This window comes from Paenibacillus sp. strain BS8-2 (assembly GCF_054483835.1).
This window is the reverse complement of the sequence record NZ_CM137010.1, coordinates 1,090,001-1,205,343: the sequence shown is the minus strand read 5'-3', so window position 1 is coordinate 1,205,343 and position 115,343 is coordinate 1,090,001. Positions and strand designations below refer to the sequence as shown.

The following is a 115,343-nucleotide window of genomic DNA, read 5'->3' as shown; positions in this document are numbered from 1 at the left end:
GTCGCAGGGGGAGAGTGACGAGGAAAAGCAGTACAAGCTCCTGAAGGAACGTGTTGTCAAGGTGTTCGAAAACTATCACCTCCACAAATACGTATCCGATTCCGGCGGAAGCCTGACGGAAGAACAACAGAAGCAAGTCGACGACATAGAGGCAGCCGTCGCACGCCTGCCGGAGCCTGAGCGACGTTTAATTGAAGTTCGGTACTATCCAGTGGGTTTCGAGTACTACACCGATTACGACGCCGCTCAGACGCTCCAAATCAGCGAGGGAACGTTCCAGAAACGACGGAATAGCGCATTTACGAAGCTGGCAGCCGCATTCGGCCTTAACGGGCCAGAAAACCAAAACGAAAAGGATGATGAAACATGACAACAATTCAAAATAACGGGCTTGAAGATAAAGAAGTATGCTTAGACGCTTCGGACAGCACAGAGCTTTACCAGCGCGATTTGAAACTCTTCATAAAGCTGCTGGGAGAAGGGCGGATCATTAAGAACGTCGCTGTCAGCAATGCGGGAACGATGCAATTGATTACGCTCGGGTATTACGACCATGATGCAGCAAGCAATTAGGCATCCCGCATGCCCGCTCTGCCACTCGGCCGATTACGAACGGCTGCAGGAGAAAAGGCAAGAGCTCCATCGTTTACAGGCAATCATCAACGATAATCAAAGGCTGCGCCGTCTCAGCATCAAGGAATGTTCCGGCATCATCGATCGGATCCATGAGCTGCGCCAGGAGTGCGGCGAGATCTACACACGACTATAACTCGGAGGTGCAATCGTGAAACATTGTAAAGTCTGCGGTTTGGAGTACAATCTCGAGCACGATCTGGAACGAGGGGTGGCAGCATGCGGCTGCCGGCTTAATGACTTGCTCGCTCACGGCCTGGCTCGCTACCTTGATCGTCAGTACGAGGACGTCGTGAAGGTATTCGTCAGTGTGGCCAAGCCAAATAAGAACGGCGAGATGGCTATCGATTTGACAGATGTAGAGGAGCCGCTCGGGCTGCCGAAAGGATTCTTCAGCAAGGCGCTTGCGGCGTCATGATTGGCAGGCTGTCGGTTTATATCAACGCGATCGAGCAGCGACGGAGGGCTCAGAAGACCGTCAGGAATTTCACGACGGACGGGCGGGGGAGGACGCGAAAGGGGAGGCACCCCCCCCTTCAAGCCAAGGGGGAGCCCTTTCCCCAAGACCGATGTGCCCCATTCAAATAACACACAGGGCGCGCGCATGACCCCCCTCCCCTAAATTTTGCACTTATAACGTTAGATTTGCAGCGATATCGACAGAAGTCTGGCAATAACACTTATGAACCCAGGGAGATGATATTTTTGAACTCAAAGATCATGGAATTACAGGAACAATTGAGAACCGAATCCCAACGGACGCAGGACAGGGTAGACCGACTGATGGAAGAAAATGAACAGGACCAAATAATCCTCGATTCCTACGTGGACAACTTCACCATTGCGGTACAGGACGGCGTTGACGAGCAGGAACTTTTGGATCTCGAGAAACAACGAGACGAGGCGTATAAACGCGTTAAGCAGAACAAAGAAATCATCAAAATACTGTCATCCGCTACGAATAACAAGGCGCTTCGCCTCAGAGTTGAGCTTGTAGGAGAGCACTTCGCAGAGTCAGATAGAATCGAAGCGCAAGCGTCGGAAATTTGCGAGAAGTTGAAGACGGTCCGTGCTCAACTCATTAAGGGGGTATCTGAGCTCAAAGTGCTTAATGAAGAGCAGGTTACACATCTGAGAGCAATTGACCAACTTCATATCGACCGCGAAAACCAATTGCGATTTGGAATTCAAGGTAATCGAGAAATAGACGATCAGCGTTCAACGGGCGATGATCTGAGATTCTGGACGGTAATGGCGATGATTGAAAGCTTAACCGTCAAGCCGTTCCAAACCACTGAATAATTCCTGGAGGGAAGCGAATGAATCGAATTGAATCAACAACGTCTTTGGCATTTCGCGGACTTTACAATTCTCCCCTAAATGTACGAGCCGTCGGTAGCGATAACGTCATTTCTGGGCTGGCGGTCCCTTACGGCGTATGGACTCGCATTCAAACGGAGAAAGGCGAAACGTTCATGGAGCGGATCCAGCGCGGGGCGCTTAAAGAAACGCTTGCCGCCGGCCACAACATTACGTGCCTAGTCAACCACGAAGCTCGAGCTCTCCTCGGTGATACGCAATCGAATTTAAAGCTGTTTGATCGTGAGGACGGTCTCCATTTTGAACTCTCTGCCAACAACGATCGAGCTATGCGCATGATTGATGGCGTCCGGACAGGCTTCTTTGATAAGTGCAGCTTCTTGTTCAAAAAGTCGGACTGGAACGATGAGCAGCTCGGGGGAATGACCTGGCGGACTATTAAGGTAATGGAGCTGTACGAAATTTCGCTTGTCGATAGCCCTGCCTACAAGTCCACGACGGCCAGCGCAGGAGATATCGGCCCTATGAGAACCACGCGAGGGGTTGAGGGAGTGCGGTACGCAGTAGGGCGGCGATGAAAACATGGCCGGCGATCATTGAGGTTGATCGCCGGCCATTACTCTAAAGATATGAGGTGAAGGAAGTATGTCCGATCAAAGTGGTCTTGCTCTTATGACCGAAGTCAGCCAGGTCATAGAAGCGATCAACGTAATGGAAAAAGAGTTCAATTCCCTTATTGAACAACTGGAACGGGCGATAGTGGCGGAGGATACGACCCGAGAGGCCGAGTTGCGGATCAAACTCGAAACTCTGTTAGCGGAAAAAGCGAAGCTTGAAAAGAAAGTAAATCACATTGTGAAGCAAACTAAGAAATTAACAAAATCCGGAGCAGGCCGCACCGGATGGAGGCGGTGGTAATCAATGAGTGTGGTTAAGCAGCTCCTCGTGAGGGCAGGAGCCGATTTCTCCGGCATGCGGAAGGAATTTAAAAAGGCACAAGATACGGTGAAGAATTTCAAGGTCAACATGAATAAGCAAATTGAAGGCGTTGGTACAGGCTTGGCGAAGGTGGCCGCAGTGGCAGCGGCCTCGGTGGCTGTTGTGACTGCCGGGATGGCGGCGGCAGCCAAATCGGCAATGGATTTCGAAGCCAATGTCATGCGCGTTAACCGAATGCTCGGGGATAGCTCCGCTACCTTCTATTCGTGGGCTCGCGACAATGCAGCTGCAATGGGCATGAGCAAGGCAGAGGCTGCCAAGTATGCCGCGACCTACGGGAACCTGATTCGGATCTTCGAGAAGGATACAGGTCGGCTCACGAAGCAGACTCAAGACCTAGTAAAGGTTATGGCTGTCGTATCTTCCGCGACCGGCCGGACAATGGATGACGTTGGGGAGCGAATCAGATCAGGCATGCTCGGGAATACCGAGGCGATCGAAGACTTGGGCATTCTGGCTCAAACTTCTGTCATTCAGATGTCCGACGCATTTAAACAACTTTCGAATGGCCGCACGTGGGATCAGATTGCCAGCCAGAACGGCATTCTCGCTCAACAAATTCGCTATTTATCGATCGTGGAACAAGCTGCGAAGCAATACGGCGTAGAGCTAACGAAGAACACTCACACAGCAACCAGTAAGTTCACTGCCCAGCTTAAAAATTTACAAACTGCCCTCGGAATGGCATTCCTGCCGATTCTAAATGCGGTGCTCCCAGCTCTAACTGCAATGGCGAGATCACTCGCTACGGTTGCAACATACGTGGCGCAGTTCATGTCTAGTCTGTTTGGGGGCGACGCAAAGAAGGCGACAACCCAGCAAACAAAGGCAACCGATGCACAGGTGGGATCGGTATCGAGTCTGGGGGACTCTTACAAAGCAGCAGGTAAAGCAGCCAAAGGAGCTCTAGCGAGTTTTGACGAAGTCAATCAGCTAGACACTTCCGGAGGAGAGTCAGGTGCAGGCGCAGGAGAAGTCAGTGCTCCTTCGTTAGGCGGTGGACAACTGTTTGATCCTTATTCGATTTCCCCAATGGAAGCATTCGCTGGCAAACTCGCTGATATAACCGGAAAGGCCAAAGAGATGCGCGATGCTCTTAAAGGTATCATTGACCAGGCCAATGGGTTAGGCGAATCGATTAAAGGTTTCGTACAGACTCCGGCGGTTCAAACGTTCCTAGATTTCCTTGCGGGAAGGTTCTGGAAAGCCCGCAAAGGCGATATGGAGATCGCAGAAGGTTCGCTCGAAGGCTGGAAGGGCTTCTTCCAGATTCTCGAAGGCATCGTCACACTGGACGTTAAGAAGACCATTGACGGCATCAAGACGAGCGTAGACGGTGCAGTCAAGTCGATCGGCGCGATCCTTGACCAGCTTGGCCTTACAGGAAACGGATATTTTACAGTCAACTCATGGTGGCAGCGCACCGTAAACGATTGGGAATGGATCAGGGACAATGCAAAGAGCATATGGGCGGGGGTCACCAAAGGCGTCAAGGAAGGCTGGAAAGCGCTAGAAGAATACCCGTGGTCAGCGGTCACGGACGCCATCGGCAAGAAGTGGGACCAGTTTAAGACGGACGCAGGGACCAAATGGGAGGCGATTAAGAGCGCGGTCGCTACCAAATGGGAGGACATGAAGGCCGAATCCAATCTGAAGGCCGATGCGCTGAAAATCCTGATCGGCGGCAAATGGGAAGAAATCAAGAACAACATCGCGCCGAAGTGGGACGCCATCAAGACCGCGATCTCCGACAAATGGGAAGAGATTAAAGGTATCTCGTGGTCGGATGTGAAGGACCGTCTCAGCACCAAGTGGGACGAAGTGAAGACGGATGTCAGCACAAAATGGACCTCGATCCGTGAAACTTTAAATACCAAATGGGGCGAATTCCTGACGATGATCGGTTGGGACAAAATCAAAACAACGCTCTCCACTAAATGGGATGAAATCAAGACTGATGTCGGCACGAAGTGGGAGGACATAAAAACCGCGCTTAAAACGAAGTGGGACGAGATCGTTAAGCTTGACTTTAGTGGCGTCAAGAAAGGCGTTGTCGGCATTTGGAACGAGCTCGAGGTGGAGACCGGGAGAATATGGGGCAACATTGGAACAACGATAAAAAATGCAATCAACGCCGTGATCCGCAATATTAACTCATTCATTGGCAAGGTGAACGACATCTCGATCGACATACCATCGGTTAAGAATCCGCTTAATGGCAAGACGCTTGTCGAAGGGTTCTCGATCGGCATTCCAAATATTCCGCGCATTCCAGAACTCGCGCGCGGCGGTATCGTGGACGGCGCCACGAACTTTGGCAATTACATCGCCGGCGAGCGCGGATCGGAGCTAGTAATGCCACTCGAGCAGACGACCTTTGTCGACAAGATAGCCGGCGCGCTAGGCACGGCCGTCATGAATGCCATGCAGATGGGGCAAGGCGGAAACAGTAGTGGCGGTGGAGATATCGTCCTGCAGATCAGCGGAACGGAAATCGCCCGAGCCATTAAGCCGTATCTGGATTCGGAGCAGGGCCGCGTTGGGAACATGATGATTCGAACCACCTAATTCGTATCCGTCACTCTGACGGATGTAAGGATGGCCGTCGATTTATAGGCGGCCTTTCTTCATTGCGTTCCTGACAATGATGGTGGCTAAGAAACGGTGTAACTCAATCCAATCTTCGTATGTCGATTCTTTCTCCGGTAAGATCACGTTGATCATCCCATGTTTGCCTTTTATGGAGAATGCGACTTTCTTTTCGATGTCCTTGAAGTTCTCTAGACGTATATCCGGCATGGTTTGCTCATTTTTACACATCCCAAAACTTACTCCCCTTAACGTCCGGATCGATTGTCCGCAGCGCGCCGATAATCTTCTTCATGACGGCCGCGCTCGGTATGAAATCTTCCTCGGAGCATGCTTTGCTAATCGTATTCCGGCTCACCTTCGATTCCTTCACGAGATCCTCTTGCTTCAGGCTATTCTGATCAAGCCACTTCCCTAGTCGGCTCCGCCTCTTTCCTATTCCAAACAAGCCAATCCCCTCCCTTTAACAAACAGTCTGGACAGGATTCTCAAAATTAAACGAACCTTTCCCAATCTATTGCGAATATTGTACAAGCGGTCCGCCGTATGCTTTTAACAGGTCCGGGGCATGGTCCTCGGAATATTCCAGCAAAGGAGTGAGCGGCAATGATGACAGTGGTTTTCGTCGCTGGAGTAGCGATCGGATCGGCAGCATTGGAAAAACGATTTACGGCGCAGGGAAACGCAGCCGCGGCCAGGACGGCAAAGCAATTTGGCAGGTGGTTTCTGATTGGATCCGGGGCTTATATCGTGTGGGCGTGGGGGGCGGCCGCGCTGGCATTGATTGCGATGTCGTAGGCGATCGTCCATTCCCCTTTTAAAAGAAACGGTCGAACAGTCGAACGGAACATTCGCGTGGCAAAGCGTGAAGCTAGGCAGGCTGCCACACCATTCCTCGAATCATTCCAGCTAATATTCCACGAACTGATATACGCAGACGTCTACGCATTTGTCCGATCTATTCCATCCGCTATTCCTGCAAAGTTCCAGGCTAGAACAAAGCCACGGAATATCTTCAATTCAAGCGTACCGAAGGACGAAGCTCGTATTAAATCCCTTCCACAAAAGTGAAAGAACTACTGAGTTCTGGAGGGAAAGCCATGTTATTTATGACTCTGGGTGTGGGTTTATTAGTTGGTTGTGTTGGTACTTCTATTTCTACTCTCTTTTCTTTTTCATCTTTAAACGTAACTCGATCGCTCAACGTTACGTTCAAAGCTCTGAACCTGGGCGTCCAGCAGGGTGGGGAAATGGTGCTGCCGGCCATCAATAAGCGGATTGATTATGAATGGGGCTCACGGCTGCTCTGCTGGCTTCCTGCAGGGCTCAGCAGTCAAAAGGTTATCGAGCAGAAGCGCGCTATAGCAGAGGCGCTACGCGCTGATATAGACGTCTATTGGGAATCTGGTCTGATCATCGACATTTACAGCGGCAGCATGCCTGATAGCCTGCCATATAGCGTTACAGAGCGCCATGACTACCGCGTAGCGATCGGCGCTACACGGCGCTATGAAACGCACTACTATGACTTCGCCGGCAGCTTCCCGCACTTGCTTGTCGGGGGGATTTCCGGGGGCGGTAAATCGGTATTGCTCCGATCGATCCTCACGCAGTTAGCGACCGGTCCAAAACCGGACCTATACCTATGCGATCTGAAAGGCGGCGTTGAGCTGAACCTTTACCGCGATTTGGTCCTAACGAAGGGCTTCGTCACAACGCTGCCGACACTCCGGAAGATGGTTGATGATGTGGAAGCCGAGATGGATCGGCGGTATGCAATCATGGAGCGCAGCGGCTCCCAGGAGTGGCATGGCAAGCGCGCCATTCTGGTCATGGATGAACTAGCAGATCTGAAGGCGCGGCCGAAGGATCCGGAAGCAGAGATTAAAAGCGCGATTAAGGGACGTTTAACGACGCTCTCAGCGAAGGGGCGGGCGGCGGGCGTTATCCTACTCCTTTGTACGCAGCGCCCGTCAGCGGACGTCGTGGACGGCCTAATAAAGACAAACATAGCAACATCTATCTGTTTCCGTACGAGGGACGCTATGCAAAGCCGTATCATCCTAGACAACAACGATGCGGCGGAGCTGCCGGACGTTCCCGGGCGCTGCATCTTTCAGCAGGCGAAGGATGAAACGCTTCAGACGTTTTACTTGTCGTATGACCAGGCAAAAGGGCTCCTTGCGAACTGTGAACGAAAGGCGGTCGAAACACATGAATCTAGGTCAATCGAAGATGACGCGTTGGATTCAAATATTGGAGAGCTTGGATAGTCACGGATTCTTGACCACATCACAAATTCAGCGGCTTCACGATCTCGGCGGTCGACGCAATACAAGCCGGATTCTTAACGATATGAACGACCTCCTCAGCTCGTTTCAGCTGGAGGAGAAAGTCTATTACCTGTCTGCCAAGGGGCGTAAAGAAATCGGCAGCTCCACGGCACGCCGGCGCACGCTCCACACTCTGCATACGCTTCTGAGGAACGAGGTTTATATTCGATTCCGACCGGAGTACTGGCGTGTCGAATTCCCCATTAAGTGGGGCGAGGAGACGGTTATTCCGGATGCAATATTCCGCCGTGACGGGCAGTTCGTATTTCTGGAGATCGACAACACGCAGACGATGGCTCAGAACGAGCGGAAGGGCTCGCAGTATCGTGCTCTCCGGGAGACACAGATATTTCAGCGGAAGCATGGCTACTTTCCGACAATAATGTTCGTTACCGGCTCTGAATACAGGCAGAAGCAGCTTCGGGCGCTCTTTGATGGAATGGCGATAGAAGTAGTGATGTTTAGAGAGTTGAGGTAAATATTTTAATGGAATATTTTTCAAACAATGACTGAAGTACCGCTTCGTTATACCTAAAATAGATTCAAGTTAGAGGGAGGAATTTCCTTCTCCGTATCGAATATTTGTATTTAAACCAAGTGCATATCATATAATTATGAGGTCACCATAGAAGGGGAAGAGACAATTGAAAGTTAACGGACTCGACACTTTTTTCTTAACATTCATTGCCACATGGTTTAGTGTGAGAATAACAAAGTGGGCAAATGAAGGTGCCGACTCAGGTTTGGAATACGGAGCACTTCCTTTAATTTCTTTAATAATGGGGGTTTTTTTCTTTACAATGTTTATAAGTTGGATAAGGGATTGTCGATATAGGGGTATTTTTTCTTTTAGCAGTCTCTTGTTAATAATAGCTTTGATAGGTTTAATATTGAATATATTGGTACAGGTAGGCTGGTTCCGTGGATACATAAAAGCGGTCGATCTACATGTGTTTTTGTGTTTAGCAGTCCTGTGGATATTGGCCCCACTTGTGGAGGGACTAAATAGGAAGTTCAATCTTAAGGATTTAAAAAATGCATTGGGACTTGTTTTTCCTAAAATGGAAGACCCGTCTCCTGCTAGCGCACAATCATCTCAAGGGTCAGCGGCAACTCGAGAAGATAAGGAGGAGGGATAGTGTGCCATATTTAATTATGGGGATTAGTTTTTTATTATTAGTCTTTGTTGCAATAATTAATATCAGAAGCCAGTCGGTAAAAAGAAAAATACATGCTAGTCCGCATAATCAAAAAGTGAATAATGAAGATAAAGATACACTACTAATAAAAATGGCAATTAACCAATCATCATTGCTCACACAGTTGGAGGAACTTACGAGAAAAGTTGATTCATGTGACAAAGAAGTGAAGTTATTGAATAAACGGGAGATTCGATTCTATCATGCAGCTGATGAACAACAATTTCTGACTAGTATCAGGACCACTCAGAGAGATATAAGCATTACAAAAATTATAAGTGAGATAGAAAGTCCCGATTATGATGAAGGAGCAGTTACTTACCCGAAATTATCTAATGAAAAAACCGAAGGCTTAAAAGGTTTTTTTTCAAAATTAATTGAGGAGGACTCACAGCATGGAAGGGATGGAAAAGGTACTAGCGGCATTAAAGAGGTTGGAAGAGGGACTGCTAGAGAATAGTAATCTCATGGGGATCGTTGAAAACTTAATTGGAGATGCGGTTCAGAATCGTGATCCTGAAATTCTTGATAAAACAGTAAAGAAAATATTGAAAATCAGTAATTTTAGTAATCTATTAATTGCCATATACCACGCTAATAAAGATTACAATGAAATGAAGACATCTATTAATATAGATGTGTTGAATTGGATATATTCTTTAAGTGTTAGATATGGTCTCAGAATGTATAGTATTAGATTATTTGTTGATAGTCCTTTGTCTTGGAGGTCTGTCGAAAGCAAAATGTTCTACGACAATGGACCAAAGGCTCAATTAACATTTAACCGAAACGATACAAACAGTCTCGTAATTGAATGTAATAAGGTTTCACTAATAGGACTAATAAGCGTTTTAGTTGATTATTTAGATGACATGGTATATGAGGATCTCACAGAAAAGGAGAGTACGGAACTAAGTGAAGTTATTGATAATTTAAAAAAAATACACTCATTTGACGAGGATAATCAGGAAGAAGATTGATTTTCGAATAAGGTAATTGTCTGAAAGTATTAATATAAGTCATAGCAAAACAATAGCTCCTTTATTCTTTATAAGGATCTATTGTTTTGCCAACATTTTGCTCACATCTTGTCCACATGACCACTTTTTGACCCCTGATTATCAAGTCAACATTCATATGGATAATCAACGAATCCCCCTGTATTGACGCCATTCCTTCCAATAAGCAATCAAATCCACTTAGGTTAAACAACACCTAGTTAAACAGAGATGGTTTTTCCTCTCGTCGAATCCATCGTGAGCAGAGGGGGACGCGTTTGTATTGCATCTCCGCGTAGAGATGTCGTACTGGAGCTTGATCCCCGCATTCGAAAGGCCTTCCCGGACACCAGTGTTGTAACACTGTACGGAGGAAGCGAGCAGCGCTGGGATAAGGGAGCAATTATATTGTCGACCACGCATCAATTGATGCGATTCCATGAATCATTTGATTTGGTCATTGTCGATGAGCTTGATGCGTATCCCTACCACGGAGATCCAATGCTGCACTACGCAGCTGACAAAAGCCGACTTAAAGGGGCGCCGACGCTCCTGCTGTCGGCAACCCCTCCTGCCGAGCTGCAGCGTGCTGCGCGAAGAGGAAAGCTGGCACATGCAAGAGTGCCTGTGCGCTATCATCGTCATCCGCTGCCTGTGCCGAAGCTGCTGAGCTCGCCGAGTGTACGTCAGTTGTTGGTCAAAGGACGGCTACCACGTTCGCTTTTCCAGGCATTGCAGTATTCTTTGGGCAGAGGTGCACAAGTATTTGTTTTTGTGCAGCGTATCACCGAATCTGAGCCGATGGCAGTTCTGCTCCGCAAACTATGGCCTACGCTGACGATCGAAGCCACATCCTCCAAGGATCCATACCGATCGGAGAAAGTGAGTCGGTTCAGAAGCGCCGCTACCCGATTGTTGGTTACGACGACTATATTAGAACGTGGCGTGACGATACCGCGTAGTGATGTTTTCATTCTCGATGCGGACGGACGTTTATTCGATGAAGCTTCTTTGGTTCAGATGGCGGGTCGAGCGGGGAGATCTTCTGATGACCCGGCGGGCAGGGTTTATTTTGTTGCTATTGCCCGAACTCTATCACAGCTCCAAGCCGTGCGTCATATCAAAGGTATGAATCGTATGGCGGCGAAGCGTGGATTTCTATTGTCGCACCTGCAAGACACGAATGCTGAATGGAATAAGATATGAATAAACATATCGTTTCATTGTGGACTAACTTGAAGCAATCCATAACATCCTCCGATGTGATAGCAGACTGGTTGTCCCCACAGGGGGCGAATTGTGTCGCTTGCGGCAAGAGAAGCCAGAATCGCGTGTTTGACGACTCACCTCGGATCCTCCAGCACTCCCTTTGTCATCGTTGTCTCGAGAGTATACCTTGGCTTCGTGAGATTCGGTGTAAGCGTTGTGGCAGAGGGATAACATGCGAGGATTGTTATCACTTCCCTAACCGGTCATTCCAGTTGAATCGCAGCGCAGTTTCGTACGATCCCGTCATGCGCGAATGGCTAGCTCTGTACAAATATCGGGGACTTGAGCGAATGGGTCCGATTCTGGCCGAGATGTTGATGCCTGCTTACGAACGTCTCCTCGCGAGCCCAGGGTGCAGATGGGATGCCATCACGTTTGTTCCAATCAGTGAAATTCGATCAGAGGAACGAGGCTTCAATCAGGCAGAGGCTATGGCTAATCATGTAGCTTCCAAGGTTGGCATGCCTGTCCTTTCACTTCTTGAACGAACACGCCATACGGAGAAGATGAGCTTCAAGAGCAAAATGCAGCGGCTTCGCGATGTAGAAGGGTTATTCGCGCCTAGACTTTCGGAAATTCGGATATTATGCGAGAGCGCGGGGAGACACATACAATTCGGATCCACTCCATCTCGGATGGGTATTCTCCTGATCGACGATATCTACACAACCGGCAGTACGGCTGGCGCATGCGCCAAGGCGCTCAAAGAAGGCGGTAACAAGTGTGGATTGGACCTCGATGTATACGTCTTGACCTGGGCACATTCTTGAGCCCTCCCTGTTGAGCAGGGGGGAACGCTTATAAACGCGGTATTTTCCACTAATGAAATCTTGTCCAAAATCCGTTAAACTATAGTAATAAGTAGTTTATGGACAAGGAGGTTTAAGAGCGATGAATTTGGATAATTGTCCTCGTTGCGGTAAGCTTTTTGCCAAAAATTTCAGGGATGTGTGTCCGGTATGTATCCGCGATATCGATAAAGAATATCAGCTATGCTCGGACTATCTAAGACAATATAAAGGTGCGATGATCGGTGAGCTGTCTGATCAAACGGGCGTATCGATTAAACAAATCACGAAATTCATCCGGGAAGGCCGCATCTCGATGGTTAACGCGCCGAATCTGTCGTATCCATGCGAGTCATGCGGAACGTTAATTCGGGAGAGTCATATCTGCGATGAGTGTCGAGCACGATTAGTCAAGGATACGAATCAGATGAGACGGAACGAAACGAGTAAGCTAACGAAGGAAGAAGAGAAGCGTTCGTCGGCGAATATCGCGTATCGTGGTTTGTCTCAGTATAAAGACAGATAAATCATTCATACTAGTGAAGTGATGATGCTGAGATGGACAAAGGGATAGCAACGCGGAGTACAGAGGACTTTTTGAATAACTTCTATTAAATAATACTTGACTAAAGCCGATAATACTTGCATAAGGTATTCGGCTTTTTTAGTCCCTGTAAATGATGAGGTGGATAAATTGAAGATAAACGAAAGCAATCGCATTAGCGGCACGAATCCATATTCCAAGCAAGCGGAATTCCGCTCCGAAGGCGCGAAGAAAGCCAAGCAAAAGGATGAGGTACAAATTTCGGCCGAGGCGAAGGAAATGTTAACAAGCAGTAAATTGAATGGGACCGAACGCGCGGAGCAGCTTGAAAAGCTGAAGAATTCTGTTGCATCGGGTACGTATCACGTGGATGCAGGCAAGATTGCGGAGAAGCTGCTACCATATCTGAAGTAGCTTCGTGAACGTGCACCAGCACACGATATCCCACAGAAAGAACGGTGATAAGGTGTCCGCTTTCCGCGAACTTATCGAAACATTGGATAACATGCTTCAGCTGTACAAAGCCCTGGGCAGTATCGCACGCAAGAAAAAAGATCAAATTATTCATAATAAAATCGATGAATTAAATGTTTCGCAGTCTCAAGAGTCTAAACTTCTTAAGCAGTTGGCGGAATTCGAGCCCATTGCACGTGCGGCGATGATTAAGCTCCAGAGAGAACAGGGAGTGCGTCCTAAGTTAAAAATAACGCTCACTGAGATTGGGAAAATGACATATAATCCTTCGGACAGACAAGAGCTCTCCAGTATCAGAGAAGAAATGAACGAGGTCCTTAAAGGTCTGAGGGCGAACAATGAACTGAATCAACAACTCCTTCAGCAGGCTATGGAATATAACAGCTTTGCGCTTGACGTCATGTTCGGGGCTCCCGATGAAGAGGTTGTGTACAAGAAGCCAACCTTGCAGCCGCAAGGAACAAAGAGGCCGGGTATGTTCGACGTCAGAAGATAAGTCAGAGCGACATAGGGAAACGGAGGCGGTACGATGAGATCTACATTCCACGGAATTGAAACAAGCAAACGTGCATTGTTCGTACAATCGACAGCGTTAAATACGCTTGGGCATAATATTTCCAATGCATCAACGGAAGGATATAGTCGTCAGCGCGTCAATATGACGGCGGCAAGACCTTTGGCCTTCCCAGGCATGACTCGACCTAATACCCCGGGCCAACTTGGTCAAGGGGTAGAGTACGTTAGCGTAACTAGGGTCCGCGATAATTATCTGGATCTGCAGTACCGCAGAGAAAATCAGCAATTAGGTATGTGGGACGTTCACGATCAGGCAATCAAAGCCATCGAGAAAATTGTCAACGAACCATCGGATAGCGGTCTAAGTAAAGTCATGGATAAGTTTTGGAACTCGCTCGAGGTGTTGAATCGTGATCCCGCCTTGCTTAGTGCGAGAATTGATTTAATCGGGTCCGCTACGAATTTGACCGATACGCTTAAACATATGAGTTCTTCACTAGATACGTTGGAAGCGGATGCGGCAAGCAATATTGATGCTAAATTGGTGCAAGCCAATTCATTAATCGAAAGTATCTCGCAGGTCAATGGCATCATTCGCAGAATTGAACAAGTTGGCGACAACGCGAATGATTACAGAGACCAGAGAGATGTGATGATGGATCAATTATCGCGTCTCGTCGATGTGCAATTCTCAGAGGACGCGAACGGCATGGTTAATGTTTTGAGCGGCGGCGTCCAGGTAGTGGCTGGAGAAACGCCGACAACGCTAACCGCTGGGGACGTAACTAATTTAACCGCTGGTGAGCTTGCAGGATATAAGAAGTCAGTAGAAGAGGTTCAGACGATCCGTAACCAGCTTAACGCGATGATGGACACACTCATTAACGGTGAAGTGGACGTAACCCTGCCTAATGGCTATGTAGCCGCTAACGATATGACAGCTCAGAACGATGTTACATTAGAGGACGGTACGACGATTACGGCTGGTACGGTCATACCTGCTGGATCTCGCATTGCTTCATCGGTAACGATAACCGTAAACGGGTTCAATGGCTTGCACCAGCTAGGATACAGTATGTCGGATCCGGCAGAGAGCGGGTTGCCATTCTTTACGACAACGGATGGCAGCGGAGTCTTCAGCATTGGTAATTTGCAAGTTAATCCGGCAATAGCGTCCGATACGAGCAAAATAGCGGCGTCTGGCAAATTCGAAATCAATGGCAGCGGAGACTCCATTACAATTAAGGGTAATGGCGATATTGCGCTTGCTCTAACAAGCTTGCGAGATAAAAAATTTAATTTCCCGCTAAGTCTTACTGCTTTATCTACAGGAACGACGGATGATTATTTCCGTGCGATGGTAGGCGACTTAGGTACACGCGCTAACAATGCGACCCGCAATTATACAAATCAGTTGGATTTGGTTGATGGAGTCGAAATGAGAAGACAATCGGTCAGCGGTGTTTCGTTGGACGAAGAAATGGCAGATATGATTAAGTTCCAGCATGCGTACAATGCAGCCGCTAGAAATATGACAGCAGTCGACGAAATGCTAGACCGGGTTATCAACCAAATGGGGCTTGTAGGTAGATAGGAGGATATAAGATGCGCGTAACAGGAATGATGCAGAACACGCAGATGCTTCGCAATTTACGTAACACGAATGCAGGTATCACAAATTGGCAGAACCAGCTGGCTACCGGACAACGTATTCATCGTCCTGGCGATGATCCTGTAGGTATCGGGTATCAGATGAGATACGATACTGAATTAGCCCGAGGCCAGGAGTTTCTGGAAAATGCAAGAACAGGTAGTGGATGGCTGAATACAATGGACTCCAACTTGCAGCAAGCAACGGAAGTGCTGCAGAGAGCCCGCGTATTGGTTCAACAAGGATTGACAGGGACGATGCCTGAAGATGCTCGCAGGCAAATTGCAGCCGAAATCCAACAATTGCGCGAGCAGATGGTGTCTATCGGTAACAGCACTTATGACGGCAGATATATGTTCAACGGACAGAAGACAGATACACAGCCTTACACCGTGGCAGATGCTAATACGAACGAAACTGATCCAGGCATGTACTATTTGAATGTTAGTTCAGCCGTAACAGTGCCTGTGAGCATAACGGGAGAGCAAATATTCGGTGAAGCAGGTGCAGCTGACAACGTCTTCCTAGTGCTTGATAACATTTACAACAACCTCATGAGTAATGATGTAAATGCACTGGGAGCAGGACTAGGCGGAATCGATGCAGCGGCTGATCGCATTGCGATCAATTTGGCTGAGGTAGGCGCTAGAACTAATCGCTTTGAGCTTGTAGAGAATCGATTGCTTGATGAACAAAATGGACTAAAGGAATTGCGCGGTCAGGTAGCCGATGTTGATATGGCCGATGCGATCATTCAGCTTCAAATAAGGGAAAATGTTTTGCAAGCTTCGCTAGCGACTGGCGCTAGAATTATGCAGGTGTCCTTGATTGATTATATTCGATAATCATGTATGAATCTGATTACGGAGGTGCCGAAGTGAGCGAACGCGCCACACGAACGGAAACCTTTCTCCAGACAGCGTATGGAGAAGTGACCCTAACTGAAGAACAGATATATAACTTTGCGCAGGGCGTTATTGGTCTGCCGTCTATTACAAAATACGGGCTGCTTCCTTTTGCAGATTCGGGACTGTTCATCTTGCAGTCTCTGGAAGAGGATCTTAGTTTCGTGCTGATACCAGCCATTAAAGTGGAGAAGGAGTTCTCCTTTCAGGTTGACGAAGAAACCGTGTCGCAATTAGGCGTTCAGGAGCCGAGTGAGGTTGTTACGATGTTAATCGTCCACATTGTCGATGGCCTACCGTATATTAACGGCAAAGCTCCGATTCTGGTTGTGCCCTCTACCCAAAGGGGTTGCCAATTCGTCATTAATGATGGGAACTATTCCGTCCGCGAGCCTCTTGTCATGAAAGGACCGGAACCATGTTAGTGCTCAAACGCAAGGTTGGCGAAGTTGTCAGGATCGGCAGCGACATCGAGCTTCATGTCTTAGCCGTTGAAGGTGATGTAATCAAATTAGGCTTTGAAGCACCCAAAAATATTCAGATTATGCGATCAGAGCTGTATGATGCCATACGCGCTGAGAACATACAAGCCGGAAGCCAGAAGTCGGAGCAATCCTTACAACTGATGAATCTTCTGACTGGCAAGGCTAAGGAAAAATAAATAGTCACTTATGGAGGAATGTACAGTGCTAGGGTCAATCAATCGAATGGACGGATCCAATCGAGATTGGAGTCAAGCGGGCCTTACAACTACGAATAACAACACAGATAAGTCGAAGGCGGAAGTGAAAATCCCAGGTGTTCATCATGCAGAACGTTCGGGTAAAGGAGAGCTAAGCGAAGCCGACAAAGACAAGCTTCACAAGGAAGTGGAGAAGGTCAACGAACAGCTTCAGGCACAGAATCATTCGCTCCGTTTCAAGTTCAGTGACAAAGCAGAGCAGTTTTATGTAGAAGTAGTCGATACTCGCACGCAAGAGGTTATTGACAGCATTCCGGGCAAACACATGATCGAATTGGCTGCCAAATTAAAGGATATGATAGGCTTCTTCATCGACGAAAAACGATAAAACCTAAGTGAGGTGATAACTTATGTCATTCAGTATTAATGGGCTTGCTTCGGGATTAGATACGGCACAGATTATTCAGGACTTGATTGCCAAAGAAAAAGTACCGTATACGAATCTCGAAACGAAGAAAAAAAATCTGCAAACGGAGCAAGGTGTATTTCGTGCTATCAATACTAAGCTGAAGGCGCTGGAGACCTCGTTGGCGGATTTGAATCTGGACGCTACCTTTAAGAAGAATAAAGGCATATTCTCTAACGGCAGTGTTGGAACGGCTACGATCGCCGACACGGCCAAAGCGGGTAATTATTCGATTACGGTCAATAACCTTGCCAAAAGCGAGATTCAGGTTGCGACTGGATTAACGGGTGCAGGGACTTCGTTGAACGGGGCTACTTTTACGATTGGTGACCCGGCAGACAATAAGACCATAAGTATCGATACCAACACGCTGGGCAATTTCACTAACAATAAAGAAGCTCTGCAAGCTCTAGTGCAGAAAATTAATGGAGACACGGCTATATACGGCGGCAAGGCCTCCCTTATCAATACTGGGACAGATGAGTACGCGCTCAGCATAACATCCGAAAAGGGGCAAAATGTCGGATTTAGTTTTTCCGGCGGTACTCTATCACCTGCTATTAACAGTTCGAAAGTAGCTGGAACAGGAGAAAAAGCAAGCATCACGATTGACGGCGTGACGATTAAGAGCGACTCCAACGAGTTCGAAATCGCCGACGGAGTAACGATTAATTTGCAGGGCATCGGCGACTCTACGCTTAAAGTCGGCAGGGATGTCGAAAGCATTACTAAGAAGATAGATTCGTTTGTCACGGCGTATAATGATCTCATTACGGTTGTAAAAGATAATCTCGCTAAACCTGCTAACGAGGAGTTAACCAACCCGCTACAAGGCGATTCAACCTTAAGGTCGATTCAAAACGTTCTGTACAACTCGTTCACACAAATGGTGGGTAGCGGCGCATCCGCAGGTTTCATGGAACAACTGGGCCTAAGTATCGATAAGGGGTTTACGTCCGGTAGCCAGATGACAGGAAAGATTACCTTTGATAAAGCTGCGTTCGAAAAAGCCCTGACGTCAAGCCCGGATAAAGTTGTCTCTGTATTTACTGATCGAATGAAAGATATGAAATCAACAATAACCAGCTATACAAGCTCCACCAAAGGCATTCTTGCGATGAGAGTCACCGGATATGATGCCGAAATCAAGATTGTTGATGAGCGAATGGTAAATATGGAGCGTAAGCTCGAGTTATCAGAAATGCGCCTAAAAGCACAATTCAGCAATATGGAAGTCATGATGTCGTCGCTTAAGAATCAACAAGAATGGTTAACTTCTCAATTTGAATCATTAATTAGTTCCGCTAAGAAGTAATTAGTGTAAGCTAAGGGGATGAAGGTACTGTGATCTCAAACTTTAATGGATATCAAGCCTATCAGAAAAATAATTATGAGACGGCATCTCCGCACCGCCTAATTACGATGCTATACGATGGAGCGATTCGGTTTATGAATCAATCGATCGCCAATGTTCAAGCTCAGGATATCGCGGCTACCAACTTATCATTGACTCGGGCCCAAGATATTATGAACGAATTGATAGCTTGTCTCAACTTCGAACAAGGGCAAGAGGTTGCAACAAATCTTAATAGTATATACCGCTATACGATTGACCTGCTCGTACAAGCGAATATTCAGAAGAGAGTCGAGCCCATAGAAGAGGCAATTGTCATCGTTAAGGATATCCGTGAAGCATGGCAGGCAATAGGCAGGGAAGTGGCGATGAATGGATAGAACGGGTCAGCAACTTCTTGAGAGCTATGAGAAACTCTTATCCATACAGCAATTGCAGCTTTCCCTTGCATCTAAGGAAAAGTACGATGAACAAATTTCCGACATTAGGGAGCTTGAACGCCAAAAGCTGGCGCCTCAGGCTCTTATTAATGAAATTCGGCTGGAAGAGAGCTTCTACAACGAAATAGTGGCCAGCAGACAAACGGAAATAACCGACTATATCCGAGAGCTACAGTCTTTGAATGAGCAATTGCAGAAGATTCTAAGCGGATGGTACGGTGAAGCTTCGAGCGAAATGCAGCAAGTCTCGGTCCACCGCAAGACATTACAAACGTATGGCGGCGTTAATTACAGCGATGTTATCTCGTATTTTATTGACGACAAAAAATAGCATTCTTTTTTTAAAAGGCTATAAACAAATGATGGAATTGATCCGATAATACTATTGTGACCACAAGGATGTGGCGCTAATAACCTATCATGGAGGATGATTATTATGTTTATTAACACTAACGTTGGCGCGATGAACGCACACCGTAACTTGACTTCGAGCAACACGCAAATGAACAAAACAATGGAAAAACTTTCTTCTGGATACCGCATCAACCGCGCGGCTGACGATGCTGCTGGTCTTGCAATCTCCGAAAAAATGCGTTTCCAAATCAACGGTATGAACCAAGCATCCCGTAATGCTCAAGACGGCATCTCCCTGATCCAAACAGCTGAGGGTGCATTGACTGAAACTCACGCTATGCTGCAACGTCTGAACACACTTGCTAACCAAGCGGCTAACGGCACGTATGCTTCTGCAGATCGCGGGAAGATCCAACTAGAGGTTGCAGAACTTCTTAGCGAAATCAGCAACATCGCTAGCGGAACTAAATTCAATGGTATCGAGCTGTTGAATACGGCAAGCGCGATTAAATTCCAAGTTGGCGTTAACTCGACTGACACGATCTCGGTAAGTCGTGGAGAGATGGGCGCATCGGCACTCGGTGTGGGTTCAATCAGCCTGAGCTCTGCTTCTGGTGCTAGCGATGCAATTGCATTAATCGAAAAGGCAATCGAGTCCGTTTCCGAGCAACGCGCTACATTCGGTGCTGTTCAAAACCGTCTGGAGCACACAATCAATAACCTCGGCGTTAACAAAGAAAACTTGTCCGCTGCACATTCCCGTATCCGTGACGCTGACATGGCTGCTGAGATGACTTCGTTCACGAAGAACCAAATTCTAGTACAAGCTGGCACTTCGATGCTTGCCCAAGCTAACTCGGTACCACAAAACGTTCTTAAGCTTCTTGGATAATACGCAGTACCCGATTTCCAGAAAAAGGCCGCCAATAGGCGGCTTTTTTTGTTAATATCTTGAGATAAAACAACCGATAAATAAAGAAGATAGACGTTTAGGGAAGGGGTGCGGAGCAATGAATCAAGCAGAGTGGAAGGAAATGGCCGATGAGGTGAAGCAATACATAATGAATCTGGAACAGGCCAGCCGATCAGTGGGAGATCTATTATATGATGGTCTTCAGGCAGACACAATTGTTATTTTTCAGCAGTATCTTAACGGCTTTTTTGACATTTCCCAAGCCATAATTATTACGGTCGAATCTAGTGTTGAATTTGCTCCCGCTTTGAGGGAGAGCGTTATGTTGCATGTACAAGAATTGATGCTGCTACCGGAGCAATTCCAGTTATTGCTCTCTCAAGAACGTTGGGTGGCTCTTGCAGATATTTTGAAATATGAGATTCCGGAACAACTTCAGAAGATATCTTCAGCTATGAAGGGGAACGCCTAGACATGACCAGCTTATTCGATAGCAATCTGTTCTACCTGAAAGAACATCAAACGAATGTATTCGATGAAGTCATGTCTTATTTGTCCGATTCGGAGCATGATCCTTCATTTCAACTTACAACGGAACATGCCGTTAATATTCAATATAATACGCAGCAGAAATCTTTTCTGTTATATAGCAAATTCGATCCGCAATATGAATGCGAACGCTGGTTAGAAGCCTATCAGTTTGATGACAAAATCGAGACCGATTTTGTTGTCTATGGCTTAGGCTTGACCTATCATTTGACACAATTAATTAATAAATATCCGCAGGCAAAGCTGTTTATATACGAGCCCGAGATTGGAATCTTTGTAGAGGCTTTAAAAGTCATTAATGCAGAAGAGTTATTTACACATAAGAACATTGTCAATATATCTATCGGGAAGTCAAAGGAAGTGTTGAATCGCTATATGCACTTCTTGTACTATTATGCGAAATTTCCGCTGCAGGTGCTGGATATACCGATTTATAGAACTATAAATACGGAGCTCTTTCTCGTATTTCTAAAGTTAATAGAAAAGATTACGATCAGTAAAATGGTGAGAAGAGGGTTCTACGAAAGGTTTGGCGGCCAAATGTTTCGGAACAGCCTCCGCAATATGATTCAAATGAACAACACTCCTTCCTTGGCTATCCTGAAAGGCGAATTTCCTGGAAGTACGGCTATCGTTGTAGGCGGAGGACCTTCCCTGCAATACGATATTGAGCAGCTGAAAAAAATGAAGGATTCCTGTCTGATTATTGCGGCAGGCTCTAGTATTCAATCGCTCGTCCATTTGGGCGTAGAGCCGCATTTGATTGTATCCATGGATCCAGGCGTCGTTAACCTAAATGTCTTCACAAGAAATAATGTGAATCATATTCCTCTATTGTATATGCCGCAAATTCACCATCAAATTATAGAGGTGCATAACGAGAACAACGTATTCGCTTATTATTCGAACGATATCATTATTAATAAATTTGTTGATAGCTATGAGAAAGATTATACGTTTGAGCCGACTTATTCCGTGACAGGGACGGCTATTCAAGCAGCTATATACCTTGGAGCCAGCACGGTAGTGTTTACTGGTCAAGATCTCTCGTACCCGGGAGGAGCAATGTATTCACCGGGAGCTAAGCACCTTAGTAATCATACTAATAGGAAATCCGAGAATCAATTGTCATTAGAAGTGGATAATGTAGAGGGAGGTAAAAATCCGTCAACGTTAAGCATGAAAACGACGTTAGAAAATATTCAATCCATCATCGAAAAATTCCCTAATACGACCTTTATTAACGCATCGTCAAAGGGCGCTGTTATAAAAGGGGCGGATTTTATGAGTCTAGATCAGGCATGTAAACAATACACAGGGGCTATGCATGATTATGGATCTATCAAATCTATAATATCTAGTGCAGGGATCAAGGGACACCCAGACTTTAAGGATGTGCGCGAAAGAACGATTGAAATCGTTCAAGCTTTTGAAGCGTTTATGAAAACGTGTAATGTTATCGGCAGAGACTTGGACAAGCTAGTTGAGCTTAGCTCGACCAATGAGGCGAAAGCGGAAAAAATACTGAGAGCTATTGAGGAGAAATGGAAACCAGTCATTAGACATCCGATCTTTAAAGAACTTGTCGAAGAAATGATGGCGAATGAAATAAATGTATACGATCGAAAGATCCTAGACGTATTTAAGGAAACCGATATGATTAAAAAGTCACTATTGCTTCAGCAAACGCTAGGTAAATTTATTTCGGATATGAAACGGAGACTAGATAGTTTAAACCAGGAATATCTGGCATTATTGAATCATGTAAAGTAAGTCGTACCTATCACGCTGTGAGGATTGGTGAGGATTGATGAAGAATGATCTTTTTGCTAACAAGACAGTGCTAATAACGGGGGGGACCGGGTCATTCGGCAAGACCTTCATTAAAAGGCTATTAGACATTAATGTTAAGAAGGTTATTGTATTTAGTCGCGATGAGTTGAAGCAATATGAAATGCGCAGGGAATTTGGCGCGGAGCATCGCTTGCGCTATTTTATTGGTGATGTTAGAGATAAAGATCGTTTGTATCGCGCCTTCGATGGCGTGGACTATGTTATTCATGCCGCTGCCATGAAGCATGTGGATGCTTGCGAATATAATCCGTTTGAAGCAGTCAAGACAAATATTAATGGGGCGCAAAACATTATTGAGGCCGCAATAGATTGTGCCGTCGAGAAGGTTATAGCCTTATCTACAGATAAGGCAGCAGCGCCTGTCAATCTCTATGGAGCGACCAAGCTTGCATCAGATAAATTATTCATTGCCGCGAATACATACGCAGGTACAAAACAAACCAAATTTTCTGTAGTTCGATATGGCAATGTAGTTGGAAGTCGCGGCAGCGTGGTGCCATTTTTTCAGCAAATTAAACATACCGGCGTGTTGCCAATTACCGATGAACGTATGACCCGTTTTTGGATTACCTTAGATCAAGGTGTGCAATTCGTTATTGATAATTTGCAACGTATGCGAGGTGGAGAGCTGTTCGTTCCGAAAATTCCAAGCATGAATATCATCGATCTGGCTAGAGCGATAGGACCGGAATGCGATATTAATATTGTTGGTATTCGTCCTGGTGAAAAGCTGCATGAGACCATGATTACAATTGATGATGCTCGCCATACCTTTGAATTTGACGACCATTATGTTATTGCACCTGAATTTAGCTGGTGGACTTCGGAAAAGATGACGGGAAAAGCATTGCCTGAGGGCTTTGAATACAATAGTGCCATCAATAATAGATGGCTGACGGTAGAGGATTTACAGGAGATTGTGAAGGAGATGTAGATAATTATAACAATAGAGTGAGACTGTAACAGTGATAATTGATGATCGGCTCCAGCTTCCTCAAGCGAGGTGTAGCGGTACAACAGGGAATGAAGGAAGTGAGAGCCGTAGCTTCTCTCATACCATTCGCCCCGACTACCGTTCCTTGCCTTTCGGTTACAATACGGATGCAGCTTTGCACTCCAGAAGGGGCCTCGATTGGATGTTCCAATCAATCAATTTTAACGTTAGGTTCAGTTGCAAACAAATCAAAAAGATCTTACAAGTACAATTATACGAGGAGATTAAATGAGAAAAAAAATATTGTTTGGATCTGGACAGGCAGCAATCGACTTTCTGGCGCAAATTAATTATGAGGGAATTAATTATGTTGTTGATAATAATGAAAAAAAATGGGGGGGGAGGATACAAACATTAGAAATTCATCCTCCTATCAAATTAAAAGAGGAGAAATCTGTTTTAATTATTATTGCTTCTATGTATTATACGGAAATTAGTGATCAGCTTAAGCTTAACTTTAATTTAAAAGAAGGTATAGATTTTGTTCATCATGAGTTGTATTTTAGTGCAAATGCATCGCAAGCAAAGAAAGATATTGTCTACCCTACAGTTATAAATTTTCCAGTGACAAACAAATGCAACTTTAGATGTGCAATGTGTAATGTATGGAAACCAGAATATGCAGCACATAAGGATTTAACACCTGTTGAGATTGGTAAAATTTTTAATAAGCCATTGTTTAAAAGGTTAAGTCACATAGGTATAAGTGGAGGAGAACCTTTTGTACGAAAGGATCTAGAGCTACTTATAACTGAAATGGTTGAAAATACTCCAAGCTTAAAAAGTTTGTCTATTATCACTAATTGTAGTATGAATCAAACCCACGAAAGAGTGCTTCAAATAAAAAAGTATTTAGATAGTAAAGCAATATTATTTTCACTTCAAGTTTCGATTGATGGTGTAGGGAATATTCATGATTTAAATCGCGGGAAAAATGGTGCATTTAATCTTATGTACACTAATTTTGTGAAATTAAATGACTTAGGCATAGTTAATGAAATTAGCACAACTATTACAAAATTTAATATTAATTCTTTATGGGATAACTATATGTTCGCGAAAAAACATAACGTATACATTAGATACAGATTAGCAGCGCCAATTGCTAGGTTGTATAATAATGACCTTACTAGTAATTTTACGTTTAATGATCAAGAAAAATTACTTCTGATTAAATTTTTTGAAAACCTTATTAATAACTATGAACAAAAACTCGAAAAAAAAATGCATTATTACTCACTAATTAATATTCTTAAAAACGGAAATAGAGTCGCGGGGTGTCAATACCAAACTTCAGAGGGTGTATCTTTAGATCCTTATGGAAATATTCACTTTTGTTTTCCTTTCAGTGAAAAAATAGGTAATATCAATGATGGTAATGAATATGACTGTAGTTTTCTTGAAGATAATAAGGATAAACTGGAAAGTGCAAAAATGAACTGTAAAAATTGTATTCATGATTATTCCGGTCCATATACTGAAGCTGGTTCCAAAATGATAATTGATATTTTGTCTAGGAACTACAAAGTTCAGAAGGAGCTAAATAATTATATAGCAGAGTACAGATTACGAGGTGAAATAATTGAACAATAAGGTTGTAATCCTAGGCTGGTATGGGACAGAAACATTAGGCGATAAAGCAATATTGGCTGGTATTTTAGGAAATGTTTTAAAAAATGGAGTCTTACTTGAGGATATAACCTTGCTTTCACTTAATGTTGATTACACTAGACTAACTATTATTGATCTAGGATATCAAGGATTAAAGGTATTAGACTTTTATTCTATGAAGCAAGATATGATATTCATTCAGAATAATGACGTATTTATAATGGGGGGGGGGCCTTTATGTGATATAGATGAGATGATATATGTATTGGAAATATTCCATAATGCTAAAAGGTTAGGTAAAAAGACCATTTTATATTCATGTGGAGTAGGACCTTTAAATGTAGACAAATACAGTTATGTTTTTTCCGAAATTTTATTACATTCGGATGAAATACAATTCCGAGATTACTATACTCCTGAGAAATATAGAAGTTTGATAGGTGATCATCAGTACAGTGTGGCAATTGATCCTGCCTTTAACTATCTCTACAGTGTGAAAAGTAATATAGGTGACGCGTTGATAGGATCACCATATGTTATGTTTTGTCTAAGAAAATGGCCCAGAATGTACTCTTTTGGGATTAACGACAATGAGTATGAGGAGATAGTTGAATACTTCGAAAAATTTATTTTTGATACTATTAAAGATTATAAAGAACTAGGTGTGAAAGTTATACTATTTCCAATGCACAACTATTACATTGGTAACGACGATCGAGAGTATTTTTTAGAACTATGTGAAAAGTATGAACTATGGAATGATGTGCAGATTATTGGTCATGAGTATTCGATAAATGAAGCAGTTAATTATTTCAAATATGCAGATAAGGTCTTTGCAATGAGATTTCATTCGGTTGTATTTGCTATAGCTTTGGAAACAGATTTTATTGCATTAGACTATCAAATAGATGATGGGAAAATTACGGGAGTTCTTAATATGTTAGATCTATCGAGAAAGGTACTTCGAATTGGTGACTTTAAGAAGAATATTGATAAAATTAAAGCTGAAACTACGGGGAAACACGATGTAAATTGGAATAATGTAAACAATATTATTAGCACTCAAATCGCAAAGCTAATATAAGTGTATAGAGGATGATTGCAATATGGAAATACTGCATATTAACACGAATGATTTACGTGGCGGAGCAGCAAAAGTAATGGATCGTTTAATTGTTGCACAAAACAATCTGGGACATTCTTCAAAAGCAATCGTAAACAATAAAGAAATTTCATCAAATTACACATTTCCGTTTGATAACGGGATTGATATTGACGGGAAGCAGTATGTTGATTCAAAAGGAATGCTTGATTATGAATACAATGGAGTATTTAATCTCATAAATAATCCGCTTTTTCGGAAAGCTGACATTATTCATTTACATAATATGCATGGTTATTATTTTAATCCTTATGCAATTTCCGTGTTGTCTCACTTCAAACCTATTATTTGGACGCTTCATGACATGCAGAGTGTTACGGGGCATTGTTCCTATGCATTTGACTGTAACAGTTGGCAATTCGGATGCGGGAATTGCTCTAATTTAAAAGAATACCCAGCAATAAAGAGCGATCGTACTGCATTAAATTGGAGAGAGAAAAAGGATATTTACAATAAGTCGAAATTATTTATTGTTCCAGTGGCAAAATGGATAGAGAATATTGCTAGAAAAGGAATTTTAATGAGTCAGCCTATGGAAACGATTTTAAACGGTGTAGATATTGCTGTTTATCGTCCATTAAGCAAAGAAATGTTGAAGAAGAAGTATGGGATTCCTACAGATAAAATTATTATCGGCACAGTTGCCAATGGAGGTGCTTTTTCACAAGAGCGTAAAGGTGGAAAATATGTTCAGGCAGTCATGGAACGATTAATTAAAGAGGGCCATGAAGTTTTACTAGTGAGTGTTGGTGGGGAAAGAAAGGGATTTATTAACGATAATCTTTTTGATGTAGGGTATATATCCAGCGAACAAGAAATGGCTGAGGTATATAATACATTTGATATTTATATGTTTCCCTCTCTTGCAGACACTTGTCCATTAGTCATCTCTGAAGCAATGGCTTGTGGTATTCCGATTGTTACCTTTAATACGGGTGGTATTCCTGAATTAGTTGAGCATGAGATTACTGGATATATAGCTTCGAAACATGACCTCGAGCAATTGTACGAGTACACTTTACGACTAGTAATGGATCAACAGTTAAGGGGGAAATTTGCTGAGAATTCTCGAAAATTTTGTTTAAAATATTTTGATCATAATATAATTGTGGAACAATATAATAAAGTCTATGGAAAAGCTATCAGTTACTATGAGAAGAATAAAGATAAGATTCTTTATTTTAATCAAATGGACGTACCTAGTTTTGTATGGGGCTCTAAAGAGTTTCAACACGCTGAAATAATAAAAGATAAACTATTGCCAAAGTTAGATATTCCGAATCAAAAATTAATTATAGTCTCTAGTAAGATCAATGAATTAACTGAAGAAGTTTCTTTTGAGGAAGCAGTTAATCTTCAGGTTTCAGATACTGATATTGTTTTTATAGAGCGATCAGGTTATGAAGTTGAAAGTAAATTTTTTGAAATAATGCTTTATAAAGGGGTTAACACCGATATACTCGCGAGTACAGTTTTGTTACAAAAAGATAATGGAACAAAGTTCTTTTCGAGTATTTCAAGTGTTCAGGATAGAGGACAGAAGCTTGTAAATACTTCAATAGGCGGTCTATTTTATAAAGGTGACTTCTTTAAAAAGAATCGTGAGTGCATTTTGCATGGTGGCATGACAGAGTACTCGACTAAAGAACAGTTTATTGTTGATATGGTCAAGGTTAAAGTTGATGGTTTTTTACATCAACTTGTGCAGCAAGATATTTATATATATGGTGCAGGTTTGCATACTAAAGAACTTCTCACTCAATGTCCAACACTTCATATGTTTGTTAAAGGTATTATCGATAGTAATTCATCAATGTGGGGAAAGCTTTTTATGAATAATTTTTCGATATTATCCATCGATGAGGCGAATACTGAAACTCCTATTTTAATTTCTTCTGCTACATTTGAACGTGAAATATTTAGTCAATTAAAAGAAAAGGTAAATAATCGCCTAATCACCATCTATAATAATTAAGAAGGGATGATTGCTTTGAAAAAGGCACTAATTACAGGCATAAGCGGTCAAGATGGTGCCTATTTAACAAAATTTCTATTGAATAAAGGATATGAAGTACATGGCTTAGTACGTCGTACTTCAATTGAGCGTTACGATAGAATTGAACAATATTTAGAGAATGATTGTTTGCATCTTCACTATGGCGATATGACGGATTCCTCCAATATTATTCGTCTAATGTCAGAGATACAACCAGATGAAGTGTACAATCTTGCTGCTATGAGTCATGTCAAGGTCTCATTCGACACACCAGAATATACGGCTAATGCTGATGGAGTAGGGACATTACGTTTACTTGAGGCTGTGCGCATATTGGGCTTGGAGAAGAAAACCCGTATTTATCAAGCATCTACTAGCGAGTTGTACGGTAAGGTACAAGAAGTCCCACAATCAGAAACGACACCATTTTATCCACGTAGCCCATATGCAGCTGCCAAGATTTATGCGTATTGGATTACGATTAATTATCGAGAAGCATACAATATGTTTGCTTGTAATGGAATTCTATTTAATCATGAATCCCCATTGCGCGGTGAATCATTTGTCACTCGGAAAATTACACTGGCAGTGGCTGCTATTAAAAATGGCAGGCAGGATTGTCTTTATCTTGGTAACTTGGATGCTAAGCGAGACTGGGGTTTTGCCGGCGATTATGTCGAAGCAATGTGGTTAATTTTACAACAAGATCAGCCCGATGATTTTGTTATTGCAACAGGCCAAACGAGAACCGTTCGTGAATTTGTAGAATGTGCTTTTGCAGAAGCGGGGATCCAGATCGAATGGAAGGGAGAAGGCATCAATGAGAAGGGGATTGATGCTGCTACGGGTAAGGTTATTGTTGCGGTAGACCCTCAATTCTTTCGTCCAACTGAGGTTGACCTATTACTCGGGAATCCTGCGAAGGCATTGCAGAAGCTAGGCTGGGAGCCACGTACAAGCTTTGAAGAATTGGTTAACATGATGGTTCAAGCTGATCTGCAAAAATAGACAATAAAGAAAAGCAGTTTCGACATGCACAGGTGTGAGACTGCATTTTTTTTATATTGAAAGCAGAAGGGGATACAATGAAAATAATATTATTGTCGGGAGGTTCAGGCACTCGTTTATGGCCTCTTTCAAATGATTCCCGAGCAAAGCAGTTTTTACAGGTGTTGAAGAATGAGAATACAGGTGAATTAGAGTCCATGCTTCAACGGGTGTATCGACAATTACTTCAGGTTGTTGAGCCGGATGACATTATTATTTCCTCTAATCAAGTACAAGTGGATATGATACGAAAGCAAATTGGAAACATACCTATTGTTATAGAACCGGAACGTCGAGACACATTTCCGGCGATTGCTCTTGCTACTAGTTATCTCGTTTCTGAACTTAATATATCCCATGATGAAATTGTCGGGGTGGTATCTGTTGATACCTTTGTAGATGTCGAATTTTATAAGAAAGTCACCCAGCTAGAACCATATGTTAGTGGCAATGACGCACAATTAGGGCTAGTAGGTATTAAACCTACATATAATTCATCCAAATATGGCTACCTCATACCAAATGTATGGCGCAATGATCTGATGGAGATAAAGAGCTTCAAAGAGAAGCCGAGTGAAGAGGAAGCGGAAGAACTCATTAAGTTGTCTGCCTATTGGAACAGCGGCGTATTTGTTTTTCCAATTCAGCTAATTATTGATAAGCTACAGCAACTAAATATGCCTATTCATTTTCACACACTGCATCAGAGATTTATGGAGCTGCCTAAAAATAGCTTTGATTATGAGATGGTAGAGCAGTTAACAAAAATCATTGCGCTTACTTACGATGGTTTTTGGAAGGACCTTGGAACATGGAATACGTTAACCGAGGAAATGTCCCAGCAAGTCATCGGGAATGGCGGCATGAGCGATGATTGCAGGAATACGCATATTGTAAACGAGTTGGATTTGCCGGTGAAAGTGCTAGGGATATCCAATGCGGTTGTAGCGGTAAGCGCGGACGGTATATTAGTGACAGATAAACCATCCAGTTCCAAGATGAAGGATATGCTTCATGAAGGCTTGTTCTCTAGACCCATGTATGAAGAAAGAATTTGGGGATGGTATCGAGTAGTTGATTTTACTAAGACAGCCATGCAAGAAGTACTGACAAAAAGAATGTTTATTGAATCGGGAAAAAGTATAGATTATCAATTTCATCACTTTCGTTCTGAAGTTTGGACGGTCATTTCAGGTTCAGCTATATTTGTATTAGATGGGAAGCGGAATATCGTACAGTCCGGTGATGTCTTAAAAATACCGATCGGTGTAAAGCATGCTTTGTTGGCGTTGGAGGATACTGAAATGATTGAAGTACAAATGGGAGGTTTTTTAGCAGAAGAGGATACAGAGTGTTTGGAGTATGCTTGGGAAATGCTTTAATATAAATGGTTTAACGGTGAGGCATAAAGAATTGATTCTATTCAATTCTTTTCTTTTTTACCACAGTAAAGAAAACAAGAGAAAAAGGTGCTCTTAATGGATAAAGAATCTAAAATATATGTAGCAGGTCATAGAGGTTTAGTAGGATCTGCTATTGATCGTTGTTTGAGGAAAAACGGATTTAACAATATTGTTTTCAGAACAAGTACAGAGTTGGACTTACGTAATCAACAAGCTGTGCAAGAGTTTTTCGATGTAGAGCATCCAGAGTATGTTTTCTTAGCAGCTGCGAAAGTAGGCGGTATACTGGCAAATTCCGCTTATCCTGCTCAATTTTTATACGATAATTTATCAATACAATCCAATGTTATTGAAGCAGCCAGACAATATGGTGTGAAAAAGCTGTTGTTCCTAGGAAGTACTTGTATCTATCCGAGGTTTGCGCCGCAGCCACTTAAGGAAGAGTATTTATTAACTGGAGAATTGGAGCCTACTAATGAGGCATATGCGCTAGCAAAAATCGCAGGAATCAAAATGTGTGTTGCGTATAACAAGCAGTACGGAACGGACTTTATTAGTGTAATGCCTACAAATTTATATGGTCCAAATGATAATTTCGATTTGCAAACTTCTCATGTTTTACCTGCTTTAATGAGAAAAATACACGAAGCAAAAACGAAGCAGGAGAAATCCGTTATTGTTTGGGGGAGTGGTACTCCGTTAAGGGAGTTTCTTCATGTCAACGACATGGCCGAGGCGTGTGTGTATGTAATGGGAAATTGCACATACGAACAAATTGGTGATTTTGTAAATGTAGGAACAGGAAAGGAAGTGACGATTCGACAACTAGCAGAAGTATTGTGTGAAGTAATTGGTTATGAGGGTGAACTAAAGTTTGATTCTTCAAAGCCAGACGGAATGCCAAGAAAGTTAACGGACGTGTCAAAGTTGCATCAACTAGGTTGGGATAACAAAATTCACTTACAGGAAGGAATTCAAGATACATATCAATGGTATCTTGACAATAGGTGCGATTATGAATTTAAGACCGAAAATTAGTGTTATTACAGTTTGCTATAATGCAGAACAAACCATTGAGCAGACCATTCAAAGCGTAATAAATCAAACTTACGATAATATTGAATATATTATTATTGACGGTGCATCTACTGATAGAACAATGGAAATTGTCGATAAATATAGACGACAAATCAGTAAAGTTATTTCTGAGCCTGATAAAGGTATATATGATGCTTTTAATAAAGCGATTTATTGCAGTACAGGAGATTATTTATACTTTTTGAATGCAGATGATCAACTGTTCAAGAATGAAGTATTGGTCGATATATCATCACAGTTGCAAGAAACAAATGCGGATGTCTTATACGGAGCAGTAGAGTATATTGAGCTATATAACGGAAAACCCTATGTATGGAAGGATAAAATTGACTTGAAAAAAGTAATGCAAGGTCATATGCCTCATCATCAAGGAACATTTTTCAGAAAAACCATATTCGATAAGTTTGGAGTATATAACACCAGGTATAGCCTTGCTGCTGATTATGAATTTACAACTAGGTATTTTTCAGATGAAGCTATAAGGATACAAAAGGTGGACGATATTGTAGCTAAATTTAGAATGGGTGGTGTTTCCACCTCAATTACTTCTAGTGCCAAGGAAACTTGGGGCCAAGAGAAAGAAAAAATAGTGAGGGAACTGTATCAATTTGAAGTTCAAAAGAATCCATTGCAAGAAAATTATGATTTATTAAAGATTTGGATAAATTTACTTATAAATGTACAGGAATTTGATGTGAATGAGATGTTACAGGGCGATATAGCAGTTTTTGGTGCAGGGGATATTTCTGCATTAATCATCGATTTTATTTCAAAAAGAGGGATGACGCCGTGCGTTGTTTTTGATAATGATCCTTATCTAGAAGGGAAATTGATGAAGAATATAGTTATCAAGACTCCTAAGAAATTGGAGAATATCAATACTATTATTATTGCGACCGAAGCGAACCATGAACAATCAATTAGAAAACAGTTAGAACAAGAATTTGAAGAGGAGATATTGAAGATTAATATATACACATGGAAAGATATTGTGTTGAACCTTCATAATAAAAAGAAGGACTAATAGTAGATAGTGAAGTAAATAGCAATTAAGCAGGTTCAACAATGAACTTAATAGAATTTAACATTTCCTGAAAAGAAGGAGTAAATACTTTGTGATACAAATAAATGAAATGATTTTAAATAAGAAATTAATTAGTAGCGATATTTTTGACACATTGCTATTTAGAACAGTAGCTAAACCAAGGGATATATTTACATTAGTGAGTAGAGAGTACGAAAGGATCTTCTGTGAAGAATTGGATTACGATTACACCTATGTAAGAGAATTTGCTGAGGCGGAAGCAAGAAAAAAGGAGTCTACTAGGGAGGTATACTTGGAGGATATTATTAAGCAACTTCCTTATCACGATGTTATTAAAAGTCGATTGGCAGAGTTGGAGTTTAATATTGAAAAGAAAAGCTTAGTGTTGAATGATGAATTGCACCGATTGTTGATTGAGTGTAAACAGCAAGGTCTCATTGTTACTCTTGTATCAGACATGTACTACTCTAAGAATCAAATGATGGATATTCTTGTGTCGGTCGGGTGTGATATATCAATATTCGACGAGATTCTTATGTCGTCAGATTATAAAGCCTCCAAGGCTAATAGACAGCTATACCAGAATCTCAAACATCATTATTCGAGTATATCTCCTGATCAGATACTGCACATAGGAGATAATTATGGTACAGATATTATAGCTGCTAGAAAAGAAGGGATCGAAGCAATGCACTATACGAAATATTCAGAAAGGTTGGATAGTGTATTTGCCTTAGAAGAAGCATGGGGTGGGGAAACTGTTCCAGAGTTAAGAAATTTGAGGAAAACTGCTCCTTATGTTGGTGCGCAATATGAAGATATAGAGATGAGATACTACCAACTAGGATTTCAAGTTTTTGGTCCAGTATACAGTTTATATGCAGAGTGGGTAATTGATTATGCAATTAATGAAGACATAAACAAAATTTGTCCTTTAGCTGGGGAAAATAATGTGTTTGTTCAAATGTTTCAGATACTAATCAATAAACGTGGCTTGAATATAGAAGTATTAAACAGAAAAACTTTGCAAACGTTTGAGTTCTGCCAAGATTGCGATGAACCGATTATAACAGTGGATTTGACAGGTCGAGAATTTATAAAATGTCAAAAAGGAAATCCCCTAAATAAATCAATTCAGTTGCATCACCTGATGATGATATCCAATGTAAATGTTTTAAGTAACGTGATGAAGGGTCATCATATTGTTTCATGGTTAGGATATGACGATCAAAGGCACTATAAAATTGGAACGATATACGAGAGTATTAAAGTTATAGAGGCAGCTACACATACAGATAAAACTGTTATTGACTATGAGTGTAATGGTAGTAGTGATTTGTTTATCACTGCTACTAATGAATATCAATCAGAATTGAGCAAAAATAAACACATTTTATGTTCTGGAATTTTGGAATTCCAGATTGAATGGATTAAATTGGATGATAAGAAATCAATGAAAGAAGCGATTGTCCATAAAAAGGAGGAATTTTTAAATATTTTGTATAGACTAATCAATTATCCATTACAAAATGAGGTTAGTCTACTGAATACGATGTTACTTGATCAGTATTCAACTTATTGGCCTCAAGGAGCTATTGCTCATAATAAACCTGAATTTTTTTTGTTACGATATATTAAGGAACACAGGCTAAGTGCAGTCTACAACCAGATTCTTCTCATGATAGCGCATATAGAAACAGGGAGTTTCAAAAAGATTTGCATATATGGTGCAGGTGAGCTTGGCAGAGATATTCAAATGTTTGCTGAACTGCATGGTATCAGAATTCATGCTTTTATTGATAGAAGCTATGCACAAACTAAGGAATTTGAATATAGTATACCTGTCAGGAGTATACAATACTTAGATGAAAGTGTTGACTTAATTATTATTGGTTCAAATGCTTTCTATAGTGAGATTGAAAAGACGATTGAAGAACACTATTGTTATACACAGCAACAGGCACCACAAATAATTAGATTAGGTCAATAATTCCGAGGTGAACAATATGGAGTGGGCGGAAATTAGTAAGTTGCATCCCGATCTGCAATCAGTGATTATTGACTTCAATAATGTCCTTTGTTTACGTAAAGTAGACACGACTGAGACATTTAATTTTTATGTATACGATGTATTAAAGAAAATGAATTTACTCTCACTTGCAATTGGGAAAGCAAACTATTCAAAGTTGAGAACATGGCATTATGAAAAGCTTATTACGCATATAGTTGAGGAAAGAAAATTATTAGAGATTGAATTGAAACAGGATTCGTTTCTTATGTACGTTAATCCTTATATACTACCTTACATAAAAAACCTGAATCATGTATACATTCGCAATAATACTAAGTACACAAACAAGGATGTAATAACTCTATTACAAGATAAGATAGATCCATCCAACTTCGGTAAACTTAAGGTGATAAATAACGTAGAAGATGATACTAGCTACGGAAATGCTTTATATATTACTGAACAGGACTACAAGGAGGATAACATCTGTTCGATTAGATATGATCTTTCTGCAGAGAGTGAAATAGATTTGGAGTCCATGTTATATGTAGGATTTGATCGAAAATTTTATAAATTAAGAAAAGCAATTGAAAAAAGCCCCTCCTGTTCTAATAATTTTTTTAAAATAGGAAGCTTATACTTGGGACCTGTATTATTATGTTTCATTAAACTGGTAGTAGATGATTTGACTAGAAAAAACATATCATTAATTCTCCCTCTTATGCGTGAAGGGGATCTACTTAATATGTGTTTAGAGCGATATATAAAAAAAAGAAATCATTCTATCCATTCAGAAAAACTATATGTATCAAGAAAATCAACATATTTACCTTCACTATATAAAGACAGTAGTGTAGAAAGTGTTTTGCATTTTTTTGAAGGTATAAATCTAAGCATACGGGATTTGTATAATCTCTTTGGTTTGGAAGTACTAGAAACCCCTTATAGCGATAAAAACTTTTATCAAATTAAGAAATGTAATTCCGAGGAGTATTTACGAATAAAACGCCACTTTACAGAGAATGTGAATAGTGCTGATTTTAGAGAATTTATAAACTTAAAGAAAGAATTAATTGAGCATTATATAACACAAATCGTAGGTGATCATAAAAAAGTTGCGACGATTGATATTGGTTTTAACGGCACAATTCAAGGGAATTTGAATAAAGTCTTTTATAATATGGAATTTGAACACTATTTATTGTTCGGTCGGGAGGGGCTGCTAAATAAAATAGTTTCAGGAATTAATATTAATGCTTTTATTAATAGTGGTGACCATCATTTTGTGAAAGACATAATTAGAGGGGTTCATGCTTTAGAACAAATTATAATAGGCACAGAGGGCTCTACATTAGATTATGAGATGAAAAATAATATGGTGCTTCCTGTACAAGAAGAACTAACATATAATTCGGAGGAAATAAATGCACGTAATAAAATCCAAGACGGAGTTCGCTATTTTATTGACATCGCTTTAGATGCTGGACTAGATTATGAGATTAATATAGAGGATTTAATTGCCGTATCAAAGAGTGTACATCGCTTACTGAACTACCCTACAAAACAAGAAGCAATAGATATAGGGAAAATGCATTACAGTATAAATTTCGGGAGCAGCAGCGTTCAACCCATTATTAATGAAAAAGACATTAATCAATATAGTATAGATGATATTTATGCTTTTTTAAAAGGCAGCGAATTATCATCAAATATTGTGTGGCCACAAGGTATTCTTGGAATTAAAGATCATGAGTACATATATAAGAACTTATTGAATTCAGATATATTTGAGATTTATTCGAAAATAAAAGAAGTTATGAAAGATGTTGCAGATAGGAATATTGTTATTTATGGAGGAGGGGAAGCTGCGTATAAGGTACATTGTACATTGAAAATTAAATCGATTATTCCGATATACTTTGTAGATAGAAATTTGAGGCTACAAGGCACAGATATTGAGGGAATTCCGATTGTAGCACCAAATCATCTATTGAATACAGATATTGACTATATAATTATTGCTTCCTATACATTTGGCGAAGAAATTGAGAAGGATTTACAGGTTTTATTTCAATCACATTCTAAACCACCTCAACTGATACGGATTGATTAGGGGGAAATGACCTAATACTTGTGCTTTTACCGAGGAGTGAACAGATGAAAGTAGTTATAACTTATGGGACATATGACTTACTTCATGTCGGACATATCAATATATTAGAAAGAGCTAAGCAGTATGGCGATTATTTAATAGTGGCTCTGTCTACGGATGAGTTTAATGCAATAAAAGGGAAACATGCCTACTATAATTATGAGCAAAGAGAGAGGATTCTAAAATCTATTCGTTATGTAGATGAAGTGATTGCTGAGAACACATGGGAACAGAAAATTGAGGATGTTATTCATTATAAAGTAGATACCTTTATTATGGGGGATGATTGGGCAGGAAAATTTGATTTTCTGCAACCATATTGTAAGGTGGTTTATTTGAATCGTACTGAAGGTATTTCTACTACAATTATAAAAAATGATCTTAGTGGTGTGTAGAGGGAGACAAAAATTATGAAAATCCTCTTGTTTGGCGCAAGTTTCGGTGGACAAAACTTCATGAAAAATCATGCATTAGAATACGATTTTTTAGCAGTGATTGATAATGACGTTAATAAGCGAGGGAAATTGTTCAATAACATTGAAATTATTGATCCAGGTCAAATTAATAACTACCAATATGATAAAATCATTGTTACAAGCATGTACGTTAACTCAATTTCTGAACAGCTACGAAATTTGGGTATACCAGAAAGCAGAATTCAGTATGCCTCGAAAAACTCGATGAAAGTCGGTGAGCTGCCTTTCGAGAATCCAAAAACTTTGCGGAAAGCTAATCAGCTAATAGTGGAAATATCGAAGGCGTTAAGGGATATTCCTCATTACTATACATTTGGAACGTTATTAGGCATTGCCCGTGATGGAGGTCTTATCCCTTGGGATGATGACATTGATATTGCGATATTTGCTTCTGATACGCAGATCATACAAGATAGATTGTTGGAAGCAGCAGCTAATTTCGAAAAGTTATTCGATATTAAGCTGTTTTCAAGAATATATTCTAATGGAAGGCCGGCGTCAGTTACGATTGATTGTATCGAGGATGGAACTAAGTTGTTTATGGTTAATTTTGATTGTATGTATATAGAGGGAAGCATCGTTAAGCAAGAGTTGAATGACACACCTGTTAGTTTTTTCAATGGTTCTGACCAACTCGCTTTTGAAGGAATCAAAATCCAGGTACCAAAGGATTACAAAGATTATTTGGATTACACATACGGTAATTGGCATGTTGTGAAGAAAAACACAAGCTTTGCGAATAATACAATTTCTTTCAGAGAACCGTTATACAGTTGTACAATTGAGCACCTGTATGCAAGCAACGACATGAAAAAAATAGATTGAACCTCATAAGCGATACAGGTTAAATGTTGCAGGGGGGCGAGGGGTAATATGCTAAAAAACAAAATCAGCCTAATCACAGGTGCTTCCCGTGGCATCGGTTATGCGACAGCTGTGCAGTTTGCAAAGCATGGAGCAACATTAGTTTTAAATGGAACTAGCCAGAAAAGGCTAGCTCACGTACGAGAACAGCTACAAGTAGAATATGCCATAGATGTACACATCCTCCCGTATGATGTGCGCAATAGTACTGAAATCAAAGATGCTTTTCTGTGGATCAAGAAAAATCTAGGGCGCTTAGATGTGCTAGTGAACAACGCCGGTATTTTGGATGATGCTTTGCTAGGGATGATTAATGAAAAGCAAATGACGGATACATTCTCCATTAATGTCGAGGCAGTCATCTACCATATGCAGTTTGCTTCGAGGCTAATGACGAGACAGCAATCCGGATCCATCATTAACGTCAGCTCGATTATTGGACGAACCGGTAATGCAGGCCAAGTCGTATATGCTTCCAGCAAAGCTGCTATCATCGGAGCAACCTATTCTGCTTCCAAGGAGCTTGGTCCTTACAATATTCGCGTCAATGCAGTAGCGCCGGGGTTTATCGATACGGATATGACAAAGCAGCTATCTGATGACAAGTACGCTCAGCGATTAAGTGAAATCAAGATGAATCGGATAGGTAAGCCTGAAGAGGTGGCGAATACGATCTTGTTCTTGGCATCAGACCTTTCGTCATATGTAACGGGACAGGTTATCGGTGTTGATGGAGGAATGGTTATCTAATGATCACCTTCAAAAAATTATGCGAGGCTGATCTTCAGCAAGTTTTGGATTGGCGTACCAGTGATCATGTCACCAGGTATATGTATACGGATATCGAAAAGAATATGGATAACCATAGGAAATGGTTCGAGACCGTTTCAAAGGACGATACACAGTATTACTGGATCATTCAACATAAAGGAACCTCAATAGGCGTAATCTCCTTAAACCAAATTGATCGTCGCAACCGTAAGGCTTCCTTTGGCTACTATATTGGCGATTTGAACTTTGCCATTATTGCGGGGCGAATCCATCCCTATCTATATAATTATGCATTCTTTGAGCTGGGTCTGAACAAGCTGTATGCTGAGGTGATGAGTGGCAATGACGGCATGATGAAGATGCATCGTTATTACGGGTTCACCCACAACGCTACCTTCAAGGAGCATATTTACAAATACGGTCAATTTCATGATGTCGAATACTTCGAGTTGCTATCATCCACCTGGAAGGAACAATGTACGAAGTTTCATAAATATACTGCACAATTTGTATGATAATGGTGCTAACAGCAACGATTCCATTTTCCGATATATGAAGTATAGGTTGAATAAGTTTGCGATGTAAGGTGGGGAAACGGATGAATGAACAAAAGCTGCGTGAGAGTTTTGCCGAGTCATTAGGACTCAAGCTCGAGCAAATTACAGATGAATTAACGTACAATTCGATCCCTGAGTGGGATTCGATTGGTCATATGGCTTTGATCTCGGAGATTGATGCTCAGTTTGATACGATGCTGGATACGGATGATGTTCTAGCGATGAGCTCATTTGCAAAAGCGAAAGAAATATTGACCAAATATGATATCGAATTTTAATGAAAGGGGTGTGGTATTCTACCATGCCCTCTTCTTTTATTATAGGAGGGAAGAGCTTTAATGTTTTTTGAAAGAATCTACCCCACTGATCAAACCATCATCATTACAAATGAAAAACATTATAGCGGCAGTGAACTGCTGGCAATGATCGAGAAGTATTCTTTTGTGTCAGAGCAGAAGGAACTGGTCTTGTTACTCTGCGACAATAATGTGCAGACAGTGGCTGCCTACCTGGCAGCGTTAAGATCCGGCCATAGCGTTATGCTTATGAGTATCAGCACGAATAAGGAGCTATTAGACAGCATCGTTGCAGTTTACCAGCCCAAGTGGATTGTAGGCGAGCTCTCATTCGCAGATTACCGCATACAAGACAATCGTCATGAAAGAGTAAGTCATGCTTCGATTGCGATTCATTCGGACCTGGCGATCTTGCTGAGCACATCCGGAACTACAGGTAGTCAGAAGTTTGTGCGCTTGTCATACAGCAATATTCAAACGAATGCGGAAGCGATTGTCGACTATTTGCAAATTGGGGCCGATGAGCGAGCCATACTGAATTTGCCGCTGTCGTATTCCTATGGACTTTCGATTTTGAATAGCCATTTGCAAGCGGGCGCTTCGGTGTTGCTAACAGAAGAAAGTGTTGTTTCAAAAACGTTCTGGAGCTTTGTTGAACAGCAGCGAGCCACCTCCTTGCCAGGTGTTCCCTTTACGTATCAGATGTTGAACCGAGCAGGATTCTCGAAGATGGAGCTGCCGCATCTCAAAACGTTAACGCAGGCGGGAGGACGGTTGGATAACCGGCTTGTCCAATTATTCGGACAGTATGCTCAGGAACATAACAAACGCTTCTATGTGATGTATGGACAGACGGAGGCGGCGCCTCGCATGTCGTATATCCCCGCAGATAAGGTGCTGGAGAAGTCTGGTTCGATTGGTATCGCTATTCCGGGCGGGCAGCTGACCATTGCACCTGAAACCAATGAGTTAATTTATAAAGGACCGAATGTTATGATGGGATATGCCGAGTCAGTATCCGATCTGGCAAAAGGTGATGAATGTCACGGCATATTGTATACGGGCGATACTGCAGAAGTCGATCAGGACGGTTATTATACGATTACAGGTCGTATGAAACGTTTTGTGAAGCTGTTCGGACTTCGGATTAATTTGGATGATGTGGAGCGAAAACTGGAGGATGCTATTCATATGTCTGTTGCATGTGTCGGCAATGATGATAAATTAGTAGTGGTTGTCGATAATGAGGCCTCTATTGAGGTTGTGAAGGATACATTGGAATCGACATATAAGCTGCATAAGAGTGCATATAAGGTCGTGACAATAGAGGAAATTCCGACGATGGCGAATGGCAAAATTGATTATAAAGTATTAAAGGATGCGATGCTGTGACCTATCCCTATGAGTTAGCAAAGCAAGCCAAGCAACAACAGCTGCTACAAGAGCTGAATGCGTTGATCAAGCATCATATCGACCATAATAGAGCTTACAAAGCCATGCTCGAAAAAACAAAACGAATACAACAAGTAGCGGATTCCTCCATCGAAGAGCTGCCCTATTTGCCTGTGCAATTATTTAAGATGATGGATCTCGTGTCGGTGCCAAGGGAGGACGTTGTAAAGGTACTGACGTCCAGTGGGACTACGGGGCAGCAAGTATCAAAAATCTATTTGGACAAAGAAACATCGATGAGCCAAACGAAGGCCTTAGTAGATGTCATGAAGCCAATTCTCGGTTCTCAGCGATTGCCTATGATCATACTGGATACAAAGTCCGTGCTAAAGGATCGTCGCTCATTTAGCGCGCGAGGGGCGGGCATTCTCGGTTTTGCTAATTTTGGACGACAGCACTTCTATGCTTTAAATGATGATATGACGGTAGATTGGGAGGGCTTGCAGACTTATTTGGAGAGGCATAGCGGAACGAAGCTATTATTGTTCGGCTTCACTTATATGATCTGGAAGCATGTTTATAAGGAGGCCATAGCCTCTGGGAGAAATATTGATTTTGGCGATAGTATATTGATTCATGGCGGTGGATGGAAGAAGCTGCAGGATGAAGCGGTGGATGCCGCCACATTTACAGCAGAATTAAAGCGTGTGCTCGGTACCCGGCAAGTTCATAATTATTATGGAATGGTAGAGCAGGTTGGGTCGATTTTTGTCGAGTGCTCCTACGGTCATCTGCATACGCCGAATTATGCTGATCTAATTATAAGGGATCCGCTTACCCTAGAGCCATTGCCTTATGGAGAGCAAGGGTTAATTCAAGTGCTGAGTTTGCTGCCTAGAAGCTATCCTGGACATAGTTTGTTAACAGAGGATCTAGGGACGATTATAGGGGAAGACGATTGTCCTTGCGGCTGGAAGGGCAAATACTTTAGCGTAGTAGGGCGAATTCCCAAGGCGGAATTGCGAGGCTGCAGCGACACATTTGCCTTCGGACAAGGGGGGAATAGATGATGCGATTTTACTGGCCGTTGCAGGAAGGTGAGGCGGCTTTACTTCAACTGCAAGGCAAGAAGGCGTTTGCGCCTTTCGCTAATGATGTACTACTTTTTGTACAAGCATTATCGCAACGCTTCGTGAAAATGCGTCAGCATCCTGAAATTGTAGCGCTCGGCTTTTGGATGCGTAAGGCGCATATTATGGAGATGCAGAGCGTATGGGCCAAAGAAACAGAGAAACGTGTCGTGAGAGCGAGAGGTACGGTGTTCCATCTGGCTCCGTCAAATGTGGATACGATCTTTATGTATTCGTGGGTCTTGTCGTTACTTGCAGGCAATCGTAATATTATACGTCTATCTAGCAAAGAACAAATGCCAATGAATGGTTTGCTGGCAGCGATGCTAGAGGAGCTTTCCAATCCGCAATTTCAAGAGATTGCAGAGCGTACGATTGTTCTAACTTATGCTCACGATGATGAGACGACTGCACGGATAAGCAACCTTTGTCATACCAGGGTTGTATGGGGCGGAGATGCTACGGTGAATCGGATTCGTCGAATTGCGTTATCGCCTATGGCCAATGAGCTTGTGTTTCCCGATCGGTTCTCGATGTCGATGCTCCAAGCAGAGGCTGTACAAGCTTTGCAAGAAGTGGAGCTTAAGCAACTGGCTGAGCAGTTTTATAATGATTCCTATTGGTTCGATCAGATGGCTTGTTCATCGCCTCGATTAATGATCTGGACTGGGGTGGGAGATGCTGTTGCAGGTGCTCAAGAGATGTTTTGGGCGAAGTTCGAACAAGTTATAGTGGAAAAGCAATATGCTGCAGCCCCTGCTGTTCGCGTTCAAAAGCTGGCAACGAGTCTTTGGCTCGCTGCAGAAGAGGAAGCTATTGCAGTCGACGATCGTCAACTGTTGTCTCGTGTTCAATTAGAACGGATGACAGAGGGATTTAGGGAGCGCCATTGTGGAGGCGGCTTTTTCTACGAACTGGCCCTTGATCATCCGGCGGATATCGCCAAGGTAGTCGTTGATAAGGACCAGACGCTTTCTTACTTTGGCTACAGTCGAGATGAACTGCTGGCAGCCGTGGAACAGCTAGAGACGAGAGGCATTGATCGGATTGTGCCGGTTGGACAGGCGCTCGCTTTCCAAGAAGTATGGGATGGACAACGGTTTTTGAACTCATTTACGAGGGAAGTTTTTATTCTTTAGGTTCCTCAGGAGGCGTAGATAAATGAAAACAATGATTATCATACAAGCTCGCATGGGCTCATCCCGATTGCCTGGCAAGATCCTGCTGCCCCTAGGCGCTTCGGATAATCTAACATATGTGATAGAGCGTTGCAAACGGATTAAAGGCATCGATGGGATTGTCGTCGCGACATCCGCACTTCCACAGGATGATGCTGTTGAGATATGGTGCAAGGAGCATGCCGTAGCTTACTATCGAGGTTCCGAGGAGGATGTGCTGGATCGGTACATTCAAGCTGCAAAGCCGTATGAGCCAGAATATATTATTCGTGTAACAGCGGATTGTCCATTTGTCGATTATGAGATGGCTTCGGATATCGTTGCTCTTATGCGAGAAAAACAAGTGGATATTATTGATGTGCTAGGTGAATTGCCGCGCGGACTTACCGTAGAGATGGTTTCTTACAAAGCACTGCAATATATGGACAAGCACGGCACCGAAGAACGTCATCGTGAGCATGTGACGTATTATGCCTATGAGTTTAAAGATCAATTCACAAGAGTTTCCTATCAGACTCCGGGTGATCGGCAGTATCCTGAGCTGCGGATTACGTTGGACACCGAGGAAGATTACGCTTTAATTACTCAAGTGGCGAGGCAATTCGACAATGTCTACGTATCAAGCGCTGATGTTATAAACTATTTGCTGGAGCATCCGGAGATTGCAAAGTTGAATGCACACATTGAACAAAAGCCGGTGATGTGATGGAGATTACAATTCGGACAGAAGCCTCATCGTTGATTGGCAGCGGTCATGTGATGCGATGTTTAACGATTGCGACTAACCTCATCAGATTGGGTCATCATGTAAAGTTTTGGATGGAGCCTTTGCCTGGCGATCTCATTAAATGGGTTGAAAGCCACGGATTTCTTGTTATTTCAGAGATACAATATGTCGATATATTAATTGTAGATCACTATCAGTTAGATGCGCGTTGGGAGCAAGCGATGCGCCCCTATGCTGATAAGATTGTTGTCATTGATGACTTGGCCAATCGCCAGCATGATTGTGATCTGTTGCTCGATCAAAATGTTATCGAAAATTATCAGCATCGTTATGATGATTTGGTTCCGCCACATTGCAAGAAGCTGCTGGGTCCGCAATATTTGATCATGCGTGACGAGTTTATTGAGGCTAGAAAGAAACGTATCATAAGATCCGGTAATGTAAGCCGCCTCCTTCTGTTTATGGGCGGAAGTGATCCGACCAACGAAACGATGAAGGCTTTGCATGCTTTGCAGCGGACGAGGAGCTATTTCGAGCATATCGATGTAGTTGTCGGCAGCAGCAATCCGAAGCGGGCGGAGATCGAGCATATTTGTCACGAGCGGCAGTATGTTTTTCATTGCCAGGTCGATTACATGGCCACGCTTATGAACGCAGCGGATTTTTCTCTTGGAGCGGGTGGTGCTACGACATGGGAACGTTGTTATGTCGGTCTGCCATCGACCAGTACGATTGTCGCTGACAATCAAGTCGGGTCGACGCAGACAGCCGAGCAGCTAGGCGCGGTTATCAATTTGGGATGGCATGAGAAAGTCACGATTGACACCTATACGAAGTTGTTGGATTCGCTCCCTAGTCAGCGTGATCGGATTGAGCATATTAGCGAGCAAGGATTGAAAATAACGCAAAGCCAAGGCGAAGCAAATGCTTGGCTTCAGGAAATGGTGGAATGTTCGTCATGATCCAAATCGGAAACAAACAGATTGGCATACATACAAAGCCTTTTATTATTGCCGAAATGTCAGGAAATCATAATCAATCCCTAGATCGGGCGCTGCGACTCGTCGAGCTGGCTGCGGAAGCTGGAGTTGATGCGGTTAAGCTACAAACTTATACTCCAGACACAATTACGTTAGACGTGCACACGGGTGCGTTCTTTATTTCTAACGAAAAGGATCTGTGGAAGGGACAGTCTCTCTATCATTTGTATGAAAAAGCATATACACCTTGGGAATGGCACAAGCAGATTTTTGACAAATGCAGCGAGCTCGGCTTACTTGCTTTCAGCTCGCCCTTCGATGAAACGGCTGTCGATTTCTTGGAGACGTTAAATGTGCCGGCGTATAAGATCGCATCCTTTGAGAACGTCGATATACCGCTTATCCGCAAAGTAGCCAAGACGGGTAAACCGATCATCATCTCGACAGGCATGGCATCCGCTGCAGAATTAGATGAAGCGGTTCGCGCAGTTCGATTAGAAGGAAACAATCAACTTGTATTGTTGAAATGCACGAGCACATATCCAGCGACTCCGAATAATTCCAATCTGGCTACGATTCCTCATATGAAGGAGTTGTTCGGTACGGAAATCGGTTTATCTGATCATACGATGGGGATCGGTGTGTCGGTAGCTGCGGTTACGTTAGGAGCCACTGTAATCGAGAAGCACTTTACGACGTCTAGGGCAGAAGGTGGCGTGGACGCATCATTTTCGATGGAGCCTCATGAGCTCAAAATGCTTGTGGAAGAGACGGAGCGGGCATGGCAGAGTATCGGCCACATTCAATATGGGCCAACAGAAGCAGAGAAGCCGTCTATCGCCAACCGCCGCTCTCTCTATATTGGCGAAGACATGAAGGCCGGTGATGTATTTACGGTCAAAAATTTACGAAACGTACGACCGGGTCAAGGTCTCGAAACGAAGTATTACGACCTAGTGTTGGGTAAAAAGATCAAATCCGATGCGGCTAAAGGAACGCCCTTGAACTGGGAGCTGCTGCTATGAGTGACGGGCAGATCCGAGCAACGATGCTGCCGTACGGCCAGCAGTGGATCGAGGATGACGATATCGAAGCGGTTATCGAAACCTTAAAATCTCCATTCCTCACCACGGGTCCAAAGATCAATGAATTCGAACAGGCAGTTGCAAGCTATGTAGGCGCTAAGTACGCAGTGGCGTTTGCTAACGGAACAGCAGCGCTGCATGGCGCATGTTACGCGGCGGGAATCGCTGAAGGGGATGAAGTGATCACTTCGGCTATCACCTTCGCGGCAAGTGCGAATTGTGCAAGATACGTAGGGGCGGATGTCGTGTTCGCGGATATTGACAGCCGTACCTACAACATAGATCCAGCAGATGTCGCCAGTAAGGTGACTTCGCGTACGAAGGCAATTATTCCGGTAGATTTCACTGGACAGCCGTGCGATATTGACGCCATTATGGAGTTGGCACATCTTCACGGATTAGTTGTTATCCAGGATGGAGCCCATTCACTAGGAGCTAAGTATAAAGGGCGAATGATAGGGGCGAAAGCGGATATGACGATGTTCAGCTTTCATCCTGTTAAGCCCGTTACAACGGCGGAAGGCGGCGTTATCGTAACCGACAATGAGGACTATTACGAGAAGCTAAAGTTATTTCGGACACATGGCATCTCTACCACTCCGTATGCCAAAGAACAAGGCGCTTGGTACTATGAAATGGTAGACCTTGGCTACAACTATCGAATGACTGATCTACAAGCGGCGCTCGGCGTTTCTCAAATGAAGAAGCTTAGATCTTTTATGGAAAGACGCCGCGAACTGGCTGCTCTGTATACGGAATTGCTTAAGGATGTCCCAGGGGTCATCATTCCACATCAATTAGAAGATACGGAATCGGGTTGGCACCTATATTCAATCCAAATAGATGCAACAGTAGTTAGCAAAAACCGTAGAGAGATCTTCGAAGAGATGCGCGCGGCGAATATCGGAGTGCATGTGCATTACATTCCTGTTTATTGGTTTCCTTATTACGAGCGTCTCGGTTATAGAAAAGGATTATGTCCTGTGGCGGAGCAATGGTACGGTCAAGCGCTGACACTACCTCTCTATCCCAAAATGCAGGACGAGGATGTACGAGACGTTGTAACACAATTACGCAGAGTGTTATTTGCCGGGATGCTTGAGGAAATATAAGTCCACGAAGTGCATCGTACACAAGCCGTTGTTCTAGATGCACAGCTCATGTATCCGCTTCCAAGAAATTGTTTGACAATTCCATGATTTCGGTGGTATAGTCAATTTGTGGGCCAGACCAAACGATGCCTCACAGTACTTGAAGATGAAGGGAATGTTTGCACATGCAAGGTAAAGTAAAATGGTTTAACGCTGAAAAAGGTTACGGATTTATCGAGACTGAGCAAGGCGGCGACGTATTTGTTCATTTCTCCGCGATCCAATCCGAAGGCTTCAAGACTCTCGAAGAAGGCCAAGCGGTTGAATTCGACATCGTAGAAGGCGCACGCGGTCCACAAGCTGCAAACGTAGTCAAACTGTAATCATCCGGCTATCATTAGCCACCGTATAGATGGTTCGATTGACAGTGCCTAACACACTCAAGGCTCCGGGAAACCGGAGTCTTTTTCTGTTCAATTGTATGTCATGTTTCCTCACATAAACTTGATGATTGTTGACTTGCGGATGCATGTGTTTCTACTGATTCATGATTACTAGGATTCTAGTCCTAATTATCAGAAAATTCACAAATAACTAAAAACTCTTTTGAATTGGGTGTCTGCATATGATATAATGAGAGCATGTAAAGGAGGAATGCCCCATGAACTACAACATTCGAGGTCAGCGATTTCAGGTTACAGAAGCTTTGAGGATTCACGTCGAGAAGAAGCTTAACCGATTGGAACGATATTTCGAATCACCGATTGCCTCCGAAATTAACGTCACCTTGTCCGTCACGAAGGGACAACACGCAGTAGAGGTGACGATCCCGTTAGTTGGCGTCATGCTTCGCGGGGAAGTGAAAAGCGAAGACATGTATGCGTCCATCGACATGGTCGTGGATAAGCTGGAACGCCAAATTCGCAAACATAAAACGAAAGTGAATCGTAAATTCAGACAGGGCAGCGGAGTGAGAGCCCTGTTCCGTGAAGAAGGCTCCGCAGTCGGCGTGCTCGAAGAGGAAGATGATCTGGAGCTCGTCAGGACAAAGCGTCACACACTGAAACCAATGGATGTGGAAGAGGCCATTCTGCAGATGAATATGGTAGGACATAATTTCTTCGTATTCGCCAACGCGGAGAGCAAAGACGTGAACGTGGTCTATCGACGCAGCGATGGCAAATATGGATTAATCGAGCAAGGCTGATCCATAACCGCATATATACCGCGAGCCCTGTCTCCGTCATGGAGCAGGGCTTTTTCGTGACCTGCGGGCAAACATTGCGGCAGTGTCTACAAACTGTTACAATCTTAAACAAATAGACCTACTACCGAAAGGGGAAAACCATGCTCGGACTGGTGAAGAAAATATTCGGGGACGCGAACGAGCGCGAAGTGAAGCGCATCATGCGGACGGTAGAAGAAATTAATGCAATGGAGTCTAAGTTTACGGCCTTATCGGATGATCAATTGCGCGGCAAAACGGACGAGTTCAAGGCACGTATCGAGAAAGGCGAGGAGCTTACGGATATTCTGCCGGAGGCATTCGCTACAGTGCGTGAAGCTTCGAAACGTACACTAGGCATGCGCCATTTTGATGTACAGCTATTAGGCGGTATGGTACTCCACGAGGGTAAAATATCCGAAATGAAAACCGGGGAAGGCAAGACGCTTGTCGCGACCCTTCCGGTTTATTTGAACGCGCTGCTTGGCAAAGGTGTGCACGTCGTCACGGTCAACGGATATCTGGCAGAGCGCGACAGCAAGATTATGGGCGAGCTTTATAACTTCCTAGGTATGACGGTTGGGTGCAATCTGCACGGCTTGTCACACGCGGAGAAACAAGAAGCATACGCATGCGATATTACGTACGGAACGAACAATGAGTTCGGCTTCGATTATTTGCGCGATAATATGGTGCTATATAAGGAACAAATGGTTCAACGTCCTCTGTATTATGCCATTATTGACGAAGTGGACTCCATTCTGGTCGATGAGGCGCGTACGCCGCTTATTATCTCTGGACAAGCTGCAAAGTCGACGGAGCTGTATCACGCTGCGGATCGTTTCGTGAACAAGCTAAAGGCAGAAGAGGATTATACGATCGACATCAAACTTCGTAATGTCATGCTGAATGAGCAAGGCGTGGAGAAAGCGGAGCGGGCATTCAGTATCGAGAACTTGTTCGATCATGCTAACGTTCTGATTAACCATCATATCCAGCAAGCGCTTAAGGCGAACGTTATTATGAAGCGGGACGTCGATTACGTCGTGCAAGAGGACGAAGTGGTTATCGTCGATGAATTTACAGGCCGTCTGATGTCGGGCCGCCGCTACAGCGATGGATTGCATCAAGCGATCGAGGCGAAGGAGCAGCTGAAGGTTCAGAATGAGAGCATGACGCTGGCTACGATTACGTTCCAGAACTATTTCCGTATGTATCGCAAGCTGGCAGGTATGACGGGTACGGCTAAGACGGAGGAAGAAGAGTTCCGCCGGATTTACGGCCTTGACGTTATTCAGATCCCGACAAACCGTTCTATGATCCGTAAGGATACGCCGGACGTTGTGTACAAGACGGAGAATGGCAAGTTCAAAGCCGTCGTTGAAGAGATCGTGGCTCGCCACAAGAACAACCAGCCTGTGCTCGTAGGTACGATTTCAATCGAGAATTCGGAGAAGCTGTCCGAAATGCTGAAGCGCCGCGGCGTACAGCATAAGGTTCTTAATGCGAAGTTCCATGCGGAGGAAGCGGAGATTATCTCGCGTGCGGGGCAGTATGGAGCGGTGACCATCGCTACGAATATGGCGGGACGCGGTACGGATATCCTGCTTGGCGAGAAGGTGCCGGATCTTGGTGGTCTTCATATTATCGGCACGGAGCGCCATGAGAGCCGTCGTATTGATAATCAGCTGCGCGGACGTGCAGGACGCCAAGGCGACCCGGGTTCTTCTCAATTCTATCTTTCGCTCGAAGATGAGCTCATGCGTCGTTTCGGATCCGAAAATATTATGGTGATGATGGACCGGCTCGGTCTGGAAGAAGATCAGCCGATCGAGAGCCGTATGATCTCCAAAGCGGTAGAATCTGCACAGAAACGCGTCGAGGGCAGCAACTTCGATACGCGGAAAGTCGTTCTGCAATATGACGATGTGATGAACCAGCAGCGTGAAGTCATCTACAAGCAACGTCGCGACATTCTGGAATCGTCGGATATCCGTGGCGAAGTCATGGATATGATCAAACCGGTCGTTGAACGGATCGTGGAGGCTCATTGCTCCGAGGATATTCCGGAGGATTGGGATCTGCAGGCTATCGTCGATTACGTGCATGCCAACTTACTCGAGGAAGGTTCGCTCACGAAGGACGAGCTGTGGGGCAAAGAGAAGGAAGAGATGTCCACATTCATCCTCGGTAAGGTTGTTGCGTATTATGACCAGAGAGAAGAGCAACTCGGCGCTGAGACGATGCGCGAATTCGAGAAGGTTGTTGTGCTTCGTGCGGTAGACAGCAAGTGGATGGATCATATCGATGCGATGGACCAGCTTCGTCAAGGCATCCACCTCCGTGCATACGGCGGTACAGATCCGCTGCGCGAATATCAATTCGAAGGCTTCGAGATGTTCAAGGCGATGATCGATACGATTCAAGAGGAAGTTGCCAAGTACATCATGAAAGCTCGCGTCGAGAGCAACCTGGAGCGTCAAGAGGTTGTGAAGGGTCAGACGTCTTCTACAAGCGGCGGAGGCGAATCGGCAGAGAAACGCCCAGCCAAGCGCGAAGAACGCGTAGGGCGTAATGATGCTTGCCCATGCGGCAGCGGCAAAAAGTATAAACAGTGCCACGGCAAATAGGATACCTAGAAGATTGTATGAGGCTAGAAACTGAGAAACGGAGCGTAGCAGCGCTACGTGAGTACCGGAAGTACCGGGTGAATGCAAGATTCGACGTCGAATAAGTCTTGGCAAGGCATCGTAATCAAAAACGTACTTTTTGAACTACCATTTCAATAAAGGTTCAAAAGTTCGCTTTTCAGTACCAAGAAGATTGTATGAGGCTAGAAACTGAGAAACGGAGCGTAGCAGAGCTACGTGAGTATCGGAAGGTTCGGCCGAGTGCAATATTCGACGTCGAATAAGCTTCTTGGCAAGGCAGCGTAATCAAAAGTGAACTTTTGAACTACCTTATATTGAGGAGAATGTATAGTCATGTTGGATATCAAGATCAAACAAGATTTGCGCGAGATGGCTAAGCGACTCCAAGAGCTCAGGGGGTCTCTTTGACTTAGATCTTAAGCAAGAGATCATTGCGAACTTCGAAGAGAAGATGTCCATGCCTGACTTCTGGGACGACAATGAGCGTGCGCAAGGCGTCATCTCGGAGCTGAACGCGGTAAAGTCGGTTGTGGAGCAATATGGCCGGTTGAACAACGATCATGAAGAGCTGCAAATGATGCTGGAGCTTGCTGAAGAAGAAGGCGACGAATCCCTAGAGGCGGAGCTGTTGCAAGGCGTAGCGGCGCTGCTGTCCAAAGTGGGAGACTTCGAGCTGCAGCTACTGTTAAACCAGCCTCACGACAAGCTGAACGCGATTATCGAGCTTCATCCCGGTGCCGGCGGCACGGAGTCCCAGGATTGGGGCTTGATGTTGTACCGCATGTATACGAGATGGGCGGAGAAACGGGGCTTCAAGGTCGAGGTGCTGGATTATCAGGACGGCGATGAAGCGGGGATTAAGAGCGTATCCTTATTGATCAAAGGGTATAATGCCTATGGATATCTGAAGGCGGAGAAGGGCGTACATCGTCTTGTACGGATCTCTCCGTTCGACTCGGCAGGACGCCGTCACACCTCCTTCTGCTCGCTGGATGTTATGCCGGAGATCGATGATACGATCGAGATCGAAATCCGCTCAGAGGATTTGAAGGTGGATACGTATCGGGCTAGCGGTGCAGGCGGTCAGCACGTCAACAAGACCGAATCGGCCATTCGGATAACGCATATGCCGACAGGCATCGTTGTTGCTTGCCAACAAGAGCGGTCGCAGATCGCGAACCGAGACCGGGCCATGAAGATGCTGAAGTCGAAGCTGTACGAACGCAGAATCGAGGAGCAAATGAAGGAATTGGCCGAAATTCGCGGCGTGCAATCGGATATTGCCTGGGGCAGCCAGATCCGTTCTTACGTGTTCCATCCGTACAGCATGGTCAAGGACCACCGCACATCCGTGGAGACAGGCAATGTTGGCGCGGTCATGGACGGCGACTTAGACGCCTTTATCGACGGCTATCTCCGGAGTCAAATACGACAAGAGTAAAGCATAATTGGATGAAGGTCTGCTTATGATGAGCAGAATAACAAATATGAAGAGTTCCGACACTGATTTTTATGGTGCGGGGCTCTTCTTTTGGTAATAGGGGGATGATTTGAGTGGAAGTGGGAAAGAGGAAACGCGTCGATGGGCTAAAGCGTCGTAATCCTCGGCTATATGCCGTCTGGAACGTCGTGCAATTATTGGTTGGTTCCTTCATTGTTGCAATAAGCTTCAATCTGTTCATGGTACCTAACGGTATTGCATCAGGCGGAGTATCGGGTATATCGATTCTTGTGCAGGAGCTGACTGGTTTTGTGCCGGCTCTGACGCAGTGGGCCATTAATATTCCGTTGTTTGTTGCGGGAGTTTTGCTGATCGGTCGCAAATTCGGGGCGAAGACGCTGCTTGGTACGCTGGTGCTGCCGTTGTTCGTATTGTTAACGTCTCATTTGCCGTCGCCGACAGACAATCCAATTCTGGCTTCAATCTATGGTGGTATTGGTGTTGGTCTGGGACTAGGACTTGTGTTCCGAAGCGGCGGTTCGACAGGCGGGCTCGATCTTGCTGCTCAGATCCTACATAAATTCACAGGATTGCCTTACAGTCTGGCGATTGTTTGTTTCGATGGCTGCGTTATTATTGCGGCTGGTATCATCTTCTCGCCGGAGGTATCGTTGTATGCGTTGATCGGTCTGTTCGTGACAAGCAAGACAATCGACTTCATGCAGAATGGCCTGCAACTATCCAAAGTGGCTTATATTATCAGCGGTCATACGGAGGAAGTAGCTTTGGCGATACTGAACGATCTAGATCGCGGGTTGACTAGGCTGGATGGTCATGGCGGCTTTACAGGTGAAGGCAGAACGGTGCTTATGGTCGTCGTCGGGCAGAACGAAGTGTCTAAGCTTAAGCAGCTTGTACGGGACATTGATCCAGGGGCGTTTGTTATTATCAGCAATACGGCGGAAGTGCTCGGGCAAGGGTTTAAGCTGGAGTCGTAGCCAACAAGAGACAGGCTAAGTAGGCGAGCGCAAGCGCAAAGTAAACCGACAATTAGGCGTGTTGATTACGAAAGGCTTTCCAATCCGGAATACACGGGTGGAGAGCTTTTTATTGTGCACACTAAGAAAGTTTGAGGTTTCACGATTATAGGACATGACTCTGCAGTTCGAATCAAACCAAACCGCTAATAGACGAGCCGGTCGGTTCAAAAAAACGATTTTTCAAATTCTAAGAATTTATAAGTTTTTGCATCTTATCTGAGCTTAGAATTCTCGGAATGAAACGCGCTGCGCCGCCAAAGACGGCGATAGCCGTTTCACCTTGTTGTATTAATATTAAGTTGTATGTATAATAATACAGAGCTCAATTGTATGTTCATTGCAACTTGAATGTTGTAAAATAGAAAGTTGTAGATATTGGAAGCCTTGCGGTGCTGAGGCGATACAGAAACCATATTCCGCAGAAGCGGGGCTTACATAGAAAGTAGATTTGATTTCATAGAGTTAAGGGAGAGGATCCGCATGGGTAACAAAATAGGTGTTGCGATCGTAGGCTCGACGGGCTACGGCGGCGTTGAATTAATTCGTCTACTTGCGTCTCATCCGCTCGCGGAGGTGACGTCGATTATCTCGTCGTCTAGCGCTGGAACGCCGATTACAGAAGGTTATCCGCATCTGACGGGCATTCGCGAAGAGCTGCTTGACGACGTCAATCCAGCGGCGATTAAAGCCAAGGCGGATGTTGTTTTTCTGGCAACTCCTGCTGGTGTGGCGTCTAAGCTGGCGCCGGAATTACTCGAAGCAGGGCTGAAGGTCATCGACTTGTCTGGTGATTTCCGGTTGCAATCGCCCGAGTTATACGAGAAGTGGTATAAGAAGCCGGCTGCTGACAAGCGGTATCTGGAACAGGCTGTTTTCGGACTGGTTGAGCTATACGGCGAGAACGTGCGTGATGCCAGTCTGATCTCCAACCCAGGTTGTTATCCAACCGCATCCATTCTTGGTCTGGCGCCGGCTGTCCGAGAAGGCTGGATTGATCCTGCCACGATTATTATCGATGCCAAGTCTGCTGTATCCGGCGCGGGACGCGGCGCATCGCTCGGCACACATTATTCGGAGCTGAACGAAAACTTCAAAGCCTACAAAATTAATCAGCATCAACATATCCCGGAGATCGAGATGGTATTGTCCGACATGGCAGGCAAGCCGGTCGTGACGACGTTCACGACACATCTCGTGCCTATGACACGCGGCATCATGTCGACAATGTATGCGACGATCAATGGCGAGCGCACAACGAGTGACTTTATCGAGCTATATCGCAGCTTCTACGAGGGCAAGCCGTTTGTGCGGATTCGTCCGGAAGGGCAAACACCGGCAACGAAGGAAGTGATGGGCTCCAACTATTGCGATATCGGCTTCTCGGTCGATGAACGCACGGGGCGCGTAACGATCGTTTCCGTTATTGACAATCTCGTTAAGGGCGCCGCAGGTCAAGCGGTGCAGAACCTGAACCTGATGATGGGCTGGGAAGAGACGCTTGGTCTGCAATTCGTTCCTATCTATCCGTAATAATAAATAAACATACATTCTACCTATAAGGAGAAACGATTCAAGATGGGACAAGGCAGCTTCAATATCGTGGCAGACGGCTCTGTCACAACGCCAAAGGGCTTCGTAGCGGGCGGCTTGCATTGCGGACTTAAGAAGACGACCCGTCACGACCTGGGAGCCATTGTATGTGAGGTTCCGGCGACGGCGGCTGGCGTATACACGACGAATATTTTTCAAGCGGCCCCGCTGCAGGTGACACGAGAGAGCATTGCTTCTGACGGTGTGCTGAGAGCGGTACTGGTCAACAGCGGCAATGCCAACGCTTGTACGGGCGATCAAGGCGAAGCCGATGCATACGAGATGCGTTCACGGTTCGCAGAAGCAATCGGCGTATCGGCAGATCATGTGGCTGTAGCGTCCACGGGCGTCATTGGCGAAAATTTAAAAATGGATAAAGTCCGCTTCGGAATAGACGGTCTTCCTGCCAAGCTGGATGGCGGTATCGTCGGCGCAGAGGACTTCTGCCAAGCGATCCTGACAACGGATCTTGTTCAGAAGATGGTATGCGTCGAGCTTACGCTGGATGGCCAGCGCGTCACAATTGCAGGCGCGGCGAAGGGCTCCGGGATGATTCACCCCAATATGGCGACAATGCTCGGATTCGTCACAACAGACGCGGCGATCGGCAGCGAATCGCTGCAGACGCTTCTACGTCAAGCGACGGATTTGACGTTTAATATGATTACGGTCGACGGCGATACGAGCACAAACGATATGCTTGTGGCGATGGCTAGCGGTTTGGCGGGTAATGTGGAACTGACGCCTGAGCATGAAGGCTGGGCGGCGTTCGCTGACGCGCTCCGTTATGTATGCGAAGTGCTGGCTAAAGCTATTGCTAGAGATGGCGAAGGTGCGACGAAGCTCGTTGAAGTTCAGGTGCGCGGTGCAGAGAATGACGAAGCAGCACAGGCGATTGCCAAGACAGTAATCGGTTCTTCACTCGTTAAGTCGGCGGTATTCGGCGCTGACGCGAACTGGGGGCGTATTATTGCGGCCGTTGGGCGCGCAGGTCGTCCGGTTAATCCAGCCACGGTCGATATTCGCCTCGGCGATATTATTACGTTAGAGCAATCGCGCCCGGTGGCGTTTGACGAGGAGAAGGCGCTGGAATATCTCAAGGGCGATACTGTTGTGATCGGCGTTGATCTGCATATGGCGGATGGAACGGCAACGGCATGGGGCTGCGATCTGACCTACGATTACGTGCGCATTAACGCGGCGTACCGGACGTAAGGAGGAAGGCGTAATGGAACAACGATTTGTTATGAAATGCGGTGGCAGTACCTTAGCGGCTCTGCCGGATGGATTCTTCCACGAGTTGCGTGATCTGCAGGGAATGGGCGTGAAACCCGTCATCGTACACGGCGGCGGTCCTGCCATTTCGGAGACGCTTACGAAGCTTGGCATCGAGACGGAATTCGTGAACGGCTTACGTAAGACGAACGACGACGTGCTGGATGTTGTCGAGATGGTGCTCGCTGGGCGTATCAACAAGGAGATTGTGCGCAAGATCGGCGTGAACGGTGCACAGGCGCTTGGATTATCGGGCGTCGACGGCGGATTGATTCAGGCAAAGCCGGTGGCAAATGCGGACGAAATCGGTTTTGTCGGTGATGTAACAGATGTAGACGCCGCTATCATCGAAGGCGTGATGGGGATGGGTTACATTCCTGTTATTGCGCCGATCGGTATCGACGCCGCAGGCCAGCGTTACAATATTAACGCGGACACGGCGGCAGGAGCAGTCGCCTCTCATCTGGGCGTGGAGCGGATGATCGTCGTTACAGACGTGCCGGGTATCATGAAAACAGTAGACGGTGCGAAGGTTGTTCTGCCATCCGTGACGGTTGCAGAAATCGACGAAATGATCGCGAGCGGCGAAATTTACGGCGGCATGATTCCGAAGGTTCGCGCAGCGGTTCAATGTATACAAGGACGTGTGCAAGAGGTGGTCATTGTCAGCGGGCAGGAGCCTGGGGTACTGACGAGAGCTGTCCGTGAGGGCGGCGTTGGCACTCGCATCGTTCAATCCAGTGAAGGGCAGGTGTAACCAAGATGTCCGATACAACAACAACGACAGAAGCGGCGTCTCAATCGCTGCTCCCTACATATGCGCGATATCCCATGGCGCTGGTGAAGGGCGAAGGAAGCTGGCTGTGGGATGACAAAGGCAACAAATATTTGGATTTCATGAGCGGAATCGCCGTGACGAATCTGGGGCATGCTCCTAAGCGAATCAAGGAAGCGCTTGTTAAGCAACTGGATGAGCTGTGGCATGTGTCGAACCTGTTCCAAATTCCGAATCAGGCAGAAGCGGCTAAGCTGTTGACCGACAATAGTACAGGCGACGCTGTGTTTTTCTGTAACTCCGGCGCCGAGGCGAACGAAGCAGCCATCAAGCTGGCGCGCCGTTACCAGCAGCTTGTGGCGAAGACAGGCCGCTACGAAATCATTACATTCGAGCAATCGTTCCATGGTCGGACACTTGCGACGCTGACCGCAACAGGTCAGGCGAAGGTGAAGGAAGGTTTTGCACCATTGCCTGAAGGGTTCAAGACGATTCCTTATAACAATATTGAAGCGCTGCAAGAAGCCGTTAGCGGCATCACGGCTGCGGTAATGCTGGAATTGGTGCAAGCCGAAGGTGGCGTGTATCCTGCCGACTCCGATTATATCCGCCAGGTAGCGGAACTGTGCAAGCGCGAAGGAATTCTGCTGATCGTGGACGAAATTCAGACAGGGATCGGTCGGACCGGGAAGCTGTTCGCTTACGAGCATTATGGCATCGAGCCGGACATCTTTACGTTGGCGAAGGGGCTTGGCAGTGGCTTCCCGGTTGGCGCGATGGTCGCCAAGGAGCAGCTGCGCGAAGGATTTTCAGCAGGCAGCCATGGCTCTACATTTGGCGGAACGCCGATTGCTACGGCTGTCGTCAAAGCGACGCTGGAGACGATCGTCGGAGACGGACTGCCTGCCCGCGCAGCGGAGCAAGGCGAATATTTGAAGAAGCAGCTGAACGAGAAGTTGAAGGACGCTGCATACGTCAAAGAAGTAAGAGGACTTGGACTCATTATTGGGATAGAGTGCGCAGGACCGGTGGCGAATGTGCTGACGGAAGCGCAGAACCAAGGTTTGCTCGTTATTTCCGCAGGACCGAACGTTGTGCGCTTATTGCCGAATTTGTTGGTTACGAACGAAGAAATTAACGAAGCAGTTTCGATATTGGCTCAGCTGTTGCATGCAGCCGGATAAGCAGAAGGTTGAAGGAGGTCATACCTATGCAAGTTGTTAACGAAGAATTGGCTCAAAGTCTGAAAGGCCGCGATTTCTTGATGCTGGTCGATTTCAAGCAAGAGGAGCTGCGTTATCTCATTGATCTGGCGATCGATCTGAAGAAGAAACAGAAGGCTGGAGAGACACATCATATTCTCAAAGGCAAGACGCTTGGCATGATATTCGAAAAGTCGTCGACGCGCACACGCGTTTCGTTCGAAGTGGGGATGTACCAGCTGGGCGGACAAGGCTTGTTCTTAAGCGGCAACGATCTGCAGATTGGCCGTGGCGAGACGATCTGGGATACTGCTCAGACACTGTCGCGTTACCTGGACGGCATTATGATCCGCACATTTGCTCATCGCAAAGTGGTGGAGCTGGCGCGGGGTGCTACGATCCCTGTCATTAATGGATTGACGGACTTGTCCCATCCATGTCAAGCGCTGGCAGACTTCCAGACGATCTACGAGCAGAAGGGTCAACTGGAAGGTCTCAAGATTGCCTACATCGGCGACGGCAATAACATGGTGCATTCGCTTATGATGGGCGCGGCTAAACTCGGTATGCATATGTCAGTTGCTACGCCTGAGGGCTACGAGCCTGATTCGGATATTATCGAGCAGACGAAAGCTAACGCAGCGGAGACGGGCTCGCGTATTACCGTTTGCCGTGATCCGAAGGAAGCGGTTGATGGTGCGGACATTATCTATACGGACGTTTGGGCGAGCATGGGGCAAGAAGCCGAACAGAAGGAACGTGAGATTGCCTTCAAGAAATACCAAGTGAACGATGAACTTGTGAAATACGCGAGCAAAGATTATTTGTTCATGCACTGCTTGCCTGCGCATCGCGGCGAAGAAGTGAGCGAGAGCGTCATTGACGGCGGGCAATCGATTATATTTGACCAGGCGGAGAACCGTCTCCATGCGCAGAAGGCGATCATGGCGGCTATTATGTCTTAATTCATAAACTACACTTAATGATCAAAGGGGAGTAAGAGAACGATGGCGAAGGAAAAAATCGTACTGGCCTATTCTGGCGGTCTGGATACATCCGTTATTCTGAAATGGCTGAAGGAAACCTACGACGCGGAAATCATCGCGTTCACGGCGGACATCGGGCAGAAGGACGAACTTGACGGCTTGGAGGCTAAAGCGCTGGCTACTGGCGCTTCCAAAGTATATATCGACGATCTGCGCGAAGAATTCGCGAAGGACTTCATCTATCCGATGTTCCAAGCGGGTACGCTGTACGAAGGTCAATATCTGCTCGGCACTTCCATTGCGCGTCCGCTGATCGCGAAACGTATGGTGGATATCGCACGTGCAGAAGGCGCAACGGCAATCGCGCACGGCGCAACGGGCAAAGGCAACGACCAGGTTCGTTTCGAGCTGACGGCTGCTGCTTTGGCTCCCGAGATCGGCGTTATCGCGCCTTGGCGTCTTGAGGCATTCCGCGAGCAATTCCCTGGTCGTGCAGAGATGATCGCATATGCAGAGAAACATGGCATTCCGGTAACGGCATCAGCGGCGAAGCCGTATTCGACGGATCGCAACCTGCTGCACATCAGCTTCGAGAGCGGCATGCTGGAGGATCCTTGGTTTGATCCGAGCGCGGAAGAAAACGAAGAAATGTATGTGCTAAGCGTGTCCCCGGAGCGCGCTCCGGATCAAGCTGAATATGTGGAGCTGACATTCGAGCAAGGCGATTGTGTTGCGCTAAACGGTGAAACGCTAAGCCCGCTTGAAGTGATGGAGAAGCTGAATGAACTGGGCGGCAAGCACGGTATCGGTCGTGTAGACATGGTCGAGAACCGGTTTGTCGGCATGAAGAGCCGCGGTGTCTATGAGACGCCGGGCGGCACGATCCTCTTCACGGCTCACCGCAAGATGGAGTCGCTCACGATGGACCGCGAAGTGATGCATCTTCGCGACTCCCTGATCGCGAAATACAGTCAGCTTGTGTACAACGGCTTCTGGTTCGCGCCTGAGCGTCTTGCTCTGCAAGCACTAGTGACTGAATCGCAGCAGAACGTTAGCGGTGTTGTACGTTTGAAGCTGTACAAAGGCAATGTGATCGGCGCTGGCGTCAAGAGCCCTGTCAGCCTGTACAATCCGGATATCGCGACGATGGAAGCTGATCCGTCCCAGGCGTATGATCAAGGCGACGCGACAGGCTTCATCCGCTTGAACGCGCTGCGTCTAAAGGTATCCTCTGGCGTAGAGCAGAACAAGGGCGAATAAAGCGGGTTGCCGCTTACGATTGGAAGGGAGTCTGAGATACACATGAGTAAGCTTTGGGGTGGACGATTCACAAAGAAAACGGATCAGCTGGTAGAGGAATATACAGCTTCGATCATGTTCGATAAAGAGCTCGCAGAAGAGGATATTCAAGGCAGCCTCGCGCATGTCACGATGTTAGGCAAACAAGGCATCTTGCCTGCGGATGATGTGGAGAAGATCAAGGACGGTCTTCACCGCGTCCTTCAGCGCATCAAGCGCGATGATATCGAATTCTCCATCGGCGATGAAGATATTCATATGAACATCGAGAAAACGCTGATCGATGATGTTGGCACGGTAGGCGGCAAGCTTCATACCGGCCGCAGTCGTAACGACCAAGTCGCAACGGATATGCATCTGTGGCTCCGTAAGCGCGTGGTTGAGTTTGTCGACATGCTGCACAAGCTGCAATCGGCTCTTGTCGAGCAGGCAAAGGCTAACACGGACACGATCGTGCCGGGTTATACACATCTGCAGCGTGCGCAGCCAATCCTTTTCGCCCATCATTTGATGGCCTATGTGTCTATGTTCGGACGGGATATCGAGCGTCTGCAGGACAGCTACAAGCGTATTAATGTATTGCCGCTTGGCGCTGGTGCACTGGCAGGTACGACATTCCCGATCGACCGTCATTTCGTGGCGAGTCAATTGAAGTTTGATCGCGTATACGAGAATAGCCTTGATGCTGTAAGCGACCGCGACTTCATCCTGGAGTTCTTGTCGCATGCTTCGATCATCATGATGCATCTGTCGCGTCTTAGCGAAGAGCTTATCCTATGGTCGAGCACAGAATTCAGATTTGTGGAGCTGGATGACGCATTCTGCACGGGCAGCAGCATTATGCCGCAGAAAAAAAATCCGGACGTGCCGGAGCTTGTGCGCGGCAAGACGGGACGCGTTTATGGTAATCTGGTCGGCTTGCTAACGGTATTGAAGTCGCTTCCGCTAGCGTACAACAAAGATATGCAGGAAGACAAAGAAGGTATGTTCGATACCGTGAAGACGCTGCAGGGCGCCCTTCAGCTGTTCGCCCCGATGATCGCTACGATGAAGGTGAACAAGGAGCAGATGCGTCAAGCCGTCAATAAGGACTTCTCCAACGCTACCGATATCGCAGACTTCCTCGTGGGCAAGGGACTTCCGTTCCGTCAAGCTCATGAGGTAATCGGTAAGACCGTGTTGTATTGCATCCAGCAGAACAAATATTTGCTTGATTTGACGCTGGATGAATTCAAGCAATTCTCGACACTATTCGACGACCGTATCTACGCGGTGCTTCAGCCGGAGCAAGTAGTTAATGCACGTAATGTTTACGGCGGCACAGCGAAGTCGCAGGTCGAAGACGCAATCGGTCGTGCCGATGCGTCGCTCGCGGAGACGGCAGCATGGATTGTCGAATATGTAGAGCGCAGCAGATAATCGCCTCGTAATGAATACCCAAAGAGCCCTCGCCTTGGAGAACAAGGGAGGGCTCTTTGACGTTCAACGTCACCGCGATACTGGTTGCACAGGCTCCTACAGTCCATCCTCTACGATGGACTCATCGGAGTCTGGCGCAGCGCTCGGTGATGGCGTGGCGGACGGCGAAGAAGGACCAATCTCAATGATCGTTGGCTGCGCGCGGTACGTATCGCGTGACACACGCTCGCGGGAAACCGTCACGCCGTTTTCGACTAATGAGCGGAATGTCTCCACCACATATCCTGCTTTCCCCGTTTCGACGATGCGCTGTTGGCCGACTGCAAGCCCATTGTTGACCACCTGCTGTGCTCCTGGCTCTATCGTCTTGAGTGTGACCGATTCGATGTCGTAGCTTATGTTATCCGGCATTGTACCGAACAGCTTAACGGTGAGCTTGCGATTCTCCACGACGGTACGAATGATGAGATGTTTGCCCGTCGAGTTACGGAATTTGAAGTCGATGGCATCCGTCGCATACGTGGCATCTTGCCCGACAGGGAGATAAGCGACGGGCAGCGAGTGGTTGCGACGTTCTACGATTTCGAGCCCTGCCCGCAGGATAGCTTGGTATAGTGTACTGGACACTTGGCATATTCCGCCGCCGATACCGGGTACCAGCTTGCCATTCAGAATAACGGGGGCTTCCCGGTACTCATGTTCCTTCTCTGCATGCTCGATCAGCTTGGCATACGAGAACACCTCTCCGGGGGCCAAATGCCAGTCGTTCAATGATTGCGCGGTTACGGTCACGTTATGTGCGCGCCCTTCGGCACTTGTAGCGAAGTCGGTCGAGAACGACATAATGAGTCGATCGATCCCCTCGTCTTGCAGCTTCTCAAGTGTCACCTCGGGATGAATGACCTTTAGAGGCAATTCGGCTTTGAAGCTCGCCAGATTGCCCCGTACCTCGCTTCCGATTTCCTCGGCATCCAGCACAGCCCATTCGTCGACCGCAGTAGACAATCCTCCGAAATCAGGCTGATACGCATCCTTATGCGGCGTATACGCCACTTTGTCATCGGTTGTTATCGTTCTTGTTGCATCTTTAGGTTCGCCTTTTTCCATCCAACTCCACTGTTTGCGTAACGCCGCTTCGAAGGTATCCCGGGTCCAGCTTTGCGACAGTGTGAAGGACTTGGGGAAGTGATAGCGGTAGCGAGCCCGTTCCCACACATTTCCTTCCTCGAGCTCCCGTATCGAAAGTTTGGCTTCATCGAATTCTGCACGGTATCCGAGCTCGGAGAGCTTCCAGCTCTTGCTGTCTGAAGCGGGCTCTCCTGCAGTGACCGTAATCGTACGCTCCAGCAACGATTGTTCGTAGCGAGTAAGAAGGGTCACCGCCTCGTCGATCTTCATCCCGCCTAACGGTATGCTGCCTACGGTGACCCCGCTGGGGACGGTATCACGGTTTGCGTAGTTCCAGATCATGACGCCTGCGGCGGCAGCGCCCAGAAGGATGACAATGAGAAGTGAGACCAGTGTAATACGCAGCCTGTTCATCGGTTTTGTTCACCTTTCTTCTTTATCATCATTTGCTGCGTCCAGACGGTCCGAACGACCGCTGGCATACAACATCTACATCGTTCAATGTATATGCAGGTTATAGTCTTATTTTTCCAAATGAATGAGGACGCGACAAACATCAATCTGGCAGGCAGTACGGCAATGGACTTTTTTGCTTATTCGACAAAAGTCTGAAACATTAGAAAAGTGAAAAAAGAGGAAATGAGGCTGCTATTGAAGGAATTAGCCGCAAGCTGTCGAAATCATAATATTGACTACATACAGGATGTGATAACGTGATCGAAATGCACGACATATGGAAAACGTACACAGATGGGACGCATGCGCTTCGCGGTGTTTCAGTTCGAATAGATCGTAATGAATTCGTGTACCTTGTAGGGCCCTCCGGCGCCGGCAAATCTACGTTCATGAAGCTAATCTATCGGGAGGAAGTTCCGACCAAAGGGCAGATTTCGGTCAACGGATTCAATATCGGCAAACTCAAGCCGCGCAAAATACCATTTGTAAGACGGAATATCGGCGTCATCTTCCAGGATTTCCGCCTGCTTCCGAAGCTTACGGTGTACGAGAACGTTGCTTTCGCAATGGAAGTGATTGAAGCGCCTCGCAGAATTATCAAGAAACGCACCATGGAGGTGCTGGAGCTAGTCGGTCTGAAGCACAAACATGGCAGCTTACCTTCACAGCTCTCCGGCGGCGAACAGCAAAGGGTGTCGATTGCCCGGGCAATAGTGAACAATCCGTCGGTTATTGTTGCGGACGAACCTACGGGCAACCTGGATCCAGAAACGTCGCTCGGTATCATGAATTTGCTCGAAGAAATCAACTTCCGCGGCTCCACAATCGTCATGGCCACCCATAACAAAGATATCGTCAACAGCATGCGCAAGCGGGTCATCGCCATCGAGAACGGCAATATCGTTCGGGATGAGGCGAGAGGGGAGTACGGCTATGAAACTTAGTACGCTGCTGCGCCACATCCGGGAAGGCTCCAAAAACATCATCAGAAACGGCTGGATGTCCTTTGCCTCCATGAGCTCGATCTTTATCTCGCTTTTTATACTTGGCATCTTCATCTTACTGGCGGTAAACGTCAATTCCATGGCGGATCAGATTGAGAGCAGGGTTCAGATTAGGGTGTTCCTGCAGACGAACGTCGAGCAAGCCAAGGTGACGGAGCTGCAGAACAAGATTGGCAACATACAAGAAGTCAGCAAAGTGACGTTCGTCTCCAAAGAAGAGGGACTTACGATCCTTCGTGAGGCGATGGGCGAGGAGAATGGCGACTGGCTGGAAGGCTACAACAACGAGAATAATCCGTTGCCGGTGTCGTTCACTGTCGAAGTGTACGATCCGCAGAAGGTCGACGAAGTCGCAGCGACAATTCAAGCCATCAATACCACGGATGAAACGCAACCGATTTTCAGAATCAAATATGGTCAAGGCACTGTAGAAACGTTGTTCAAAATAACAAATGCCGTTCGAAATATTGGTTTTGTTCTCGTTATCGGATTAGGTGTGACGGCGATGCTGTTGATTTCCAACACGATCAAGATGACCATCATCAACCGTCGCAGAGAGATTGGTATTATGAAGCTGGTTGGCGCGACGAATGCGTTTATCCGCTGGCCGTTTTTTGTCGAAGGGGCGCTTATCGGGTTTGTTAGTTCCGCAGTAACGACAGCTGCCGTATTAGTCTGCTATTCCCAGATCATTCAATTGACTCAGCTGGATATGTCGCTCATGTTGATCTCGCTTGTGCCGATGAAAGAAATCGGATGGCTGACAGCGGGGTTGATTCTGACGATTGGCACGGTCATCGGGATTTGGGGCAGCACCATTTCGGTACGCAAGTATTTGAAAGTGTAGGTGAATCTTGTATATGAAGAAGGCAGGAGCATGGCTGATCGTTGCAGCGTTGTTATCGGTATTTATTTTTCAGCCCGCCGGCAAGGACGGACAGATAGAGGCTGCATCCTTATCGCAGATTGAACGGGACATCGCAGCTGCCAATGCGCAGATCAAGGAAGCAGAGCGGACCGCGGCGAATGCGGCTAAGCAGGCCAATAATGCCGAACATCAGAAAAACGATCTGAACGTGAAGAAGTCCGATCTTCAGAAGGAGATCACCAGCCTGATGGCTACTATCGAGAAGGTAGCTGTTGAGAAGCAGAAGACCCAAGAGAAGGTTGATGCGAAGGAGGCTGAGCTTGTACAAGCTGGCGTCGTGCTGGATGAAGTTCAAGCCCGCATTGTCAAACGTGAAGCTTTGTTAGAATCCCGTATGCGTCTTATGTATACGAACGGCTTCGTTTCCTATATGGACGTGCTGTTGAGCGCGAACAGCTTTAGTGATTTCCTGGATCGTTTCGACGCGCTTCAAACGATTCTTAATTCGGATCGCGATACGTTAGATGCGCATAAGAAGGATAAGGAGCTTGCGGAGACACAGAAAGCGGAGATTGAGAAGCAATACGCCGATATTCAAGCGTTGTTCCACGAGCTTGAGCTCCAGCAGGTTGATCTAGCCAAGAAGGAAGCGGAGAAGGAAGTGCTGATTGCCAGCTACAATGCCAATCTACAGGAGCTGGATGATACCTTGCATCAATTGGAGGAAATCAGCGAGGAGCAGGAGAAGCTGCTCATCGCGCTCGCGGCGAAGAAGTCCAAGCTGGTAGCGGAGAAGAACCGGATCCAGAATCCATACTCAGGCGGCAAGCTTGGTATGCCGATCGATCAAGGATACCGGGTAACGTCAAACTTCGGAACGCGGGTTCATCCCATCACAGGCAAAAAACATACACATACAGGCATTGACTTCGGTGCTCCGTCAGGCACGCCGATCTACGCGGCTGAGTCCGGTGTTGTCATCATATCCCAGGTATGGAGCACATACGGCAACTGTATCGTAATCGACCATGGCAATGGATTGTGGACGTTGTATGCGCATATCCGCAATGGAGGTCTGCTGGTTGATGAAGGCGACAAAGTTAGCAAAGGCGACAAAATTGCACTGGTAGGCAGCACGGGCAACTCCACGGGGCCGCATCTGCATTTTGAAGTGCGCAAAAACGAAGTGCCGGTTAATCCGGGCGGGTATCTGAAATAGTGAATTCCATAGCATCACGATGACTAGTGGCAGCCCGAGCAATAGGGCTGCCCTTGTTGGTGTGCCACGCATGGCGATTAACTAGGCGGTGAAAGTCCGCTGTGGGGGTTTGTAGTCACCAACCACTAGCCAAGAGCAAGGGTGTCCACCGTGAGGTGGAATCTGAAGGAAGCTGGAGGCAAAATTCCGACCCGAGGAACACGAACATCATAAGGCACAGGATATGGGATGAGCTTGCCAAACAAAGCGAAATCCAATGAACTACACGGACATGCCAGTGTAGATGGTGCGGGTGCATGGAAGGAAAGTGAATCGTCTTACCGTGGGAGGTCTCATGGACGTGAAGAGATATTAGCTTCGAATCACGGTTGAAACAAGATTTATCATGAGAAGTCAGCAGACGCCATAGTACCTCCTGCCGTCGACAGCAGGGGGGAAGGGCTGAATCTTAGGAGGTGATCGTCAATGAAAGCTACCAATACAGGAGCCAAGGGCAGCCAACTTCCAATGGAAGGCTCGCCGCAGAAGAATAGTGCGGAACACGAAGGATATGCGGGAGTGCACATTCCTGAGAGGATAGCCGAAACGGATGACACCAACGCAATCGAGTCGGAGAAGAGACTTCTTGAGAAGATCGTGAGCCGCGAAAACCTGAACGAAGCGTTCAAACGAGTAAAGGCAAACAAAGGCTCTCATGGAATCGATGGGATGACAGTAGATGCACTTCTACAATATCTCAAAGAAAATGGAGAGAAAATCAAGCAGTCTATTCTGGACGGAACGCATCGTCCGAATCCCGTTCGCAGGGTAGAGATACCGAAGGAGAACGGAAAGAAGAGAAATCTAGGCATACCGACCGTAGTGGACCGAGTCATCCAGCAAGCGATTGCCCAGGTGCTAACGCCGATCTACGAAAAGCAATTCTCGGATAACAGTTATGGATTTCGACCAAAGCGAAGTGCACACCATGCCATTCGGAAGAGTCAAGCCAACATCGACGAGGGCTACAAGTATGTAGTAGATATGGATTTGGAGAAATACTTCGACACGGTAAATCAAAGTAAGTTAATTGAAGTATTGTCCAGAACGATCAAAGATGGACGAGTCATCTCGCTCATCCACAAATACTTAAAAGCAGGAGTCGTAGTCAAACACAAATTCGAGGAAACAGAAATCGGCGTGCCCCAGGGTGGCAACCTGAGTCCAATACTTAGCAACATCATGCTGAACGAACTGGATAAGGAACTGGAGAACAGAGGACACCGATTCGTGCGCTATGCAGACGATCTGCTGATCTTCTGCAAAAGCAGGAAAAGCGCCGAGCGCTCTCTAACGAACATACTTCCCTTCATCGAAGGGAAGCTATTCCTTAGAGTAAATCGGGAGAAAACGGTCGTGGATGAGGTGGGAAAGGTTAAATTCCTTGGCTTCTCGTTCTATCGGTATAAAGGTCAAGCGAGGGTCAGAATACATCCGAAAGCCATTGCCAAGATGAAAGTGAAAATTAAAGAGCTGACGTCGAGAAGCAACGGAATGGGGAATGAGGTCCGTGCGATGAAGCTTAAACGCTATATTATGGGGTGGATCAACTACTTCAAGATAGCGGATATGAAGTCGCTACTCAAAACGACGGATGAATGGATGAGAAGACGGATTCGCATGATCTACTGGAAACAATGGAAGCGAATCAGGACAAAATTCGATCGACTGAAATCATTCGGCATCCTCGAACAGAAGGCATGGGAATACGCAAACACAAGAAAGAGCTATTGGAGAACCTCCAACAGCCCTATCCTTTCCAAATCCCTTAACAACTCCACTATAAATGCTCTAGGTTTCCTCTTCTTTTCTGATTATTATCGACAAGTTACTGCGCAGTCCTAATGGAACCGCCGTATACCGAACGGTACGTACGGTGGTGTGGGAGGTCGGCTACTCAAATAATGAGTAGCCTCCTACCCGATTCGAGATTTGTAATAGATTGAACTCCTGTTTACTGACTAGGATGTAAATAATTGTGTCCTGCTTGTCATATAATAGGGGGGCCGTCACAAACGGGAAATCGATAAGGTGGTGTACCGGGTGTACTTTAAAGGAAGAACCGTATTTACGTTCGTGCTGCTCACGTTGATCGCATCCGTGCTCGTCACGTTAACGGTTGCCGATAAGCTTATTAGTCCAGCTTCGGGCAGCAAGGCAGTTATTGCTGCGGCAGCGGATAATAACGGGGCCCCCGGCTTGAGTAAAGAGGAGCTGGCCAAGCTTAACGCTGTGCTGGAGCTGATCGAAACCCGCTATTATGAAAAGGTGGAACGCGATGAGCTGTTAGACGGAGCTGTCAGCGGTATGATGGAAGCGTTGGATGATCCTTATTCCGTCTATATGGAGAAGGATGACGCGCTGCATTTCTCGGAGTCGATCGAAGGTTCGTTTACGGGAATCGGTGCGGAAGTTACTGCTGAGAACGGCAGCATCATTGTCGTATCTCCCATCAAAGGCTCCCCCGCGGAGAAATCGGGCTTGCTAGCCAAGGATGTGCTTATCTCTGTTAATGGTGAGAGCTTGGCGGGTCTCAACCTGCAACAGGCGGTAGGGAAGATCAGAGGACCCAAAGGCACCAAAGCCAAAATAATGGTCAAACGCGGCGGCGTTGCCGAACCGATTCAGGTCGTTCTGATCCGCGACGATATCGATATGGAGACGGTATACAGCACGCTTCGTCCAGATGGCGTTGGGGTAATCGAGATCAGACAATTCTCGCTTAACACGGCCAAGCGGTTCGAAGAGGAGCTTCAGAAGCTGGAGCAAGGTGGAATGACCGGTCTGGTACTCGATGTGCGCAACAATCCCGGCGGCGTCTTGCCAATCGTCGTTGAGATGTCGCAGCTGTTGATGAAGGAAGGCACTACCGTTGTTCAAGTGGAGGATCGTGACGGTGAGCGCGACAAAACGTTGGCCAAAGGTGGAGAAGCCAAGACTTACCCCATCGCGGTACTAACCAACAAGGGCAGCGCAAGCGCATCCGAGATTCTGGCTGGTGCCTTGCAAGAAGCAGCCGGTGCGACCGTGGTCGGCGAGCAATCGTTCGGCAAGGGCACTGTGCAGGTAAGCTACAATAAGGCGCTGGGAGATGGCAGCCTGGTCAAGATGACGATTGCCAAGTGGCTGACGCCAAACGGCAATTGGATTCATGAGAAAGGGATCAAGCCGGATATCGAGATCAATCCGCCAGACCTGTATACGGTAGCGAGAATTTCGTCTCAAGAAACGCTGAAGCCGGACACGTTAAGCGAGGCTGTACGAAGTGCGCAAGTCATGCTGCATGGTCTAGGTTACGAGCCGAAACGCGAGGACGGCTACTACGGTGAAGAAACGACAGCAGCTGTCCGTCAATTCCAGACTGATAATGGATTGCAAGTCACAGGCGAGATTGATGCCAAGACAGTCCAGTCGCTTGAGCAGGCGGTTATCAAGTGGATCCAGAATAAGGACCATGACACACAGCTTCTGGAAGCGATCAAAGTCGTAAGCAGGAAATAACGATTGGCATGTCGAAATAATTAAAGGCCGGTTTCGCTCAGGCGAAGCTGGCCTTTTACTTTTGTAAGACGCGAGGAGTGGATGCTTTGGAGACGGCTCGTGAAATGGCGGGAATGTTAGGTGAGGCGGCGTTGCAGCTTGTCTCAGCACCTTTTTATTATATGGCGATATTGTTTATTATTCTTCAATATACGAGACAAATGAGGTTGGAGAGACAGCTGTTTGCGGTCAAGCTGCGGGATTGGAAGGGGCTTGCCCTCCGAGCGGTGGGTACGGGGTTGCTTGTTGGTCTGGGCTTATCCATCGTTGCCGCCTTTATTGGCGCGTCGCTCTCTCCTTCGGCCGTCTTATGGCTGTGGGCTGTGGCCGCTCTGCTTATGCTGGTGCGCATTCGTTATCTTTGTTTCGCTTATAGCGCCGGGATCATTACGCTGCTGCAATGGATCATAGATTTTACGCCGCTTTCTGAGCGCGCGGACTGGCTCGGCACAATGGCTGCCTCACTAGAGCGGATCGATGCGGCAGGATTGCTGCTGCTTGTAGCACTGCTCCATCTGGCGGAGGCGCTGCTAGTTAGAATGCAAGGCGACAAACTCTCTACGCCATTATTCTTGGAAGGCAAGCGCGGCAAGCTAGTTGGGGGCTACATGCTGCAGGGCTTCTGGCCGGTACCATTGCTGCTGCTTGTTCCCGTAAGCTCGGAAGCGGGAGGCGTCGGGGCTTCAGCAGCCACCTTGCCATGGTCGTCGCTATTGAGCGGCGCTTGGTCGGGAGGGTGGACGTTTGTCGCTTTGCCGATGATTATCGGTTTTACCGAAATGACGAGATCGATGCTGCCCGAAGCTAAGGCAAGGCATGCTGCTAAGGGATTGACCTTGTACAGCATCGTGCTGGGTGCTGCGGCGCTTGCCGCATGGTGGCAGCCTTTCTTGCTTCCTGTCGCCGCGATCGTTGCGATCTTGTTGCACGAAGCGCTTGTATGGCGCAGTGCGGCGGTCGAAGCGAGGCGCGAACCGTTGTACGTCAACGATGCACGCGGTCTTCGTATTTTGGGTATCGTACCTGGGACGCCGGCAGAAGCCATGGGACTGAGCGTGGGAGAAGTGCTTTATAAGGCGAATGGCGTACGCGTATCGACCAAAGAAGATCTTTATGTGGCACTCGCAACCAATTCGGCATTTTGCAAGCTGGAGGTCTTAACCGTTGGCGGAGAGCCCAAGTTCGCTCAGCGCGCACGTTACGCAGGGGAGCATCATCAGCTAGGCGTTATACTTGCGCCGGACGAACAAGCGAACTTCTATGCGGCGGACGGTGCATCCTCGCTGCTGGAGCTGCTGAGGGGTCGCAGGGCATCCAACCGCAGAGGAGGATCCCGATCTGATGTCAGCGGAGAAGAACGGGTGCAAGCGTAGTTGTTACAAGTAAGGGAATTAGGATTATCACAACAAAAAAAGCTGTTCCTGGCCTCGTGGCCTGGGAACAGCTTTTTTTTGTCGTTGTTGGATAGCGTTATTCTAATTGAATTGTAGGCATTCCAAGTCAGAGATTAGGACGTTTTCCGTTTATTTCTTACGCGCATATAGATGCCGAATGCGATGAAAGCCGCGCCGATCAGGTAGAGCAGCATGTAGCTGTCTTGGCCCGTTTTCGGCAGATTGCTTACATCCGGCGTACCATCGATGCCGCCGCGAGGAACTTCCTCGACTTCGATGTCGAACCAGAATTCTTCTTCATTGCCGTCTTCGTCTCTTACGACGATGGAGAACTTATCTTTGCCTGTATATCCTGGGTTCGGCGTATACGTAGCTTTGCCGTCCGGCGTAACGACGACCGTTCCGTGTTTCGGCGGTGTGCCTGGTACGGTTGTTCCGCCCTTCGGTACTTCTACTTCGATGTCGATCGGCGTGTCTTCCGGAATCGTTTCCGTTACGGATGTCGAAGTTGGCGACGGTGTCGTTGTAGGCTTCGGCGTCGATACTCCTGGTACCGGTGTTGGAGTCGGTGCAGGTGTGCCGCTAGGCGTTTCCGTCTCTGTTGTAGGTGTTGGAGTCGGCGTCGGGAATACCGGCGCAATATAATAATAGCCTTGGTCGATCGTCAGATCGCGCCACACTGCTGGCCCTGCCGGTCCAATCGCGATACTTGCAGTAAAGCTTTCGAGCGTTGGATTGGAGTCCAAGTCGTCGCTTACGCCATCCGCCCCTTGCTTGGTCGGAATGTAATAAAGCGGATTAATGAATCTCACGAAGTAGTTTCCTGCCACCAAATGGTCGAACAAATAATATCCTTGCTTACCATCTTTGTTGGCTGTGACTGTAGTAGCTATCAAAGATCTGGAAGCATTGTACAGTTCCACGACTACGCCATTCATGCCGAAATCTACTTCGTCTTGACGGCCGTCGTAATCGGCATCATGCCACACATAATCGCCGATAGCGCCTTTGCGTACAATACCGAAGTCGATCGTGTGATCATGCCAGCCCTTTGGAGCTGCTGCGCCAATTGTAATGGCAACGGTTTTGTTGAATGCGTTAATCCGGTTCGAGTCTAGCTCGTCCGCGCCAACGCCGCTGCCTTGCTCTGCGGCTGTCGTTTCATGATTGCTGTCGAACACGATCTCGACATAATAATTGCCGCTTGCAAGATTGTCGAACAGGTAGTAGCCCGCCTTGCCGTCTGGACCATTTGCTGTAACCGTCTCCGCGTATACGGGACCGGTTGAGCTGTTTTTGTACAGTCGTAACGTTATGTCGTTCAAACCGGCCTCAGAAGCATCCTGGATGCCGTTGCGGTTCGTATCGAACCATACGTAGTTGCCGATCGAACCTTGTGCGATTAGACCTAGGTCGATGCTCGGATTAACCCAGCCGAACGGGGTGGCCGTCTCGCTGATGACGATGGCATTGGAGATATTCGCTGCATTCGTCTCATTGGAGCCCGTTGCGGAATCATTGTCAGTCTCTTCTGCGGTTTTCTCGTATTCAACCGGGAACTCGAACTCGACGAAGTAAGTACCCTGCGGCAGCTCCGTAAAGTTGTAATAGCCCGGATTGCCTCCCTCATCACTGGTTGTGTCGGTTCTGAACGGCGTACCTGTAGGCGTATCTCTATACAGGTTAACCGTTACGCCGTTGATGCCGTGCATAGGATCTTCGTCCTGAATGCCGTTCCGATTGCGGTCATGCCAGACATAGTTGCCAATCGCACCTTTGCCTGCAAAGCCCAAGTCAATCGTCAGATCAGTCCAGCCGGAAGGGCCGATCGGAATAGAATCGATGGTTCTGCCTTGGCTTACTCCGGATTCGTAAATCTCGTTGGAGTCAATGCCAGCATCACCGCCCTGCTCAGACTTCGCAAAGTCATAAATGGCTGGTGTCTCGAATTTGACATAATAATTGCCTTCCACTAGATGCTCAAAGAGGTATTCGCCGTCAACATCTGTTCTTGTCGTAGCTACTAGCGTTGTACCGTTGTACAGCTCAACAATTAGATTCTCAATGCCCGGCTCTCCTGAATCCTGGATGCCGTCATCGTTCGTATCGAACCAAACATAATTGCCGATGGAGCCTTTTCCTTGCAAGCCTAGATCGATCGTAGGATCGACCCAGTTGCCTGGTCCAATCGTAATGACGTTTGTTAATCCCGTTCCGTCGGTAAAGTTGGAATCTATTTCTTCGTCCGAGCCAACTTCGACCGTTGTTTTGTCATAACTTGACGGGACAAGGAATTGAACGTAATAGCTGCCGCCGGTCAAGTGGTCGAAATAGTAATAACCTGAGGTCGAAGCGGTAGGGTGGTTCGCTGTTGTTGTCCTCGAGATCTCCGTGCGTACTCCGCCGATCATTTTGAACAGGACGACCTCAATACCGTTAATGCCTGCTTCTTCTGCATCCTGCAAGCCATCCCGGTCGCGATCCAACCAAACGTAATTGCCGATGGCGCCTTTCGCGATCAAACCGAGATCGATTGTCAGATCTTCGAAATCATTGGCGCGATTAAGCGTAATGACATCTGTTTTGTTGCTGATCAATCCAATTGGGTTAGAATCGTTTACTGGATCACCCGGAACATTGGGAGATAGATCGTAGTCGTTCGGAACGACGAACTCTACGACATAATCTCCCGGTGCCAGCTCATCGAACAAATAATGACCAGGCTTTCCAGAGCCATCATTGGCCGTTGTCGTCGATTCTAATGCAACGGCTTCACCATCCCTGTACAATCTGACGGTTATGCCGTTAATACCCGTCTCAGCAGCATCCTGGATGCCGTCGCGATCAAGGTCGAGCCAAACGTAGTTGCCAATTACGCCTGTGTTGACGACGTTTTTGATGACGATTGTAGGCTGGGACGCCTGATTGACAACAACTTCGATAGGCGTTGCGTTAGGCTTGTAGCCGGTTGGCGCCGTTACCTCGATGATCTCGTAGACATCGTATTCGAGGTTCTCGAATGTTGCGATACCGTGTTCATCCGTTGTTACTAAGTAATTAGGGTCGGCTCCATACTTCGGCCTAATCTTGAACACAGCATTTTCCAGCTTGATGTTGTTATCGTCGGATGCTTGTTTCTCGATCGTGACTTCACCCAAATAATTGTAGCTTCCGCCTGTTGGGAACGAGAAGCCGGATGCCGAATATTTATTGATCGGGAACGTATGCTGAGAGGTTGTGCTCGTGACCGATGAACCCCATCCGCTCATACTGAATTGATTGGTAATGTTGTTGCCTGTACCCGCAGCTAGCAGCGAACGGTATACGAGCTTATAGGCCGCTTCATGATCGTCCGAATTGTCAATTTCCAGCGTAAACTTAAGGTGGCCTGGCGTTGCAGCCGATACGGGTAAGAACGCCAGATCATAGTCTGCGGGATCGACAAGGGTCAGTGTAAAGTGGCTATCCGCCGTTGGATTCGGAATCGTTGGTGTTGCTTTGTACAGCTTGAATTCATTCTGCAGTAACGTTTGATATTGATCCGGTGTATCCTCGATGAGAATATCGTTCAGGTGAGAACGGCTGCGGTTAATCCAGATCGACCACTCAACCAAACGTTTGAAAGCGGCATCGGGATGAATAAAGCTCTTGGTGATATACTCGTTACCAAACGAAGGCGTAACGCTTGCGGTCAAGGTAGCGCGATGCAGCGTATTGGCGCTCGAGAAGCTGGCTGTATTGTTAATCGTTGCTGGTACGAGATCGCCAACCATCGACGTCTTGAATGTGATGAGTTGCGGTCCGCTAATGGTTCCGGCGAACGTTACGCTAAGTACAGGATTCGTACCGGAGGTGTCGTATGCCACCGTATAGTCCGTATCTCTGACAAGCGTCGCACCATTGGAGAGTCCTCCGCCGGCCGCAAGATTCTGACGTCTGATTTGGATCGCGGCAGGATCAGAGATGTCGAACGATTGCCCTGCCTGCAGCGTATCGGTCACGACTGCCCCGGTAACGGTTTGTTCATTATGATAATTAAAAAGTACGTTCCAAGTTGTCGCTTTTGTTTGCGTATTGTATGAACCGTTTTTGTAGCCGTTATCCCGCGTGTAATTATTAGGCGTGATCGTATGGCCGGCGGACTGGCTGTCCGCACCATAACCAGTCAAGGCTACCCCTAAGGAATCCGTGATTTTGCCCCAGAAAAACTGTCCTGTGTTGGAGAAGCGATAATTGCTCGAGCTCCACGGGCTTCCGACAGCATAATCCTCATAGTCGAAATTTGTCTTGTATACGATTGTATGCTCCGTATTAAAGAGATAGCTGTCGTTAAACAAGATCGTGAAGCCCGTCTCTTGAGAGCCGGAGTAATTCGATGTCAGCGTATAGTCGCCGGCTGCACCTTCGACTAGAGGAGTAGGCGAGCCTTTGCGAGTAATCGCAAGAGAGCCGGGAATTAGACGAAGACCGCGATTGTTAAAGGTGTCAACCAGCCTAACTTTGTCAGTTCCCTCTTCTTCGAAGCGATATTCGTTTTTGTTAAGCTCAAGGGTCCAAGTCATCTCTTTGGCTGCGTAATCCGTGATGTTGCCGGACTTGTTAATAACCCGATGAATATAGGAGACGGTTGCGTTCTTGGTGCCCGTTGTTACGGTCGTGGTCAACGAGTTGCTTTTGTTGCCCGAATCGATGACGGGCGCAATGGCTTTGGCCTCGGTTGCGTATGCAATTTTATATGCTTTGTTGATCGTTCCGAGCAGCGTCAAATCAAAGGTGTCCTTGTCCGTCGCATTGCCGGAAGGGGTATTAGCAAGTGTGTAATCTGTTGTTTCGTCAAGTGTATCAAGCACGGTACCCGCAGATCCGTCCGGATTGATTGCCACCTGTTGAACAGTCATCGATCCAGGCACCAATTGATGCCCCGCTGGCAGCAGGTCGGTCAATACGGGATCGCTGTACTCAAATTCGCCGAAGTTGAACTGGAGCGACCACGTCGCGGTATGATTGTTCAGCGAGTCATACCCCGTTGACGTTTTTTCGATCGTCGAGCCGCGCTGAATGGTAACATTGGCGGAGGCGGTTGCTCGGGATGTAGCATCATCGAAGAGCGCGACATTGTTAGTGAGCGTAATGCCAGGATATTGTGGTATCGTCGCATCACTTTTCACATTGGACGTGTAGTAGATGCGATATGCATTTTTAAGAGTGCCGCTAAGACTTAAATCAACTGTGAAAACATTGGTTGCAGGCACGTAGCTCAACGTGTAGTCCGTGTCTTTAACCAGATCGATTCCCTCTGTAAAAGCACCTGTATGAAGGTCATAACTTAATGGAACGACTCTTAGGCTTGTTTCGTCGAGCGCAAGCTGGGACGGAAGCGTATCCGTTACGATAGCTTGGTTGATGGTGCCTAAGTTCTTGTTGAAATCAATGGACCAGTTCACTTTAGTTGTGTTAATTGCACGATCCCGGCTAACCATCGTTTTACTAATGTTAGGCGTCGGATTGCCGAAGCTAACCGGCAGTGTTACATCAATCTGGGCTGTTGCGCTCACTGGTATACGCACCAGGATTTCGTTATCCACGATAACGGTGGTTTCTTCTAGCCATGCATTGACTTGCATACCGCCCGATAACTGAAGCGGGCCGGTCTGAGCGGCAAAATGCATCGTGATCGTCTTGGTAGCTTGGTCTACATCGAACGTTCCTGCATTGCCGAGCGAAACGCCGGTCATGCTGCTGTCGAGCTTAAGCTGGGCAGGTAAAGCGATCGTGTATGTACCGCCATCATTGGCTATCGCGGCATCGATCTCCCACTCGTAAGCGAGCGTGAACGGGTATCCGCTAGCTCCGATCGAGGCTTCGAAATCATCGGTATAAACAGGCGAGGTCGAGCCGTTGTTAAGTACGGCCGCCCGCAAGCTGGCGCAACTTGCGTCCATTGAACCGAAACAACCTAATAGCTGTGATTCTGTAAAACTTTCGCCCTGCAGTAACAGCACCTTCTTAATGACGCTGTCCGGGACGGGAGCTGCAGACGTATGCTGCACCAATCCTCCCAGCTGAATCGTTTGGATGAGCAGCAGCATGGCCATAAGGAGAGCAATGCTCTTCTGGCGAAGCGTAATGCCATTGCCTCCTAGAGCTGGCATGCGGCTCAAACCGCGGAGCAGATCATGTTTCTTTTGGTGTCTGCTCGATCTGGTAACGTGCATAATGATCTTCATTCCTTTCAATGGATAAATGTAGCCGTGTTTCGAACCTCTTGATGTGTAGTATAATTCTATCAACTATATCCTTGATATGTAAGTCTTTTTTCCTCCTTTTTTGAACAAAAGCAAGTTCTATATGCCTAAATGTGTCGATTTTATGGAAAATTATAGACGATTATAGGGGAACTTCGAAATGGTACTGACAATGGCTACCAAAATATTTGGGACTTAAGTCTCTGATTTGATAGAGTGAAACTTCGGATTCCGAATCCATTTTCCACATTGCATCCCAGCACGCTTAACGTTATAATGAATGGGAACACACATTCTTATATGTGGACATTCGGATTGGAAGGACGCTGCGCGTTCATGTACGGGGCTGGAGGTGACGGCCGGGCTTCCATGTGGCAAGCTCGGCCGTTGCTGTTCTGGTCCCGTTCCTGTTGGAACAAGTACATTTTGACTATACTTTTTATATAGGGTTAGCAAGGGAGGAATGGATTCATGAGCGCTGCGCCGCAAGAGAAGGTATTTCAATTGAAATCGGACTATACGCCGCAAGGCGATCAGCCGGGGGCGATTACGAAGATTGTGGAAGGCGTAATGGCAGGCAAGCGGCATCAGACGCTGCTGGGGGCAACAGGGACGGGCAAGACCTATACCATTGCGAACGCTATTGCGGAGTTGAACCGTCCTACGCTTGTAATCGCGCACAACAAGACGCTCGCGGCACAACTATGCAGCGAGTTCAAGACCTTCTTTCCAGACAACGCGGTCGAATATTTCGTCAGCTATTACGATTATTATCAGCCGGAGGCTTACATTCCTTCTACGGATACCTTTATCGAAAAGGATTCCAGCATCAACGACGAAATCGATAAGCTGCGGCACTCCGCAACAAGTTCGTTGTTCGACCGCAGAGATGTCATCATCGTAGCCAGCGTATCGTGTATATACGGTCTCGGCTCTCCTTCGGAGTACGGAAGCCTTGTCCTCTCGCTCCGAGTGGGCATGGAGAAGTCCCGCGATGCCATACTTCGCAAGCTTGTAGATATTCAATATCCGCGCAATGATATCAGCTTTACACGGGGGACGTTCCGCGTTCGCGGAGACATCGTAGAGATATTCCCTGTCGCGAACAATGAACGGGCGATCCGGGTGGAGTTGTTCGGGGACGAAATCGAGCGGATTTCGGAAATCGATGTATTAACCGGCGAGATCGTCGGGGAGAGAGACCATGTCGCGATTTTCCCGGCCTCCCACTTCGTAACCCACGAAGAGACGATGAAGCGGGCGCTTGTGAACATCGAACGCGAGCTGGAGGAGCGCCTCGCCGAACTGCGAGAAGGGGGCAAGCTGCTGGAAGCCCAGAGGTTAGAGCAACGTACGCGCTACGATCTGGAGATGATGGCGGAGATGGGCTTCTGCTCCGGAATCGAGAACTACTCTGGTCCATTGACGTTCCGTGAGCGGGGTTCGACGCCGTACACCTTGATGGATTACTTCCCGGATGATTTCCTGGTTGTCATCGACGAGTCCCACGTATCCCTACCTCAGATCCGCGCCATGTTTAATGGTGACCGGGCACGTAAAGAAATGCTCGTCAATCATGGGTTCAGGCTGCCTTCCGCCATGGATAACAGACCACTGAAGTTTGAGGAATTTGAGGGGAAAGCCAAGCAGCTTATTTACGTTTCTGCCACACCTGGACCTTATGAACTGGAGCATTGCCCAACGATGATCGAGCAAATTATCCGGCCGACGGGACTCGTTGATCCCATCATCGACATGCGTCCGACAAAAGGGCAGATCGATGATTTGCTTCATGAAGCAAGGGAGCGGATCGCACGCGATGAACGTGTTCTTGTTACGACCCTGACGAAGAAGATGGCAGAAGATCTGACCGATTACTTGAAGGAAGTCGGCATTAAGGTGCGTTATCTTCATTCCGACATTAAGACGCTGGAACGGCTTGCGATCCTGCGGGATTTGCGGCTAGGCGTCTTCCATGTCCTTGTCGGAATCAACTTGCTTCGCGAAGGCTTGGATCTGCCGGAAGTTTCTTTGGTTACGATTCTGGATGCGGACAAGGAGGGGTTCCTCCGTTCGGACCGATCGCTGATTCAAACCATCGGTCGTGCCGCGCGTAATAGTGAGGGACGCGTCATTATGTATGCGGACAAAGTAACGGATTCCATGGATCGGGCGATGAAGGAAACGGAGCGCCGCCGTGCGATTCAGGTAGCCTATAACGAGAAACATGGCATCGAGCCGCAAACGATTCGCAAGCGGGTCCACGACGTCATCGAAGCAACGAAGGTTGCGGAACAGAAGTCGGATTATCTCACCGGCGCAGATTCGGGTAAGATGACGAAGAAGGAACGCGAGAAGGTTATACAGCGATTGGAAGCAGAAATGAAAGAGGCAGCGAAGAGTCTGCAGTTCGAACGTGCGGCGGAGCTTCGCGATGCGCTGCTTGAACTGCGCGCTGAGAATGGGTAGGAGGAGAATATTTTGGCAAGCGATAAGATCGTCGTAAAGGGTGCTCGTGCCCATAATCTTAAGAATATAGATGTAACCATTCCGCGCGACAAGTTTGTTGTGCTGACGGGACTAAGTGGCTCTGGCAAGTCATCGCTCGCGTTCGATACGATCTACGCCGAAGGACAGCGTCGTTATGTCGAATCGCTCAGCGCTTATGCAAGGCAATTCCTCGGTCAGATGGAGAAGCCGGATGTCGACTCCATCGACGGACTTTCGCCTGCCATCTCCATCGATCAGAAGACAACGAGCCGCAATCCGCGCTCGACCGTAGGCACTGTGACGGAGATATACGATTATCTTCGACTGTTGTTCGCGCGGGTGGGTCGTCCTCATTGTCCGGATCACGGAATCGAGATCGTGTCGCAGACGATTCAACAGATGGTAGACCGGATTATGGAGTATCCCGAACGGACCAAGCTTCAAATTATGGCGCCAATCGTCTCCGGTCGCAAGGGTGAGCATGCCAAGCTGCTTGCGGATATGCAGAAGCAAGGATATGTTCGCGTTCGCGTCAACGGGGAGCTTAGAGAGCTCAGCGAGAAGATCGAACTGGAGAAAAACAAAAAACATAATATAGAGGTTATTATAGACCGTATTGTCGTCAAACCGGATGTTCATGCTCGTCTTGCGGATTCTCTCGAGACGGCTCTCAAGCTGGCTGAAGGACGCGTGCTGGTGGATGTAATGGAGCAAGAGGAGCTGCTATTCAGCTCGAATCTGGCTTGTCCGGAGTGCGGATTCAGCATCGAAGAGCTGGCGCCGCGTATGTTCTCGTTTAACAGCCCGTTTGGAGCATGTCCGGATTGCGACGGACTAGGGGCCAAGATGATTGTAGACCCGGATCTTCTGGTACCCGACATGAGCAAATCGATCGAAGAAGGGGCTTTCTTAGCTTGGGCGGGGAGTACATCTAATTATTATCCGCAATTTCTAAGCTCGGTGTGCAAACATTATAAGATTCCGGAGAATGTGCCTTTATCTGAGCTTAACGCCGAGCAGATGAAGAAGCTGCTTTATGGAACTGGCGGAGAGAAAGTGAGATTCCTCTACGAGAATGACTTCGGCCATCGTAAGGAAGCATTTGTACCATTTGAAGGTATCGTTAATAATCTAGAACGTCGATATCGGGATACGCCTTCCGAATCTATGCGTGAGCATATTCAAGGTTATATGAGCGCCAAACCTTGCGGAGGCTGTAAGGGACAACGTCTGAAGAAAGAGAGCTTGGCGGTGACGATTGGAGGCGAACATATTGCGTTCGTTACGTCCTTGTCGATCGGCGAAGCCAAACGTTACTTTGATTCCCTAGACCTTTCGGAGAGGGAGCGGACGATCGCCAATCTGATTCTCAAAGAGATTAACAGTCGATTGGGCTTCCTAGTTAATGTAGGTCTTGAATATTTGACGCTCAGCCGAGCAGCGGGAACGTTGTCTGGCGGCGAAGCGCAGCGGATTCGTCTGGCGACCCAAATCGGCTCCAGTCTAATGGGAGTCCTCTACATCTTAGATGAACCGAGCATTGGCTTGCATCAGCGGGACAACGATCGGTTGATTCAAACGCTGGAGCATATGCGTAATCTGGGCAATACCCTCATCGTCGTCGAACATGACGAGGATACGATGATGGCTGCTGACTATATTATCGACATCGGTCCAGGTGCCGGCATTCATGGCGGCCATGTCATCTCTCAGGGTACGCCTCAGGAAGTCATGAACGATGAGAAGTCATTGACAGGGCAATACTTGAGCGGTCGCAAATTCATCGAAGTGCCGCAAGAACGAAGAGCAACCGGTGATAAGTGGCTGGAGGTTCGCGGCGCCAAAGAAAATAACTTACGCAATGTCAACGTGAAGATTCCACTGGGCGTCTTTACGGCGGTTACCGGTGTATCGGGTTCCGGCAAGTCCACTTTTGTTAATGAGATTCTTTATAAGACGTTGGCAAGGGATTTGAACAAAGCTAAGGTGCGTCCAGGTCAATACAAGGAGCTTCGCGGTATCGAGCATCTGGAGAAGGTTATCGATATTGATCAATCGCCGATCGGTCGTACACCGCGTTCTAATCCAGCGACGTATACGGGCGTATTCGACGATATCCGCGACCTCTACTCCAATACGAACGAAGCGAAGATGAGAGGCTACAAGAAAGGCCGCTTCAGCTTTAATGTCAAGGGCGGTCGGTGCGAAGCCTGCCGCGGCGATGGCATTATCAAGATCGAGATGCATTTCTTGCCGGATGTTTATGTACCATGCGAAATCTGCAAAGGCAAACGTTATAACCGCGAGACGCTCGAGGTGAAATACAAAGGCAAGAACATCGCAGAAGTGCTGGAGATGACGATCGAAGACGCATGCGAATTCTTTGAGAATTTGCCTCGTATCCACCGCAAGATCAAGACGTTGCTCGATGTAGGTTTAGGCTACATGACGTTGGGACAGCCGGCTACGACTCTTTCCGGGGGAGAAGCGCAGCGGGTCAAGCTTGCTGCAGAGTTGTATCGACGAAGTACAGGCACGACATTATACATTCTCGACGAACCAACGACAGGCCTTCATGTGCATGACATCGACCGACTGCTGACCGTTCTCCACCGACTTGTGGATTCCGGCGAATCGGTGCTTGTGATCGAACATAATCTCGACGTCATCAAGACTGCGGATTATTTGATTGATTTGGGTCCAGAGGGCGGAAGCGGAGGCGGTACTATTGTCGCAACGGGAACGCCGGAGCAGGTTATCAAAGTAGATGGATCTTACACGGGGCGTTACTTGAAGCCTGTTCTAGAGCGCGATCGAGAGCGGACAGAGGAGCGCAAACGGACATTAGAGCGTATAGGAGCTGGCGTCAAGGAATAATTCGTGTCAAATCGTGACAAACTTGTTACGAATGCGATTTCGGACTTGCAACGTAAGCGTCTAAAGGCTAACATAGACTAAGATTAGGTTACGTGTGATTTGGAGGAGGTCCCTTATGTTGTTCCTGGCAGAAGAAGCTACAAAAACAAGCGCAATTGATCCATTCGATTGGTTCATGCTTGCCTTCACGGTTATTATTGCAATCGGCTTCGTACGACTCATTATGGCTCGTCCGAGAAAAAATGTGTTTGCAATCGGCTTTACAACCGTAGCGCTTGCTTTATTCCTGTTTATTGATTACGTGATGATCTTTAAAGTTTGGTTGGCTTAGAAGCAATTGTGACAAGAAGCGGTCTGTCGGTAACCCCGGCAGACCGCTTCTTTTGTAGAATCAATAGATATCTATTTCAATAACATTTCGATCAAATTATTCGGAACACCGTTCGAAGATGAGCTTCGCTGGCGCAAGGATACGCCGCCTTGGCCGGCTTCCTTGATCACTTCGATGGCTACTTGCTTCGCTGCATCTGCTGTATTGATAATCATCTGCTGAACGGTCCCGCCAGGAACCGTTACAACATCTTCGATGATTGAACCATCGACGGAAGCGGGTAGAACTGTACCCGATTCGGCGTCCTTGATGGATAATCGGAGGCTCCTTGGCTCTGTGCCGACGTTGTTAAGGTGAATAGCGAGCTCAAGCTGACCTTCTCTCTTGGCGAATGTGAATTGCGATGTTGAGATGTTTGTCATATTATCCATATTCATCGATTCCTCTCCTATCCAATCAATGTGTTGTTCTGTTTCAATAAGTCGAACAGTTTATTTTGTTTGGCTCTTTCTTCTTCTAATAATTTGACGATGAGGGATTCGGTTGCGCTTGATCCTCCGCCACAGCTGCAACTTGAAGTCGTTCCTGTTCCTGTTGCTGGAGTGTTATTACAAGCACATTTGGTAAACAGGAGAAGTAGAGCGAGAATCGCAGTATTATCAGAGAAGTTGATAAGCGTGCTGTTGCCGACCGTGAACGAATTGCCATTGGATACGGTATTGGCAGAGTTGTTAGCCGAGCTTGCAAGACCGTTTGCAGAACTAACCAATGCGCTGTCATAGTCGAACGTATTGTTTGATGTGCTTAGATTGTTGGAGTCATTATCTGCACAGCTTGTGGAGTTGAGGGTGCTGTTTGCATTACTGGGATTATCATTGGCTGAGGAATTGTCAGCATTGCTCGTATTATTGGGTGTATGATCGCCGGTTGTAGCCGAAGATGTGTTCGTCGACGTATTGTCTCCTGTTGTGGAAGTAGCTGAAGTGTTGGACGTATTGTCTCCTGTTGTAGAAGTGCTTGGTCCTGCGTTTGAAGTTGCGTCGGTATCGGACGTGTTGGTGGCGTCGCTGCCGCTGGAAGAAGAGTTGTCGCCAGTTGTTGATGTGCTTGGTCCTGCGTTTGAAGCTGCATCGGTATCGGATGAGTTGGTGGCGTCGCTGCCGCTGGAAGAAGAGTTGTCGCCAGTTGTTGATGCGCTTGGTCCTGCGCTGGAAGTCGCGTCGGTATCGGAGGTATTCGACGATGTGCTCGTGCTTGTGGAAGAATCGTTCGCTGAAGAAACGCTGTCCGTATCTGATGTGCTTGAGGCGCCGCTTGTGCTGGTTGAGTTATCTGTCGCACCTGAATCAGTGTCAGACGTGTTCGATGATGAGCTTGTGCTCGTAGAAGAGTCGTTCGCTGCAGAGACGCTGTCCGTGTCCGATGTGCTTGAAGCACCGCTTGTGCTGGCTGAATTTTCAGTTGCGTTTGATGTACTGTCATTGTCCGACGTATTGTTCGATCCGCTATTGCTAGTTAACGTCTCGTTGATGACCGCGGCGCTGTCTGTGTCCGAAGCATTGTTGGATCCGCTCGTGCTCGTATTCGTTTCGGTGACAGTCGCCGCGCTGTCCGTATCGGAGGCGTTGGTCGCGCCGCTGGTGCTTGTTGATGTTTCATTCGCAGTCGAAGCGCTGTCTGTGTCCGAAGCATTGTTGGATCCGCTCGTGCTCGTATTCGTTTCGGTGACAGTCGCCGCGCTGTCGGTATCGGAGGCGTTGGTTGCGCCGCTGGTGCTTGTTGAAGTCTCATTCGCAGTCGAAGCGCTGTCTGTGTCCGAAGCATTGTTGGATCCGCTCGTGCTCGTATTCGTCTCGGTGACATTCGCCGCACTGTCGGTATCGGAGGCGGTGTTTGCGCCACTAGTGCTTGTTGAAGTCTCATTCGCAGTCGAAGCGCTGTCTGTGTCCGAAGCATTGTTGGATCCGCTCGTACTCGTATTCGTTTCGGTGACAGTCGCCTCGCTGTCGGTATTGGATGTGTTGGAAGCGCCGCTGGTGCTTGTCGATGTCTCATTCGCAGTCGAAGCGCTGTCTGTGTCCGAAGCGTTGTTGGATCCGCTCGTACTCGTATTCGTTTCGGTGACAGTCGCCGTGCTGTCCGTATCGGAAGTATTGGTTGCGCCGCTCGTGCTGTTGGATGAGTCAGTCGCACTAGAGGTGCTGTCATTGTCTGAAGTGTTGGAGGCTCCGCTTGTACTGTTTGTCGTTTCGTTTGCGTTCGATGCGCTGTCCGTATCAGAAGCGTTAGAGGCGCCGCTCGAGCTAGTAGACGAGTCTGTGGCATTGGAAGTGCTGTCATTGTCTGAAGTGTTGGAAGCATCGCTCGTGCTGCTCGATGTTTCAGTAGCGTTCGATGCGCTGTCCGTATCAGAAGCGTTGGAGGCCCCGCTCGTGCTGTTCGATGAGTCAGTCGCATTGGAGTTGCTGTCGTTGTCCGAGGTGTTGCTTGCGTCACTTGTATTAGTCGAGTTTTCCGATGCATTGGAATTACTGTCGAGGTCGGAAGAATTATGAGCTCCGCTTAAACTCTTTGATATTTCCTCGATGGAATTGTCGCCTTCGGCTTTGGATGAGTTGCTTGAATTACCGGTATGCAGGTTCGTGTCGTTTTCCGGATGGAATGAATCCATTTTTTTGAGCACGACAACATTACGTTTACCACCGGTCTTCCGTCTTTTAATAGGGCATTTATGTTTGCCTTTTTTGCAGCCAATGCAAGTGCAAATGACCTTCAAGGATTTGGAGCCAGAGGGACAGGTGCATTTGTGATGCTTCTTATGGCGGCGAATGGGTTTTCTTTTGTTGCTACGACGAGATTCGCCCTTCATGATTAGCCTCCTTATTGTACAGATACGATAGTGTATAGATTGGTAGGGAGTCTAGAAACGGCAGATGCACAGGTAACAATAATATCCCGCATGGCCTGACCACAATAAAAAAAGCCGTCCACCTTGTCATTACGACAAGCTGAACGGCTTGATTAGAAGAACTTATACCCACCACATCTCGCCAAGCGGCTCGCGGATCAGTACTTGTTGCAGGTTGGCTACTGCTTTCGTGAAACCTTCGTCTACGGACATCAGACCGTCTTCGTGTTCGATGCTGACAACATAGTCGTAGCCTACGAGACGCAGGGCACTGATAATATCCGCCCATACCTTGAGGTCGTGACCAAAGCCGACAGTGCGGAACTGCCAAGCTCGATCGAGCATAAGCGAGTAGGACTGCATGTCCGTTACGCCATGGCGGTTAACGTTAATCGGATCGATCGTCGTATCTTTTGCATGGAAGTGATGGATAGCGCCGGCGCGTCCAAGAATGTGAACGGCTTGAACCGGATCAATACCTTGCCACCACATGTGGCTTGGGTCGAGATTCGCGCCGATCGCGTTGCCTGCCGCTTCGCGAAGACGGAGCAGTGTTGCAGGGCTATGAACGGAGAAACCGCCATGCAGCTCCAAGCCGATCTTGATGCCCGCAGCTTCGGCGATGCCGCCGATTTCGGACCAATAAGGGATAACCTTCTGCTCCCATTGCCACTTCAAGATATCTTGGAAGTCATTCGGCCATGGCGCAACAGGCCAGTTTGGATATTTGGCATCTTCATGGTCGCCTGGGCAGCCAGAGAATGTGTTAACGACTTCGACTTCCAGACGGTTTGCCAGCTCGATTGTTTTACGGATGACGGCATCGTCCGGAGCGGCAAGTGACTTCTGCGGGTGAAGCGGGTTGGCATGACAGCTGAGTGCGCTGATCATGAGGCCGCGCGATTCTACCGCTTGTTTAAAGGCCTTCAGCTTGCCTGCGTCAGCAAGAAGAGTGTCAGGATCGCAATGCGCGTTGCCAGGGTAACCACCCGTGCCGATCTCAATGGCATCCAGACCTTTGGAAGCGATGTAGTCAAGTGCTTCTTCGAATGGCTTCTGTGCGAACAATACGCTGAATACGCCTAATTTCATAAGATATATACCTCCCGAATCCAAAGAATGGATTTGATTTCACAAACGCCATTAGTATACCACTTAATAACCATATAGACATGTAGGATTTTAAGAATTTGGCAAAATCGCATAATAATTGAACAATACAGCATGAGGTTGGTTCAGTTGGCAGTAATGTTTGCTGGAATCGTTGGTCGTCGTTTGATAATATAAGAGAAACAAATCAATGAGACCGTCGGAATTCAGAGAACTGCGCATAATGCCCAAGGGGCGGCGCCGAGAGGAACAGGAATACATGATAACAACACAATTAACAAGATCGGATATAGAACTACTCGCTCCTGCAGGGGATTGGGATTGTATGCGTGCAGCCGTTGCCAACGGCGCGGATGCAATTTTCTTCGGCGTAGAGAAATTTAATGCAAGAGCGCGTGCGAATAACTTCCGCAGCGAGGAGCTGCCGGAAATAATGAGTTTCCTGCATACCTACGGGGTAAAAGGTTTTCTCACCTTCAATATACTCGTATTCGAGGACGAGCTGCGCGATGCGCAGAAGCTGATCGAGATGTGTATTGCGGCTGGCGTGGATGCCGTCATCGTACAGGATCTCGGTCTAGTGAAGCTCATTCGGGAGCTGTCGCCCGACTTCCCGATTCACGGCTCGACCCAGATGACGATTACATCGCCAGAAGCCGTGGAATTTACGAAGCCGTTTGATATGGAGCGTGTCGTGCTTGGCCGCGAGAACAACCTGAAGCAGATTAAGAAGATCGGCGAGCAAGCAAAGCTGCCGATGGAGGTTTTCGTGCATGGCGCGTTATGCGTATCCTATTCGGGTCAATGTCTGACATCGGAGATGTGGGGAGGCCGTTCGGCCAATCGCGGCGAATGCGCGCAAGCGTGCCGCTTGCCTTACGATCTGATGGTCGATGGCGTGCATAAGCCGATGGGCGATATCGCCTACCTGTTGTCGCCCAAGGATCTGGCTGCAATCGATCTCGTACCGGAGCTAATTGAAGCGGGCGTGACATCCTTTAAGATTGAAGGACGTCTTAAGAGTCCGGAGTACGTAGCAAACGTGGTCAGCAAATATCGTAAAGCGATTGATCATTATTTTGACGGTAATGACGCAAGGCCTTCGAAGGAAGAAGTGAGAGAGCTTCAGCAAAGTTTCTCGCGTGGTTTCACGCATGGATTCCTGGATGGCACAAACAATAAGCTGCTGGTTGAAGGAACGTTCCCTAAGAGCCGCGGCGTCTATCTCGGAACGGTGGAGCGCATTATGCGTGATGCGGTGACCGTGCGGCTGGATGCCCCTGTCAAGCGGGGCGATGGCATCGTGTTCGACGCCGGCGACCCAACGAAGAAAGAAGAAGGCGGTCGCGTGTACGATGTTAGGCGTCAAGGCGTGAAGCTTGAAGGTGAAGCCGCGGAAGGTACGCTGATTGAGATTGTGCCGGGACGTAATGACGTGGATCTGCGCAAGGTGCATGTGGGCGATCGGGTATGGAAAACAAACGATCCTGCACTCGACAAAAGGTTGCGGGCTACGTTTGAGACGGATAAGCCGTACCGCGTATTTCCTTTGCATGTCCGTGTAACAGGTGCTCTCGGCGAGCCGATGCGAACTTGGTGGACGGATGTGCAGAAGGGCACGACCGTCGAGATCATATCCGAGTTGCTGTTGGAGCAAGCCCAGAAACGTCCAATGGACGAAGCGCTGCTGGAGGATCAGCTTGGTCGTCTAGGCGGCACGGTATATCAGCTTGACAAGCTGGAGGTTCATCTGCAGGGCGATCTGATTGTACCGATCCGTGAGTTGAACCGAATGCGCCGCGAAGCGGTAGAGCAGCTTGCTGGCGAACGTCCGAAACCGCCAGTGTATGTGAAACATGATGTGGATGCATTCGCCGATGCTGCGAGCAATAGCATGACGAAACGTGATCCAGTGCTAAGTGGCCGCACCGCTAAGCTGACAGCACTATGCCGCAGTCTCGAACAGGTGGAGGCGGCCATTGATGCCAACGTCTCGTACATCTATGCGGACTTCGAGTTTATTAAGCAATTCCCGGCCGCAGTAGAAGCTGCGCGCCGTGCAGGCGTACCGATCGCGCTCGCAACTCCGCGTATTCACATGCCTGGGGAGAACGGATATCACGCCAACATTCTGAAGCTAAAGCCGGATGCCGTGCTCGTGCGCAACACAGGTGCGCTTTATTATTACTTGAAGGCGAAGAGAGAAAATCCGGATGCACCGTTCCCTAAATTAATCGGCGACTTCTCGCTCAACGTGGCCAACCATAAAGCAGTTAAACTATTTGCCGAAGCGGGATTGGATCTGATTACACCATCGTATGATCTGAATATACAACAAATGGTAGACCTGTTGGAGCACTCCGATACAACCGTGCTTGAAGTTGTCATCCATCAGCATCTGCCAATGTTCCATACGGAGCATTGTGTGTATTGTACGTTTATGAGTGAAGGAACGGACTTCACGAATTGCGGACGACCTTGCGAAGAGCATCGGGCATCGCTTCAGGATCGCATTGGCATGTCCCACCCTGTACGAGTGGATGAAGGATGCCGCAACACCGTGTACAATGCCATTGAGCAGTCTGGCGCTGAATATCTACGCAACTTCGTAGAGCTCGGAGTGGATCACTATCGCGTGGAATTCCTGGAGGAAACAGGCGAGAAGGTAACAGAGGTACTGTCTCTCTACCGTGACGCACTTGACGGACGCATCAGTGGTACTCAGGTATGGCGCAGTCTCAAAGCGACGAATCAGCTAGGTGTAACACGCGGACAACTGGTGAAAAAATAGAAGAACAAGAAGAGGACCGCCTCCCTTATGGATGGCGGTCCTCTTCGTATGTGGCTTACAGTGTACGTTCAAGTCGTTCCAGTACGCTCTCGAGCGGCTCCAGCTTAGACCAGTAATAGCGCAGTTCGCTGCCAAGATCATTTAATTCATTGGCTGTAAGGCCAAGATCGGAGTACAGGCGGAAGGTATGGACGATCTCGCGGTACATATGGAAACGATGCGGCCGCTTGACGATTTCTTCGCCAGTCCATTCTGCTGCCCGTTTGAGGCTTGGGAGGCTCAGCGTGTTCTGCCGAATGTATAGCTGAGTTTCGTAAGACAGCAAGAAGTCGATCAATTTCTTGGCGGCAGGTTTCTCGTTGGATCGTTTGCTGATTGCCAGTCCGATAATGACGAGCATCGTGCGCGATTGCGCCAGATGCGGCAGCGGAGCAATATCGTATTCGAAACCAACGTTCTTAAGCTTATTCAGATACGAATAGGTGCCCATGATAATCGATGTTTTCTCATTGATGAACAAGGACATGGCATCCGAGTCGCTTTGCGAAAGATAAGACGGAAACTGATCCGTGACAACGCTCATACATGCTTCAATGGCCGACTTCAGCGGCTCGGCATTCAGCGTGTAATAACCTTCGGCATTGCGCTGGAAACGGACGTCGTTCTGGAGCAAGAAGATCGGCCATCGATTCTCGGACATTAAGTAGAAGTGGAAGCCGACTCTCTCTTTCCCTCTGCTGAGCACCGATCCGGCCTCGCATAGCTCCTCCCAGCTCCAGCCGCTATGCGGCTCAGGCAGATTGCTTTCACGGAAGTGATCCTTGTTATAGCACAGAATGACGGGGGTGAAGACGAATGGCAGGACATATTGCTTCTTGCCGACAGAGAACGGTTCATTCAGAAATTCGTAGGCTTCGTCGAAGTGCTCGAATGGCTCTAGCAGCTTGCTTGAACCGTCATCATCCTTCATAAATTCGTAGTTGTATAAGTTGACCGTCAGGACGTCAAAGACATCCTCCATCAGATATTGATCCATCCTGTCATGTTGTCTTGGCAAGGCTACCGGGATGGGGAGCACATGGATATCGTCGTGCAGGGCATTAAATTGTTCAACGAGCTTCAGAATATCTGTCTCATCAATCAACGAAGGATAGTAGCCGAAACGAAGAGTAACGGCGTCGCTCTTCTGACGTTTCTCCAGCACTTGCGCCCCGATACGCGGAATTTTCTCGATTAACCCTTCTTCAACTAATACTTCCAGTCCTTTGCGGACCGTATTCTTGCTCAGACTATATTGATCGCATAATTCAAGCTCAGAAGGCAAGAAGCTGCCCTTTGGAAATTTCCCGATTTGAATTTGACTTCTAAGCGTTTGGATGAGCTCCTCCAAGCGGCTTCGTGAGGTAGTTCTTTTTTGTTTCATGCGTATCATGTTCCCCTATCTAAATGGATGAGTGTGTAATGAAGTTGTGTTCTAGTATATTTAAGTTTAATTCTTATATGCATCTAGCGGGCAATTAGGTTCATTATAGCTCAATAGATAATGATTGTCATCACCAGATTCGAAACAAAATTTCCAGGAGTATCACAATGTATACGCTTACCTGCCCGTTGACACACAATCTAGGAACGAAAAAATAGTATTGACACTTTGTGAACTCCTAAATATAATCTAAAGTATACCAAGGCTAAACGAAATGATCTTAATTATCAAATACGTCGCGTCTGGTTCACTATAGTATATAAAGTAAGCGAACACGATGGGAGGGTTCTGGATTGAAAATCGCATTTTTGCAAGGCGCTGATCAGCGTAACAGAATTTTTACTGCGCAACACCTGGAGCAGCTTCGTCAATGGGGAGAGGTCACCTTGAATGAAGGGACTGGCTTTCAAGAGGAAGCGCAATTGGTGAAAGCGATTCAAGGCGCCGATGTGGCAATTACATCTTGGGGAATGTCGTCTTTGACGCACAAGGTGTTAAACGAAGCACCGAATTTGAAGGTCGTCCTGCATGCGGCAGGAACGGTAAAGCCAATCATCAGCGATGCGATGTGGGATCGCGGGGTTCGGGTTACGAATGCGAATTCGGCATTAGGCAGGGGAGTGGCCGAAACTGCGCTGGGACTGACGATTGCATCCATGAAGGATATGTGGCGGCTTAGCGCCGGTTGCAAAGAGAATCAGTGGGGCCCGGTTCAACAAGTGCGCGAGCTGTTCGATGTGAAGGTTGGCGTTGTTGGAGCAGGGATGGCAGGTGCGCATTTCATTAAACTGTTGCAGCAGTTCGAGGTAGATGTACTCGTCTATGATCCGTTTATCAGTGCGGAACGGGCAGGTACATTGGGAGCGGAAAAGGTTTCTTACGAAGAGTTGTTGAAACAGAGTGATGTGATTTCAATTCATGTTCCTTCCTTACCGGAGACAAACCACATGTTCAACGAGGACAGCTTCCGTCTAATGAAGGAAAATTGCATTCTGATCAATACGGCAAGAGGATCGGTTATTGATGAATCAGCATTGATTAAGGAGCTGGAGAAAGGCAGGTTCTTCGCTTGTCTCGATGTCACCGACCCTGAGCCGCCTGAGCATAATCACCCGTTCCGATCGTTGCCGAATGTCATTCTGCTGCCGCATATTGCAGGAGCGGTGAATAATGGTCTTCAGCGTGTCGCGCGATCCGTGATTCATGACTTATGGTTGTTTATGCAAGGCAGCGATATGAAGGGCGAGGTCAGGCGCGAAGAATTGAACCTGCTTGCTTAGAAGCTTTACGCGGAGAGCTAGACCGCGAACTATCTAGAAGGGGAGTGAGGAGAGATGAACAGCACATCCCAGGCGAGAACGAATGTGTCTGCTGGACGTTCGCCGCACTGGAAGTCGAAGCTGCACAAAGGCTGGAGACGCATCTTATGGAACTGGCAGCTTTACGCCATCATTTCACCCGTAATCGCTTATTTTGTCATCTTTGAGTATATTCCCATGTACGGCGTACAGATCGCATTTAAGGATTTCTTCGCCAACAAGGGGATCTGGGGGAGCCCTTGGGCAGGACTCAAACATTTGGAAATGTTCTTTGATAGCTTCTACTTCGAGCGGCTGCTTAAGAACACGATTGCCATAAGTTTGTACTCGCTTGCGATCTCATTCCCGGTGCCGATTATACTGGCACTTATGATCCATGAGCTTGCGAGCAAGCCCTTTAAACGATTTGTGCAAACGATTACGTATGCCCCGCATTTCCTTTCAACGGTCGTGCTCGTAGGTATGATGTTTATGTTCTTCCATCCTGAACGAGGGATATTCAATCACCTGCTGGAGTGGGTTGGTCTGAATTCGGTCGCCTTTATGGAGGAGGCGAGCTGGTTCAAGTCATTGTATGTCTTCTCTGGCGTATGGCAAGGCATGGGCTTCGCATCGATTATTTATCTTGCGGCGTTATCTGGCGTTGATCCGCAGCTGCATGAGGCGGCCAAGGTGGATGGAGCTTCGCGGCTTCGTCGGATCTGGCATATTAACATACCTGGCATTATGCCAACAGCCGTCATTGTCCTTATTTTGTCGGTGGGCGGGCTGCTCGGCGTTGGCTTCGAGAAGATCTTCCTGATGCAGAATGAGAACTTCACGATGCTGGAAACGTCAGAAGTCATCTCTACTTATGTATACAAGCAGGGTATTCAGAGCGCCAATTACAGTTTCGCAGCAGCAGTTGGACTATTCAACTCTGTCATTAACTTTACGCTTCTCGTACTGGTGAATGCTTTCGCCCGTCGCGTGAACGAAACCAGTCTGTGGTAGGGGGATGAGAGATGGAAATTCGCAACAGGTCAGATAAACTGCTCGAGCTGCTGATTATCATCATTCTGACAGCTGTGTGCATCATCGTGCTCTATCCGCTGTTATTTGTTGTGAGCGCTTCGATTAGCGATCCGATGTCTGTGATCGACGGCAAGATGTGGCTTTTTCCAATTGATATTAACTTTAGCGGTTATGCGAAGGTATTCGGGAACCCGGATATTATGCGGGGGTACGGCAACACGATTCTGTACACAGTTGTTGGGACATCCATCAACGTTTTAATGACTATCTGTGCAGCATTCCCTTTATCCAGGAAGGACTTCTTCGGTCGCAATGTGATTACGGGAATGATGGTATTCACGATGTTCTTCAGCGGGGGTTTGATTCCAACCTTCCTGCTTGTGAAAGATCTGGGTCTAGTCAATACCATGTGGGCGCTCATTCTGCCTTCGGCGGTCGGCGTTTACAACATCGTAATCATGCGAACGTTCTTCCAGACGAGTATTCCGTATGAGCTTCAGGAAGCAGCCTCGATCGACGGATATTCCCACTTCCGTATTTTGCTCAAAATTATATTGCCCCTGTCGGCGCCTATCATTGTGGTTATGATTCTGTTCTACAGTGTCGGACACTGGAACTCCTATTTCTCGGCTCTTATTTATTTGAAAGATCGAGCGAGCTACCCGTTGCAATTGATTCTGCGAGAAATTTTAATTGTAAGCTCTACACAATCCATGACGTCGGACGACACCTTCGCTGCGCAGTTAATGGAAGCGGAGAAAATCAAGTATGCAGTCATCATCGTAGCTAATCTTCCGATTCTCATGTTGTATCCTTTCGTGCAAAAATATTTCGTTCAAGGGATTACGATCGGCGCGCTCAAGGGCTAACGCAGATCTGTCCATAGATGCAAGGAAGAGCCAATATCGAAAGGGGAGTAAAAATATGTTGAGAAGACGATTTGGTGTACTGGCTTTATCGATTGTTATGATGGCAACGGCAGGCTTAACAGCTTGCAGCAACGGCGGAAACAATGAACCCACTAATGCTGAGGGCTCAGCGACGGTCGCACCGGAGGCTACAGCAACAGCTGCGCCGGAGAAAGTGAATTTGAGTGGATTCCCAATCGTAAACGAACCGCTAGACGTGACCTTCTTCGCAGGTCAACCAGCCATTGCGTCAACCGATTGGAGCCAGGTACCGTTGTGGCAGGAATACGAGAAAATGACGAACATTAAAGTGAAGTTTGACCTTGCTCCTGCTGCAAGTCAGTCTGAGAAGCTGAACTTGGCGCTGGCAAGCGGCGAATATCCGGAAGCCTTCTATCGCGCATCGGTTCCGAATGCCGATCTGATGAAGTATGGCGAGCAAGGGATCTTCGTCAAGCTGAACGACTATATCGAGAAATACGCGCCGAATTTCCAAAAAATATTGGACAGCAACCCGCAAGTGCGCAAGGCCATTACAATGCCAGATGGCAGCATCTATTCGTTCCCGTGGATCTTCGACCCCGCATTCACTTCGCTTACGATGGGACCAAGAATCTGGATTAACAAGGATTGGTTAGACAAGCTTGGTCAGAGCGAGCCAACTACGCTTGATGACTATTACAAGTTTTTGAAAGGTGTCAAAGAAACGGACCTGAACGGCAATGGCAAAAATGATGAGATTCCGTTCTCGACAGCAGGTCTTCATACTTTAATCGGACAAATGAAGGGCGCTTTCGGATTCGCTAATCGCGGCAACGCTCATGCGATGGTCGATATCGAGCCAGGTACGGACAACTTGCGCTTCTTCGCCGACGATCCGAAGTATAAAGAGATGCTGGAATACTTGAACAAGCTGTATGCCGAAGGTTTGGTAGACCGCGATATTATCTCGCAGAAGGTTCCGGATATGTATGCGAAGGGCAATCAGAATCTGTTAGGTTCCATGCTTACGAGCAATCCGCGAATTACGATGAAGCTTGAAAACTTTATTGGTCTGGGAGCGTTGAAAGGGCCGCATGGCGACCAAATCTACTCCTCCGTGAACCCTTCTGTGCCGATTGTTGGTTCCTATGTCATTACGGACAAAGCGGAGAATGTAGAAGCGCTGGTTCGTTGGATCGATTATTTCTACAGCGAAGAAGGCAGCCGTATGCTAATGATCGGCTTCAAGGATGTAACCTACAAGGAGCTTCCGGACGGCAAGTTCGAATTGCTCGATATCATTACCAAAAATCCGGATGGCTTAAGCCAAGATCAGGCGTTGTCCAAGTATGTGACGTATCCAGGCGGCGGTTCTCCGACGATCGTATTCCAGAACAATTACGCAGGCAGCGAAGCGCAGCCGGACAGCTTGGGAACGGCGGAGAAAGTGAAGCCTTATATCATTCAAGAAGTATGGCCAACCTTTAACTTCACTGCGGATGAAAATGATCAAATGACAAAAATCAGAACAGATCTGTATACCTACGTCAATGAGCATGAGGCGAAATTCATTCTAGGTGATCTGCCGTTCAGCGAATGGGACAAATTTGTAGCAGGACTCAAAGATGTGAAGCTTGATGAGTTTATGAAGCTGTATCAAGCGGCGTACGATCGTTATAAGCAGTAGTATATTTGACGGCTAGGCGGCCGCCTGCCGGAATCGGCGGGCGGCTTTGTCTAGGCTAATGAAGGAGATCATGTGATGACTAGCGAGCCATCGGTACCAAATGTCGAAAGCAAGACGATAAAGGTCGTCATCGTAGGCGCGGGAAGCCGAGCCATGAATTATGCCTCATACGCCCAGCTGGAGCCTGACAAGATGCAGGTGGTTGGCGTTGTAGACCCCGATCCTGTCAGACGCCGCTACACGGCGGACACGTACGGATTTGACGAAGGGCGATGCTTCTCTACTGTAGAGGAGCTGCTTGCCGAACCCAAATTCGCGGATGCGGTAATCAACGGGACACTCGACCCGCTGCATGTGCCGACCACGCTGCCGCTGCTGCAAGCCGGCTATGATGTGTTGCTGGAGAAGCCGATTGGCATTCATGAAGAGGAGGTGATGGCTCTCTATGATATGGCACGCGCACACGGACGGAAGGTGATGATTTGCCACGTCTTAAGGTACGCGCCATTCTATGCGGAAATCCAGAAGCGAATTCAAGGAGGTGACATTGGCGATATTGTCCACATTCGGACGGAAGAGAATGTATCCTATCACCATATGGCGACTGCTTTCGTGCGGGGCAAGTGGGGCAATGTGCAAACAGGTGGATCGACGATGCTGATGGCCAAATGCTGTCACGATCTCGATCTGATTACATGGTTCAAGAACGGCATTCGTCCGTCGAAGGTAAGCAGTTATGGCGGCATCGCTCAGTTCCGCGTGGACAAGGCTCCTGCTGGATCAGGCACACGTTGTTTGAATGATTGCGCAATTGAAGACACGTGTAATTTCTCGGCGAAAAAGCTGTACCTGGATCAACCGTTGTGGGGAGCTTATGTGTGGCCCCAAGCCAAGTATGGGCATGAACTGACTGATGCGGAGAAGCTCGAATGGATGCGTACGGACAATCCATACGGACGTTGCGTGTGGCGCTGCGACAACGATGTAGTTGATCATCAAACCGTGATGATCGAGTTCGAGGATGGCAGTACGGCGATGCACAGCTTGTCAGGCAATACGGCAAAACCATGCCGTACGATCCATATCGTCGGGACGAAAGGCGAGATCGAAGGCGTGATGGAGACCGGCGAATTTATCGTTCGTCATCCCGATGTTAGACCGGGCGGTGAATATAAGGAAGAAATCGTGCGTTTGCAAGTGTCCAAGGATATGCATGGCGGAGGCGACAGACGAATCATTGAAGATTTTATCGGCGTCGTGAGTGGTGATACGGGCTCTCGTTTTACGACATCGCTGGCCAACTCCATATTTGGACATCTTGTCGGTTTCCGTGCGGATCGCGCACGGTTAAGCGGTCAGGTAGAAGAGGTTCCCGTTCTGCTCTGAGCTGAATCATCCATTCGAAAGAGGGGATATGCAGGTGAAGAAGAATTTTGAACGTAATCGTCAACGAGCGACAAATCCAGGAGGGACAATGCTGGATACCGCTGCTACGTCGGAAGCGGCTTTGCAATTGGAGGAAGGACGTCGAAGAGAATCGAAGGCAATCAGCAGGCGGCAGGCGCTTGCTGCTATGGGCACCGGCATACTGGCCGCAACGGCAGGTGCCATGCTCCTGCCTGGCGGCGAGAAGGCCCATGCTGCTTTCGATCACCCGCTTGTTATCACGACGATTGCACAACTCCGATCTGGTGCGACGGCTGAGGATAGTACTGTGCTTTATCATGTATCCGATGCAGGTCGAGAAGGGCATTTCATCTATGATTCGTCAGATACGACTTCCTCGGACGATAACGGGATGATCTTCGTATCGACGACAGGCAAGCGATTCCGACGTCTGGATGCCGACGTCATCAACGTGAAGTGGTTCGGTGCCAAGGGCGACAATACGACTGATGACAGCGCGGCCTTCCTTGCAGCTATCGCCGTGGCGAAATCCAGGGGCGGCGGTACGGTGTATGTGCCGAGCGGGAAATTTGTGGTGACGAATCTGCTGATCAATTTTCATTATTTCACTTTGCGGGGCGAAGGGCGAAGCGCCTCTCATCTCGTCAATCGGCATGCGACCCAGCCTGTGCTCGAGATCAGGCCCAAAACGGGTACGGAGCTGGCATCAGGTGAAATCATGCCTACGATCACCAATATTTCGATTGAAGGCTTTACGATCAAGAATGAGATCAACAGGTCTGGCGACTATCCGCTCGTTACAGCCGATGCGATTGTGGGATCGCGTTTTACGGATTTGTTTTTCCAGAATACATTCGGCAGCGGCTACTACTATGGCTCGGGGATGAAACTGGTCGATGCGTATGAGATTGCTATTACAGGCTGTACCTTCCGGCAATTCCAGAAGGGTTATGGGTTGGATATGCCTAACTTCGATGAGAATATCGGCAATGTCAGCTTGACGGATTGTTCGTTTATGTATTGCGGTCATTCTCTTCTGTATGCGAGAGGCGATGGCTCCATGGCGAACACGATTGTGCTGACTAATGTCAAATTCGTCGGTTGGCAAGGCGGCATATATCATGAGAATCGAGCCATCTATTATCAGACAACGGTGGGTACGGCGGTGACAGCCAGCACGGTCGTCTATGTCCCGGATGCCTCTAAGTTTGCAAATAATGAGTGTGTGCTGGCAGGTAGCGGACAGCGAGTCATGCCTGCGCGGATTGTGTCAAGGAATACCACGTTGAATACGCTTACGCTCGATCGTGCAGTCACGCTGGCTGTGAACGATACGATCATCATGGGTACGGTGGCTGTTCATGCAGGTTGGCGTTGCCAAGAGATGCGGCTCACGGGCTGTCACTTCGAGGGGCTTGATGTCGGACTATATGCTAGCAATAAGTTAGGACTCATTACGCTTGATTCGATGCATATCGGCAGCAACTCGAATGTTGTTATCGTGGACGACCAGGTGAAATATCTGCATATGATGAATTGCCGGATCTTCTATAACGACGATGCGCCAGTCCGCACAGACTGGTGGACAATCATCCGTATTACGAAGCTTGATGACGATAACAACGTGATTCTGCTGGATAATATGTACATTGAAGGCGCGGGAGCGGAGCAGCTCCAGAGCTTCGAGGCCAAGATCCGCAATCATACCTCGTATAAACCGTATATTCGAATTTTTGATCGAATGGGCGGCATGCAATATTACTCGAACGGCAAGGGTGTTACGTATCATGATGGCTTCACTCAAGCCTACAACCGAACCGCGAACACGCTGACGTCGAAGCAACGCTGGCTGGAGAATGGGACGGAGAAGTGGGCGCTGGAGTTCAAGGATACGGCAGGCAATCTCGGCTTCAAGCTGGCCGGGCAGACGAAGGACAGTCTGCTGCTGGATGCTTCTGGCGGCCATGTCGGCAGTGGCGGTTCAGCATATAACGAACCGCATTTGCGATTGGGCAACTTCCATATCTGGGTCGATAACAGCGGCAGGCTGCGCTACAAGAACGGTGTGCCGACTGGCGAAGCGGATGGCAATCTGCTGGCAATCGAGCCTTAGATGATGTAAGCAAGTGTTGTTGATTACACGATTGAATGGATAGCTTAGCGGACTCGCCCGAGCGTCAGTCATGCAGTTACGCTCGGAATATCCGATGAGAGCGAGGTCTTATTCATGAATCATTTTGACGAAACGGAAAAGATGGAGCAACAAACGATCGCAGCACCTCAGCAAGGTATGACGCGTAGGCAAGTGCTTGCGGCACTTGGCGCAGGTGCATTGGCGGCAGCAGCGGGAGCGCTTGTGCTGCCTGGGCGTAAGGCGTTTGGTGAAGGTGAATCGGTCACGGAGTCAGTCTATGGTGGCGGCGAGCCGGCAGTCGTCGAGCATCCGCTTGTGCTGACAACTATTGCGGATATTCGTTCTGGCGTGACGGCTGCGGTTGCCGGCAAGCTTTATTATGTAACCGATCCCGGCAGGGAAGGGGAATTCTCTTATGATCCTGCAGACTCGGTTTCTCTAGATAATGATGGCACTATATTCACTTCTATATCAGGTGCAAGATTTAAGCGCCATCATGTTGATCATTATAACGTCAAATGGTTTGGAGCCAAAGGGGACAATATAACGGACGATAGTGCTGTATTCCAGATGCTGATTCATTTAATCGAAGGTCAGGGCGGCGGTCTGATCTATGTCCCAATGGGCAAATATGTGGTTACGAATCTATTGGTAAGCAAACATAATGTTCATATTGTTGGTGAAGGGCATGTTGCCTCCGTGCTTGTCAACCGACATGTAAGTAATCCTATCCTTAATATTCAGCAACCGCTAGTGGATGACGGTGATCCGCTGACACCGATTCGTGAGGATGGCGATACCAATACGCCGTTCCCGGCACAGCTATCCATTACGAATTTCAGACTTGCGGACATTATGGTCAAGAACGAAATTGTGCGTACGCCGGGTGACTATCCGATCCTGTTAGCCAGTACGCTCGTGCGTTCGCAGTTCTCGCATGTCTTTTTCCAGAACACAACGGCTGGCGGCAGTTATTACAGGGGAACCGGTGTCAAAATAGTCGACGGCTTTGAGATTGTATTTGACACATGTGCATGGCGCCAATGGGCAAGAGGTTATGGTATTGACATGCCGAATACGCGCTACAATTCCGGTAATGTCACCTTCCTGGATTGTTTGTTCATGTATTGCGGTCATGGATTGTTGTATGCTCGCGGTCCTGGCGCAATGTCGAACTCCGTTCTGCTTCAGAACTGCAAATTTGTCGGCTGGCAGGGCGGTACGTACGTCTCCCAGAATCGTGTACGCTACTATCAAACCAAGGCAACAAGCGGCGTAACGGGTAGTACTTCAGTGCCTGTCCCGGATGTCTCCAAATTTACGGTAGGGGAAAATATTTTGGTCGGCAGCGAATCGAGAGCAACACCGGCAGTCGTGGCTTCCCTCGACGTAATCAGCAATCGAGTTGTATTGGATCGTCCTGTAACAATCGCGACCGGCGATACTGTGCTGCAAGGGACGATCGGTGTTCATTTCGGCTGGCGCGCGCAAGAACTTAAAATAAGTGTCGGTCATTTCGAAGGCTGCGACGTAGGTCTGCATAGCGCTAATCGTTTCGGTTTACTGACGATGGACAATATCCATGCCGGCAATTCTTCGAATATTATCATCATCGATGATCAAGTCAAATATTTATCCTTCACCAATAGCCGTGTGTTCTACAGGGACGTCAATAGTCTCTATACGAACTGGTGGACTGTTGTTCGGATAACTCGACTGCAAGACAGCAATAACATCATCATTCTCGATAATCTGTATATGGATCCGGAGGATTCGAGTGACTTCATGAATCGCGTGGTTGTTAATGAGACGCCTCATGAGCCGCTGATCCGGCGAATGGATCGGGAGCAAGGAATCCAGTACTTCTCCGGAGGGCTCGGCACGACCTATCATGATGCCGTTAATACAGCCTATAACCGTACGACCACAGCGAAAACATCCAGACAACGCTGGACCGAAGCGGGGGCAGACAAGTGGTCGCTCGACTTCAAGGATACGGACGGCAACCTCGGCTATAAGCTTGCGGGCAAGACGCAGGACAGTCTGCAGTTCAGCGGCGCATCCGGCAACGTTGTACTCGGAGCAGCTTGGAACGAGCCGCATTTGCAGCTTGGCAATCACCATATCTGGGTAGACGGTTCTGGCAATTTGCGGATTAAGAATGGTTCGCCGACGAGTGCGAACGATGGGAAAGTATTCAATACAAACAATGGTAATGGTAATGGAAATGGCAATGGTAATGGAAATGGCAATGGTGGCGGCCATGGTGGTGGACGCGGAGGACGAGACGACGATTAATGCCATTAATCGCCGTTTTATCGTCGAGGGTTGAGTGCAGGAGTTGGCTCGGTGAGGACGAATGTGTTGGAATGCTAAGTTAATCACATTAATCTTACCGGACAAAGCAGGTGTACAAGGATGAGTAGTAATCGATTGTATTACAATAAGGAGCCGCTGCGTGTCGCCTTCGCTGGCGATAGTATTACGTGGGGAGAAGGTCTGCTGAATGAAGGTTTTGTTGATTCAGCAGACCGGCTTCTGCGTGAGCGCGCGGCGTATACATTATTTCATAATGAGCTTCATTATAATGGCGAATTGTCAGTTGTCGTGAATCCTAAGCTGTATGGCGGAGAAGCGAGCATGCTGTCGGGAGCAGGCTCGGAGGCGACGTTCCGCTGGAACGGTGATCGGCTCGTGCTGATCACGGCACTTCAGAGAAGGAATGAAGAAGCATCGCTGATTGAGTTGTATGTGGATGGACAGCTGACGGATTCGTTCTCTACTTATAACGAATCGCCGTGCGGCAGCGAGGCACTATCATTTATCGCCGACGGCTTAAGTGATAAATATGATCTGGGTCATGCCTTTACATATAGTCACCAAGTGACTGTAGATGGAGAGGTGTTGATCGGCGAGCTGAACCGATCGGGGTATGGAGGAGCGATGCCTGAAGGGCATGCTTACAAAGTCATCCGGAAATCGGTTTTTAACCCCGTTAATGAACAAGTAGAAATTCGTCATTTTCTCTGGTTTCTGACGCCGCCGCGGGCAGGCTCTAACATTGAAGCTACCTTTCAATATGGAGAGAGCGTGACGTATGCCAGAACAACGGTTGGCGAGATAGGAGCAGAGCTGTCCGATCCGCTGGAGAGTCCATTCGGCGAAGGGGATGTGGCATTTGATCCTGCGCATCCGCGTCCGCTGAGCAGTGGGCTCGACTTTCGGGCATCCAATGCGAAGGCAATGCGCGAGTGGTCGCTTACGGAAGGTGTAGAACATGAGGTGACGTTTCGTGTCGTTGGCTTTGATCCTCGCGGAAGCTGCTCGGGTAAACCGTATCTTATCGTTAATGCCGTAACGGATCGGGCGCATCATATTCTGAATGCGGGCATTGGCGGCTGGACGGCGAAGCTGTTCAACGAAGACCGCGCCCTCAGGAACATTGCTTATGTCGCAGCATGGCAACCGGATCTGGTTGTCATCGGACTCGGTACCAATGATGACTGGGGAGTGGGCAATGGTTTTGTCGCGTCCAGACGTCTGCAGGAGGGAATATCTGAAGCGTCTTTGCGTCAGATGCCAACGCTTGTTATGAAGAGATGTGCCATGGAAAGGGAAGGGCTATACGAGGTCGAGACGTCCGAGCTTCTAATTGAGGGGCTAACGGAGCGTAGTGTGACGATAGATGGAGCAAATGCTGATCTGAGCGATGTGCGCGAAGGAGACATCGTCGTACTTGGTGACTATTGGGGAGATAATCGCAATGTACAATGTCGGATTATCGAACGCTGGGAATCGTCGACGCGGACAGCGGTCTTCGACAATCCGCTTGCACCGACGCCGATTACTCATCAAATTGGCAATTATATCGGTCAGAAGGTGCGCGTGAAGCGGATTGACGGGTTTCTTAGCGAGCTGAGGGGCATGATTCGGACGATTCGGGAGTCGGCGCCGAGTGCTGATATTGCATTAATCGAAACGGGATTGAGTAATTTCAATACCAGACTGCTAATGGGATATGCCGAGCAAATGACGCGATTGTCGGCTGCAGAAGGCGCGAGGCATATTCGGATATATGATAAGTTGGCTAATTGGCAGTATGGAAGGGAACGGGATTTGAATGCCTGGCTCGATAGAGCTGGCAACACGTCGGCGAATGGAGCAGTCGAATATCTGTTATGCAATAGCAATGGTGAGGACATTCAGGCTGGAGTTGGCTATACGCTGCGCAACTGGTCCGTGAAGGTCGACGGACTGGAGCGTTATGGCGATGGCTGCCATGTCGAAGGCGGATATGCATTGGCGTTCCGGCCTGAAGCAGCGCCGCACGAATTGATCATTGATAATTGGAACGGACGCGCCCGCCATCCCGCGGTATGGTATCGATTCCTGCCGACGAAGCTGATCTTCGTGGAACGTCCTCCGATTGCGGGATCGACTATTGAAGTGACGGTCTCATCCGACAAGTGGAGCCCCGATGATGCACATCTGACGATGCCTGGCGGGTTGTCCATGTATGCCGAGGCAGTGTGCGGGGAGCTTGAGGACTGGTTGAGAGATCGTTAATTCGTTTCATTATTTCGAAGGGGGCACCAACGATGGCTCGAAATATTACGATAAGTTGTGTGGGTCCGCGTCCGCTTGTCGTGCAGGCGCATGTTCCTCCTCAAGAGGCCGTGGATCTTATGATTGAGCATTGGCGAAGCTTACTGGATCGTGTGATCCCAGATGGGCCCGATCTGATCGTACTCCCGGAAGCGTGTGATCGACCGGATAAGATCGCTTATCCGGAACAGCAGCGTATGGTGTATTACCGGACAAGAGGCAATCAAATCCGTGACTTTTTCGCGGAAGTTGCCCGCGAGAACCGTTGTTATATCGCGTATCCATCCCACACCGAAGCGGAGGATGGAAGCTGGCGCAACGCCGTTCAGCTAATCGGACGCGATGGTTCAGTAGTCGGTGTGTATCATAAAAATCATCTTGTACCTGAGGAACATTACAAGGGCGGCATTCTCTATGGCAAGGAAGCACAGTTAATCGATTGCGACTTCGGCAAGGTGGCTTGCGCAATCTGCTTCGATCTCAATTTCGATGAGTTGAGGCTGCAATATGTGAATGCTAAGCCGGATCTGATTATATTCCCTTCCATGTATCATGGCGGGTTGATGCAAGGGTATTGGGCTTACTCCTGCCGCTCATATTTCGCCGGCGCGATCGCAGGTCTTCCTTGTACGATCGTATCTCCGCTTGGCGAAGAGACAGCAAGCAGTACGAACTACTATCCATTCGTTACAACCAAGATCAACCTGGATTACGAAGTGCTGCATATTGACGGTAATGGCGCGAAGTTTCAAGAGATGAAGAACAAATATGGCACGGACATCCGCATTCATGATCCCGGTTACCTGGGCAGCGTGCTGCTGACCAGTGAATCGGAGTTCGTGACGGCGAAGGATATCGTAGCAGAATTCGAGCTCGAGCGACTGGACGAATATTTGGATCGATCGCAACGGGAGCGGCATAAGCCGGGACATATCGAGCCATAACGGAGGGATGCGAGGGCATGGGGAACAGAAGAGTAGGAATCGTCGATCTCGACACATCGCACCCGGGCAATTGGGTGCCGATTATCCGCGAGCTCGGCTATGAGATAGCAGGTGTGTATGACGGCGGTACCGTTCACGAAGCGGGTTATGCGGAGCAGTTCGCCCGCAATCACGGCATTGATCGAATTTTTGTTTCGCTGGAACAAATGGCGGGCGAGGTGGACATTGCCATTATTCATACAGTTGACTGGGGACTGCATGTCGAGCGGGCGACCCCGTTCATCGAAGCAGGTGTATCCGTACTGATCGATAAGCCGTTTGCAGGAAGTGTCAGCGATCTTCGTCGCCTGCTGGCTTGGCAGAAGGAAGGCTCTCGCATCATTGGCGGCTCCTCGCTTGCTGTGTGCGCTGAAGTTGTTGATTGGCATGAGAGACGTGACCATGCGGATGGAATCGTATCCGTATTTGGCGGCTGCGCGGTGGACGAATTCAATTATGGCATTCATGCCTATTCGATGATGCTCGGTATTCTGGGGCCAGGGATTGAGAAGGTGCGTTCTCTCGGCACACAGGTACAGCATCAGGTGGAGCTGGTCTGGCATGACGGGGGACGCGCTATTGTCAACGTTGGAGGTACGGCAGGTTATTTGCCTTTCTATGCCACGATCGTGACTGAGAAGAAGGTCGAGCATCTCCAAGTCAATAATAGTGGATTGTATCGTTCGCTTCTGGAGCGGAGTTTGCCATATCTCGCGGGTGAATCGGAGCCATTCCTTGATCTGGCATCGCTGCTGGAGCCTGAGTTCGCAGCGATTGCCGCGAAGGTGTCTCAAGCTGATGGCGGACGGTTCGTCAGCTTGAAGGAGCTGGATGAACAGAATGGCGATGGGCTGTACGATGGTCGTACATTCGCTGAACAATATCGCAAGAAAGCGAAGGGATTTTAACGATGGTGACAGTTGCACAATCCGGTTATGCAGTAATGCGAGAGCCGCTAGCCGCACCGTTTGGCTTCAAAGGAGGTTACGTCGACGAGCTGTGGCAGTCGATCGTCACATTACAGGACAGCGACGGCAATCGAGGTACCGGACTAGGTGTCCAAAGCATTCTTTGGTCGGATCCCGGTCTGTTCGCACGCTGGGGACATGAACGAGGCAACACCTTCATGCATGAGATTACGGTGCAGGCGCTGAAGGCTGCTGTTGGCATGTCCTTTGACACGCCGCCGCAGCTCTTCGATGCTCTGCTGGAGGAAGCATCTGACTTTACACGCGCTCGTTCGGAGATGGAGCTTCGCCACACCTTCCTCTTGAATGCACTGGTGCCGATTGATCAGGCGGCGTGGCATCTGGCTTATTTGAAGAGCAAAAATTTGAACAGCCAGTTGAATGGGGTGAATGGGCTGTCGTTTAAGGAACTGCTGCCGACTGAATTCCAGCCTATCTTGTCGGCGAAACACGAACGGGTCGCTTGCGCTCCCGTCGTTTCGTATGGGATGTCGAATGAGGATATTCTGGCCTTGGTCGAAGAAGGTTATTTTGTGCTTAAGATCAAGCTGGGCTCCGATCCTGACGGTGATGGCGATGAGGAGAAGATGCTGGAGTGGGATATCGGACGGATGAATCGCATCCACCAGCTGGTGAGGGAATATGAGACACGATTTACCGATCATGGGGGAATTGCGTATTACCTGGATATCAACGGCAGGTATCGGACGACCGATCAACTGCTGCGGCTTGCAGATGCGGCAGATCGTTCTGGAGCGCTGAGCCGGATTCTGGTCGTCGAGGAGCCCTATCACGAAGATGTGCAGCACGAAGTGTGGGATGTTCCGTTCCGGATCGCGGGAGACGAAAGCGTGCATAGCGTAGAAGATGCGCTTGAACGTATTCAGATGGGGTACGGCGCGTTCGCTCTCAAGCCCGTAGCCAAGACGATGAGTCTCAGTCTAAGAGTGGCGCAGCTGGCGGCGAATTACGGTATCCCTTGCTTCTGCGCGGATTTGACGGCCAGCCCGATCATGGTCGATTGGAACAAATGTCTAGCCGCTCACCTGCCGCCCGTTCCAGGCTTGGCGACGGGACTGATCGAGTCGAACGGTCCGCAGAACTATCTCGGCTGGAAGAGGATGCAAGGCTACCACCCAATGCGCGGTGAAGAATGGATCGAGTCTTCTAGAGGTTTTTATAGGCTGCCTGACTCCTTCTATTCTTCAATAGGCGGGGTGTTTGGGAAGTCGTCGCATTATGAGTCATTAATACAATTATAAGAATAGCTGGAGTGAGCCTTCCGCGCGTGCACATGCGGAGGGCTATTTTTATATTTCTATACATGTATAAGTTATTTCACCTTGTATAGAAGGATATAGTCGCTCCGACTGATCCTAAGGAACCGGTTGTATTGACAGAAGGTCCCCGTCCCGTTAGCATGAAGGAGTTCCGGCTTGATGCCGGCAACTTGATGGCATTTAATCATGATTATGATCATAAAGCGAGGCTCAATAGATGACTTGGTATTCGCAATGGCGGCATGTATTCAAGCTGGACCCGGACAAAGATATTACAGATGACGAGTTGGATGCGATTTGTATGTCTGGAACGGATGCAATCATCGTCGGGGGTTCTAGCGGTGTTACCTTCGAGAATACGGTGGATCTGATGTCGCGTATTCGTCGTTACGAAGTGGACTGCGCACTGGAGGTATCGACATTGGAAGGAGCCGTGCCCGGCTTCGACGGTTATTTTGTCCCGTTGGTGTTGAACACAGATCGGGTCGAGTGGATACTTGGCCGCCAGCTTGAAGGTCTCAAGGAATACGGGACATTTGTTCCTTGGGAGGAGACGGCGGCGCAAGGTTATATTATTTTGAACGAAGATGCAACCGCGGCTAAGCTGACTGGGGCTAATGCTAGACTGGATGCGGATGATGTAGTTGCGCATGTACGGATGGGAGACCGACTCATGCGGCTTCCGGTTATTTATATCGAATATAGCGGTATGTTTGGAGATATGGAGCTATTGCGCAGAGCTAGAGGGGTGACAACTGGAGCTAGGCTGTTCTACGGCGGCGGGATCGATACACCGGAGAAGGCACGCTTAGCCGCTGAGCATGCGCATACGGTCGTTGTAGGCAATATCGTTTATTCGGACTTGGCTGCAGCCCTATTGACGGTAGGGGCCGTGCACAAATAGACGATTGGCCGCATCCTTCCAACTTATGACTGACTATAATGGAATAGCAGATCAAGAGGTTAGGCAGGAGTGAGGAGATGGAGGCGTTCATCGCAAGTTGCTCGAGGGACAAGAAAATCAGACCTGCGGGAGCTAATGGCGTCAAGAAATGCAAACCCAATAAGAGACGGCGGCTTCTAGCGGTGAGGACCTATTACTACTACTCAATTGGCGATGGCGAAAGAAGATTGTTTACGCTGGCTGAGGCATTACCTGGTTATGATTGTAGATTGCCCGATCCTTCCAGGATGTCGGTCGTAAACGTGTTTGTTGATGGAATGTTGCAGTCTCCGGAAGTATACGGTGCTTATCCGGGTGAGTTGCTCTTCGTCTCGAATCAAGCACCTCCGATGAACTCTCGTATTATTGCCCAATTTATTGCCATAAGAGGCTAAAATGAGCGGTTGCGCTGCTTACATTCTACGCAATCAAAGCAGTTAACGCATTTAACGCATTTAACGCATTTAACGCATTTAACGCATGAACAAGAACAACACCTTGCGACCACGCAAGGTGTTGTTCTTGTTCATGTTATTACTACGAATAAGTGGTCACCACTTGGAAGATCGTAAACACGATACGAGCATCCTCGGGAATCGTACCGGCTGTCGTAGAAGTTAGTTCCAGAACAGTGTCCGTAACGTCCGTGACCAATCCCTCCTCTTGCACTTGGCCGTCGACGATTAACTGGTAAGCATATTCTGTGCCTGGTGGAGGCGTGCTGATATCGACTGCAAATTGTGTAACTGTTGCCCCCGTATCATCGAGCCATGTTTCTGTTGCAGGACCGATATCTTCCGGTGTATTGGCAGTCAGAACAATGCCTCCTGTTGGGGCGATCATGAAGTAATTCATAATCTCATAAGCTACCGCTACCGAGAATGGGCGTGGCAGAATCAAGCTAGCCATTGTAATCACCTCCTCTATGTATTAATAAATGCTAGATTGCTTGTGGCTGAAACGGACATTCGGAAGCGGTCATCCGCCTTCATTTGAAGCAAGCCGACCCAAAAAGAGCAAATTGACAGCAAAGGGCGCGTTGTCTAAACTGTGAATAGGCGAACAAAATGGCGAACAAAGGAGTTCAATCATGTTTAATTCCATTGGCATCGAACAGGCGGTGCAGAAGCTCAATTCGCCGCAGCGCGAGGCGGTTCTCGCCACGGACGGCCCTCTTCTGATCATGGCCGGAGCGGGCAGCGGCAAGACGCGGGTGCTGACGCACCGCATTGCATATTTAATTGAAAAGAAACGGGTAGCGCCATGGAGTATATTGGCGATTACATTTACCAATAAAGCGGCGCGAGAGATGCAGGAGCGGGTCGGTGCGCTTGTCGGACCGTCGGGCCGGGATATTTGGGTATCGACATTCCACTCCATGTGCGTACGCATCTTGCGCAAAGACATTGACAGGATCGGGTTTACTTCGAATTTCTCCATCCTAGATTCTTCGGATCAGTTGTCCGTCATTCGTAACTGCATGAAGGATCTTAATATTGACACCAAGAAGATCGAACCCAAAGCGGTACAGTCTTCGATCAGCAGCGCGAAGAATGAACTTGTCACGCCGGACCAACTAGAGAAGAAGATCGGGGATTACTTCGATGAGCTCGTGGCGAAGGTGTACGCCATGTACCAGAAGCGGCTGCGCAGCAACAATTCGCTCGATTTCGACGATCTTATCATGATGACGATTCGGTTGTTCAAGGAGATGCCGGAGGTTCTGGAGTTCTATCAGAACAAATTCCGTTATATCCACGTCGACGAATATCAGGATACGAACAGGGCGCAATATATGCTCTGCAACATGCTGGCAGACAAGCATCACAACATCTGCGTTGTTGGTGACAGCGATCAATCCATCTATCGTTGGCGCGGCGCGGACATCTCCAACATTCTGGGCTTCGAGAGCGATTATCCAGAAGCGCGAGCGATTATGCTGGAGCAGAATTATAGATCAACAGGCAATATCCTGGATGCGGCGAACGCGGTCATCAACCTCAATACGGGACGCAAACCGAAGAAGCTGTGGACGGAGCAGGGTCCTGGCGACATGATTTCGTTCTACCAAGCGGATTCCGAGCATGACGAGGGGTATTTTGTAACCGGGGAAATTCGCAAAAATATTAACAAGGGGCGCAAATTCGCGCATCACGCGATCCTTTACCGGACGAATGCGCAATCCCGTGTCATCGAGGAAATTCTGATCAAGTCGGACATTCCTTACAAAATCGTAGGCGGCATCAAGTTCTACGATCGTAAGGAGATTAAGGATTTGCTGGCGTATTTGCGCCTCATGTCCAATCCCGATGACGACATTAGTCTAACGCGAATTATTAATGTGCCGAAGCGGGGTATCGGCGACACGACCGTGGGCAAGCTGGAAGAAGAGGCTGCGCGTCGCGGCGTCTCCATCTATCGCGTCCTGGGCGACCTCGGCGATGTCGAAGTGAATGCGAGAACCCGGGCGCTTCTGGGTGAATTTTATGGCCTTATCTATAATCTGACGGCGATGGTCGACTATTTGACAGTAACGGAGCTTACAGAGAAGGTGCTGGAGCTGTCTCAATACCGGATGGAGCTTCAACGCGAGAATACGCTGGAGTCCAAGGCCCGGATCGAGAACATCGACGAGTTTCTATCTGTGACGATGGATTTCGAAGAGCGCAACGAAGATAAGTCGCTTGTGGCGTTTCTGACTGACCTCGCGTTAATTGCAGACATTGATTCGTTAGGCAAGGATGCGGAAGAAGAGAAGAAACAAGACGAAGACGCGGTCGTGTTAATGACGATGCACAGCGCCAAGGGATTGGAGTTCCCGATCGTTTTCATCATTGGGATGGAGGAATCGGTATTCCCTCATAGCCGCGCACTGACGGACAACGAAGAGCTGGAAGAAGAGCGCCGGCTAGCATATGTCGGTATCACCCGTGCCGAAGAACGACTGTATCTCACTTGCGCCCGCATGCGGACATTGTTCGGGCGTACCGGGATGAACATGCCGTCCCGGTTCCTTGGCGAGATACCGGACAACCTCAAGCAAGGCGTATCCACCGCCATCGGAGGCAGCGGCGGGGGCGGCGGCTTTGGCAGCGGAGGCGGCTTCGGCCGCACCGCGCCAACACGTTACGGCAGCGGCGCTTCGCCTGCCTCTGCCGCGGGATCGCGCTCCCCGGGCTTTGGCGCCGGGAGCGGCAGGGCCGCCGCAGGCGGAAGCGGTGGAGGCGGCGCGGTGCGCGTCACCACCTCCTTGGACGCCGCCCGCACGGCCACAACCGCGGGAGCGGCGGCGGGGGACTTCGCGGCTGGAGATCGCGTCGCCCATGGCAAGTGGGGCGAGGGCACCGTTGTTGCCGTCAAGGGGACGGGCAACGACATGGAGCTGCAGGTTGCATTCCCTGCGCCCGTCGGCATTAAGCGGCTGCTCGCCGGTTTTGCCCCCATCAAGAAGGTTTAACACATAAACGATTAACGCCGCAACCTGTTATGATGAGCCGTTGCGGCGTTTGATCGTGAGGTTTGATGAGAAGTCATTATAGGGAGGTTTCACTCGTGAACGTGGGATCAGAACGGATGAAAGAGCTTATCACGCTCATTGCTGAGCACAACTATCATTATTATACGCTGGACAACCCGGCTGTCAGCGACGTCGATTACGACAAGCTCTACGACGAACTGGTCGCGCTGGAGGCGGCGGAGGGTGTAACATTGCCGGAATCACCTACTCTTCGTGTCGGCGGCGAGCTGCTCAAAGGTTTTGATCCTCACCGTCATCGCGCTAGACTTTGGAGTCTGGACAAGGCGCAGGATCAGGAGGATCTGCTGGCGTGGCATGCGCGTGTCCAGAAGGCGATTGCCGATTACAACGCTAAGAATCCGAATGTCGAGCCGCTACCACAGCCAAGCTATGTCATCGAGCTGAAATTTGATGGATTGACGCTTAACCTGACCTATGAGAACGGCAATCTCGTTCAAGCTTCTACGCGTGGCAACGGCACGGTGGGCGAAGGCATTCTCCCTCAAGTCCGCACGATACGCTCGATTCCGATGACGATTCCATTCAACGAAGGCATCATCGAAGTGCAAGGCGAAGGCATCATGGGACTATCCGTCCTGGCCAAGTACAACGAAACAGCCGTAGATCCGCTCAAAAATGCGCGCAACGCAGCAGCGGGAGCCCTGCGCAATCTCAATCCAGCAGTTACGGCGGAGCGGAAGCTTGACGCTTTTATCTATAATATAGGGTACGCTGAAGGTGTTTCGTTCAAGGATCATCGAGAGCTGCAGCAGTTTCTAATTCAGAATCGATTCAAAGTTAATCCCTATGTCAAATATGTTGATACGATCGAAGAGGTTCAGACTGAGCTTGCCGCTATTGCGGAGCGAAGGCTGACGTTCGACTTCTTGATCGACGGTGCCGTCGTTAAGCTGATGGACATGCGAACCCGCGAGGCACTTGGTTACACGGACAAATTCCCGCGCTGGGCGGTTGCCTTCAAGTTCGAGGCGGAGGAGACAACAACGGTTCTGGAGTCGGTATCTTGGGAAGTGGGCCGCACGGGCAAAATAACCCCGGTCGCGCGCGTAGAAGCCGTTGATCTTGCAGGCGTAACGGTGCAGAACTGCACGCTGAACAATATCGGCGACATCGAGCGGAAAAACCTGAAGTTTGCCCTTGGCACGCTGGTCTCCATCAGGCGCTCCAATGACGTTATTCCGGAGATTCTCGGAAAAGCGGACGAAGAGCCGGGCGGCGAAATCGTCTTCCCGATCGCCTGCCCTTCCTGCGGCACGGAGCTGGAGCAGCGCGGCGCGCATTTGTTCTGCAACAATAATCTAGGCTGCCGCCCGCAGATTATCGGTCGGATAACCCACTTCGCATCAAGAGACGCGATGGATATCGAATCCTTCAGCATTATGACGGCAGAGCAGTTGTATGCGGACTGCGAGGTACGTGATCCTGCTGATCTATATGCCTTGGTTTATGACGATCTCATTAAGCTTGAGCGGTTCGGCGAGAAAAAGGCGCTCAAGCTGCTCGAAGCGCTTGAGAAATCCAAGAACCGGGATCTCGCGGCCTTCCTGTTCGCGCTCGGCATTCCCAATACGGGCAAAGCCACCACCAAAATGTTGGCCGATCATTATCGCGATCTGGACGCCATCATGGCGGCTACCGCGGAGGAGCTTGTCGGACTGCCGGACATCGGCGGTATCGTGGCGGAGAGTATTGTCGGATTTTTTGCCTATCCGACCTACGCAGACAGCATCGCCAGAATGCGTGCACTCGGCGTCAAAGCGGAGGCGGAGCAGCCAGCCGTCATTCGAGCAGATAGCGTGTTCAGTGGCAAGACCGTTGTGTTGACAGGCACATTGCCAACGATGACGAGGGATGAGGCAGCTCGCAGGCTGGAGGCATGCGGCGCCAAGATTT

Annotated in this window: 97 protein-coding genes (2 of these 97 running past the window's edge); 90 read left to right on the top strand and 7 right to left on the bottom strand. The window is 47.7% G+C overall.

The window, feature by feature from the left end:
- The 8 genes from ACX1C1_RS05275 to ACX1C1_RS05240 form a co-directional block, all read left to right on the top strand.
- Nucleotides 1-370, top strand: partial view of an RNA polymerase sigma factor gene (locus ACX1C1_RS05275; protein WP_458956085.1) — the 3' portion only. Its footprint begins 305 nt before the window's first position; the window shows 370 of its 675 coding nt (coding positions 306-675); its start codon lies off the left edge, out of view; it ends in the stop codon at nt 368-370.
- A complete protein-coding gene (locus tag ACX1C1_RS05270) occupies nt 367-573 on the top strand; it encodes a hypothetical protein (protein WP_458956084.1) in 207 nt (68 codons plus the stop codon). Before ACX1C1_RS05275 ends, ACX1C1_RS05270 begins: the two co-directional genes overlap by 4 nt.
- Nucleotides 554-769: a hypothetical protein gene (locus ACX1C1_RS05265; RefSeq protein ID WP_458956083.1), complete on the top strand. Its 216-nt coding sequence runs from the start codon at nt 554-556 to the stop codon at nt 767-769. Before ACX1C1_RS05270 ends, ACX1C1_RS05265 begins: the two co-directional genes overlap by 20 nt.
- A 15-nt stretch (nt 770-784) precedes the next feature.
- Nucleotides 785-1,051 (top strand): hypothetical protein, encoded by a 267-nt coding sequence (locus tag ACX1C1_RS05260; RefSeq protein ID WP_458956082.1) that lies wholly within the window; start codon nt 785-787, stop codon nt 1,049-1,051.
- A 287-nt stretch (nt 1,052-1,338) separates the two neighbouring features.
- Nucleotides 1,339-1,935 (top strand): hypothetical protein, encoded by a 597-nt coding sequence (locus ACX1C1_RS05255; protein WP_458956081.1) that lies wholly within the window; start codon nt 1,339-1,341, stop codon nt 1,933-1,935.
- Between the two features lie 17 nt (nt 1,936-1,952).
- Nucleotides 1,953-2,531, top strand: a complete 579-nt coding sequence (locus tag ACX1C1_RS05250; RefSeq protein WP_458956080.1) for an HK97 family phage prohead protease — start codon at nt 1,953-1,955, stop codon at nt 2,529-2,531.
- A gap of 67 nt (nt 2,532-2,598) precedes the next feature.
- Nucleotides 2,599-2,871: a hypothetical protein gene (locus ACX1C1_RS05245; RefSeq protein WP_458956079.1), complete on the top strand. Its 273-nt coding sequence runs from the start codon at nt 2,599-2,601 to the stop codon at nt 2,869-2,871.
- A 3-nt stretch (nt 2,872-2,874) separates the two neighbouring features.
- Entirely contained in the window at nt 2,875-5,520 is a 2,646-nt protein-coding gene (locus ACX1C1_RS05240; RefSeq protein WP_458956078.1) for a phage tail protein, read from the top strand.
- A gap of 244 nt (nt 5,521-5,764) precedes the next feature.
- On the opposite strand, the gene ACX1C1_RS05235 is transcribed toward ACX1C1_RS05240, so the two are convergent.
- Nucleotides 5,765-5,989: a helix-turn-helix domain-containing protein gene (locus tag ACX1C1_RS05235; RefSeq protein WP_458956077.1), complete on the bottom strand. Its 225-nt coding sequence runs from the start codon at nt 5,987-5,989 to the stop codon at nt 5,765-5,767.
- A 158-nt stretch (nt 5,990-6,147) separates the two neighbouring features.
- Between ACX1C1_RS05235 and ACX1C1_RS05230 the strand changes: the two genes are divergently transcribed.
- From ACX1C1_RS05230 to argH, 56 genes are all read left to right on the top strand, one after another.
- Nucleotides 6,148-6,339: a hypothetical protein gene (locus tag ACX1C1_RS05230; protein WP_458956076.1), complete on the top strand. Its 192-nt coding sequence runs from the start codon at nt 6,148-6,150 to the stop codon at nt 6,337-6,339.
- Between the two features lie 452 nt (nt 6,340-6,791).
- A complete protein-coding gene (locus ACX1C1_RS05225) occupies nt 6,792-7,814 on the top strand; it encodes an FtsK/SpoIIIE domain-containing protein (protein WP_458956075.1) in 1,023 nt (340 codons plus the stop codon).
- Complete coding sequence (locus ACX1C1_RS05220) at nt 7,756-8,352, top strand: replication-relaxation family protein (protein ID WP_458956074.1); 597 nt, start codon at nt 7,756-7,758, stop codon at nt 8,350-8,352. The genes ACX1C1_RS05225 and ACX1C1_RS05220 overlap by 59 nt, the downstream gene beginning before the upstream one ends.
- Nucleotides 8,353-8,518: 166 nt before the next feature.
- On the top strand, nt 8,519-9,013 hold the full coding sequence (locus ACX1C1_RS05215; protein ID WP_458956073.1) for a hypothetical protein: 495 nt from the start codon (nt 8,519-8,521) through the stop codon (nt 9,011-9,013).
- A 1-nt stretch (nt 9,014) separates the two neighbouring features.
- On the top strand, nt 9,015-9,533 hold the full coding sequence (locus tag ACX1C1_RS05210; protein ID WP_458956072.1) for a hypothetical protein: 519 nt from the start codon (nt 9,015-9,017) through the stop codon (nt 9,531-9,533).
- Nucleotides 9,469-10,053, top strand: coding sequence for a hypothetical protein (locus ACX1C1_RS05205; protein WP_458956071.1), 585 nt, complete (start codon nt 9,469-9,471; stop codon nt 10,051-10,053). The genes ACX1C1_RS05210 and ACX1C1_RS05205 overlap by 65 nt, the downstream gene beginning before the upstream one ends.
- A 249-nt stretch (nt 10,054-10,302) precedes the next feature.
- Nucleotides 10,303-11,277: a helicase-related protein gene (locus ACX1C1_RS05200; RefSeq protein WP_458956070.1), complete on the top strand. Its 975-nt coding sequence runs from the start codon at nt 10,303-10,305 to the stop codon at nt 11,275-11,277.
- Between the two features lie 275 nt (nt 11,278-11,552).
- Nucleotides 11,553-12,110, top strand: coding sequence for a ComF family protein (locus tag ACX1C1_RS05195; RefSeq protein ID WP_458956069.1), 558 nt, complete (start codon nt 11,553-11,555; stop codon nt 12,108-12,110).
- Nucleotides 12,111-12,231: 121 nt separating this feature from the next.
- Nucleotides 12,232-12,654, top strand: a complete 423-nt coding sequence (locus ACX1C1_RS05190) for a TIGR03826 family flagellar region protein (RefSeq protein WP_458956068.1) — start codon at nt 12,232-12,234, stop codon at nt 12,652-12,654.
- Between the two features lie 168 nt (nt 12,655-12,822).
- Entirely contained in the window at nt 12,823-13,086 is a 264-nt protein-coding gene (flgM, locus tag ACX1C1_RS05185; RefSeq protein ID WP_458956067.1) for a flagellar biosynthesis anti-sigma factor FlgM, read from the top strand.
- Nucleotides 13,087-13,090: 4 nt separating this feature from the next.
- Nucleotides 13,091-13,642, top strand: coding sequence for a flagellar protein FlgN (locus ACX1C1_RS05180; RefSeq protein ID WP_458956066.1), 552 nt, complete (start codon nt 13,091-13,093; stop codon nt 13,640-13,642).
- A 33-nt stretch (nt 13,643-13,675) separates the two neighbouring features.
- On the top strand, nt 13,676-15,256 hold the full coding sequence (gene flgK, locus ACX1C1_RS05175) for a flagellar hook-associated protein FlgK (protein ID WP_458956065.1): 1,581 nt from the start codon (nt 13,676-13,678) through the stop codon (nt 15,254-15,256).
- Between the two features lie 11 nt (nt 15,257-15,267).
- Nucleotides 15,268-16,158, top strand: a complete 891-nt coding sequence (flgL, locus tag ACX1C1_RS05170; protein ID WP_458956064.1) for a flagellar hook-associated protein FlgL — start codon at nt 15,268-15,270, stop codon at nt 16,156-16,158.
- 32 nt (nt 16,159-16,190) lie between these two features.
- On the top strand, nt 16,191-16,643 hold the full coding sequence (gene fliW, locus ACX1C1_RS05165; RefSeq protein WP_458956063.1) for a flagellar assembly protein FliW: 453 nt from the start codon (nt 16,191-16,193) through the stop codon (nt 16,641-16,643).
- Nucleotides 16,637-16,879 (top strand): carbon storage regulator CsrA, encoded by a 243-nt coding sequence (gene csrA / locus ACX1C1_RS05160; protein WP_458956062.1) that lies wholly within the window; start codon nt 16,637-16,639, stop codon nt 16,877-16,879. Before fliW ends, csrA begins: the two co-directional genes overlap by 7 nt.
- 25 nt (nt 16,880-16,904) lie before the next feature.
- Nucleotides 16,905-17,288, top strand: coding sequence for a flagellar protein FlaG (locus ACX1C1_RS05155; RefSeq protein ID WP_458956061.1), 384 nt, complete (start codon nt 16,905-16,907; stop codon nt 17,286-17,288).
- Between the two features lie 22 nt (nt 17,289-17,310).
- The gene (gene fliD, locus ACX1C1_RS05150; RefSeq protein ID WP_458956060.1) at nt 17,311-18,681 is read left to right on the top strand and encodes a flagellar filament capping protein FliD; all 1,371 of its coding nucleotides are present in this window, start codon (nt 17,311-17,313) and stop codon (nt 18,679-18,681) included.
- Between the two features lie 29 nt (nt 18,682-18,710).
- Nucleotides 18,711-19,100, top strand: a complete 390-nt coding sequence (fliS, locus tag ACX1C1_RS05145) for a flagellar export chaperone FliS (protein WP_458956059.1) — start codon at nt 18,711-18,713, stop codon at nt 19,098-19,100.
- Nucleotides 19,093-19,491 carry a hypothetical protein gene (locus ACX1C1_RS05140; protein WP_458956058.1) on the top strand — a complete coding sequence of 133 codons (399 nt, stop codon included), beginning with the start codon at nt 19,093-19,095 and terminating at the stop codon, nt 19,489-19,491. Before fliS ends, ACX1C1_RS05140 begins: the two co-directional genes overlap by 8 nt.
- Nucleotides 19,492-19,596: 105 nt before the next feature.
- Nucleotides 19,597-20,406, top strand: coding sequence for a flagellin N-terminal helical domain-containing protein (locus tag ACX1C1_RS05135; RefSeq protein ID WP_458956057.1), 810 nt, complete (start codon nt 19,597-19,599; stop codon nt 20,404-20,406).
- A gap of 118 nt (nt 20,407-20,524) precedes the next feature.
- Nucleotides 20,525-20,899, top strand: a complete 375-nt coding sequence (locus ACX1C1_RS05130) for a hypothetical protein (protein ID WP_458956056.1) — start codon at nt 20,525-20,527, stop codon at nt 20,897-20,899.
- A gap of 2 nt (nt 20,900-20,901) precedes the next feature.
- Nucleotides 20,902-22,749 (top strand): motility associated factor glycosyltransferase family protein, encoded by a 1,848-nt coding sequence (locus tag ACX1C1_RS05125; protein WP_458956055.1) that lies wholly within the window; start codon nt 20,902-20,904, stop codon nt 22,747-22,749.
- 37 nt (nt 22,750-22,786) lie between these two features.
- A complete protein-coding gene (gene pseB / locus ACX1C1_RS05120; protein WP_458957597.1) occupies nt 22,787-23,764 on the top strand; it encodes a UDP-N-acetylglucosamine 4,6-dehydratase (inverting) in 978 nt (325 codons plus the stop codon).
- Between the two features lie 288 nt (nt 23,765-24,052).
- A complete protein-coding gene (locus ACX1C1_RS05115) occupies nt 24,053-25,417 on the top strand; it encodes a radical SAM protein (protein ID WP_458956054.1) in 1,365 nt (454 codons plus the stop codon).
- Entirely contained in the window at nt 25,407-26,519 is a 1,113-nt protein-coding gene (locus ACX1C1_RS05110; protein WP_458956053.1) for a polysaccharide pyruvyl transferase family protein, read from the top strand. The genes ACX1C1_RS05115 and ACX1C1_RS05110 overlap by 11 nt, the downstream gene beginning before the upstream one ends.
- 22 nt (nt 26,520-26,541) lie before the next feature.
- Nucleotides 26,542-28,572 carry a glycosyltransferase gene (locus ACX1C1_RS05105; RefSeq protein ID WP_458956052.1) on the top strand — a complete coding sequence of 677 codons (2,031 nt, stop codon included), beginning with the start codon at nt 26,542-26,544 and terminating at the stop codon, nt 28,570-28,572.
- A 15-nt stretch (nt 28,573-28,587) separates the two neighbouring features.
- Nucleotides 28,588-29,601, top strand: a complete 1,014-nt coding sequence (gene gmd / locus ACX1C1_RS05100; RefSeq protein ID WP_458956051.1) for a GDP-mannose 4,6-dehydratase — start codon at nt 28,588-28,590, stop codon at nt 29,599-29,601.
- Nucleotides 29,602-29,678: 77 nt separating this feature from the next.
- Nucleotides 29,679-31,022, top strand: coding sequence for a sugar phosphate nucleotidyltransferase (locus tag ACX1C1_RS05095; protein WP_458956050.1), 1,344 nt, complete (start codon nt 29,679-29,681; stop codon nt 31,020-31,022).
- Between the two features lie 96 nt (nt 31,023-31,118).
- Nucleotides 31,119-32,081, top strand: coding sequence for a GDP-L-fucose synthase (gene fcl / locus ACX1C1_RS05090; protein WP_458956049.1), 963 nt, complete (start codon nt 31,119-31,121; stop codon nt 32,079-32,081).
- Complete coding sequence (locus tag ACX1C1_RS05085; protein WP_458956048.1) at nt 32,059-33,165, top strand: glycosyltransferase family 2 protein; 1,107 nt, start codon at nt 32,059-32,061, stop codon at nt 33,163-33,165. The genes fcl and ACX1C1_RS05085 overlap by 23 nt, the downstream gene beginning before the upstream one ends.
- A 91-nt stretch (nt 33,166-33,256) precedes the next feature.
- The gene (locus ACX1C1_RS05080) at nt 33,257-35,176 is read left to right on the top strand and encodes an HAD hydrolase-like protein (protein ID WP_458956047.1); all 1,920 of its coding nucleotides are present in this window, start codon (nt 33,257-33,259) and stop codon (nt 35,174-35,176) included.
- A 16-nt stretch (nt 35,177-35,192) separates the two neighbouring features.
- Complete coding sequence (locus tag ACX1C1_RS05075; protein ID WP_458956046.1) at nt 35,193-37,310, top strand: nucleoside-diphosphate sugar epimerase/dehydratase; 2,118 nt, start codon at nt 35,193-35,195, stop codon at nt 37,308-37,310.
- Nucleotides 37,311-37,354: 44 nt separating this feature from the next.
- Nucleotides 37,355-37,744 carry a glycerol-3-phosphate cytidylyltransferase gene (tagD, locus tag ACX1C1_RS05070; protein WP_458956045.1) on the top strand — a complete coding sequence of 130 codons (390 nt, stop codon included), beginning with the start codon at nt 37,355-37,357 and terminating at the stop codon, nt 37,742-37,744.
- A gap of 15 nt (nt 37,745-37,759) precedes the next feature.
- Nucleotides 37,760-38,650: a nucleoside-diphosphate sugar epimerase/dehydratase gene (locus tag ACX1C1_RS05065; protein WP_458956044.1), complete on the top strand. Its 891-nt coding sequence runs from the start codon at nt 37,760-37,762 to the stop codon at nt 38,648-38,650.
- Between the two features lie 48 nt (nt 38,651-38,698).
- Nucleotides 38,699-39,439: an SDR family NAD(P)-dependent oxidoreductase gene (locus ACX1C1_RS05060; protein ID WP_458956043.1), complete on the top strand. Its 741-nt coding sequence runs from the start codon at nt 38,699-38,701 to the stop codon at nt 39,437-39,439.
- Nucleotides 39,439-39,975: a UDP-4-amino-4,6-dideoxy-N-acetyl-beta-L-altrosamine N-acetyltransferase gene (gene pseH, locus ACX1C1_RS05055; protein ID WP_458956042.1), complete on the top strand. Its 537-nt coding sequence runs from the start codon at nt 39,439-39,441 to the stop codon at nt 39,973-39,975. Before ACX1C1_RS05060 ends, pseH begins: the two co-directional genes overlap by 1 nt.
- Nucleotides 39,976-40,058: 83 nt before the next feature.
- Complete coding sequence (locus tag ACX1C1_RS05050) at nt 40,059-40,295, top strand: acyl carrier protein (RefSeq protein ID WP_458956041.1); 237 nt, start codon at nt 40,059-40,061, stop codon at nt 40,293-40,295.
- Between the two features lie 60 nt (nt 40,296-40,355).
- Nucleotides 40,356-41,705 carry an AMP-binding protein gene (locus tag ACX1C1_RS05045; RefSeq protein WP_458956040.1) on the top strand — a complete coding sequence of 450 codons (1,350 nt, stop codon included), beginning with the start codon at nt 40,356-40,358 and terminating at the stop codon, nt 41,703-41,705.
- On the top strand, nt 41,702-42,775 hold the full coding sequence (locus ACX1C1_RS05040) for a LuxE/PaaK family acyltransferase (RefSeq protein ID WP_458956039.1): 1,074 nt from the start codon (nt 41,702-41,704) through the stop codon (nt 42,773-42,775). Before ACX1C1_RS05045 ends, ACX1C1_RS05040 begins: the two co-directional genes overlap by 4 nt.
- Nucleotides 42,772-43,974, top strand: a complete 1,203-nt coding sequence (locus tag ACX1C1_RS05035; RefSeq protein ID WP_458956038.1) for an acyl-CoA reductase — start codon at nt 42,772-42,774, stop codon at nt 43,972-43,974. Before ACX1C1_RS05040 ends, ACX1C1_RS05035 begins: the two co-directional genes overlap by 4 nt.
- 22 nt (nt 43,975-43,996) lie before the next feature.
- Nucleotides 43,997-44,719: a cytidylyltransferase domain-containing protein gene (locus tag ACX1C1_RS05030; protein WP_458956037.1), complete on the top strand. Its 723-nt coding sequence runs from the start codon at nt 43,997-43,999 to the stop codon at nt 44,717-44,719.
- Nucleotides 44,719-45,702 carry a UDP-2,4-diacetamido-2,4,6-trideoxy-beta-L-altropyranose hydrolase gene (gene pseG, locus ACX1C1_RS05025; protein ID WP_458956036.1) on the top strand — a complete coding sequence of 328 codons (984 nt, stop codon included), beginning with the start codon at nt 44,719-44,721 and terminating at the stop codon, nt 45,700-45,702. The genes ACX1C1_RS05030 and pseG overlap by 1 nt, the downstream gene beginning before the upstream one ends.
- Entirely contained in the window at nt 45,699-46,745 is a 1,047-nt protein-coding gene (gene pseI / locus ACX1C1_RS05020) for a pseudaminic acid synthase (protein WP_458956035.1), read from the top strand. The genes pseG and pseI overlap by 4 nt, the downstream gene beginning before the upstream one ends.
- Nucleotides 46,742-47,917, top strand: a complete 1,176-nt coding sequence (gene pseC, locus ACX1C1_RS05015; RefSeq protein WP_458956034.1) for a UDP-4-amino-4,6-dideoxy-N-acetyl-beta-L-altrosamine transaminase — start codon at nt 46,742-46,744, stop codon at nt 47,915-47,917. Before pseI ends, pseC begins: the two co-directional genes overlap by 4 nt.
- Nucleotides 47,918-48,081: 164 nt before the next feature.
- The gene (locus ACX1C1_RS05010) at nt 48,082-48,279 is read left to right on the top strand and encodes a cold shock domain-containing protein (RefSeq protein ID WP_087569424.1); all 198 of its coding nucleotides are present in this window, start codon (nt 48,082-48,084) and stop codon (nt 48,277-48,279) included.
- A gap of 278 nt (nt 48,280-48,557) precedes the next feature.
- Nucleotides 48,558-49,103: a ribosome hibernation-promoting factor, HPF/YfiA family gene (hpf, locus tag ACX1C1_RS05005; RefSeq protein WP_458956033.1), complete on the top strand. Its 546-nt coding sequence runs from the start codon at nt 48,558-48,560 to the stop codon at nt 49,101-49,103.
- A 140-nt stretch (nt 49,104-49,243) separates the two neighbouring features.
- Nucleotides 49,244-51,751 carry a preprotein translocase subunit SecA gene (gene secA / locus ACX1C1_RS05000; protein WP_458956032.1) on the top strand — a complete coding sequence of 836 codons (2,508 nt, stop codon included), beginning with the start codon at nt 49,244-49,246 and terminating at the stop codon, nt 51,749-51,751.
- A 354-nt stretch (nt 51,752-52,105) separates the two neighbouring features.
- A protein-coding gene (gene prfB, locus ACX1C1_RS04995) for a peptide chain release factor 2 (protein WP_458956031.1) occupies nt 52,106-53,213 on the top strand; the annotation gives its coding sequence in 2 pieces (ribosomal slippage) (nt 52,106-52,177 and nt 52,179-53,213; 1,107 coding nt in all).
- 113 nt (nt 53,214-53,326) lie between these two features.
- A complete protein-coding gene (locus ACX1C1_RS04990) occupies nt 53,327-54,211 on the top strand; it encodes a YitT family protein (protein WP_458956030.1) in 885 nt (294 codons plus the stop codon).
- A gap of 522 nt (nt 54,212-54,733) precedes the next feature.
- Nucleotides 54,734-55,783, top strand: coding sequence for an N-acetyl-gamma-glutamyl-phosphate reductase (argC, locus tag ACX1C1_RS04985; protein WP_458956029.1), 1,050 nt, complete (start codon nt 54,734-54,736; stop codon nt 55,781-55,783).
- A gap of 45 nt (nt 55,784-55,828) precedes the next feature.
- On the top strand, nt 55,829-57,058 hold the full coding sequence (gene argJ, locus ACX1C1_RS04980) for a bifunctional ornithine acetyltransferase/N-acetylglutamate synthase (RefSeq protein ID WP_458956028.1): 1,230 nt from the start codon (nt 55,829-55,831) through the stop codon (nt 57,056-57,058).
- 13 nt (nt 57,059-57,071) lie between these two features.
- Nucleotides 57,072-57,875 (top strand): acetylglutamate kinase, encoded by an 804-nt coding sequence (gene argB, locus ACX1C1_RS04975; RefSeq protein ID WP_458956027.1) that lies wholly within the window; start codon nt 57,072-57,074, stop codon nt 57,873-57,875.
- 5 nt (nt 57,876-57,880) lie between these two features.
- Complete coding sequence (locus ACX1C1_RS04970) at nt 57,881-59,077, top strand: acetylornithine transaminase (RefSeq protein ID WP_458956026.1); 1,197 nt, start codon at nt 57,881-57,883, stop codon at nt 59,075-59,077.
- Between the two features lie 26 nt (nt 59,078-59,103).
- Nucleotides 59,104-60,060: an ornithine carbamoyltransferase gene (gene argF / locus ACX1C1_RS04965; RefSeq protein ID WP_458956025.1), complete on the top strand. Its 957-nt coding sequence runs from the start codon at nt 59,104-59,106 to the stop codon at nt 60,058-60,060.
- Between the two features lie 42 nt (nt 60,061-60,102).
- A complete protein-coding gene (locus tag ACX1C1_RS04960) occupies nt 60,103-61,341 on the top strand; it encodes an argininosuccinate synthase (protein WP_458956024.1) in 1,239 nt (412 codons plus the stop codon).
- A 42-nt stretch (nt 61,342-61,383) separates the two neighbouring features.
- The gene (gene argH, locus ACX1C1_RS04955) at nt 61,384-62,799 is read left to right on the top strand and encodes an argininosuccinate lyase (RefSeq protein WP_458956023.1); all 1,416 of its coding nucleotides are present in this window, start codon (nt 61,384-61,386) and stop codon (nt 62,797-62,799) included.
- Between the two features lie 96 nt (nt 62,800-62,895).
- Here argH and ACX1C1_RS04950 read toward each other — a convergent pair whose 3' ends face one another.
- A complete protein-coding gene (locus ACX1C1_RS04950) occupies nt 62,896-64,341 on the bottom strand; it encodes a VanW family protein (protein ID WP_458956022.1) in 1,446 nt (481 codons plus the stop codon).
- 299 nt (nt 64,342-64,640) lie between these two features.
- On the opposite strand from ACX1C1_RS04950, the gene ftsE reads away from it, so the two are divergent.
- The 6 genes from ftsE to ACX1C1_RS04920 all read left to right on the top strand — a co-directional run bounded on the left by ftsE (nt 64,641) and on the right by ACX1C1_RS04920 (nt 72,426).
- Nucleotides 64,641-65,327: a cell division ATP-binding protein FtsE gene (gene ftsE, locus ACX1C1_RS04945; protein ID WP_458956021.1), complete on the top strand. Its 687-nt coding sequence runs from the start codon at nt 64,641-64,643 to the stop codon at nt 65,325-65,327.
- The gene (gene ftsX / locus ACX1C1_RS04940) at nt 65,317-66,234 is read left to right on the top strand and encodes a permease-like cell division protein FtsX (RefSeq protein ID WP_458956020.1); all 918 of its coding nucleotides are present in this window, start codon (nt 65,317-65,319) and stop codon (nt 66,232-66,234) included. Before ftsE ends, ftsX begins: the two co-directional genes overlap by 11 nt.
- 13 nt (nt 66,235-66,247) lie before the next feature.
- Nucleotides 66,248-67,474, top strand: a complete 1,227-nt coding sequence (locus tag ACX1C1_RS04935; protein ID WP_458956019.1) for a murein hydrolase activator EnvC family protein — start codon at nt 66,248-66,250, stop codon at nt 67,472-67,474.
- 465 nt (nt 67,475-67,939) lie between these two features.
- On the top strand, nt 67,940-69,358 hold the full coding sequence (gene ltrA, locus ACX1C1_RS04930) for a group II intron reverse transcriptase/maturase (protein WP_458955974.1): 1,419 nt from the start codon (nt 67,940-67,942) through the stop codon (nt 69,356-69,358).
- Between the two features lie 198 nt (nt 69,359-69,556).
- Nucleotides 69,557-71,014: a S41 family peptidase gene (locus ACX1C1_RS04925; RefSeq protein WP_458956018.1), complete on the top strand. Its 1,458-nt coding sequence runs from the start codon at nt 69,557-69,559 to the stop codon at nt 71,012-71,014.
- Nucleotides 71,015-71,100: 86 nt separating this feature from the next.
- Nucleotides 71,101-72,426, top strand: a complete 1,326-nt coding sequence (locus ACX1C1_RS04920; RefSeq protein WP_458956017.1) for a serine protease — start codon at nt 71,101-71,103, stop codon at nt 72,424-72,426.
- A gap of 134 nt (nt 72,427-72,560) precedes the next feature.
- On the opposite strand, the gene ACX1C1_RS04915 is transcribed toward ACX1C1_RS04920, so the two are convergent.
- Nucleotides 72,561-78,662, bottom strand: coding sequence for an SdrD B-like domain-containing protein (locus ACX1C1_RS04915; RefSeq protein ID WP_458956016.1), 6,102 nt, complete (start codon nt 78,660-78,662; stop codon nt 72,561-72,563).
- Nucleotides 78,663-79,163: 501 nt separating this feature from the next.
- Between ACX1C1_RS04915 and uvrB the strand changes: the two genes are divergently transcribed.
- From uvrB to ACX1C1_RS04900, 3 genes are all read left to right on the top strand, one after another.
- Entirely contained in the window at nt 79,164-81,161 is a 1,998-nt protein-coding gene (gene uvrB / locus ACX1C1_RS04910) for an excinuclease ABC subunit UvrB (protein ID WP_458956015.1), read from the top strand.
- A 12-nt stretch (nt 81,162-81,173) separates the two neighbouring features.
- Nucleotides 81,174-84,059, top strand: coding sequence for an excinuclease ABC subunit UvrA (uvrA, locus tag ACX1C1_RS04905; RefSeq protein WP_458956014.1), 2,886 nt, complete (start codon nt 81,174-81,176; stop codon nt 84,057-84,059).
- A gap of 115 nt (nt 84,060-84,174) precedes the next feature.
- Complete coding sequence (locus ACX1C1_RS04900) at nt 84,175-84,390, top strand: hypothetical protein (RefSeq protein WP_458956013.1); 216 nt, start codon at nt 84,175-84,177, stop codon at nt 84,388-84,390.
- Between the two features lie 71 nt (nt 84,391-84,461).
- Here the strand turns inward: ACX1C1_RS04900 and ACX1C1_RS04895 are convergent, their stop codons facing one another.
- On the bottom strand, nt 84,462-84,827 hold the full coding sequence (locus tag ACX1C1_RS04895; protein WP_458956012.1) for a hypothetical protein: 366 nt from the start codon (nt 84,825-84,827) through the stop codon (nt 84,462-84,464).
- A 504-nt stretch (nt 84,828-85,331) separates the two neighbouring features.
- Between ACX1C1_RS04895 and ACX1C1_RS04890 the strand changes: the two genes are divergently transcribed.
- On the top strand, nt 85,332-86,945 hold the full coding sequence (locus ACX1C1_RS04890) for a hypothetical protein (protein ID WP_458956011.1): 1,614 nt from the start codon (nt 85,332-85,334) through the stop codon (nt 86,943-86,945).
- A gap of 476 nt (nt 86,946-87,421) precedes the next feature.
- On the opposite strand, the gene ACX1C1_RS04885 is transcribed toward ACX1C1_RS04890, so the two are convergent.
- Nucleotides 87,422-88,390: a sugar phosphate isomerase/epimerase family protein gene (locus ACX1C1_RS04885; RefSeq protein WP_458956010.1), complete on the bottom strand. Its 969-nt coding sequence runs from the start codon at nt 88,388-88,390 to the stop codon at nt 87,422-87,424.
- Between the two features lie 277 nt (nt 88,391-88,667).
- On the opposite strand from ACX1C1_RS04885, the gene ACX1C1_RS04880 reads away from it, so the two are divergent.
- Nucleotides 88,668-91,199 carry a DUF3656 domain-containing U32 family peptidase gene (locus ACX1C1_RS04880; RefSeq protein ID WP_458956009.1) on the top strand — a complete coding sequence of 844 codons (2,532 nt, stop codon included), beginning with the start codon at nt 88,668-88,670 and terminating at the stop codon, nt 91,197-91,199.
- 55 nt (nt 91,200-91,254) lie between these two features.
- Here the strand turns inward: ACX1C1_RS04880 and ACX1C1_RS04875 are convergent, their stop codons facing one another.
- The gene (locus tag ACX1C1_RS04875; RefSeq protein ID WP_458956008.1) at nt 91,255-92,622 is read right to left on the bottom strand and encodes an ABC transporter substrate-binding protein; all 1,368 of its coding nucleotides are present in this window, start codon (nt 92,620-92,622) and stop codon (nt 91,255-91,257) included.
- A 353-nt stretch (nt 92,623-92,975) separates the two neighbouring features.
- On the opposite strand from ACX1C1_RS04875, the gene ACX1C1_RS04870 reads away from it, so the two are divergent.
- The 13 genes from ACX1C1_RS04870 to ACX1C1_RS04810 all read left to right on the top strand — a co-directional run bounded on the left by ACX1C1_RS04870 (nt 92,976) and on the right by ACX1C1_RS04810 (nt 110,307).
- Entirely contained in the window at nt 92,976-93,962 is a 987-nt protein-coding gene (locus tag ACX1C1_RS04870) for a hydroxyacid dehydrogenase (protein ID WP_458956007.1), read from the top strand.
- A 54-nt stretch (nt 93,963-94,016) separates the two neighbouring features.
- Complete coding sequence (locus ACX1C1_RS04865; RefSeq protein ID WP_458956006.1) at nt 94,017-94,994, top strand: ABC transporter permease; 978 nt, start codon at nt 94,017-94,019, stop codon at nt 94,992-94,994.
- A gap of 11 nt (nt 94,995-95,005) precedes the next feature.
- Nucleotides 95,006-95,884, top strand: coding sequence for a carbohydrate ABC transporter permease (locus ACX1C1_RS04860; protein WP_458956005.1), 879 nt, complete (start codon nt 95,006-95,008; stop codon nt 95,882-95,884).
- 55 nt (nt 95,885-95,939) lie between these two features.
- Complete coding sequence (locus ACX1C1_RS04855; protein WP_458956004.1) at nt 95,940-97,592, top strand: extracellular solute-binding protein; 1,653 nt, start codon at nt 95,940-95,942, stop codon at nt 97,590-97,592.
- 75 nt (nt 97,593-97,667) lie between these two features.
- The gene (locus ACX1C1_RS04850; RefSeq protein WP_458956003.1) at nt 97,668-98,978 is read left to right on the top strand and encodes a Gfo/Idh/MocA family protein; all 1,311 of its coding nucleotides are present in this window, start codon (nt 97,668-97,670) and stop codon (nt 98,976-98,978) included.
- A 34-nt stretch (nt 98,979-99,012) separates the two neighbouring features.
- Nucleotides 99,013-101,112 (top strand): glycosyl hydrolase family 28-related protein, encoded by a 2,100-nt coding sequence (locus ACX1C1_RS04845; protein ID WP_458956002.1) that lies wholly within the window; start codon nt 99,013-99,015, stop codon nt 101,110-101,112.
- Between the two features lie 114 nt (nt 101,113-101,226).
- Nucleotides 101,227-103,431 (top strand): glycosyl hydrolase family 28-related protein, encoded by a 2,205-nt coding sequence (locus tag ACX1C1_RS04840; protein WP_458956001.1) that lies wholly within the window; start codon nt 101,227-101,229, stop codon nt 103,429-103,431.
- A gap of 120 nt (nt 103,432-103,551) precedes the next feature.
- Nucleotides 103,552-105,699: a hypothetical protein gene (locus ACX1C1_RS04835; RefSeq protein ID WP_458956000.1), complete on the top strand. Its 2,148-nt coding sequence runs from the start codon at nt 103,552-103,554 to the stop codon at nt 105,697-105,699.
- A gap of 32 nt (nt 105,700-105,731) precedes the next feature.
- Nucleotides 105,732-106,682, top strand: coding sequence for a carbon-nitrogen hydrolase family protein (locus tag ACX1C1_RS04830; protein WP_458955999.1), 951 nt, complete (start codon nt 105,732-105,734; stop codon nt 106,680-106,682).
- Nucleotides 106,683-106,699: 17 nt separating this feature from the next.
- Nucleotides 106,700-107,629, top strand: coding sequence for a Gfo/Idh/MocA family oxidoreductase (locus ACX1C1_RS04825; protein WP_458955998.1), 930 nt, complete (start codon nt 106,700-106,702; stop codon nt 107,627-107,629).
- A 2-nt stretch (nt 107,630-107,631) separates the two neighbouring features.
- A complete protein-coding gene (locus ACX1C1_RS04820; RefSeq protein WP_458955997.1) occupies nt 107,632-108,951 on the top strand; it encodes an enolase C-terminal domain-like protein in 1,320 nt (439 codons plus the stop codon).
- Nucleotides 108,952-109,186: 235 nt separating this feature from the next.
- Nucleotides 109,187-109,873, top strand: a complete 687-nt coding sequence (pcrB, locus tag ACX1C1_RS04815) for a heptaprenylglyceryl phosphate synthase (RefSeq protein ID WP_458955996.1) — start codon at nt 109,187-109,189, stop codon at nt 109,871-109,873.
- 77 nt (nt 109,874-109,950) lie between these two features.
- Nucleotides 109,951-110,307, top strand: coding sequence for a DUF4183 domain-containing protein (locus ACX1C1_RS04810; protein ID WP_458955995.1), 357 nt, complete (start codon nt 109,951-109,953; stop codon nt 110,305-110,307).
- 142 nt (nt 110,308-110,449) lie between these two features.
- Here the strand turns inward: ACX1C1_RS04810 and ACX1C1_RS04805 are convergent, their stop codons facing one another.
- Complete coding sequence (locus ACX1C1_RS04805; RefSeq protein WP_458955994.1) at nt 110,450-110,821, bottom strand: hypothetical protein; 372 nt, start codon at nt 110,819-110,821, stop codon at nt 110,450-110,452.
- A gap of 181 nt (nt 110,822-111,002) precedes the next feature.
- On the opposite strand from ACX1C1_RS04805, the gene pcrA reads away from it, so the two are divergent.
- Together pcrA and ligA are read left to right on the top strand one after the other, a co-directional pair.
- Nucleotides 111,003-113,369, top strand: a complete 2,367-nt coding sequence (gene pcrA / locus ACX1C1_RS04800) for a DNA helicase PcrA (protein WP_458955993.1) — start codon at nt 111,003-111,005, stop codon at nt 113,367-113,369.
- 116 nt (nt 113,370-113,485) lie between these two features.
- Nucleotides 113,486-115,343, top strand: partial view of an NAD-dependent DNA ligase LigA gene (gene ligA / locus ACX1C1_RS04795; RefSeq protein WP_458957596.1) — the 5' portion only. It continues 137 nt past the right edge of the window; 1,858 of the gene's 1,995 nt are visible here — the first part of the coding sequence; the start codon lies at nt 113,486-113,488; its stop codon lies beyond the right edge, outside the window.

Bases quoted from the DNA above. Each gene is read 5' to 3' on its own strand.
- ACX1C1_RS05270 (WP_458956084.1), top strand. From the start codon at position 367: ATGACAACAATTCAAAATAACGGGCTTGAAGATAAAGAAGTATGCTTA.
- ACX1C1_RS05265 (WP_458956083.1), top strand. From the start codon at position 554: ATGATGCAGCAAGCAATTAGGCATCCCGCATGCCCGCTCTGCCACTCG.
- ACX1C1_RS05250 (WP_458956080.1), top strand. From the start codon at position 1,953: ATGAATCGAATTGAATCAACAACGTCTTTGGCATTTCGCGGACTTTAC.
- ACX1C1_RS05245 (WP_458956079.1), top strand. From the start codon at position 2,599: ATGTCCGATCAAAGTGGTCTTGCTCTTATGACCGAAGTCAGCCAGGTC.
- ACX1C1_RS05240 (WP_458956078.1), top strand. From the start codon at position 2,875: ATGAGTGTGGTTAAGCAGCTCCTCGTGAGGGCAGGAGCCGATTTCTCC.
- ACX1C1_RS05230 (WP_458956076.1), top strand. From the start codon at position 6,148: ATGATGACAGTGGTTTTCGTCGCTGGAGTAGCGATCGGATCGGCAGCA.
- ACX1C1_RS05225 (WP_458956075.1), top strand. From the start codon at position 6,792: ATGGTGCTGCCGGCCATCAATAAGCGGATTGATTATGAATGGGGCTCA.
- ACX1C1_RS05220 (WP_458956074.1), top strand. From the start codon at position 7,756: ATGAATCTAGGTCAATCGAAGATGACGCGTTGGATTCAAATATTGGAG.
- ACX1C1_RS05205 (WP_458956071.1), top strand. From the start codon at position 9,469: ATGGAAGGGATGGAAAAGGTACTAGCGGCATTAAAGAGGTTGGAAGAG.
- ACX1C1_RS05200 (WP_458956070.1), top strand. From the start codon at position 10,303: ATGGTTTTTCCTCTCGTCGAATCCATCGTGAGCAGAGGGGGACGCGTT.
- ACX1C1_RS05190 (WP_458956068.1), top strand. From the start codon at position 12,232: ATGAATTTGGATAATTGTCCTCGTTGCGGTAAGCTTTTTGCCAAAAAT.
- flgK (WP_458956065.1), top strand. From the start codon at position 13,676: ATGAGATCTACATTCCACGGAATTGAAACAAGCAAACGTGCATTGTTC.
- flgL (WP_458956064.1), top strand. From the start codon at position 15,268: ATGCGCGTAACAGGAATGATGCAGAACACGCAGATGCTTCGCAATTTA.
- csrA (WP_458956062.1), top strand. From the start codon at position 16,637: ATGTTAGTGCTCAAACGCAAGGTTGGCGAAGTTGTCAGGATCGGCAGC.
- fliD (WP_458956060.1), top strand. From the start codon at position 17,311: ATGTCATTCAGTATTAATGGGCTTGCTTCGGGATTAGATACGGCACAG.
- ACX1C1_RS05140 (WP_458956058.1), top strand. From the start codon at position 19,093: ATGGATAGAACGGGTCAGCAACTTCTTGAGAGCTATGAGAAACTCTTA.
- ACX1C1_RS05135 (WP_458956057.1), top strand. From the start codon at position 19,597: ATGTTTATTAACACTAACGTTGGCGCGATGAACGCACACCGTAACTTG.
- ACX1C1_RS05130 (WP_458956056.1), top strand. From the start codon at position 20,525: ATGAATCAAGCAGAGTGGAAGGAAATGGCCGATGAGGTGAAGCAATAC.
- ACX1C1_RS05125 (WP_458956055.1), top strand. From the start codon at position 20,902: ATGACCAGCTTATTCGATAGCAATCTGTTCTACCTGAAAGAACATCAA.
- pseB (WP_458957597.1), top strand. From the start codon at position 22,787: ATGAAGAATGATCTTTTTGCTAACAAGACAGTGCTAATAACGGGGGGG.
- ACX1C1_RS05115 (WP_458956054.1), top strand. From the start codon at position 24,053: ATGAGAAAAAAAATATTGTTTGGATCTGGACAGGCAGCAATCGACTTT.
- ACX1C1_RS05105 (WP_458956052.1), top strand. From the start codon at position 26,542: ATGGAAATACTGCATATTAACACGAATGATTTACGTGGCGGAGCAGCA.
- ACX1C1_RS05095 (WP_458956050.1), top strand. From the start codon at position 29,679: ATGAAAATAATATTATTGTCGGGAGGTTCAGGCACTCGTTTATGGCCT.
- fcl (WP_458956049.1), top strand. From the start codon at position 31,119: ATGGATAAAGAATCTAAAATATATGTAGCAGGTCATAGAGGTTTAGTA.
- ACX1C1_RS05085 (WP_458956048.1), top strand. From the start codon at position 32,059: ATGAATTTAAGACCGAAAATTAGTGTTATTACAGTTTGCTATAATGCA.
- ACX1C1_RS05075 (WP_458956046.1), top strand. From the start codon at position 35,193: ATGGAGTGGGCGGAAATTAGTAAGTTGCATCCCGATCTGCAATCAGTG.
- tagD (WP_458956045.1), top strand. From the start codon at position 37,355: ATGAAAGTAGTTATAACTTATGGGACATATGACTTACTTCATGTCGGA.
- ACX1C1_RS05065 (WP_458956044.1), top strand. From the start codon at position 37,760: ATGAAAATCCTCTTGTTTGGCGCAAGTTTCGGTGGACAAAACTTCATG.
- ACX1C1_RS05060 (WP_458956043.1), top strand. From the start codon at position 38,699: ATGCTAAAAAACAAAATCAGCCTAATCACAGGTGCTTCCCGTGGCATC.
- pseH (WP_458956042.1), top strand. From the start codon at position 39,439: ATGATCACCTTCAAAAAATTATGCGAGGCTGATCTTCAGCAAGTTTTG.
- ACX1C1_RS05050 (WP_458956041.1), top strand. From the start codon at position 40,059: ATGAATGAACAAAAGCTGCGTGAGAGTTTTGCCGAGTCATTAGGACTC.
- ACX1C1_RS05045 (WP_458956040.1), top strand. From the start codon at position 40,356: ATGTTTTTTGAAAGAATCTACCCCACTGATCAAACCATCATCATTACA.
- ACX1C1_RS05035 (WP_458956038.1), top strand. From the start codon at position 42,772: ATGATGCGATTTTACTGGCCGTTGCAGGAAGGTGAGGCGGCTTTACTT.
- ACX1C1_RS05030 (WP_458956037.1), top strand. From the start codon at position 43,997: ATGAAAACAATGATTATCATACAAGCTCGCATGGGCTCATCCCGATTG.
- pseG (WP_458956036.1), top strand. From the start codon at position 44,719: ATGGAGATTACAATTCGGACAGAAGCCTCATCGTTGATTGGCAGCGGT.
- pseI (WP_458956035.1), top strand. From the start codon at position 45,699: ATGATCCAAATCGGAAACAAACAGATTGGCATACATACAAAGCCTTTT.
- pseC (WP_458956034.1), top strand. From the start codon at position 46,742: ATGAGTGACGGGCAGATCCGAGCAACGATGCTGCCGTACGGCCAGCAG.
- ACX1C1_RS05010 (WP_087569424.1), top strand. From the start codon at position 48,082: ATGCAAGGTAAAGTAAAATGGTTTAACGCTGAAAAAGGTTACGGATTT.
- hpf (WP_458956033.1), top strand. From the start codon at position 48,558: ATGAACTACAACATTCGAGGTCAGCGATTTCAGGTTACAGAAGCTTTG.
- secA (WP_458956032.1), top strand. From the start codon at position 49,244: ATGCTCGGACTGGTGAAGAAAATATTCGGGGACGCGAACGAGCGCGAA.
- argC (WP_458956029.1), top strand. From the start codon at position 54,734: ATGGGTAACAAAATAGGTGTTGCGATCGTAGGCTCGACGGGCTACGGC.
- argJ (WP_458956028.1), top strand. From the start codon at position 55,829: ATGGGACAAGGCAGCTTCAATATCGTGGCAGACGGCTCTGTCACAACG.
- argB (WP_458956027.1), top strand. From the start codon at position 57,072: ATGGAACAACGATTTGTTATGAAATGCGGTGGCAGTACCTTAGCGGCT.
- ACX1C1_RS04970 (WP_458956026.1), top strand. From the start codon at position 57,881: ATGTCCGATACAACAACAACGACAGAAGCGGCGTCTCAATCGCTGCTC.
- argF (WP_458956025.1), top strand. From the start codon at position 59,104: ATGCAAGTTGTTAACGAAGAATTGGCTCAAAGTCTGAAAGGCCGCGAT.
- ACX1C1_RS04960 (WP_458956024.1), top strand. From the start codon at position 60,103: ATGGCGAAGGAAAAAATCGTACTGGCCTATTCTGGCGGTCTGGATACA.
- argH (WP_458956023.1), top strand. From the start codon at position 61,384: ATGAGTAAGCTTTGGGGTGGACGATTCACAAAGAAAACGGATCAGCTG.
- ACX1C1_RS04950 (WP_458956022.1), bottom strand. From the start codon at position 64,341: ATGAACAGGCTGCGTATTACACTGGTCTCACTTCTCATTGTCATCCTT.
- ftsX (WP_458956020.1), top strand. From the start codon at position 65,317: ATGAAACTTAGTACGCTGCTGCGCCACATCCGGGAAGGCTCCAAAAAC.
- ACX1C1_RS04935 (WP_458956019.1), top strand. From the start codon at position 66,248: ATGAAGAAGGCAGGAGCATGGCTGATCGTTGCAGCGTTGTTATCGGTA.
- ltrA (WP_458955974.1), top strand. From the start codon at position 67,940: ATGAAAGCTACCAATACAGGAGCCAAGGGCAGCCAACTTCCAATGGAA.
- ACX1C1_RS04915 (WP_458956016.1), bottom strand. From the start codon at position 78,662: ATGCACGTTACCAGATCGAGCAGACACCAAAAGAAACATGATCTGCTC.
- uvrB (WP_458956015.1), top strand. From the start codon at position 79,164: ATGAGCGCTGCGCCGCAAGAGAAGGTATTTCAATTGAAATCGGACTAT.
- ACX1C1_RS04900 (WP_458956013.1), top strand. From the start codon at position 84,175: ATGTTGTTCCTGGCAGAAGAAGCTACAAAAACAAGCGCAATTGATCCA.
- ACX1C1_RS04895 (WP_458956012.1), bottom strand. From the start codon at position 84,827: ATGAATATGGATAATATGACAAACATCTCAACATCGCAATTCACATTC.
- ACX1C1_RS04885 (WP_458956010.1), bottom strand. From the start codon at position 88,390: ATGAAATTAGGCGTATTCAGCGTATTGTTCGCACAGAAGCCATTCGAA.
- ACX1C1_RS04880 (WP_458956009.1), top strand. From the start codon at position 88,668: ATGATAACAACACAATTAACAAGATCGGATATAGAACTACTCGCTCCT.
- ACX1C1_RS04875 (WP_458956008.1), bottom strand. From the start codon at position 92,622: ATGAAACAAAAAAGAACTACCTCACGAAGCCGCTTGGAGGAGCTCATC.
- ACX1C1_RS04865 (WP_458956006.1), top strand. From the start codon at position 94,017: ATGAACAGCACATCCCAGGCGAGAACGAATGTGTCTGCTGGACGTTCG.
- ACX1C1_RS04860 (WP_458956005.1), top strand. From the start codon at position 95,006: ATGGAAATTCGCAACAGGTCAGATAAACTGCTCGAGCTGCTGATTATC.
- ACX1C1_RS04855 (WP_458956004.1), top strand. From the start codon at position 95,940: ATGTTGAGAAGACGATTTGGTGTACTGGCTTTATCGATTGTTATGATG.
- ACX1C1_RS04850 (WP_458956003.1), top strand. From the start codon at position 97,668: ATGACTAGCGAGCCATCGGTACCAAATGTCGAAAGCAAGACGATAAAG.
- ACX1C1_RS04840 (WP_458956001.1), top strand. From the start codon at position 101,227: ATGAATCATTTTGACGAAACGGAAAAGATGGAGCAACAAACGATCGCA.
- ACX1C1_RS04835 (WP_458956000.1), top strand. From the start codon at position 103,552: ATGAGTAGTAATCGATTGTATTACAATAAGGAGCCGCTGCGTGTCGCC.
- ACX1C1_RS04830 (WP_458955999.1), top strand. From the start codon at position 105,732: ATGGCTCGAAATATTACGATAAGTTGTGTGGGTCCGCGTCCGCTTGTC.
- ACX1C1_RS04825 (WP_458955998.1), top strand. From the start codon at position 106,700: ATGGGGAACAGAAGAGTAGGAATCGTCGATCTCGACACATCGCACCCG.
- ACX1C1_RS04820 (WP_458955997.1), top strand. From the start codon at position 107,632: ATGGTGACAGTTGCACAATCCGGTTATGCAGTAATGCGAGAGCCGCTA.
- pcrB (WP_458955996.1), top strand. From the start codon at position 109,187: ATGACTTGGTATTCGCAATGGCGGCATGTATTCAAGCTGGACCCGGAC.
- ACX1C1_RS04810 (WP_458955995.1), top strand. From the start codon at position 109,951: ATGGAGGCGTTCATCGCAAGTTGCTCGAGGGACAAGAAAATCAGACCT.
- ACX1C1_RS04805 (WP_458955994.1), bottom strand. From the start codon at position 110,821: ATGGCTAGCTTGATTCTGCCACGCCCATTCTCGGTAGCGGTAGCTTAT.
- pcrA (WP_458955993.1), top strand. From the start codon at position 111,003: ATGTTTAATTCCATTGGCATCGAACAGGCGGTGCAGAAGCTCAATTCG.